We start from the raw sequence: 114865 nt of genomic DNA, 5'->3' as shown, positions 1-114865 counted from the left end.
CGGCCGGACTCGGCTGGATCGCGGAGATCGGCAGCCACGGGCAGACGGCCGGACCGGACGGTTCCCTGCACTCCCAGCCGTCGCGCGCCATTGAGCGTGCCCTGAAACTCGAAGGGCTGACCGTTGGCGAGCTGGACCTCATCGAGGTCAACGAAGCCTTCGCCTCGGTGGTGCTGCAGTCCGCCAAGGACCTGGGAATCGACGCCGAACAGATCAACGCCGACGGCGGCGCCATCGCCTTGGGGCATCCGGTGGGCGCCTCCGGGGCGCGCCTTGTGCTGCACCAGGCGCTGGCGCTGAAACGCCGCGGCGGCGGCACCGGTGTGGTGGCGCTGTGCGGCGGCGGCGGCCAGGGCGAGGCCCTGATCCTCAAGGCCTGATCCTCAAGGCCTGATGCTGGGCGCCTGATCAGGCTCCGGCGCCCAGCACCACCAGCGGCACCAAGCGCTGGGCGCAGGAAACCTGTATCAGGGTCCCCGGCCCCGCATCCGCCCGGTTGTTGACTCCGGTGTCATCGCACCAGTCCACGTTGTACGGGTAGGCGGTGACCCCCGCTTTCCCCGGGGACATGCCTTCCGGGACGGTGAACACGAAACTGAAGCCGCCGTCGTCGGTCATGGGGGCGAGCTCGTCCAGCACGGGGGTGGCGTACAGATCCAGCACCTGCACGGAGACCTGCGCGCCCTCGCCATAACGCGCATCGCACTTTGTGTCCGGGGCGCTGACCGTCACCCGGTCGCCAGGTCTGGCTTCCGACGGCGTCACGGTGAACGCCGGCGGCATGCACGGCGGCGGCGCGAAAACGTTCCGGCAACTGCCGAGGCCCAGCACCATGAACACGGCACACAGCACCACGGCGACGAAGCGGTGCCACGCCCCGCTCAGACGGTTCCCCCGGTCTTTCCCCATGGTCCGATTGTCGTGCCCGCCTGCCGGGGTTGGAAGCACGTGTTGGTTACGGAACATGACGACGGCGGCGGTGCGGCGGGGCGGGCCGGGTGTTACGTTTTTGGGGAGTAATGAGAACCGGCGCCAAGCCCTGACTGGCCGGTCGGCAACCCTCCTTTCGCGGCGGGGTGCCTCAGGTGAATACTCGGCATATCGACCCATTCGAGCTGCAAGCGTGAAAGAAGGAGATTCGTCATGTCTGACGCACCTGTCCCTGAAGAAAAACTGTCGTACCGGCTTGTGACCGGGCCGGATGACAGGTCTTTCTGTGAGCGGATTTCCGCCGCCTTGGCCGAAGGCTACGTGCTGCACGGCAGCCCGGCCGCAACGTCCAACGGCGGCCAGGTGATCGTTGCCCAGGCCCTCATCCTGCCGGCGGCCATCGCCAGCGCGGATGCCGCCGTCGCCACCGCCGTGGAAGACCTCGAATCCGCGGGCGACCTCGAGTTCGACGGCGAGGGCCACGCATGAGCTACGCCGGAGACCTCACGCCGCAGGAAGCCTGGACCAAGCTGGAGCAGGGCGCCATCCTGGTGGATGTCCGCACTGAAGGCGAATGGGCGCACATCGGCATCCCGGACACCAAAGCGACGGACAACGATCCCCTGTTCATTCCCTGGACGTTCCCGGGCGGCATTCCGAACCCGGACTTCATCACCGACCTCACGGAGCAGGCACCGGAGGACAGCGGCACCGAACTGGTTTTCCTCTGCCGCTCGGGCCAGCGCTCCATCGCCGCCGCCACCGCTGCGACCCGGGCCGGTTTCACCTCCTACAACGTCCTGGAAGGCTTCGAGGGCGAGCCGGACCGGTACGGCGAGCGCACGGTCAACGGCTGGAAGAACCGCGGCCTGCCCACGAACCTGGGAAGCAAGTAAGTGACCTTTAACGAAGAAGCTGCAGGCTGGAGTCCGGACACCCAGGCAGTCCGCGGCGGGCTCGACCGCACGCAGTTCCAGGAAACCACGGAGCCCATCTTCCTGAACTCGGGCTTCGTCTATGAGTCCGCCGCCGCCGCCGAGCGCGCGTTCACCGGCGAGGACGAACGGTTTGTCTACTCCCGCTATGGCAACCCGACGGTGGCCACTTTCCAGGAACGCCTCCGACTGCTTGAAGGCACCGAGGCGTGCTTCGCGACGGCGTCGGGCATGTCAGCGGTATTCACCGCCCTGGGTGCCCTGCTGGGTGCGGGTGACCGGGTGGTTGCCGCACGTTCGCTGTTCGGTTCCTGCTTTGTGATCCTGAACGAAATCCTTCCCCGCTGGGGTGTGGAGACGGTGTTTGTGGACGGCCCGGACCTGGACCAGTGGCGCGAAGCCCTGTCGGTGCCGACGACAGCCGTCTTTTTCGAATCGCCGTCCAACCCGATGCAGGAAATCGTGGACATCGCCGCGGTCAGCGAACTGGCGCACGCAGCCGGTGCCACAGTGGTTGTGGACAATGTCTTTGCCACTCCCCTGCTGCAGCGCTGCGGGCAGTTCGGCGCGGACGTGATTGTGTACTCGGGCACCAAGCACATCGACGGCCAGGGCCGGGTCATGGGCGGGGCCATCCTGGGCACGGCGGAATTCATCAATGGCCCGGTCAAGCAGCTGATGCGGCACACCGGCCCCGCGCTGTCCCCGTTCAATGCCTGGGTGCTCACCAAAGGCCTGGAAACCATGTCGCTGCGCGTGAACCACTCGTCCGCGTCCGCGCTGCGGCTCGCCGAGTGGCTTGAGCAGCAGCCGGCCGTCAGCTGGGTCAAGTACCCGCTGCTGCGGTCGCATCCCCAGTACGAGCTCGCCGCCAGGCAGATGAAGGCCGGCGGCACGGTCCTCACGCTGGAACTTGCAGCGAGCGGTGGCCGCTCCGGCAAGGAAGCTGCCTTTGCGCTGCTGGACGCGCTGCGGATCATCGACATCTCCAACAACCTGGGCGATGCGAAGTCCCTCATCACCCATCCGGCCACCACCACCCACCGGGCCATGGGACCGGAAGGGCGCGCCGCCATCGGGCTCAGCGACGGCGTGGTGCGCCTGTCTGTTGGACTCGAGGACGTGGATGACCTCCTCGGCGACCTCGAACAGGCACTGAAGCAGGTCTGACGGCGGGCCGGTAAGGGCCTGTCGAGGGCGAGCGCCCCGGAACAGGCTCCGGGACAGGCTCCGGGCCGGGACAGGCTCGGGGCCGGGTCAGAGCGCGGGCTGGCGGAGCTGGCTGGCGGCCGTCCGCCGCACTGCCGCCGTCAGCTGGTTGAGCACCGGGGAGTCGATCTTCCAGCGCTGCCAGTACAGGGCAACGTCAACCGGGTTTTCCGGTGCCAGTTCCACGAGGTCCCCACTGCCGAGGTCGGCCAGGCAGTGCTGCTCAGGCAGGAGGCCCCAGCCCAGCCCCAGCCGGATGGCCTGGGCAAATTCGGCCGACGACGGCACGTAGTGTCGCGGTGCGGCCAGGTCCGCGCCGGTCAGCGTTCGGAAGAAACCCGCCTGCAGGTCGTCCTTGCGGTCGAAGTCCACCACCGGTGACTGGCTGCCGGCGAGCAGTTCAGGACCGTCCGGCCACCAGTGCCGCACATAGGCCCCGCTGGCCACCGCACGGTAGCGCAGGGAACCCAGCGGCTCCACACTGCACCCCGGCACCGGCTCCGGCGTGGCGGTCACGGCCGCCATTGCCATCCCGGTGCGTAATTGCCGGGTGGAATGCTGCTCGTCCTCCCGGTGGAGTTCAAAACGGATGCCGAGGTCCGCCGGAAGGCTTGCCAGCGCCGGCAGGAACCAGGTGGACAGTGAGTCGGCATTCACCACCAGCGGCAGGGGCGCACTCGGTGTGTTGTGGCCACCGCCCGGCTCCTGGCCACTGCCCAATTCCTGGCGTGCGTCCCACTCCAGCTGCCTGACCTGCAGGGCGAACCGCAGGACTGCCTCGCCGGCGGTGGTCGGCCGGACGGGGCTGGTGCGCTGCAGCAGGATCTGGCCGGCTGCGTCCTCCATTGCCTTCAGCCTCTGGGAAATGGCCGACGGCGTGACGTACAGGTTGCGGGCGGCCGCTTCCAGGGTGCCCTCCTCCACTACTGCGGCGAAGGTCCTGAGCTGCTCCAGCTGGAAGGTTTTCATTAGCTTTCCTTAATAGAAGTAAGAATATTTAGCTGGAGTAATTCTAGGCCGGGCCGTACGTTGAATCATATGGACTTCACAGGATTGCTGACCCCGGCAGCGCTCGGCTTCGGCACCGGGCTCGCCCTCATCGTGGCCATCGGCAGCCAGAATGCCTTTGTCCTGCGGCAGGGAATCCGGGGTGAGCACGTGGCCGCCGTCGTCCTCGTCTGCAGCGTCTCGGATGCGATCCTCATAGCCGCCGGCATCGCAGGAGTCGGGGTCCTGCTGCAGGCGGATCCGGTGATCGTGGACGTGGTCCGATTTGCCGGAGCGGCGTTCCTGGTGGCCTACGGCGTCATGGCGGCACGCCGGGCTTTGCGTCCCGGAGCCCTGACGGCGTCCGGCCGGCAGCCCGACGTCGGCATTGGGGCGGCGCTCAGCACGGTGCTCGCCCTCACCTGGCTTAACCCGCACGTCTACCTGGACACCGTCCTGCTGCTGGGGTCAGTGGCCAACCAGCAAACGCAGGACTTGCGGTGGTGGTTCGGCGCCGGTGCGATCACCGCCAGCGTGGCGTGGTTCAGTGCGCTCGGTTTCGGCGCCCGCGTCCTCCGGCCCTTCTTCGCCCGGCCCTCCTCCTGGCGCATTCTCGACGGCCTCGTCGCAGCCGTGATGCTGACGTTGGGGATACGGCTGGCCGTGGGCGGCTGAAGCCACTCGGGGCGCCGGACCTGCGGGCCGTTGACCGGAGGCGCCCGTCGGGCAGCGCCGGAATCACCGGTGAGGTCAGACCTGGCGCACGCGCAGCAAATCGGGCGCTTCATCAACCTCGGGCTGCCCGGACGCACCGCGCATCGTGACACCCACGGCGTGGGCAACGACGGCACCCAGCCCGCCGTCGTCGGGCGCTGTTTCTGCCGCCGCGTCCCGGACGCGGCGTTGCTCGGCGGACCCTGTGCCACGGGAAATGATGTCCTCCACGCCTTGCCTGGCCAGGGCCAGTTCGCCCTGGTCAGCGAGCACGGGCGCGAGGTAATCCACGAGGGAACGGACGACGTCCCTCGCGGGGGCAGGCCGGAAGGTGCCGAAGTCCAGCAGCTCGCCGCCCAGGCCGCTGCTGCTTGCCTGCCAGGCCGCCATCCGGAGCAACACGGTGGGCACGGGCGCCGGCTCCACGCCTTCCTGCCATTCCCGGCTAGCGGTCTCCACCAAGGCCCGCACCAGCACGGCGATCAGGGCGGCGTCCTCTGCGCGGAGGCAGACATCGGCCACGCGGACCTCAACGGTTGGATGGTTCCGGGAAAGGCGGGCGTCGAAGTAGATCATGCCTTCGTCCAGCATCACCCCGCTGTCCAGCAATCGCGTCACCACCCGCCGGTACTGGGAGTACGTGCCGAAAATAGCGGACGGACCCGACGTGGGCCAGCGGTTCCAGGCCTGGGTGCGGTAACTTGCGAATCCGGTGTGCATCCCCATCCAGAACGGTGAGTTGGCACTCAGGGCGGTGAGGACGGCCAGCTTGTCCCTGATCCTGTCCAGCACGGCCACGCCCTCGTCCTCGGACTCTATGGACGTATGGACGTGGAAGCCGCACGTCAGCTGTTCCTGGGCGGTCAGGCCAAAACGCTCCAACATCCGCGCATACCGCGGGTCCGGGGTGGTGTGGCTCGCCAACCCGAAAGGAGACGTGGCCAGCGCAGCCACCCGCGCGCCGAATTTGCGTGCCGCCTGGTCCGCGAGCAGGCGGCCGGCCCGGATCTGCGGCAGCAGCTCCGAATACTCAAGGCACGGACGCGTCTGCGTTTCGATCTGCTCCAGCTTCAGCTCGGCACTCAAGCCCGTTTCGTCGTCGTACGCGGTTTTATCCCGGGTCTTCAGCGCATGCTGGTCTGGCGGCGCGTCATCGGCGGCCAGCCGGTGCCCTGAAAGCAGGGCGTCCGCCAGAGCAAGCGGCTGCCCTGAGTCCGGATCAACGATCAGGAGCTCTTCCTCGACGCCGAAAGTTCGCATGGTTATATTGTGCGCCAACCTGCCGGGCACGCGGCAGCCCGGTCCGGGTGGCAGATTCTGCGCACCGGCGTCCGAGGCGGCCGGATTCTGCGGACCGGCGTCCGAGGCGGCCGGATTCTGCGCCATCATTCCCTCCATGGTGCAGTCGGCCATGACGCAGCATGGCCTACCCCGGGCAGTCCTGGAAGCGGAGCTCACGGCGAAGTACTACGGCCCGGCGCGTAAGAGGCTGGCGAAGGCAGACGGCTTGTCCGAGTCCGTCCCGGAGATCAGCGCCCGGCTGCTGTTCGAGTCAGTGAAGCTACGGTTCGACAGGCAGGCGCAGATTGCCGGCGTCGGACGCGTGGACTTCCTGATCGACGGCTGGCTCATTGTGGAAATCAACGGCTTCCAGTTCCACAGCTCGCGCGCCGCCTGGCGGAAGGACATGAGCCGGTCCAACATCGCCCAGACGCAGGCTTACGCGGTCCTTAGCTACGCTCCGGAACAGATCTGGAACAGCCCGGACATGGTCTTGAAGGAGATCCACGCGGTCCTGAAGCGTGGCCGTCCGCGAGGGTGACGGATTCTGCTCCATCATCCGGTCCGGGCCTGACCCGCGGGCCCGGAACCGCGGGGTCCGGAACCGCGGGGTCCGAACCCCGGTAAGGCCGAATGATGGTGCAGAACCCGCCGGAGATGGCGCAGAACGCAGCCGGGCCGGGCAAAACCCCGCCGCGCTAGTCCTGGAAGTACTCGACTTTGGCGCCAATGGTGTTGAGGCGCTCGGCCAGATCCTCATAACCGCGCTCGATCACGTAGATGTTGCGCAGCTCGGAGACTCCCCGCGCAGCGAGCATGGCCAGCAGCAGGCATGCGGCCGGACGGAGGGCCGGCGGGCAACCCACCTCGGCGGCGCGCCACTTGGTAGGGCCGTTGACGTAGATCCGGTGCGGGTCCAGCAGCTGCACCTGGGCGCCGAGCCGGTTCAGTTCCGTAAGGTAGATGGCCCGGTTCTCGTAGACCCAGTCGTGGATCATGGTCTGGCCATGGGCGTTCGCCGCGATCACCGCGAAGAACGGCAGGTTGTCGATGTTCAGCCCGGGGAACGGCATGGGGTGGATCTTGTCCTCCGGTGCGCGCAGCTCGGACGGCTTGGTGGTCACGTCCACCAGCCGGGTCCGCCCGTTGCGGGCCATGTACTCCCCCGAGATCTCCAGCTGCTGGCCCATCTGCTCCAGCGTGGCCAGTTCGATTTCCATGAACTCGATGGGTACCCGCCGGATGGTCACCTCCGAGTTGGTGACGATGCCGGCGGTGATCAGGCTCATCGCTTCGATCGGATCCTCGGACGGGAAGTATTCAATGTCCACGTCCACAAGCGGCTGCCCGGTGATCTTCAGGGTGGTGGTGCCCACGCCGTCGATCTGCACGCCGAGCATCTCCAGGTAGAAGCAGAGGTCCTGGACCATGTAGTTAGGGCTCGCGTTGCGGATGACTGTGGTTCCCTGGCGGTGGGCCGCTGCCATGATCGCGTTTTCGGTCACTGTGTCACCGCGCTCAGACAGCACAAAGGAGCGGTCCCGGGTGTCCGGCTGCGGAGCCTGCACCGCGTAAAAGCCCGCGGTCGCTTCCACCGAGAGGCCGAACTGGCGCAGCGCCTGCATATGCGGCTCCACCGTGCGGGTGCCCAGGTCGCAGCCGCCGGCGTACGGGAGGCGGTATTCGGCGTTCTCGTCCAGGAGCGGGCCCAGGAGCATGATGACGCTCCGGGTGCGGCGGGCGGCGTCCACGTCCATGGCCGCCAGATCCAGGACTTCCGGGCGGCGGAGCTGGAGGTCGGTGTCGTTAAGCCAGGTGCATTCCACGCCGATGCTGGTCAGCACCTCCACGATCCGGTTGACCTCTTCGATCCGGGCGAGCCTGCGCAGCACGGTGGTGCCACGGTTGATCAGGCTGGCGCAGAGCAGGGCCACGCCCGCGTTCTTGCTGCTGTTGACATCCACCGCGCCGGACAGGGTGCGGCCGCCTTCGATCCGCAGGTGGGTCATCTGCGGTTTGCCCACCTTGACGATGCTTCGCTCAAAGATCGTTTCGAGCCGCTGGATCATCTTCAGGCTGAGGTTCTGCTTGCCCTGCTCCATCCGGGCGATGGCACTTTGGCTGGTTCCCAAGGCTTCGGCCAACTGGCCCTGCGTCCAGCCCTTTTCAATCCGGGCGTCCTTGAGCGTGGCGGCAATGTGCTCGGCAGTTTCCTGAGTCATGGACAAAAAATATCACAGATGAGTTATGACGGCGCCATTTTATGCCGCCGAACACATGAGCTGCCGGTTCATACCCGATCCATGCGATATCCGCCTTGATCCTGTTCGGGACGCTGTTGCCGGCGGGGTGGCAGGGGTCACCGCCAAACAAAGTTCCAGGTTCCCATCCCCGCCGCTGCGAACACTGTCGCGGCCGCAATCAGCACGCCGCCAAGCACCACCCAGACGTCCAGCAGCGAGTAGGTGGATTCCCGTGCCCACGTGCGCTGGCCGGTGCCGAAACCCCGTGCTTCCATGGTCACAGCCAGCCGGGAGGCGCGCCGGATCGCCTGGACCAGCAGCCCGAAGCCTTGCCCGAGCGTGGCCCGCAGCCGCTGTAGCGGGCTGCCGTGGGATCCCACGCCGCGGGCACGCCGGGCCATGCCGATGGTCTGCCATTCCTCGGCCAGGAGTCCCACTAGCCGCATCGCGGCCAGCGTGCCGAGCACAAACCGGTGCGGGAGCCGGGCCTTCTGGGCGAGCGCGTCGGCGAGGTCGGTCGGGTCCGTGCAGGTCATGAGCAGGATTGCCGGCAGGGCTATCGCGAGTCCGCGCAGCATGAACCCGAGCCCCAGTTCAAGGGAACCTTCGCTGATGGACCAGATCCCGACGTCGAGCAGTACAGCACCGCTGTCCGCAGCAACAATCGCAGTGCTCCAGCCGCCCACCGCTGCCGCGATGATGAGGGGCCAGCCGCGTTGCCAGAGCAGGCGCAGCGTCAGTCCGGCGAGCGGGAAGAGTGCCAGTTCAGCGGCGAGCGCCACGGAGGCGGACACCCAGTCGATGGAGAGCGCCAGTACCAGGGTGATGAGGAAGACGGCGCCGAATTTGGCCAGCGGGTTGGCGCGTGTCAGCAGGGCGTGGTTGCCGCTGAGCGTCAGGGCGTCCCTCATGCGGCTCCTGCTTCCTGGCGGGCGCCGCCACGTGAGGCCGGGCCCAGGCGCAGTTCGGTGCCGCCCAGGACGGCGGTGAATTCTTCGTCGTGGGTCACGGAGACCACGGACGTTCCGGCGTCGAGCAGTTCGGAGAGGAAGGACGCGAGCTCTGCCCACGTGTTGGCGTCCTGGCCGAACGTGGGTTCGTCGAGCACCAGGACACGCGGGTGGGCCGCGAGGACGGTGGCCACCGAGAGCCGCCGCTTTTCGCCGCCGGACAGCGTGTAAGGATTTGCGTCCACCAGATGCGTGAGGCGCAGCCGCTCCAAAAGCTCGTCCACACGTTCCTCCCCATGCCCCAGATGCCGCGGACCAAACATCAGCTCGTCCAGCACCCTGCCCGTGACGAACTGGTGCTCGGGCTCCTGGAACACCGTGCCGATCCGCGAGATCAGCTGCCTGGCCTTCCAGGTGAAGGGATCAATTCCGGCACCCTCGGAAAGCTCGACGGCGGCGGACACCTTGCCCTCCACCGGCGGCAGGAGTCCGGCGAGCGTCAGCGCTAACGTCGACTTCCCGGCGCCGTTGGGGCCGGTGACGGTCAGGGCCTGGCCGGCGCGGACCTGGGCCGTGATGCCCGCTTGCACGGGCACCGGCGGGATGGTGCGGAAGCCGCGGCGGCGTGGCCGCTCACGGGACACGGCAACGTGCTCGGCGGCCAGCAGCAGCTGACCGGTATTAGTGGATCTGCCGGTGGAACTGCCGGCGCGGGGCCGGGTCTCGGGAACGTAGCCCGGCACCCACACGCCGGCGCGGATCAGCATGGTGCGCGCCTCGGCGAGCACCTGGTCCGGCGGCCCGTCCAGGAGCACGCCCGAGCCTGGCTGCAGCACCACGATCCGGTCCACCAGGTCTTTCCAGACGGACACGCGGTGTTCCACGACCACCAGGGTGGCGCCGGTCTTGTCGAGGCAGCGGCCCACGGCGTCCCGGACTTCCAGGACGCCGGCGGGATCGAGGTTTGCGGTCGGTTCGTCCAGCAGGATCAGCCCGGGCCGCATCGCGAGGATGCCGGCCAGCGCCAGCCGCTGCTTCTGCCCGCCGGACAGGGCCGACGTCGGGTGGTCCAGCGGGAGCCCGGCCGCACTCTCCGCGCGGCCGGCACTCCGCAGCCCGACGTCGTCGAGCGCCTCCTCCACCCGCCGCCAGATCTCATCCCGCGGCACGGCCAGGTTCTCGGCACCAAAAGCGACGTCGTCGCCCAGCCGGGAGAGGACCACCTGCGTTTCCGGATCCTGCTGCATGAGTCCGGCCCGGCCGCGCCGGCCACGCGGCGCAACGCCGTCGATCAGCAGCGAACCGGTCTCGTCGGCGTCGTCCCCTTCATCCCCCAGCACCCCGGCGAGCGCGTGCAGCAGCGTGGATTTGCCGGCGCCCGAGGGGCCCAGCAGCAGCACCCGCTCACCAGGGGCGATGTCCAGGTCGAGTCCGTGGACTGCCGGTACGGTGCGGCCGGCGTGCCGCCAGCCCCAGCCACGGGCGGTAACCGCGGCGGGGCGCACAGCGGAAGCGCCGGCGTCGGAAGTGGACATCAGTTGAAGACGGGCTCCGAGGAGGCCTTCCGGGATGCGAAGGAGCTCAGCACGCCGGTCTTCGCAAGGCCGCGGGTGGCGACCCAGGAGACGGCACCCGCGATCACGGCGCCCGAGATGGCGCAGAAGAGGATGTAGGCGGCCTTATCGCCGGCCTCGTAGGCGATGTTCCAGCCCCACGGGAGGAAGGAGTCGTTCAGGCCGCAGAAGAGCCCCGCCCCGGCACCGGCCAGCAAGGCGGTCGGGAGGTTGAACTTCTTGTAGGCGAAGGCGGCGAACACGAGTTCCGCGCCGAGGCCCTGCAGGATGCCCGAGATCAGCACTGTCGTGCCGTACTGGGAACCCATCATGAGCTCACCGGTGGCGGCAACGGCTTCGCAGAACAGCGCGGCGCCCGGTTTGCGGATGATAAGCATGCCCAGCACGGCCGGAATCATCCAGCCGCCGGCGATCAGGCCGGTCAGGGGCGGGTAGGTGGCGTTCATCGGTGCGGAGACGAGCGCCGCACCCTGGGACCATGCCCAGAAGATGACGCCGCCGGCGATGGCGATCAGAGCCGCCACCACAATGTCCACAACGCGCCAGGTATAGCTGGCCTTTTTGATGCCTACTGTTGTCATGTCAACCTCCTGAGGTACAGGAGGGGAGGGTGTTTCCCGGTTCCCGCACGGCCTGCGCCGTCCGGATCCGGACACCCTGAGAAGCTCGACTCCCTTGCGCCGGTACTAACCGGATCAGGTTCGAGGGTCTGCGGCTGTCCGCACTCTCAGCGCCCATCCACCGGCTGCATTGCTGCAGTGCCCGACGGCGGCGCTCCCCTGTCGTAAATAAATCTGCCCTGATGGGCGTGATCCAGTTTACACCGCAGCCGGGGTAGATTGTGGGCCATGACTGCCGACCCATCCGATGTGACAGCGTTCGATCCCGATTCCAACGAGAGCCAGCCCCCGGGGGCGCTCGAGGCCCTGATTGCCAGGATCGACGCCGAAGTCAGTGAGCTGCAGTTTCCACGGTTCACGAAGGACGATTCCCTCAACCTCGGGCTGCTGCTGGTGGAGCTCGGCAAGACCCGGAAGCTGCCCATCGCCATCGATATCACCAAGGGCGACCAGGTCCTGTTCCACGTTGCCCTGGACGGCGCCACGCCGAACAACGAGCACTGGGTCCGGGCAAAGCAGCGCACGGCCGCACGGTACGAGATCCCTTCCCTGTTGGTGGGCCTGCGCGCAAGGCTGCGCGGCGGCCGGATCGAGGACCAGGGCTGGTATGACGAATCCGTCTACGCGGCGCACGGCGGGTGTTTCCCGGTCTACGTCACCGGGGTGGGCGCCGTGGCCACGGTGACGGTCTCGGGCCTGCCCCAACTACAGGACCACGACCTCGTGGTGGAGGCACTCCGGGAGATTCTGGGGTCCATGCGCCCGGCCTAGGGCCTGGCCTTGTGCTGGCTGGCGGCCTGATCGCGTTAGGCTAAAGGCAGTCCCCGACCCGGTCACAAGGAGTTCAACACATGAACCTGCTCATCAAGCTGCTCGGCACAGGAATCAGCATCGGCGCCGGGTTTGTCGGCACCAAGGTGGTCAACGCCATCTGGGAAAAGTCCACCGGCCGCAAGGCACCCACGGGCAAGGACGAAGACACCCCCACGAGCCTTCGTTCGGCGCTGACCTTTGCGCTGATCTCAGCCTCGGTCAGCACCGTCATCCAGGTCCTCGCCAACCGCGGCACGCAGCGGGCCATCACCCGTTTCGCCAAGACCCAGGACATCGTCTAGCGGGTTTTTTGTCCGGATAATGGCCGCTGAGCAGTGTCGAAGCCGCCTTATCCGGACAAAAACCCTTAGCCGTTGGACGCCTCATCACGGGCGGACTTGGCCGCCTTCTGGACCACGGCCTCCAGATCGTCCGAACTGAGCAGCTCGCGGTGCATGTGCTTGGTGCGGTAGCCGGAGCGGCCCACCATGTGCGCGGACACCGGTACGGTCAGCAGCTGGAAAATCCAGGCCACCAGCAGCACCGGCCACACCCACCACGTCCGCATCTGCAGGCCGATGGCCGCCAGAAGCAGGAACAGCCCCAGCACCTGGGGCTTGGTGGCCGCGTGCATGCGGCTCAGCAGGTCAGGGAAGCGGAGGAGGCCGACGGCGGCGGCAAGCGACATGAGGGCACCCGCCACCAGGAACACCGCCGTGACGGTATCAATCACGTTATCCCCCAGGTTCGCCTCAGGACTCATGGGTCTGCTCCCGCCGGTCGGCCACGAAGCGCGCCACTGTCACGGAGCCGATGAAGCCGACCACCGAGAGTGCCACGAGCAGCATCAGGTTGTTCAGGTGCCGGTTCACGGCCATGTCGATGCATAGCGCCGCGCCGAGGATGGCCAGCAGCACATCGGAGGCCAGCACCCTGTCGAGCAGTGAGGGGCCCCGGGCGATCCGAAGGATGGCGCCGGCCGCGGCCAGCGAGAGGATGACTGCCGTGACAGCCAGGACGATCTGCATCATGCCGGGTTCTCCTGCCGCACTGCTTCGAGTTCTTCCTTGGTGCCCATGATGCGGATCAGGCCGGCTTCGATGGAGCGGACTTCCGCGCGCAGGCTCTCCACGTCCTCGGCAGTGCTGATATTGAGCGCGTGCAGGTACAGGGTGGACGTCGAGCGGTCCACTTCCACCACCAGGGAACCCGGGATCAGCGAGATCACGTGCCCCACGGCGGTGACGATCAGGTCCTGGTGGCTCCGCAGCGGTACGGCGACAACTGCGTTGATCACTTTCGGTCCGCGGACGGCCGCCAAGTACATGACTTCGATGCTCGCTGCCGCCACCCGGCCGAGGAACCGCAGTGCGAAAGGCACTGCATGGACGATGTTGAACCTGCCGCTGAGTTCCACCGGCGGCAGGTAAAACATCCGGGCCACCAGCACGGCCAGCAGGGCACCGAAAAGCAGGTTGCCGGGGCTGAAGTCCTGCCAGAGCGCACCCCAGACAATCACCAGCCACACCAGCAGGGGAACCTCCTGGCGCAGCGAAATCCGGCGGCGGCTCATTCGCCCCCACCCGCTTTCAGCGCCAGAGGTGGAACTACCGTGTCTTCACCAAGCACGGCCTGGATGTAGGAGGACCTGTCCAGCATCTCCTGGGCCGCCTGGTCCGAAACCTTGAACAGCGGGCCGGCGAAGACCGTGAGGGACACGCCAAGCACCACCAGGCCGAGGGTTGAACCCACCATGGTCCGGGGCAGCAGCGTCACGCTGTCGCGGCCGGCCCGGCTGCCGGTGCCCGGCTCCTCGGGCACCGCCAGCAGGACGGGGTCAGGATGCTCGGCGTCCGAAGGCTTGCGCCAAAACGCACGGTTCCAGACCCTCGCCACGGCCAGGAGTGTCAGCAGGCTGGTGACCACGCCGCCGATCACCAGGGCATAGGCGAGCGGAGTGCCCAGTTCGATGCCGGCCTGGATCAGGCCAACCTTGCCCAGGAATCCGGAGAACGGCGGGATGCCGGCCAGGTTCATCGCAGGCACAAAGAACAGGAGCGCCAGGAGGGGCGAAAGCTTGGCCAGGCCCGCCAGCCGGTCCACGGAGGAACTGCCGCCACGGCGTTCGATCAGGCCCGTGACCAGGAAGAGGCTGGTCTGGATGGTGATGTGGTGCGCCACGTAGAACACGGCAGCGCCCAGCCCGGCCACGGAGGACATGGCCAGGCCGAACACCATGTAGCCGATGTGGCTCACCAGCGTAAAGGACAGCAGACGTTTGATGTCGCTCTGGGCCAGGGCGCCGAGGATTCCCACCACCATGGTCAGTAGCGCCACCACCATCAACGGAGTGTTCAGGCTGTCGCCGGGGAACAGCAGGGTCTCGGTGCGGACCATTGCGTACACGCCCACTTTGGTGAGCAGGCCGGCGAAGACGGCGGTGACCGGGGCGGGCGCGGTGGGGTAGGAGTCAGGCAGCCAGAACGACAGCGGGAACACGGCCGCCTTGATGCCGAAGGCCACCAGGAGCATCACATGCAGCAGCGTTTTTGTTCCCTCGTCCAGGTCCGCGAGCTTGATGGCAAGGTCCGCCATGTTCACGGTTCCGGTGGCGCCGTAGACCATCGCGATGGAGATCAGGAACAGCACGGAGGACACCACGGAAACCACCACATAGGTGACGCCGGCCCGGATACGGGGTCCGGTACCGCCCAGGGTCATCAGCACGTAGCTTGCCGTGAGGAGGATTTCAAAGCCGACATAGAGGTTGAAGAGATCCCCGGACAGGAACGCGTTGGACACACCGGCCACAAGGATCAGGAACGTGGGGTGGAAGATCGACACCGGGGCGTCCTGGTCGCCGTCGGCCATGCCCTGCCCGGTGGCGTAGATCAGCACGGCGAGGCTGACGGCGGAGGACACCACCAGCATGAGTGAGGAGAACTGGTCCACCACCATCGTGATGCCCCAGGGCGGCAGCCAGCCGCCGATGTTCACGGCGGCCGTCCCGCCTTCCCACACCGAGGCGAGCAGGAAGCACTCCAGCAGGAGCGTCAGGGACAGTACCGCGATGCTCACGGCGCGCTGCGCCCGGGCGTGCCGGAACAGCAGGAAGGCCAGTGCGGCGCCAAAGATGGGAAAGAGGACGGCGAGCGGGGCAAAGCTTGCGATGTTCACTTCACACCTCCTTCGGGGCCGGGGTTTACGTTCCGCGAGCCGGGCTGCTCTTCGGCGGCGGCATCCGCGGCGGGAATCTTTTTGGCGCCGGCCACCACTGATTCCCCGGACTCTGCGTGGTCTGCGTGGTCGGAAATGCCGCTGCCGTCGCTGCCAAGCATGGTCAGGGGAAACTCGGACGTCTCGGCCGGGATCGGGGCGTCGTCCTCGGCGTCGAACCTGGGCGTTTCGGCGACACGGAGGTCCTCGATGTCGTCCTGGATCTCATCCTGGCGGGCAAGGACCCAGGTGCGGTAGATGATGCCGAGCATAAACGCGGTGACGGCGAACGAGATCACGATCGAGGTGAGGATGAGGGCCTGCGGGAGCGGGTCGGCGTACTCGTCGGCGCCAGTGTCTTTGTTGAAGAACGGCGCCAGGCCGGCATAGCCGCCCGTGGTCAGGATCAGGAGGTTGGTGGCATTGGTCAGGAGCATCAGCCCCAGCAGCACCCGGGTGAGGCTGCGTTCCAGAATCAGGTAGATGCCGCACGCGTACAGCGCACCCATCACGATCAGCAGGGTCAGGTTGACGCTCATCCTTGGCCCTTCACTATGGGTTCGGTGGTCAGGCCCAGGGGCTCGTGCCCGTCGGCGGAAACGGCGCCGGCCATCACGTCTTCGACAAGCGAGTCCGGTGCGGGTTCGGCCTCGTGCTCGTCAAAATGTTCGTCAATCTCGGAACCCAGGCTGCGCAGCACGTCCAGCACGAGTCCCACCACCACGGTGTACACGCCAATATCGAAGATGGTGGAGGTGACGAACTTGATGTCGCCGAACACGGGCAGCCAGAGTTCAATGATGGCTGTCTGGAATACTTGCCCGCCCAGCAGGAGCGGCACCACACCCGAGGCGGCCGCCGTCGCGAGTCCAATCCCGAGGAGGGTACCGGCGCCCACGGGCGTAGCCTCCCGCAGTTCGAAGCGGCCGCCGGCCAGGTAACGGATGGCCAGGGCCAGCCCCGCCGTCAGGCCGCCGGCGAAACCACCGCCCGGCAGGTTGTGCCCGGCGAGGAGGAGGTAGAGGGAGAAGATGATCAGGGAGTGGAATATCAGGCGCGTGACCACCTCGAAGATGATGGAACGCCGTTCGGGGGCCAGGGTCCGCCCTGCCACGATCCAGGCGTCCTGTGCCGAGGCGGCGAACTTCCGGCTGATGGCCAGCGAGGCGGCTTCGCGTGAACCGGGATCGGCTGCGGACTGCCGTCCCACGCTCCCCTCGGCAACCGTGGCCGAAACCCTGAGCCGGTCGCCGCGTCCGCGGACGAAGATCAGGCTGGCGACGCCGGTCGCGGCGAGGGCGAGGACAGAAATTTCCCCGAAAGTATCCCAGGCCCTGATGTCCACGAGGGTCACGTTGACGATGTTCAGTCCGCCGCCGCCCTCGTAGGCAAGCTGCGGGAATTCCAGTGACACCGGTGCCGCCACCCGGGCGCCCATGGCGTAGATGGCGGCAAAGACCATGGTGACGCCGAAGGCCGCCCCGATAATCACGCGGACCACACGGTACCTGCCGCCGGTCCGGTCGCGGAGCTCGGCCGGGAGGCTGCGCATGGCCAGGACGAAGGCCACCAGGATGATGGTCTCCACCAGCATCTGCGTCAGCGCAAGGTCCGGCGCGCCCTGGAGCGCAAACATCAGGGCAATCCCATATCCGGTCACGGACACCATCAGGACGGCGAGGAACCGCCTGTTGGCCTTGACCGCCGCGAGCGCACCGATCACGATCGCCGCCCCCACCACCGGCTGAAGCGGTGAGAAGGGGTCGATGAAGTACAGGTCCGTCGGGAGGGGCTTCCCTGCCAGGAGCATGGCAGTCAGAGGCAGCGCGAACGCCATGGAGAGGATCACGGAGAGGTAGAAGTACAGCGAACCACGCTGCGTGCGGCCCGTGATCCACACCGCCGTGTCGTCCAGCGCACCGATGCTGAGCTGGTAGAAACGGTCGCCGTCAATCCAGCCGGGCACCCGGGACTGTGCCCGCTCCACGAGCGTCCGGCCGAAGTGCATGGCCAGGCCCAGCGCGAACGTCAGCGCAGTCAGCCCGAGGGCCGGGGTGAGACCGTGCCACAGCGCAAGGTGACCTGCCTGCTCGGCCGCGGTGCCGGCGTCGGCCGCGGTGGAAGCAAACAGGGCCGCATAAGGCTGGACCCACGCGTCCACGGGGGCGGGCCACAGGCCGTAGACGATGGTGAGGAGGCTGAGGAGGGCAGGAGCCGCCAGGAAGGAGGGCCTGACAGCCTTGAACGGGGTGGGCTCAATACCGGGCTTGACCGCAAACGCCCCCCACATAAAACGGGCGCTGTAGGCGAACGTGAGGACCGAGCCCAGGACGATACCCGCAAGGACAACCATGCTCCAGGTATCCCCCGCCGAGGCGTGGTGGACGAACGCCTCCAGGACCGATTCCTTGGCCACAAAACCTGCCAGCAGCGGAACACCGGCCATTGACGCGGCGCCGATGGCCGCAACGATGCCGAGCGCCCGGGACGAGCGGAAGACGCCGGAGAGCTGGCGGACATCACGGGTTCCGGACTGGTGGTCGATGATGCCCACCACCAGGAACAGGGTGGCCTTGAAGAGGCCGTGCGCCAACAGCATCGAGAGGCCGGCGAGCGCCGCATCCGGCGTCCCGAGTCCCACCACCATGGTGAGGAAGCCCAGCTGGCTGACGGTGCCATACGCGAGGATGAGCTTGATGTCAGTCTGGCGCAGTGCCCGGTAACCGCCCACCAGCATGGTGGCCAGGCCCAGCCCCAGCACAATGGACTGCCAGTACGGGGTCTCGGAGAATCCCGGCGCGAGCCTGGCCACCAGATAGATGCCGGCCTTGACCATCGCCGCGGCGTGCAGGTAGGCGCTGACGGGGGTGGGGGCCGCCATGGCTCCCGGCAGCCAGAAGTGGAAGGGAACCAGCGCGGATTTGCTGATGGCACCCACGAGGATAAGTACGACGGCGGCGGCGACGATGCCGCTGGCCGGTCCGGTTACCAGCGCGGGAGCCTCCGCCAGGATCGCCGACATGCGGTACGTGCCGGCGCTGTAGCCGAGCATGATCAGGCCCACCAGCATGGCCAGACCGCCGGCGGTGGTGACCATCAAAGCCTGCAGGGCGGAGCGCCGGGCGGCCAGCCTGGTGCGGGCAAAGCCGATCAGCAGGTAGGAAAGGATGGTGGTGAGTTCCCAGAAAATGAACAGCAGGAGAAGATCGTCCGCCACCACCAGGCCGAACATGGCGCCCGCGAAGGCGAGCAGCTGGGCTCCGAAGCCGCCCAGGTCCTGGTCTTTCCTGCCGAAATACCGGGCACAGTAGACCAGCACCAAGGCGCCCACGCCCAGGACCAAAAGGGACATCACCCAAGCCAGCGGATCCAGCCGGAAGGCAAATTCCAGTTTTAGCCCTGGGACCCACGGGATGACCTCTGTGACCGCCCCGGCGCCCGAATACACCGCGCCGTGTTGGAGCAGGAGCCAGAGAAAGGACGCAGCGGGCACGGCCGCCAGGGCATAGAACGCGTTGCGGCCCCACATCCTGAACAGGAGAGGCGCCACAGCAGCCACCGTAAACTGCACGGCAAGGACTGTGATCACTGTTATCTCCGCAACGTCAGGGATTCGTTTTACAAAAAGTTAGGGCAGGCGGTCAATCGTTAGGTTCGGTGGCCACAGTTTATCAAGCCGTTCCGGCCGTTTTCCCCGCAAAGGCCTCCGGCCGCTCGATTTTGCCGGGTGTCAGGCGTATTATGCCCGCCCTGTTCGCCACGGGCGGATACGATTCAGCCTATGGACACTGCCAGCGCTCCTGAGGCCACACAGCCGCCATCGGAACTCGAATCCGGAACCCAGGCCACCGGCAAGGGCCGCGTGCTCGCCTGGGCTGCCTGGGACTGGGGCTCGGCGGCGTTCAACGCGGTGATGACCACGTTTGTCTTCACCGTCTACCTCACCTCCAGCGCTTTCGGGGACAAGGACCAGGCTTCAGCGGTCCTTGGCGGTGCGCTGGCCATTGCAGGCCTCGCCATCGCCCTGCTCGCTCCGGTGACGGGGCAGCGCTCGGACAACGGAGGCCGGCGCAAGCTGTGGCTGGGAGTCAACACGGCCGCCGTCGCCATCCTGACGGGGATGTGTTTCTTTGTTTTCCCCCGCCCGGAGTTTTTGCTGCTGGGCGTCTCCCTGATTGCGTTGGGGAATGTGTTTTTTGAGTTCGCCGGCGTCAATTACAACGCCATGCTCACCCAGGTATCCACCCCCGCAAACATCGGCAAGGTCAGCGGATTCGGCTGGGGAATGGGCTACCTCGGCGGCATTGCGGCCCTGCTGGTGGTGCTGCAACTCTTTGTGCAGCCAAGCTTCGACTGGTTCGGTGCGTCCACGGAAGGCAGCCTCAACATCCGGCTCGTGGCCGTGTTCTCAGCGCTGTGGTTCTTCATCTTCGCCCTCCCGGTCCTGTTCACAGTCCCGGAGCTTGCGCCGCCGGCGCGGGCAAAACAGCTGGGCTTCCTGGCCTCCTACGGCCTGCTGGTGCGCCGGATCAAGGCGATCTACGCCACGAGCCCCCACACGATTTACTTCCTCCTCGCCAGCGCGGTCTTCCGCGACGGGCTCGCGGCAGTCTTCACCTTCGGCGGGATCATTGCGGCCGGCACCTTCGGTTTCGAGCTGCCCCAGGTCATCTTCTTCGCCATCTTCGGCAACGTGGTGGCGGCCGTGGGTGCCGTGATCGGGGGCTTCCTCGACGACCGGGTGGGGCCCAAGGCGGTCATCATGGGCTCGCTCGTGGGCCTGCTGATCGCCGGCAGCATGATCCTCGTCCTCGGCAACGGCAGCTACGTCTTCTTCGGTACGGCCTGGGCCGGCGCCACCACCTTCTGGGTTTTTGGGCTGTTCCTCTGCCTGTTCGTGGGCCCGGCGCAGTCTTCCTCCAGGGCCTATCTGGCGCGCCTTGCACCCAGCGGCGAGACCGGCGAACTGTTCGGCCTCTACGCCACCACCGGCCGGGCCGTCAGCTTCCTGGCCCCGGCACTGTTCACCCTGTGCATCACGCTGGCCACTCCCCTGGTCGCTCCCGGCGAGGCCCAGCGCTGGGGAATCCTGGGCATCATGGTGGTTCTGGTCGCCGGCCTGCTGGTGCTGCTCCCGGTGAAGCCGCCGAACAAGGCATCAATCGCACTGGTCCCCGCCTCATAGGGTGAGGACAGGCCACGGCATCGCGCCGGTTTGCCGACGTGCTTTCTTGAGCGGCGTACCGACAACCGAAACCGGCCTGCGGAGACTACGCTGGAAGTATGAACGTGGACGAAACGGACCTCCCCGGCCTGGGCCGGCGGAAGGATTTCATGACGGCTTCCGGCCGCCGCATCGGCGTCGTGGAGCTGCGGGAAGGCCAGACGGAACTCATCGTTTCCACCTGGGACGATCCTGACACCTGCCAGGCCTCCATTCCCCTGACCGGGGATGAGGCGGCCACCCTGGGCAACCTCCTGGGCGGGCAGCACCTGGCCATGAAACTGACCGAGGAACACCGGGACGTACCCGGGATTGTGACCCGGCAGTTTTCCATTGCCCCGGATTCCCCGTTCCAGAACCAGCCCATGGGCAAAGCGTGCATCCGCACCCGCTGCGGCGTCTCGATTGTGGCGATCATGCGCGAAGGCGAGGTGCTCCCGTCGCCTGGACCCGACGTCGTGCTTCATTCCGGTGATTTGCTGGTGGCAGTAGGAACGCAAGAAGGCCTCGACTCGGCGGCCGATATCCTCCGCAACGGCTAAGCGTTATGGACCCGCTGGCCCTGACCCTCATTGAACTGGGGGCCGTTGTGTTCTGCCTTGGCCTGTTGGCCAGGCTGGCCGGACGGATCGGAATGTCACCCATTCCCCTTTACCTCGTGGGAGGACTCGCCTTCGGTGCGGGCGGGGTGGTCAAGCTTGATGGCATGCACGAATTCGCACATTTGTCCGGCGAAATCGGCGTGATACTGCTGTTGCTTATGCTCGGATTGGAATATACAGCTGCCGAGCTTTTTACCGGTCTGCGCAGGTCCTGGCAGGCCGGCGTTCTTGACCTGGTGCTGAATTTCGCCCCGGGAGCGGCGCTGGCGTTCCTGCTGGGCTGGGGCACGGTGGGCGCAATGGTGATGGGCGGCGTCACGTATATCTCCTCCTCCGGCATCGCCGCGAAGGTGATTACCGACCTCGGCCGGCTCGGCAACCGTGAAACGCCTGTGGTGCTGTCCATCCTCGTGTTCGAGGACCTGGCCATGGCTGTCTATCTGCCCATCCTCACGGCCACCCTGGCCGGCGTGAGCTTCCTGGGCGGGCTGACCACTGTTGGCATTTCCCTGGCAGTGGTCACCTTCGTCCTGATGGTGGCCCTGCGGCACGGCCACCACGTGTCCAAGGCGGTGCACAGCGAAAACTCCGAGGTCTTCCTGCTCAACCTGCTCGGGGCCGCCCTGCTGGTGGCCGGGGTGGCCTCAGCGATGCAGGTCTCCGCGGCGGTGGGCGCGTTTATGCTCGGCATCGCCATCTCCGGCGCCACGGCCCACAGCGCCACCCGGATCCTTGAACCATTGCGGGACCTGTTCGCCGCCATCTTCTTTGTGGCGTTCGGGCTCAACACGGATCCTTCGACCATCCCCCCGGTCCTCGGCTGGGCGCTGGTCCTGGCCGTCATCACCGCCGTCACCAAGATGATCACCGGGATCTGGGCAGCCAAGCGGGCAGGCATCGGCCGCGCCGGCCGGTTCCGTGCGGGTGCCGCCCTGATAGCCCGCGGCGAGTTCTCCATTGTCATCGCCGGCCTGGCCGTGGCCTCCGGAGTGGTTCCCCGCGAGCTCGCAGCACTTGCCACGGCCTACGTCCTGCTGATGGCCATCATCGGACCACTGGCCGCCCGCTACGTGGAGCCCCTGGTGAAGGCATTCCGCCCGCCGGCCCAAGAGCCTGCCCGCGCATAGGCTGGAACGGATTCTCACGCCGCCCGCACCCACCCTCTCGCCCCTCGCCCGCCAACCTCGTCGAGAGGCGACTTCCCGCCGCTAAGACGGCCCCTTAGCGCCGAGAGGTCACCGCTCGATCCGCCAGCCAGCGCGGACCACGGCGTCCAGCACCCGGTGGGCACATCCATCGAAACCCCAGGTCCGCACGTGACCGGCCGTAACCGTCACGGACTGCCAGCCGACGGCGGCGATGGATTCGTCGCGGCGGATGTCCCGTTCGCGCTGACGGGCCTCCAAGTGGTGGCGGCCGTCGTAGTTGACGGCCACCTTAAACTTCGGATAGGCCATATCCGGCCAGGCCAACTCCCCTCCCGTGTGGTCCAGCGCCACGTAACTCAGGGTTGGCTCGGGCAGGCCCATGCGCCCAAGGGCCAGCCGCAAGCGGGTCTCGGGCGCGGAGTCGGCACCCACCCGGCACAGCTCCAAGGCGTGCCTGGCCTTCCGGATCCCCCGGGCGCCGGGAGCAGCCTCAACCTGTTCCCGGAGGTCGGCAAGCGAGCAGAACGCTTCCCTCCGGGGCCCGAAGCTCCTGGCCTGGCTGCAGATGAAATAGTCTCCTGCCGCCACTAACTCCTCAAGGTTCAGGACCGAGGCCAGGTCCAGCCACGTCCGCGCAGGCGAGGTGACCGGTACGGCGTCGAGCATTGCCACATCCTGGGGGCGGAGGGACAGCCTGTGACCGGCCACCCCCTTGCGCACCGGTCGGGTACCGCCACCCGCCTTCGCCAGGTGGATTTTCAGATCGTTCTGAAGTGCCAGCGGCAACGGGCAGCCCCACAGCATCGCGGCCGTCGCGAGGCAGCAGACCGCGCCCGGCGTCAGCTCGGGCAAGAGGGTGCAGGTGTGGAGCAGCGGCTGCTCTTCGCCCCACGGAACCCGCACTCCCCGGCTGGCAACATGCAGATCGCGACGCCACGCACGCCCTGCCGGGACGCCGGCCAGGACCTGTTGTTCCAGAGTGAAGGAGCGCCCCGCGAGGTGGTCAGGGAGGGCTGAAGACTGGCGCATGACCTATTGTTGGCACAGCCGCGGCGGTCCCAGGCGGTTATCCACAGTGTGCAGGAGCAGTGCGGGCCTCGCCGCCGAATCGAGTGGTCAGCTCTCGGCGCTAAAGAGGGACGTTAGCGCCGAGAGGTCGCCCTGCGATGACCCCGGCGAGACCCGCCTAAATCTCGGTGCGGTGGAAGTTCAGGTGGCTGCGGCTGGCGGTCGGACCGCGCTGGCCCTGGTAGCGGTTGCCGTACTCGCCCGAGCCGTAAGGGTGCTCGGCGGCCGACGACAGCCGGAAGAAGCACAGCTGGCCGATCTTCATGCCCGGCCAGAGCTTGATGGGCAGGGTGGCCATGTTGGACAGCTCCAGCGTGACGTGCCCGGAAAATCCCGGATCGATGAACCCGGCCGTTGAGTGCGTCAGCAGGCCCAGCCGGCCCAGGGAGGACTTGCCTTCCAGCCGGGCTGCGATGTCGTCCGGCAGTGTGACGGTCTCGTAGGTGGAGCCGAGCACGAACTCGCCGGGGTGCAGGATGAAGGACTCGCCGCGGTCCACCTCGACCAGCCGGGTCAGCTCGGGCTGGTCCTCCGCAGGGTCGATATGGGCGTACTTGTGGTTGTCGAAAAGACGGAAAAACCGGTCGATCCGCACGTCCACCGAGGATGGCTGGACCATTGCGGGATCGTAGGGTTCGAGGACGATCCGTTGGGAGTCCAGTTCAGCGCGAATGTCGCGGTCAGAGATCAGCACGCCTCCCAAATTACTATGCGTTGACCACAGCGCCCATTTTTCGTTGTTGCTGTTGCCTAGTGGGGCTAATGTTGCCTCAGGATGTCAGCCACCGGAGGTCTCCCGGCTGGTACAACTGAACTGAACTGATCTGGGGTTGGTTTGAAAAACTTTGCGGCGCCTGCCGTTGTGGCTATTTTGTGTGCCCTCGCCCTGGTCTCTCCGGCCGCCGGCCTGCATTCCGTCCCGCCGGCGGACCAGCCGTCGGCCGAGGCAGCTGGTGCCTTCGGGCCGCGGGCGGTCACGCTGGGTCCCGCGGGCACGGCGGACGACGACGGCGCACGCGGTGCGGATACCGGCAGTGGGTCGCTACTGGCCCCCGCCGTGGAACCGGTGACCACGCCGGCCTCGCCCGCCGGCGGACAAACCCCGGCACCAGCAGCAGCGGTGCCGCCGCCGGCAGCGGAGGCTGCACCGGCCGCCACCTCCGGACCGCCCGCATCCGAAGTGCCTTCCGTGCCGCCCCTGTGGGCCCCCGAGGAGGAACTGGCGCAGAACAAGGGGACGGTCCCGCAGACCTTCGCAACGGAGTCCCTCGCCCCCGGGTCCCTTGCCACCGAGGCACTGGTCCCGGACAACAACGCGGCAGCCATCCTGACTGTTTTCAACAAGATCAACGAGTACCGGGTGGCGAAGGGCCTGGCCACGGTCAAATACCATCCCACGGTGGCCGGCCTCGCACAGGAGTGGTCAAACAGCATCGCCAGCCGCGAGGTCATTGAACACCGTGCCAGTTTCTGGACGGATCCCCGCGCCATGAGCCCGGGCAGCGCCGGCGAGGTCATCGCCATCCGGACCGACCGCGACGCCGCGCAGCTGGTGGAATGGTGGAAGGGCTCTCCCGGCCACAATGCCATGTTGCTTGACCCGCGCTTCAACGTCATGGGCGCCGGAATCTCCTACACGAACAGCCTGTACTCCATCTGGGGCGTAGTGAACTTCTTCGGCTACGCCACCCTCCCGGCCGGCACTCTCTCCTCGCCAGGCGGCAGCCCCAGTGGCGGCACCGCCTTCCCGCCTGCTACGCCCAGCGTGTGCGATCCCGCCGTCAAACACATGCCGCCCACCCTGGACCTAAGCGGTGCGGCCATCAACAGCCCTGCCGATCTCGTGTCCGTCAACTCGTCAGGCCAGCTCCTCAACCGCCCTGCCGCCGGGAACCGGGCTTACGGGGCAGCCAAGGTGATCGGTTCCGGGTTCGCCGGGGCGAAGGAAGTGTTCACCCCGGACTGGGACCGCGACGGCGTCTACGACCTGCTGACCCAGTGGACCAACGGCAGCCTGACCCTTCACAGGGGAATCGCCACCGGAGGGTTCCAGGCGCCGGTCACGCTGGGGAGCAGCGGCTGGGAGACGCTGACACTCGCCGTCGGCGGCTGGTGCGCCAACAACCGGCTGCCCCAGCTCGTGGCGCTGGACACCTCAGCCAATCTTTGGCTCTACCCGAACGTCGGTTTGGCCGACATGTCCTCGCGCACCCTCATGGCCAGCGCAGTCTCAGCCACCCGCCTGAGCATGGTGGATTATGACGCTGACGGCTTCCAGGACCTTCTGGCGCGAAAGTCCGACGGCGCTGTGCAGCTTTACCGCGGAGCCGGCACTCCGGCGCCGCGCGCCGAAGTGCCGGCCACTGTGGCCACCGGTTGGACGGACGTGACAGGCATCCGGCCGCTGCGCGATGTCACGGGCCTGAACTCGACCGGGGTGGCACTGCGCCGGGCCAAAGATGTGGTGCAGTACTGGGACCTGACCGGCGGAACCCTTGCGGCGCCGTCGAACATTACGGGAAGCTGGGCGGGCCAGCGGCTGGCCCAGTAGCGGGACTGGATTTTCGCCGGGGAACCCCGGGGCGGGGACCGCGCAGCGTGTCCGTGCAGGGTGCCCGCGTAGCGGAAGCTAGGCGGCCGAGGCGATCGCCAGCACGTCCTTGAGGCGCTCCAGCTGGGCCACTTCAGCCTTCATGGCGCGCTGGATTCCGGTGTTCATCAGGCCGAGGAGGCCCTTGGGCTGATATTCGAGGGCAAACCGGACGCGGGTTCCGGCGGGTTCGGTACTGAGGTAATACCCGCCGGAGGGCCGGGTCTGGCCGGAAATGACCTGGTAACGGACTTCGGCGCCGGGCCTGGCTTCAGTTATCTCGAAGTCGGCTGGAACCGGCCAGCCGGAGCGGCCCAGCACCGTCTGCCGGTACACCGCGCCCTTGGTCCGGGCGGCGCCGGAAGCCAGGCTGATGCTGCGGATGCCGGTGCGCCATTGCGGCAGGTTCAGGCCGTCGATCAGGAAAGTGTAGACATCCATGGCGTCACGCGGAATGAGTACCTCGTGTTCTGCAAATGCCATGGGGAGAATCCTTCGGTAGCGGCTGGCGAGCGGTGATAGCCCGCCCCACCCCCATGACACTGCAGCTAACGGGTTCACAGTAGCCACTGGTTTTGTCCCATACCTAGCCACATGCAGGGACGTTATTGAAGAGTTACTGGATGACGCCGCACGGAAGGATTTAAGCCAGACACGGTCCGCACCGTGGGCACCGTTGCCGGCGCGGGGACGCATCTGCGCTAAGCTAAGTTCTGCCCCGCGCACCTGGGGGCCACGCGGCTGTAGCTCAATGGTAGAGCGCTAGCTTCCCAAGCTTGATACGCGGGTTCGATTCCCGTCAGCCGCTCCATTGCGGGCGGATTCCGCCGCCCTAGACGCTCTTCGCCTGCCGTACTGCACGCTCCACGGCCTTCTTCAGGTTCGCCAGCCGGGCCGCCTCCTGATTCCGGTAAGCGCCCTCCTTGGCCACGGAAAACATCCGGCCAAGGCCCTTCGGAACGTACTGCGCCGTCACGGTCAGCCGCGTGCTGTCCGCCACCGGGTACACCATGCAGGTACAGGTGATGATCTCCGCGCGGCCTTCGTGTATTTCGGTCCAGGAGCGGTCCAGCACAAGGTCTTGGAAGTGAACCGTCACGCCCTCCTGGCCGGGCACCGCGGCGCGGGCCTCCCCGTCCACGCAGAACGCGTACGCCTCTGCACGCGCGCAGGGTATGAGGACGGTGCTTTCGATCGTTATGGATCCCATGATGCTGTTCCCGTAGTTCCGCAGGGGCTGCCCGGCGCAGTGCCCAGAGCGTCATTTTCACACCGTGAAGCTACGGGCACAATCACCGCCGCGCCTGACGCCATCCCAGCAGGCCCGTTAGTCCCCCGTTTGTCGTCGGGTCAGGAACCCTCTCTTCGGTTCAGCTCCACGACTACGCATTCGGCGCTAATCGTTCACCCACCGAAGCTCCGGCTCCGTCGAGTCCAATTCCCGCAAGTCTGGATAGGCAGGCGGCCCCGCAAGGACCGAGTCCACATGCTCCTTGAAACCTAGCGTCCAGGTCTGCTGCCGAAAGGCGTCCCATGCCCGTCGGGCCACGGGTTTCTGGCTCCAATACGCCAATTCCTGGGAAAGGCCGTTCCAGTCCCTGTCGTCCAAGAGGCCGTCACGATGGGCGCCGAAGGCATCACTGAAGAGTACGAAGAAGGGAATGAGGATGTGGCGGATTTCTCTTGGAATTCCATCTTCTATGTGCCCCAGAGACATTCGAAGTCCGGCGTACATGGGGTCCAAGCGCGCTTGGAATGAATCATCCAATGCGCGTGCGATCTGTTTCCGGTTGAACTCGGCAGCCTGTTGCGACTGACGCAGGGTTAGCCATGCAACGATGAGGGCCGCAATTGCCGCAACCGCAGACATCGTGGCAGCCGCGGCGTTTAGGGCATTATCTGTCAACGCTTTCACCGCCCGCGTCTGCATAAACAAGGTTCTCTCCATGCACCCCCTGGAAAGTGGCGACCAGCCGCATTCCCTGCTTCTGGTAGAAGGCCACGGCTTTCTCCGAGGTCACCACGACCGCGAGGACAGCCGTCAGCTGGCTGCCGCGGGTGAAAGATCGAGCCTTTTCGAACAGCAATTTGCCTACACCGGTTCTTTGACTATGAGGACTGACAAAGAATTTTCCGATCTCGCCCAATGGTGATTCTCCCCAGTCTTCCGAACCTGGGGAATGCGCGACGTCGGTGAGGTATTTATGTGGATTTGTAACGTGAATAAACCCTGCCACACGACCTTTGTCGACCGCGACCCACCTTGCCAACGAGTGCTCGCCCAGGAGCCACTCCGCCAAGGTGTCACGCCCGAACCCGGAATCTACCGGCGGAGGGTACCCCGGGTCGGACTTCCGAACGTCAAACAAAATATCGATAATTTGTTCAAGGTGCTTTTCGGCTACAAAATCGACAATTTCAGTTGACATGCTTGAAATACTTCCCTTGATTACATCATCCGCCTAGTCGGCTCGCCGAAAAAGAAGATTTGCGTACCATGGAGTAGTCAGGAGATCCACCTCCCGTTCTGCCGCGGCAGCCTTCAGCCCGCCGGCATCCGGCTGACAATTTTCACCAGGTGGCGGCGGTCCTTGAGGTCCACGCGGAGCTTCAACGCCGCTTTGCGGGCCAGGACGACGCCGACCGTCAGCGCGGCGAGCGCCGGCACCCCGCCGGACACCAGCAGGGCGACGTGCGGGTCAACGTGCTCGGCAATCCAGCCAAGCATCGGGCCGCCGATGGCCTGGCCGCCGATCAGCACCATGATGTACAGGCTCATCACGCGTCCGCGGATAGCCATGTTTGAACTGATCTGGACCAGCTGGTTCGACCCGGTCAGGAACATCAGGCACCAGAATCCGGACAGGACCATCACCGCACCGAACCAGAGCATGGACGGCGCCAACGCCGCGAGGCACAGCATCAGCCCGTACATGCCCGCACAGAACACCACGGACCGGAGCCGCAGCTGCCGGCGGCGGGTTGAGGCGACGGCGCCGGCGAGCGCGCCGAGTGCCACCAGCGCGTTGAGCAGGCCATAGCCGCCGGCGCCGACGTCGAACACGTGGTCCGCGAAGGCGGCGAGCAGGACCGGCAGGCTCATGGCGAACACGGCGATGAACCCGGCCATCAGCCACGGCCAGTAAATGGTGGGCTTGCTGAGCGCATACCGCAGCCCCTCCCGCAGCATGCCCTTCTTCTTCGGGGCCGGCACGCTGACAAACAGCTGGTCCTTCCGCAGGAGCAGCAGCATGGTCACGGTGGAGCAGCACGCCACCGCATTGGCGGCAAAGGCCCAGCCGGCACCGACGGCGGTGAGCAGGAGGCCTGCGAGCGCCGGTCCGATCAGCCCGCCCAGCTGGAAGGTGGTGGAGTTGACGCTGATCGCATTGCGCAGGTACCTGGGACCCACCAGCTCGTTGACAAAGACCTGGCGCGCGGGCTGGTCCAGCACCGTGACCAGCCCCAGCACGAGGGCGATGCCGTAGACATGCCACACCTCGATGGCGCCGGTCAGGGAAAGCATGGCCAGGGTTGCCGCGAGGAGGGCCGCCAGGCTCTGGCACAGCATCAGGATCTTTCGCTTGGCGAACCGGTCCGCCACCATGCCGCCCCACGGTCCCAGCAGGAGAGAGGGCATGAACTGGAGCGCCACCGTGATGCCCACGGCGGTGACGGAGCCGGAGAGTTCCAGCACCAGCCAGTCCTGTGCGATCCGCTGCATCCACAGGGCCACAACGGCCACAAAGTGCCCGATCGCGAAGATGCGGAAGTTGGGGATTTTCAAGGAGATGAAGGTGTGGCGCCACGGGAGGTGTTCACTCACGACGCCGATTGGCTGGGTTGGGGCGGCGTCCGCCGCGGCGGAGGCCGCGGCGGACGCTGAATCGATGACGGGCTGGCTGACGGCTGCCGATGTTGGCGGTGGGGGAGCCACGAGTATGTCCTCAGGGAAGCGGGCGGGTTGGGATGCTCCCCACGCTAGGCTGGTTGCCACTGATTATGTAGACGTATCGTGTCTATAACTACCATCATGAAACGCAATGGTGCCCGTGCCAACGGTCGCCAAAGGAGTCCGCCGTGTTTGAACCCGCGCAGCTTCGCTCTTTCCTTGCCGTGGCAGAGACGCTGAGCTTCACCAAGGCCGCCGAAAGGCTGGGCCTGGCACAGCCAACGGTCAGCCAGCACGTCCGCAAGCTGGAGACCGCCGCCAAACGCCTCCTCATCAGCCGCGACACCCGGGACGTCCGGCTGACGGACAATGGTGACGCCATGGCCGGGTTCGCCCGCAACATCCTGTCGGCCCACGACGCTGCCGCCCGCTACTTCTCCGGCTCGGCCATGCGCGGCCGGCTTCGCTTCGGCACGGCCGATGACCTGGCCATCACCGGACTCCCCCGGATCCTGCGTGAATTCCGGCAGGTCTACCCCCAGATCAACCTTGAGCTCACGGTGGGCCAGAGCGACCAGTTATACAAGAAACTGAATGCCGGCCAGCTGGACCTGGTGTTTGTGAAATGGGTGGCCGGCGCCAAGGACGGAACCGTGGTCCAGCACGACACGTTTTCCTGGGTGGGGCTGGAGCAGACGTCCCTCAAACCCGCGGACCCGGTGCCGCTGATCGCCTACCCTTCCCCCAGCCTCAGCCGGAAACTGGCCATCGATGCGCTTGAATCCCATGGGCGGACCTGGCGCATAACGTGCACCACCAGGCAGATCAGCGGCGTCCTGGCGGCGCTCCGGGCCGGCATCGGCGTCGCCGTGATGCCGACGTCGCTGGTCCCCGAAGACCTGAAGATCATCACCCGCACCTTCGACCTGCCACCGGTGGGCGACGTCGATTTCACCCTGATCCGCAACCCGCTGGCCAACGCCGAAGTCATCGATGCGCTGACGCAGGCCATTGTAGGCCGGACGCTCAAGAAGTCAGCCTGACCGCACCCATATTTCATAAAAACCATTGAGAAAAAACCCGGCCTCCTCTATGCTGGTTTTTCCATGGGTCAAGCAGTGGCCGGTTCAAAACTACGAGTGCGCCCCGCGGCCCATGGGGCGGCCGTACTCGGGATAGGCAGCCAATGACGACAGCCGAGAACACCCATCACCACACCGCATTTGCACCTCGACATAACACCGCACGCCCGCTGGTCACGCATCATTCCAGCTACGGCGCCGGCATCACCCACGCCGCCGAATACGTAGGTAAGCCAACCTGCGACAAATGCGGCACGGACGAATTTATTTATCTCGAATCGTATGTCCCTCCGGTGTACCGGCGTGACGGGGCGGTCAGGACACTGGGCGAAGTCGCCTACACCTGCACCCGTTGCGATGATTTCTCCGCCCACAACGTTCCCACGTCGTGGACTCCCCCAGGCTGGTATCTGGGCTAACTCTCAATGGTCTCCGGCCAGCGCCTCTGGCGCGGCCCCTCATAACAAACAGAAAGTCCCGACGGCCACCCTGGTGGCGGTCGGGACTTTCTGTTATCGCCGCCTGCCCTGCGGCGCCCTGAATCCGGCTAGATCAGCGCATCCGAGAGGTGGTTCGGGGTGCCGAACCGGTGGGCGGTGATGCTGATGGCCTGTTCGTGCAGGAACGGCAGCAGTTCAACACGGCCGGCTTCGGTCACCGGGTGGGCGTAAACCGCCAGATCAGGGCGGCCGTCCGTGGCTTCCGCGAGGGCGGTGGCGTCGCCGCCGATCAGGCGGATCCGCGCGCCGGACAGCGCGCCTGCCTTGGCGAGGCGGGCCGCCGAAGCCAACCAGCCGGCGTCGGACTCTACCGTGACTGAAATATCCAGGCCGGTGAGGACGGCCCGCAGCTGGACGGGAAGTTCGACGGCGGTGGAAACGGTGAGTGCCGAACCGGCCAGGACGCCGGCGGCGACAGTCCGCGCCAGGTGTGCCAGCGGGGCGCCTTCGGAGAGGCGGACGGTGACCGGCAGCGGACGGTAGCGGAAAATGTTCCGTTCGGCACTCAGGCCCGAGACGTCCTTGGCGGTGCCGAACTCATCGGCCCACGCCGCGGAGTCGGACGCCAGGGCACGCTGCAGCGACCCGAGTTCCCCTGGCTGCAGGGCGCTTGCGGCCGCGGCGGCGAGCCGGCGGACGCCGTCGTTCGTGATGGCGGCACTTGCCGTGCTGGCTTGGCTGGTCCAGTCGCCCAGGCCGGCCAGGTAGTTCGGTCCGCCGGCCTTGGTGCCTGCGCCGACGGCGGACTTCTTCCAGCCGCCGAACGGCTGGCGCTGCACGATGGCCCCGGTGATGCCGCGGTTGACGTAGAGGTTGCCGGCCTGGATGGAGTCCAGCCAGATGCCGAGCTCGTCCGGGTTCAGTGAATGCAGGCCTGCCGTGAGGCCGTACTCGATCTGGTTCTGGATGCCGATGGCCTCCTCCAGGGTGTCGGCGGTCATCACGCCGAGGACCGGGCCGAAGAATTCGGTGAGGTGGAAGTAGGACCCGCGGCGGACGCCGTGGCGGACGCCCGGGCTCCAGAGCCGGCCGGTGCCGTCCAGCTTCTTCGGTTCCACGGCCCAGGATTCGCCTTCGCCCAGGGTGGTCAGGGCGTTGAGGAGCTTGCCGTTGGCGGGCTCGATGATGGGGCCCATCTGGCTGGTGGGGTCCTGCGGGTAGCCCACCTTCAGGGACGTGACAGCGTCGATCAGCTGGTTGTGGAACCGCTTGGACTTGGCCACCGAGCCCACCAGGATCACCAGGGAGGCTGCGGAGCACTTCTGGCCGGCATGGCCGAACGCGGAGTACGCCACGTCCTTGGCGGCGAGGTCCAGGTCTGCGCTGGGCGTGACGATGATGGCGTTTTTGCCGCTGGTCTCGGCCAGGAGCGGCAGGTCCTTGCGGAAGGAACGGAACAGCTCGGCAGTCTCGTAGCCGCCGGTGAGGATCACACGGTCCACGGCAGGGTGGCCAATCAGCTGTTGGCCGAGCTCACGCTCGCCCAGCTGCACCATGGTCAGCACGTCCTTCGGGACACCCGCTTCCCAGAGGGCCTCGATCATCACGGCGCCGCTGCGTCGGGCCTGCTTCGCCGGTTTGATCACGACGGCGGAGCCCGCGGCGAGTGCCGCGAGGGTGGACCCTGCCGGGATGGCGACCGGGAAGTTCCACGGCGGGGTCACCACGGTGAGCTTCGCGGGAACGAACGTGGCGCCGTCGACCTTTTCCAGCTTCCGCGCCGATTCGGCGTAGTAGTGGGCGAAGTCCACGGCCTCGCTGACCTCGGGATCGCCCTGGTCGATGGTCTTGCCGGTTTCGCTGGCCATGACCTCGAGCAGGTCGGCGCGGCGGGCCTCCAGGACATCGCCGGCGCGGTGCAGGATTGCGGCCCGCTCGTCGCCGGAGAGCGCGCCCCAGGCTTTGCCCTTCTCCACGGCCGTCTCGATCACGGTGTCGAGGGTTGCCTCGTCGGAGATGGTGGCGGCTTCGACGGCGGCGTTCCCCAGGGTGGAGGTCGGGACGCGGTCCAGAATGGCGCGGCCCCAGGCGCGGTTGGCGGGCAGTGACGGGTCCGTATCCGGGGTGTTGTCGAAGGAATCGTGCGGCAGGGGCTGCGGCGGGAGGCTGCGGTTCTGCTGCCGGTTGGCCGGGGGGACCTCGTCGTCGAGCGTGTCCAGCGAGGCGAGGAAGCGCTGCTTCTCGCGTTCGAACAGGACCTCGTTCTCGCTCAGCTCGAAGACTGCGGACATGAAGTTGTCCTGGCTGGCGCCCTCTTCGAGGCGGCGGATCAGGTAGGCGATGGCGACGTCGAACTCGGCCGGGTGCACCACCGGGGTGTACAGCAGGAGGGAGCCGACGTCCTTCTTGACGGCTTCGGCCTGGCCCTGCGCCATGCCCAGCAGCATCTCGAACTCGATGCCGGACTCCACGCCGCGCTGCTTGGCGAGCAGCCAGGCGAAGGCGATGTCGAAGAGGTTGTGGCCGGCCACCCCGATGCGGACGTTCTTGATCCGGTCCGCGTGCAGGGCGTAGTTGATGACCCGCTTGTAGTTGGTGTCCGAATCCTGCTTGGTGTGCCAGGTGGCGAGCGGCCAGTCGTGCAGGGAGGCCTCCACCTGCTCCATGGGCAGGTTGGCGCCCTTGACCACGCGGACCTTGATCGCGGCACCGCCGCTCGCGCGGCGCTCGGCGGCCCAGTCCTGGAGCCGGATCATGGCGGAGAGGGCGTCCGGCAGGTAGGCCTGCAGCACAATGCCGGCCTCGAGGTTCTTGAACTCGGGCTTGTCCAGGATCCGGGTGAATACCGCGATGGTCATGTCCAGGTCCTTGTATTCCTCCATGTCCAGGTTGATGAACTTGGCCTTGTTCCCTGGGTTGTTGCCGGCGCCGGCAAAAGAGGCGGCCCGGGTGAACAGTGGCGTCAGCTTCTCAACCACGTGCTCCACGGCCTCGTCGAAGGCCCAGGCGGAGTGCGGGGCGACGGTGGAGGAGACCTTGATGGAGACGTAGTCAACGTCCGCGCGGGCCAGGAGCGTGTGGGTGCCTTCGAGCCGGCGGGAGGCCTCGTGCTCGCCGAGGACGGCTTCGCCCAGGAGGTTCACGTTGAGCTTGATGCCGTCCTTGCGGATCCTGGCGATGGCCGGGCCCAGCTTGGCATCGGTGGCGTCCACGATCAGGTGGCCCACCATTTCGCGCAGAACCCTGCGGGCGATCGGGATGACAACCTGCGGCAGGACCGGCGCCATGGTGCCGCCGAGCTGCACCGCGCGGCGCATGTACCAAGGGAGGAAGGCAGGCACCTTGGGGGCGAGGGCGGCAAGGTTGCGGGCGGCGACGTTCAGGTCTTCGGGGCGGACCACGCCGTCGACGAATCCGACAGTGAAGTCCAGGCCGTTCGGGTCCTTCAGCACACCGGCGAGCTGCTCGGCCGAAGCGTCAACCGGGACTTTTGACGCTTCGGTGAGCCAGCGGCGGACCAGCGCGATGGTCTCTGCGGCGAGGGCACGGGCCTCTGGGACGTCAGTCCGGCCGGAGGTTTCCGTTGCAGTGTGGGTCATGATCGCTCGTTCTTTCCTTTGTATGAAGGGGTCTTATCCACCAGTATGAGCTTGGAATCACTTAAGATAAAGCGACCTTTTCTGAGGAATACAGGTTAGAAATCCCGATGATTCCCCACCCAACGCTCTCTCACTTAATGCGGTTTTTGGGGCCACCCTCTCTCACTTAACGCAGGAAAAACGGGAACGCTCTCTCACTTTCTTCAAGAAAGTGAGAGAGCGTCCCGTGAAAGCCGACATTAAGTGAGAGAGCGTCCCGAAAAAATGGCGTTAAGTGAGAGAGCGTCCGAGTGCAGGGGCGGGTCAGGCGAGGGGGCGGTGCATCTCCACGGCCTCGTCGTGGCGCGGACTGTTGGGGTTCATCAGCGAGTGCTTGCGGCCGTAGAAGAAATAGATCGCCAGCCCCACAATCAGCCACACGACGAACCGCAGCCAGGTCTCCCAGTGCAGCTGCACCATCAGGAACGCCGAGGCGAGCATGCCGAAGAGCGGCACCACGGGCATAAACGGCAGCCGGAAGGTGCGCGGGGCGTCGGGCTTCTTGTAGCGGAAAATGATCACGGAGAGACAGACGACGACGAACGCGGCCAGGATGCCGATGTTTGTCAGGTCGGCAACGGCCTTGATCGGGAAAACTCCGGCCAGCAGCGCCGAAGCCACGCCCGCGATCCAGGTGACGCGCTGCGGGGTGCCGTGCCGGTCGGTTTTGGCAAACCAGCCGGGCAGCAGCCCGTCGCGGCTCATCGAGAACCAGACGCGGGTGACGCCGAGCAGGAAGGTCAGCATGACGGTGAGGATGGACAGCACGGCAAAGACGGAGATTATCGTGGCGATCACCGGCAGGCCCACACCGTTGAAGGCGGAGGCGAAGCCCGCCTTGGGGTCAATGTCCTGGTAGTTCTGCATGCCGGTGAGGACCAGCGTGGCCGCGACGTAGAGCAGCATGGCCACAACCAGGGACAGGATGATCGCCTTCGGCATGTGCTTCTTGCCATCGGTGGCTTCCTCCGCCGCCGTGCTCATCGCGTCGTAACCAAATACGGCAAAGAACACGGTTGCAGAGCCGGCCAGCACCGGACCGAACCCGCTGGGCATAAACGGGTTGTAGTTGTTGGTGTTGATGTAGAAGATGCCCAGGCCGATGATGAACAGGATCAGGACGACCTTGATGGCGACGGCGACGAGCTCGAAGCGGCCGAAGGTCTTGGTGCCGCGGGAGAGGATCCAGGTCACGAGCAGGCACACGACAATCGCGGGGATGTTGACGATGCCGCCCGTGCCCTCATCCGGCGTCGAGGTCATCCAGACGGGCATGTGTACGCCGATGCCGGAGAGGAACGCGTCGAAGTAGCCGGAAATGCCGATGGCCACCACCGCCACGATGGCGATGTATTCCAGCAGCAGGTCCCAGCCGATAAACCAGCCGATGACTTCGCCCAGAGCCACGTACCCGTAGGTGTACGCCGAGCCCGCCCGGGGGATCATGCCCGCGAATTCGGCGTAAGACAGGGCGGCCGCCGCGGACGCCAGCCCCGCAATCAGGAAGGAGAACAACACCGCGGGGCCTACCCCGGGCTCCGTCTCGCTGCCATGGGCGACCAGTCCGGCCAGGGAAAAGATGCCGACGCCGATGATGCCGCCGACGCCGATGGCAGTCAGCTGCCAAAGCCCGAGGGATTTGAACAGTCCACTGTGCTTGTTTTCTTCTTCGATATCGTCGATGGGCTTGCGCCGCATAATCGACTGGCTCATGTCTCGTGTGCTCATCAGGAACTCCTGCGTGGGGTGCGGCCCCATGACGGTGCCCATCGGGAACGGGCTGTGACGGGGGTAACTCAGGTACACCAGTATGCAAGCAGTCTTTGCGTTAGATAAAGTGAATCTTTCTAACCAATATCCATTAGATTCGTCAAGGAATGTGGCCATGCTCGATGTCCGTCGCCTCAGGCTGCTCCGCGAACTGAAAATCCGGGGGACGCTGGCGGAGGTCGCGGAGGCACTGCAGTACAGCCCGTCGTCGGTCTCGCAGCAACTGGCCCTGCTCGAAAAGGAAGTGGGCGTGGAGCTGCTCCGGAAAACCGGACGCCGGGTCCAGCTGACACCGCAGGCGGAAGTCCTCGTGGCGCATACCGCCCAGCTGCTTGAAACCCTGGAACAGGCCGAGGCAGACCTGGCGGCGTCGCTGACCACTGTCACCGGAACTGTCCGGATCGCCGTCTTCCAGTCCGCGGCGCTGGCCCTGATGCCGGGCACCCTGACGCGGATGACGGCGGAGTACCCGGAGGTGCGGATCGAGATGACGCAGCGGGAGCCGGAAACCGCCCTGCACGAGACCTGGGCGCGCGACTTCGACCTGGTGATTGCCGAACAGTATCCGGGCCACGCCGCACCAAGATATCCGGAGCTGGACCGCGTCAAACTGACCACCGACGCCATCCGGCTCGCCGTTCCACCGGCGTCCGACGGCGGACCCGCCATCCGCTCCCTCGAAGACACTGCAGCCCTCCCGTGGGTCATGGAGCCCCGCGGCGCCGCCTCCCGGCACTGGGCGGAGCAGGCCTGCCGGACCGCGGGATTCGAGCCCGATGTGCGGTTCGAAACGGCCGATCTCCAGGCGCAGATCAGGCTGATCGAGTCCGGCAATGCCGTGGCCCTGATGCCGGACCTCGTCTGGACCGGCCGCGGCACCACCGCCCAACTGCTGGAGCTGCCCGGCGATCCGCACCGCACCGTGTTTACGTCCGTGCGCCGCTCCAGCGCGCAGCGGCCCGCCATCCTCGCCGCCCGGGAGACGCTCGCCGCCACGGCCGCGTCAGTCGGCGGACCGCCGGGGCAGTAGGCGAACCGCCGCGTCAGTCGGCGGACCGCCGGGGCAGTGACGGACGACGGCGCCCGGCCGCCCGCCGTCGTCCGTTCCTGTTTTGTGCGTTCCTGTTCAGTGCGTTACCGTTTTGTGCGTTCCTGCTTGGTGCGCTCCTGTTTGGTACGTCACAGCGCAACCCGGGAGGGCGGCGATAGACTGGACACCTTATGAATCGCACAATCTTCAAGTCCAAGATCCACCGGGCCACCGTCACGCACGCCGACCTCCACTACGTAGGTTCGGTCACCGTTGACCTGGACCTCCTCGATGCTGCCGACATTCTTCCCGGCGAGCTCGTGGCCATCGTGGACGTCACCAACGGTGCGCGCCTGGAAACCTACACCATCGCCGGCGAGCGCGGCTCGGGCGTGATCGGCATCAACGGCGCCGCTGCGCACCTGATGCACGAGAATGACATCGTCATCCTTATCACCTATGCCCAGATGACCACGGAAGAGGCCAAGGCCTATGATCCGAAGGTTGTCCACGTGGACAGGGACAACAAAATCGTCCAGATCGGAAACGATCCTGCCGAGGGCCACACCCCCGGCCTGATGCGACCGCCGTTCGCACTCAATAACGCCACGGCCTAGCCGGAGCGTGAGTCCCGGCACACCCCGCCTCCGCGCCCTCGGAGGCTTCTCTTGGTAGGCGTGCTGCAGGGCTTTTTTGTGGTCTGGTTCATCATCATGGTGGGCTGGTTCGTGGGCCGGCAACGGATCCTGGGCGACAACGCCCGCCAGGTCCTCAGTGCCCTCACGTTTTTTGTGGCCAGCCCCGCCCTCCTGTTCGAGACCCTGAGCAAGGCACAACTGCGGGAAGTCTTCGCCGAACCCCTGCTGGTCACCGCGGTGGCAGCCATCGCCAGCGCTTTGATGTTCTTCAGCATCGTGAAGTTCATCCTGAAGCGGGCTTTGCCGGAGGCGCTGATGTCCTCAATGGCGGCGTCCCTGGCCAACTCCGCCAACCTGGGCATCCCCATCGCCGTGTACGTCCTGGGCGACGCCAGTTATGTGGCGCCGTTGCTGATCTTCCAGCTGGCTTTCTTCACCCCGCTCTTCCTGATGATCCTGGACGCCAGCACCAGCAGCCACCGCACCACGCCATTGGGCTTCATCTTCATGATCCTCCGGAACCCGATGATTGTTGGGTCCGCGCTGGGCCTGCTGGTGGCCGGAATGAACTGGCAGGTGCCGGCCCTGGTCCTGGAGCCCATCCACCTGATCGGCGGTGCGGCCATCCCGGCGATGCTGATCGCGTTCGGCATGAGCCTCCACGGCAGCCGCCCCCTGCAGGCCGCCGCTGCAAGGCGGCTGGACACCATCCTGGCCAGCGCCTTCAAACTCGTTATCCAACCGGCCATTGCCTACGTTTTTGCCCGCTTCGTGCTGGGGCTCGAAGGCCAGGCCCTGTTCGCAGTGGTGGTGGTTTCTTCCCTCCCGACGGCGCAAAATGTCTTTGTTGCCGCCAGCCGCTACTCCACCGGCCTCACCGTGGCCAAGGACACCGTGCTGATCACTACGGTGGTGGCGGTACCCGCCATGATCTGCGTCGCCCTGCTGCTGAACTGACCCTGAGTGAACCGGCCGAACCTGAGGAGCCACATGGGAACAATCCTTGACACTGTTGTGATCGGCGGCGGAGCCATGGGCTCCGCCGCCGCCTGGGCGTTGGCCCGCCGGGGCCGGCAGGTCACCCTGCTCGAACAGTTCGGACCGGGCCACCACAACGGGGCTTCGCACGGCAGCACCAGGAACCTGAACCCGGGGTACTACCGGCCGGAGTACGTGGCCATGCTGGCCGAGGGGCTGGCCCTTTGGGATGAGCTCGAGCAGGACAGCGGCGAGCGGCTGCTCACCCGGACGGGGATCGTCAACCATGGTCCTGATCCGCGGCTACCGCTGGTGGAGGCCGCCCTCACGGAGGCGGGCATCCGGGCTGAATCGCTCCGTCCGGAGGAAGCGGCCGGGCGGTGGCGGGGCATCCGGTTCGACCAGCAGGTGCTTTATATGCCCGACGGCGGCCAGCTGAACCCGGAGGCCGCGCTCCCCGCCTTCCAGCGGCTGGCCGCTGCCCGCGGCGCCGAGATCCGCCACCACACCAAGGTGCTGGACCTGGAAATCATGGACGACGGCGTCCGGCTCACCATGGAGGTAGGCGGCGCAGAGAACGGCGGCGGCGGGATGGGACACGGCGGGACAGGCGGCGGCGGGACGGGCGGCTCCGGCGCAACCGGCACGATCGAGGTGGTCACCGCCGCGCAGGCAGTGGTGACTGCCGGCGCCTGGACGGCGAAACTGCTGTCCGCGGCGGCCGGAAGCCGGAAGCTGAGGATTCCCCGGCTGAGGGTCACGCAGGAACAGCCGGCGCACTTCCGGGTAGCCGACGACCAGGCTGTGTGGCCCGGCTTCAACCACACTCCCGGACCCGGTGCGGACTACAAGGACTGGTACTCACCGGTCTACGGGATGCAGACCCCGGTGAGGGCATCAAGGCCGGCTGGCACGGCGTTGGCCCCGAAGTGGACCCGGACAGGCGGTCCTTCCTCCCCGAACCCGTCCAGCTCGCCGCGCTGCAGGACTATGCCCGGACCTGGCTGCCCGGGGTTGACGCCGATTCCTTCCAGGCCATCAGCTGCACGTACACCACCACACCGGACGAAGACTTCATCCTTGACCGGATCGGCCCCGTCGTTATCGGTGCGGGCTTCTCCGGCCACGGCTTCAAGTTCACCCCGGTGGTGGGACGGATCCTCGCCGACCTCGCCACCGGCACCCGGCCTGCACCGCAGATCTTCTCGGCATCCCGGTAGGTTCCGCGTCGCGGCAGGCGCTTCCCGGTAGCTACTGCACTCTCGCCTCAGGCCTGTGCCGGTCCAGGAGCCGGGCGCAGCGGATAAAGCCCAGGTGGGAGTAGGCCTGCGGGTGGTTCCCGAGGTGCGTTTCGGTGCCGGGATCGTACTCCTCCGGCAGCAGCCCGGTGGGACCAAACAGGTTCACGAGCTGGTCGAACAGGTCCCAGGCTTCGTCGATCCTGCCCACCGCGACGTACGCCTCGATAAGCCACGTGGTGCAGATGTGGAAGCCGCCCTCCAAACCCGGCAGGCCGTCGTCGTACCTGTACCTGAACACGGTGGGTCCCACCCGGAGTTCGCGTTCCACGGCCGTGACCGTGTCCAGGAAGCGCCGGTCGGTGACGTCCAACAGGCCGGACAGCCCGATGTGCAGGACGGCCGCGTCCAGGTCGGGGCTGTCGTAGGCGACGGTGTAGGAGCGCGCCGAGTCATCCCAGCCCTCCCGCAGGACCTCCTCGCGGATGGCCTGTGCCGTGGGTTCCCAGGCGGGGTCCGGCGTCCTGCCGTGCCGGGCAGCCGTCCGGAGGGCCCGGTCCAGCGTCACCCAGCACATCACCTTGCTGTACACGTGGTGCCGGGGCGGGCGCCGGGCTTCCCAGATGCCGTGGTCCGGCTCATGCCAGCGGGCCAGCACAGCGGAGGCCAGCTTCACCATCAGTTCCCAATGGTCGTCTGCCAGGGCGCCGTTCCGATCGCTGAGCGCGGCGATGAGTTCGGCGACGGGCCCAAAGACGTCCAGCTGGACCTGGTGGTCTGCGGCGTTCCCGATCCGGACCGGACGGGAGCCCGCGTATCCGGGCAGGCTGTCGATGATGGCTTCGGTGGACAGCTGCGCCCCCGTGACCGAGTACAGCGGATGCAGCCATTCCGGGCCGGGCGCGTGCGCGAGGATCCGGCCCAGCCATTCCAGGAACCCGAAAGCCTCCGCCGTGGAGCCTAAGTCCACCAGTGCATGCACCGTCATGGAACCGTCCCGCAGCCAGCAGTACCGGTAGTCCCAGTTTCGCGTTCCGCCAATCCCCTCCGGCAGCGATGTGGTGGGGGCAGCCAGCACGGCACCGGTTGGCTCATGAACCAGGGCGCGCAACACCAGCGCGGAGCGGCGGACCAGTGACGGCTTCACCGCCGGCAGCTCCAGATCCTGGACCCAGCGGCGGGAGTGCAGGGCCACGCCGGCACGCCGGTCCACCTCGCCGTCCGGATCCGCGGCGCGGGGCTCGGTGTCCCCGCACCGCAGATTGAGGACCACCGGGCCGTCCTGCAGGTTCACCGTGGCTGTCGCCGTAGCGTGCCGGCCGTCAGAGGTGATCACGAACCTGGCGCCCGGCGCCGAAAGGACAATGGGATCGGCCGTGCCCACGATATGCAGCTCGTCGTCGCGGGCCTCCATGCTGAACGGCGCGTTGGCGTAGTCCGGCCGTGGCGCAAAAACAATCCTCGCTGCGCCGGCGCCGGAGAGCACCCGGACCAGGCTGGTGATCCCTTCCGGAGCCGGTTCCAGGTAGTCCGTGACGGTCACGTCCGCCCACCGGGTTTCCACAATCATGGTGCTGTCCACATACCGCTGGCCCAGGACCTGCGAAGTCTTAACCGGTTCCACGGAGAAGTGCCCGGCTGCATCCCCGCCGAGGATGTGGGCGAACAGCGAACCTGAATCCGGTAGCGGGTGGCTCATCCAGCAGACCTTTGCGTCCGGGGTGAGCAACGCAGTTGAGGTTCCGTTGCCGATCAGGGTGTGCCGTTCGAGTCCAACTGCGTCCTCGCCGAACAGCCAGGCGCGCCTGAGCTCGAAAAGGATGGCGAGGACCCGGGCAAATGATTCCGGGTCCCGCAGGCGGTGCGCGGCACCCGTATCCCCCGGCCCCACGTGCAGGCCAAGGTCCGGGCCGCGGAGGGTGGCGATGGCCAGTTCATCGCTGTACGCATCGCCGGCGTAGAGTGCAGCGCTGGCGCCAAGCCGTGACCGCAGGCTTTCCAGGGCGTCCGCCTTGGACGGCTCCACCACCGAGAGATCCAGTACGGAACCGTCCAGGATGAAGAACAGACCGTGGGCCCGGGCGATGTCCCGCGCAGTGTCCGTTACGGACGCCACAACATCCGGCGCCGCCGGACGGGTGTGCACGGAGACAGCAACGGGCTTGCGCTCAATCCAGACACCCTCCTGGAATCCCACGGCTTCGGAGAGCGCGGTGCTGACTTTCTGCAGGGTCACCTCGGTGGCCAATGGCTGGACGTGGGCGAACTGCATGTCCGATTCGGCGCCGTGCGAGCCGATCAGGTGGACCTCCGCGGGGAGTCGGGAGACTGCGGCGAGATCACGCAGCGAGCGTCCGGAGATGACGGCGGCGTGCGTGTTGGGCAGGGCGGCCAACGCGCGCAGTGCGATGGCCGCGCTGCCCAAGGGAAGGGTTTCGGTGGAGATCCCCTCGGCGGCGCACAGAGTGCCGCCGTAGTTGCAGGCCACGAGCAGCCCGGGGACGCGGGCCAAGGCTTTGAGCTCCGCCAGCAGCGTGGGGGTGAACCCTTCATCGGCGGCATCTGACTGGACGAACGCCCGCAGCAGGCCCAATGGCAGCGACTTGGTCAGGAGCGCGGAATCAGCCACGCTCTGGTTGAACGGAGTCGGCATTTGCATAACCCTTCGAGCAGAAAACGGCCCGGAAAGGCTGCCGCCTCTTTCATGGTGCGGCCGGGCGGTTTCACTCGAATGTCCCGCTGGTTGCAGCCGTGTAACATCCCCAACCCGAATGGCGTGACCCGACTTTCCCCAATGTTCGTCTTTGCCCCTTGACGTTCCTTATTGTGCGTTTATGATAGTTATCTATGTGAGCCGCTTCACACCACCCGCACTGTTTCAAAGGAGAAATCATGACCATGCACGAAGACGCGTTGCGCCGGGCTTCAAGCCAGGGCGGGTGGGACAGGAGGACGCTGCTGAAGACGTTTGGTGCGGGCGCGCTCGCCATTGCCGGCGTCCCATCGCTTGCGGCGTGCACTGGCGGCAGCGGCCCCTCAGGCGGCGCCAGCAGCGGCAGCAAGACAGTTTCTTTCGGGTCGGGTTCATCCGATGAAGTACCCAAGAACGCCTACAAGGCCGTCACCGATGCCTTCACGAAGAAGTCCGGAGTCACGGTCAACACCAACGTGGTGCCCCACAACGACTTCCAGAACAAGATCAACACCTACCTGCAGGGCAGCCCGGACGACACCTTCACCTGGTTCGCCGGCTATCGCATGCAGTACTACGCCGGCAAGGGCCTCCTGGCGCCGATCGATGACGTCTGGGAGAAAATCGGCGGCAATTATTCCGAGGCGATGAAGAAAGCGTCCACCGGCGCCGACGGCAAGATGTATTTCGTCCCGAACTACAACTATCCCTGGGGCTTCTTCTACCGGAAGAGTCTCTGGACGGAGAAGGGCTACGAGGTTCCCGCCACCTTTGACGCGCTGACCGCCCTGGCCAAAAAAATGCAGGCCGACGGCCTCATCCCGATCGAGTTCGCCGACAAGGACGGCTGGCCGGCGATGGGCACCTTCGACTACCTGAACATGCGCCTGAACGGCTACCAGTTCCACATGGACCTCACGGCACACAAGGAATCCTGGGACCAAAAGAAGGTCAGCGATGTCTTCGACACCTGGAAGGCCCTCCTGCCGTTCCAGAACCCCAACGCCCTTGGCATGACCTGGCAGGACTCCGCCAAAAACCTCGAGAACAAGAAGTCCGGGATGTATCTGCTGGGGTCTTTCCTCACCCAGCAGTACACGGACAAGACTGTCGCCGACGACATCGATTTCTTCCCCTTCCCGGAACTGGCAATGGAAGGCCGGGACGCCGTCGAGGCGCCCATCGACGGTCTCCTGCTGTCAAAGAAGGGCGGCGAGAACCAGTCCGCCCGGGACTTCCTGGCGTACCTCGGCACCCCTGAGGGACAGGACGTCTATGCATCCGTGGACGGTTCAAACATCGCCGCCGCCAAGGGAGCCGACACGTCCAAGTTCTCGCCCCTGAGCAAGAAGATGGCGGACGTCATCGCCAACGCCAAGAGCATCAGCCAGTTCTTTGACCGGGACGCACTGCCGGCCATGGCGAACAACGTCATGATCCCGGCGCTGCAGTCATTCATCAAGGACGGCAGCGTTGACGTCAAGAATCTGGAAGCCCAGGCCAAGTCCCTCTACGCCGCCCAATAGCGGACACTCGGGCCACCACCATCCGGCACTAAGGAAAATCTTCCCGTGAGTACACTTTCCAAAACGAGCCCCCGCGGGGCGCGGCGCACAGCCGCCCCCCGGGCGGGGCGGGTCCGGCGGCTCTCCCGCCGCGATAAGTGGGTCCTGAGCCTTATGGTGGGCCTGCCCACGCTGATCCAGCTGGTCCTGGTCTGGATCCCGACACTGCTGTCGGCGGCCCTGTCGTTCACCCGCTGGAACGGCCTGAGCCTGGACGACATCAAGCCCGCAGGGCTCAGCAACTACCAGTTCATCGCCGAGAACTACCCTCCGTTCTGGCCCGCCGTGCAGCACAACGTGCTCTGGTTGGTCTTCCTGGCAGTCATCGCGACGCCGCTGGGGCTCCTGCTGGCCATCCTGCTGGACCAGAACATCCGGGGCACCAAGATCTACCAGAGCATTTTCTTCACCCCCGTGATGCTTTCACTGGCATTGATCGGCGTCATCTGGCAGCTCTTCTACAACCGCGACAGCGGGCTGCTGAACTTCCTGCTCGGCACAGCGGGAACGCCGCACGCCGTGGACTGGTTCGGCGATTCCGGCGTCAATATCTGGGCCGCGCTCATCGCCGCAACGTGGCGGCACGCAGGCTACGTCATGATCCTTTACCTGGCCGGACTCAAGGGCGTCGACCCCACCCTGCGCGAAGCCGCGCAGATCGACGGCGCCAACGCGGTGCAGACCTTCTTCCGGGTGATCTTCCCGGCCATGCGCCCCGTCAACGTCATCATCATCGTGATCACCGTGATCGAGTCCCTCCGCGCCTTCGACATCGTCTACGTGATCAACCGAGGCACCAACGGCCTGGAACTCATCAGCGCCCTGGTCATCCAAAACCTGGTCGGCGAGGGTCAGGTCATCGGCGTCGGCTCGGCGCTGGCTGTCATCCTCCTTGTGATTTCCCTGGTACCCATCACGTTTTACCTGTCCCGGGCCTTCGGAAAGGACAAAGAGGCATGAGCATCACGCAGCCCACGGACGCACCCGCTGCGGGCAGTTCGCCCACCGGGCGGAGCCTCGGCATCGGGTCCGGCCGGCCGGCCCACGCCCAACGCGGCAAGCCCCACTACGGCATCCACCTGTTCCTCACAGTCCTCGCCATCATGTGGCTCATCCCCTTGGTCTGGACCATCTTCACCGCGCTGCGTCCCAAGGCAGACACGGACAAGTACGGCTATTTCAGCTTCGGCGGGTCTTTCAACTTCGACAATTTCAGCCAAGCGTGGACCCAGGGCGGTTTCGCCCAGTACGCCTGGAACTCCGCCCTGATCACCATCCCGTCCGTCATCCTTGTGCTGTTCTTTGCGTCGATGATGGCGTTCGCAGTGAGCCGGGTCAACTGGAAGTTCAACGTCACGCTCCTGATCATGTTCACCGCCGGCAACCTCCTGCCGCCGCAGGTCCTCGCCGCGCCGCTGTTCGAAATGTTCAAATTGCTGCCGCTGCCATACAGCGTCAGCGATTCCGGGAGCCTGCTCAACACCTACATCAGCGTGATCGCCGTGGACACCGCTTTCCAGATCGGCTTCGTGACCTTCGTCCTCTCCAACTACATGAAGGCGCTTTCCCCTGAGCTCACCGAGGCCGCCCTGGTGGACGGGGCCGGGGTATGGCGCCAGTACTGGAGCATCATCATGCCGCTCTGCCGCCCGGCCCTGGCCGCCATGGGCACCCTTGAGGTCATCTTCATCTATAACGACTTCTTCTGGCCGCTGCTCTTCCTGCAAAGCGGTGACCGCCTCCCGCTGACCACGGCCGTCAACAACCTCCAGGGCCAGTTCCTTTCCAACTACAACCTCATCGCCGCCGGCGCCATGATCACGGCCATCCCGGCCCTGGTGATCTACCTCCTGCTCCAGCGACACTTCGTGGCCGGTTTAACGCTCGGCTCCAGCAAAGGATAAACGTGGACAACAGCACCAACGCCCCCATGGACTACATCACCGCCCGCCTCGGCTCCGAGGGATCCCCGATGCTGGCCTTCGGCGGCGACTACAACCCCGAGCAGTGGCCCGAGGCGACATGGGAAGAGGACGTCAAGCTGATGCGTGAGGCCGGCGTCAACCTGGTCAGCGTGGGCATCTTCAGCTGGTCGCTGCTCGAACCGTCCGAGGGCGTCTACGAGTTCGGCTGGCTGGACCGGATCCTGGACCTGCTCCACGCCAACGGCGTGCGGGTTGACCTGGCAAACGCCACCGCCTCACCGCCGCCGTGGTTCAGCCACAAGTACCCTGAGTCGCTGCCGGTAACGGCCGACGGCGTGCGGCACAGTTACGGTTCCCGGCAGGCCTTCGCTGCCTCAAGCGCCGACTACCGCAGGGCAGCCGCGGCCCTCACCGAACAGATCGCCGCGCGCTACAAGGACCACCCCGCCGTCGTTATGTGGCACGTCCACAACGAGTACGGCTGCCACAACCAGCCGGACTTCTCCGACGGCGCCGCCGCCGGTTTCCGGCGCTGGCTCGAACGCCGCTACGGCAGCCTCGAGTCCCTCAACGCCGCGTGGGGCACCGCATTCTGGTCCCAGCGCTACTCGGCCTGGGAGGAAATCCTGCCGCCCCGGACCTCCGGGACCTGGATCAACCCGACCCAGCAGCTGGATTTCGCCCGCTACTCCTCTGACGAGCTGCTCGAATGCTACAAGGCTGAAGCGGCCATCATCCGCTCGCACTCCGGGCATCCCGTCACCACCAACTTCATGGGCTTCAACATGGGCCTGCACCAGCCGGTGGACTACTGGCGCTGGTCCGAGGAGATGGATGTGGTCTCCAACGACCACTACCTCATTGCCGAGGATCCGCGGAACTTCCAGGAGCTGGCGGCCACGGCGGACCTCACCCGCGGCTGGGCCAGGGGCAAGCCTTGGCTGCTGATGGAACATTCGACGTCGGCCGTGAACTGGCAGCCCCGCAACATCGCCAAAGCCCCCGGCGAGATGCTGCGCAATTCGCTGCAGCACGTGGCCCGCGGGGCTGACGGCGCGCTGTTCTTTCAGTGGCGGGCCTCGCGCGCCGGCGCCGAGAAGTTCCACTCCGGGCTGCTGCCCCATGCCGGCACCGGGACCAAAGTCTGGCGTGAAGTGGTGCAACTTGGCCAGGCGCTGCGCAGCATGGCCGAAGTCAGCGGCTCGGTGGTCACCGGGGCCTCCGGCCGGGTTGACGTCGCCATCCTGCACGACACCGATGCCCGCTGGGCATCCGAGCTGGACTCGCATCCGAGCGTCGATGCCTCGAACATTGCGGAAACGCGGCGCTGGCACGATGCGTTTTACCGTGCCGGCATCCCCACGGACTTCGCCCGGAGCACCGACGACCTCTCCGGCTACCGGCTCGTCATTGCCCCCATGCAGTACCTGCTCAGCGATGCCGGCGTGGCCAACCTGGACGGATACGTACGCTCCGGCGGCCATCTCGTGGTGTCGTATTTCTCCGGAATCGTGGACGAAAATGACCACATCAGGCTGGGCAGCTACCCCGGCGCCTTCAGCGGACTGCTGGGCGTGCAGATGGAAGAGTTCTTTCCGCTGCGGGCAGGGGAAAGCGTCCGGCTCAGCGGCTTCGGTGCCGGCAGCTGCTGGAACGAACTGGGCAGGGCCACCACCGCCGAGGTCCTCGCATCCGTGGCCGAGGGGCCGGCCACAGGTTCCCCGGCCATAACCCGCAACCGCGCCGGAAGCGGCCGCTCCTACTACGTCGCCACCACGCTCGCACCGGAGGGCCTGGGCGAACTGCTCACCATTGTGTGCGCCGACGCAGGGGTGCAGCCGCTCGTCCCGGATCTGCCCGAAGATGTGGAAGTCGCCCGGCGCAGCAAGGACGGAACCGACTGGACGTTCTGCATCAACCACGGAACCCGCGAGGTCCGGCTACCGCTGGAAGGAGTCGACCTCATCACCGGCGCCGACCTGAACGGCGGACTGGGCCTCGCGGCCGGCGCCGTCGCCGTCGTCCGTTCGCCTGCCGTCCAGCTGGTCGGCACCTCGGCAAACCAGCCTGACCACGCGAGCAGGTAAGGACTCCGCATGCTCGCCGCAGCCCGCCACTCAGCCATCCTCGCCGAGGTCCAGCGTGAGCGGATCGTCCGTGTCGCGGACCTCGCCAGGATGCTGGGCGTCTCCCTGATGACGGTGCGGCGGGACATCGAGGCCCTCGATGCGGCAGGCGCGGTGGAAAAAATCCATGGCGGGGCCAAACTGCCGGGCGGAGCCAGCACCCACGAGCCGGGTTTTGAGCTGAAGGTGACCCAGTTCAAGAACGAAAAGATGGCTATTGCGCAGGAGGCTGCCGCTCAGGTGCGCGAGGGAATGGCCGTGGGGCTCAGCGCGGGTACCACCACGTGGGCGCTGGCCCAGCTGTTGTCCGCCGGTCCGCGGATCACGGTGGTCACCAACTCGGTGCGGATTGCCAACGTGTTCCACCAGAGCACCTCGCCGTCCACCGTGATCCTGACCGGCGGCGAGCGCACGCCCTCCGACGCGCTGGTGGGCCCCTTGGCCACGTCCTCCCTCAATCAGCTGCACCTGGACGTGCTGTTCCTCGGGGTCCACGGCGTCGATGCCGACGCCGGGTTTACCACCCCGAACGTGCTTGAGGCCGAAACCGACCGGGCTTTCGTGGCGGCGGCGCGTCGCGTGGTGGTCCTGGCCGACCACACGAAGTGGGGCACGCTCGGCATCAGCACCATCGCCGCCCTCGAGGACGCCGACGAACTGATCAGCGACGACCTGCTCGGCGGCGAAGCCAGGCGCATCCTCGGCAAACGCGTGGGCCGGCTGCGGCTGGCCCCGGTCGTCGCCCCCGCCGGTGCTCCCGCCGGCGCCGCGGTCGGCTGACCGCCTGGCACCTACTACCCCACCCGACCCCACAACGCCTGGAGCTGCAGTGAACAACCCGGACCTGAATCTTGCCGCGGAAGCCCTGACCGGGGGAACCGCCCTGCCCCCGGGGCCGCTGTACCTGCGACGCTCGGGCACCGCGCTGCTCATCGATTTCAGCACCGGCGAGCCGGCCTTGTTGCACTTCGGCGCCGACCTCGGCCCGGACCTGCCGGACCTGTCGCTGCTGAATGACCCCGTCCCGCCTTCCGCCCTGGACACCCCGGTGATCCTGGGCCTGGTCCCGCAGGCTTCCTCGGGATGGCGCGGGCGTCCCGGACTCCGCGGCCACCGAAACGGCGGGGCGTTTTCCTCCCGGCTCCGGCTGGTGACCGCCGAAGCTGACCCCGGCGCCGGATCCGCCCTCATCACCCAGGCCGACCCCGACACCGGTGTCACGGTCCGAACAGAGATCCGGATCAACGACGGCGGACTGCTCCAGCTCCGCCACTCCCTGACGAACGACGGGCCGGACACCTACTTCGTCGAGGAACTGGCGGCGGTGCTGCCGGTGGGCCGCGCCGCCACGGAGGTCCTTGACCTGACCGGCCGCTGGTGCCGGGAGTCCCATCCCCAACGCCTTCCGCTGCATCAGGGCACCTGGGTCCGCTCGGGCCGGCATGGCCGGACCGGCCATGACTCCTCACTCCTGCTGGCCGCCGGCACGGCGGGGTTCGGGTACCGCCACGGGCAAGTGTGGGCCGTCCACCTGGGCTGGAGCGGCAACCACGAGAGCTTCGTCGACACTGCCGGCGACGGCCGGACCGTCATCGGCGCCTCGGAGCTGCTCGGATCGGCCGAGATCAGCCTGGCACCGAACGCCCGCTATGAGACCCCCTGGCTGTTTGCCGCCTACTCCGGCGCCGGCCTGGACGGCATCACCGACGCTTTCTACAGCTGGTTCCGCGGCCGCCCGCACCACCCGGGCTCGGCATCGGGCAAGCCCCGCCCTGTGGTGCTGAACGTCTGGGAGGCGGTGTATTTCGATCACCGGCTGCCGGTGCTGCTGGAACTTGCCCGGTCCGCCGCCAGCCTGGGCGTTGAACGCTACGTGCTCGACGACGGCTGGTTCCGCGGGCGGCGCAACGACACCGCGGGCCTCGGCGACTGGTATGTGGATGAGCAGATCTGGCCCGACGGCCTCACGCCGCTGATCGACGCCGTGACCGGCCACGGCATGGAGTTTGGCCTGTGGGTGGAACCGGAGATGATCAACGAGGACTCGGATCTCGCCCGGGCGCACCCGGACTGGATCGCCGGACCCGCTCCGCACTCAGCGGGCGGCACGGACGGCCGGCTGCCGGAACGGTGGCGGCACCAGCAGGTCCTGGATCTGGTCAACCCCGGCGCCTGGCAGTACATCTTCGACCGGCTCGACGCGCTCCTGCGGGAGAACCGGATCAGCTACCTCAAATGGGATCAAAACCGGGACCTGACCGAGATGGGCCATGCCGGCCGGCCTTCGGTCCATGCCCAGACCCGGGCTGTCTACCGGCTCCTGGACGAACTGCGCAGAGCCCACCCCGGGGTCGAGATTGAAAGCTGCTCATCAGGGGGCGCCCGCGTGGATCTCGGCATCCTGGAACGCACGGACCGGGTCTGGGGGTCGGACTGCAACGACGCCCTGGAACGGCAGACCATCCAGCGCTGGACCGGAATGGTGGTGCCGCCGGAGCTCGTCGGGTCACATATCGGGCCCACCACAAGCCACACCACCGCGCGGACCCACGACCTCTCGTTCCGGGCGGTCACCGCGATGTTTGGCCACTTCGGCCTTGAATGGGACCTCCGGCAGCTCAACGCCTCTGAGCGTGAGGAGCTCGGCCAGGCAATCGCGCTCTTCAAGAAGTACCGCGCCCTGCTGCACAGCGGCCGCATGGTGCGCGCCGATGAGCCCGATCCCACACTACGGCTGCACGGGGTCGTCGCCCAGGACGGCAGCGAAGCCCTCTACGCGCTGGTGTCCATGTCAACGTCGTTCGCCGAAGTCCCCGGGCGGGTCTGCCTGCCGGCGCTCCACCCCGAAGGCCGGTACCGCGTGGAGGCCGTCTACCCGGCACCCGACGACGGACGTACTTTTATGCAGACCGTGCCGCCGGCGTGGCTGAGCACCGGCATCGAGGCCACCGGCCGTTTCCTGGCGGCGTCGGGCCTCCCGATGCCGGTCCTCAACCCCGAACACGGTGTGCTCCTGGCCGTCCGCCGGATAAACGATGACGCCACCCCCGGCGGCCGCCCCGCAAGGAACTCCTAGCATGGACCGGATCACCAGGCGTGCCTACAAGCTCGCCGACGGACGGGACCTCATCTACTTCGACGACGCCGACACGACTCTCGGGCCGGAGCGCGGACCGGACCTCCGCGAGCCGGCCGTCCGGCCGCCCACCGCCACCATGCGCCAGGATGTCCTGACCGGCGAGTGGATCTCGATCGCGGCCGCCCGGCAGAACCGGGTGGTCCTGCCGCCCTCGCATCTGGACCCGCTGGCCCCGGCGTCGCCGGACAACCCCTCGGAAATCCCCAGCCGCTACGACGTTGCCGTCTTCGAAAACAAGTCCCCGTCGTTTGGCCCCGGACTGGTTGGCCCCGGCGATTCCGGCCCCGGAGCACCGGAGGGCCTCGATGACCTGGCCCGGATCGGCCTGGGACGCAGCCGGCAGTCAGTGGGCCGCTGCGAAGTGGTGTGCTTCTCGCCCGAACACACGGGTTCCCTCGCCGGGGTAACGCTGTCCCGGATGCGGACGGTGGTGGAGGCCTGGGCCGACCGGACGGCGGCACTGTCCGCGCTGCCCGGCGTCGAGCAGGTCTTTCCCTTCGAGAACCGCGGCGAGGCGATCGGGGTGACGCTGCACCACCCGCACGGGCAGATCTACGCCTACCCGTACATCACCCCCCGCACCGCCCAGCTGATCCGCACCATCGGGACGTACGGCGGCACCCTGTTCGAGGACATCCTCAGCTTCGAGCAGCAATCCGGGCGGGTACTGCTCCGGGGCGAGCACTGGACGGCGTTCGTCCCGTTCGCCGCGCGCTGGCCTCTTGAAGTGCACATGCTTCCCCACCGGCACGTCCCGGACCTGGCCGCGACGACGGGAGAGGAACGGGACGAGTTCTCCCGTCTGTACGGCCGGCTCCTGCGCGGAGTTGACGCCCTCTACTCGACGCCGACCCCCTACATCTCCGCGTGGCACCAGGCCCCCGTCAACGTCCACCGGGACGACGTCCGGCTGATGCTGCAACTGACATCTCCCCGCCGGGAAGAGAACAAGCTCAAGTACCTGGCCGGATCCGAAGCGGCGATGGGGGCGTTTATCGCCGACATCCCTCCGGAGACCGCCGCGGCCCGGCTTCGGGCCGCCATCGACAAGGAAGAGGCGGTCGCCTAGCCGCGACGGTGTCTGACTTGTGGGGGAAGCGCCTCGTCCCGGCACCTTGGTCCACCCCGGCGCCATCCGCCGGCATTCTCGACACGCTGCCCGCCGCCATAGACTCGGAGCATGCCAATCACGCGCCTCGACCGAGGCTTCAATGCCCAGCCGTCCGTCTCCAAGCCGCACGGGGGCCGGCCATGAGCGGCGGTCTCGTAGCCCTGCTGGACGACGTCGCGGCCCTGGCCCGCATAGCGGCCGCCTCGGTGGACGACGTCGCTGCCGGAGCCGCCAAGGCGGGGGCCAAGGCTGCCGGCGTGGTGATCGACGACGCCGCCGTTACCCCGCAGTACGTGTCCGGGGCGGACCCGTCCCGTGAACTGCCGATGATCAAGCGGATTTTCTGGGGCTCGCTTCGGAACAAGCTGCTGATCATCCTGCCGGCGCTGCTGCTCATCAGCGCCTTCATCCCGGGAGCCATCCCGTTCATCCTCATGGCCGGCGGCACCTACCTCTGCTACGAGGGCGCCGAGAAGGTCTGGCACAAGCTCCGTGGCCACCACGAGGCCGGAGAAGACGCGCCGGCCGTCGACCGGGGGCCCGAGGCAGAGGCCAAGGTCACCAAGGGCGCCATCACCACCGACTTCATCCTGTCCTGCGAGATCATGGTCATCTCGATGAACGAAGTGGCCCACGAATCCTTGTGGGTCCGGGCCCTCATCCTGGTCATCGTAGCGCTCGTGATCACGGCGCTCGTTTATGGCGCCGTCGCACTCATCGTCAAGATGGACGACATCGGCATTCACCTGGCAGCCAAGGACTCCGCGGGCTCCCAGCGGGCCGGCGAGCTGCTTGTCAGGGGGATGCCCGCCGTGCTGACCGCGATCACCCTGATCGGGACGATCGCCATGCTCTGGGTTGGCGGCCACATCATGCTGCAGGGAGCACACGACCTCGGCTGGCACGCCCCGTATGACCTGGTGCATGCCCTCGAGTCCCCTGTCGCCGGGATCGCGGCAGTGGGCGGCTTCCTCGCCTGGCTCGTCAACACCCTGTGCTCGGCCGTCCTGGGGCTCGGCTGGGGTCTGCTGGCCATGGCCATCGTGGGCCCGCTGCTCAAAGCACTGCCGTTCGGCAAAAAGAAGAGCGGCCACGAGGAAGGCGACGTCCATGCCGCAGCCGCCGACCACCGGCCGACGACGCCTAAGGTCGATCCTCCGGTTTAGCTCCTGCGCGCCGCAGAACGCGTCACTCAGGGCACACTTTTGGGGCACGACGGCGGCACGCGCCGCGTGTTTCCTGGGGAACCCGCCGTCGGGCTTTCCAAAAGGGGGCCACGCGCGAGGGCGGGGCCGCGCGCCCCGCCGGGCTGGCCGGGACTAGACCCGGGCCAGCCCCGCGACCTCCGCGAGCAGCTCAACGGAACGGATCCGGGCGTCGGTGCCGCTGTTCTGGTGCGCCACGATCAGTTCGTCGGCGTCGGAGTGCTTGGCGAACCCGTCAAGGTAGTCGATCACCGCGTCCGGGGTGCCGATGGCCGAGTACTTCATCATCTGCGAGACATGCTGGCCCTGCGGGGAGTCCAGGATCATGTCGGCTTCGTCGTCGGTGAACTCACGTCCGCCGCCGAAGAAGAGGCCGACGCGGGCGCGCAGTGTGGCCCGGAACGCTTCCTGCGCTTCGGCAGCGGAATCGGCGGCGATCACGTTCACGCCGGCAATGACGTGGGGCGCGTCCAGCTGGGCCGACGGCTTGAATTCCCGGCGGTAGAGCGCCACGGCATCCTGCAGGGCGTTGGGTGCGAAGTGCGAGGCGAACGCGTAGGGCAGCCCCAGCTGGGCGGCGAGCCGCGCGCCAAACAGCGACGAGCCCAGGATGTAGAGCGGGACGTTGGTGCCCTTGCCGGGGGTGGCTTCGACGCCTTGGATCCGGGTGGGGCCGGTGAGGTAGCCCTGCAGTTCCAGGACGTCCTGCGGGAAGCTGTCGGCGGACATCGGGTCCCGGCGCAGCGCCCGCAGGGTGTTCTGGTCGCTGCCGGGAGCGCGGCCCAGGCCAAGGTCGATCCGGCCGGGGTGCAGCGTCTCAAGGGTGCCAAACTGCTCGGCGATGGTCAGCGGCGAGTGGTTGGGCAGCATGATTCCGCCGGCTCCGAGCCTGATGGTGCTGGTGTGTGCGGCCACGTGGGCGATCAGCACGCTGGTGGCGGAGGACGCGATGGAGGACATGTTGTGGTGCTCGGCGTACCAGATCCGCCGGTATCCGAGCTCCTCCGCCCGCTGTGCCATCGCCACGCTCCCTGCGAAACTTTCGGCCGCCGTCTGGCCTTTGCCAATGGTTGCCAGGTCAAGGATGGAGAGGGGAAGCGTCACGTCGGTGTCGGCCTTTCAAGTGCGTTGCGTAGGAGTGGGTGCGCCGGGTTAGGGCGGGCACACTTTCGACAACGACGGCGGCGCGCGGGTTATTTCATCCGGGACGAATGCTCAGCATGCTGAGTGGGTTTCCGCCGCTACGGGCCTGGACCGCAGCTCGGAGGGTGTGCTCGAGTATGCGGAGGCGAACGGCATCGGCTCGGTGTGGTTTGTGACGGCCCCTGACGCCCGGTTAACCGCCGTTACCCCTCGTATCGCACCGTTTCGACGGTCTTTGATCCCGCCCCCGCGCTCCCGGATAGTTGCTGCCACAAGCGTTAATTCCGCTGCGTCATCTTCAACTTTCAAGGGGCAAATCATGACCAGAGTCAAGACCAAACAGGCTGCCGGGGCAGCCCTCGCACTGGCCTCAATGCTGGCGCTGGCAGCCTGCTCTGACCCGGGCGCAACGGCGGCGGCAGCGCCGTCGTCGGGCTCCTCCACCACCGCCGCAGGCAAGACGTTCAACCTGGCCCCCGAGCAGAACCGCGTCAAGACAAGCGTCGACGCGGAGGCGGCCGCGCTGGTCCCCGCCGCCATCAAGGCGGACGGCAAACTCACCGTGGTCACCACCGGAGGCTCGGCCCCGCTGACGCTCTTCGCCACGGACAACAAGACGCTTATCGGCAGCGAAGTGGACATCGCCTACGCGGTGGGCGAGGCCCTGGGGCTGGAGGTCGAAGTTCTTCCCGTTGCGTGGGCCGACTGGCCGCTGGGCGTCGAATCCGGGAAGTACGAGGCAGTCCTGTCCAACGTCACCGTCACCGAGGCGCGGAAGGAGAAATTCGACTTCGCCACCTACCGCAACGACCTCCTGGGCTTCTACGCCAAAGCCGACTCCACCATCGGCGACATCAAGGAAGCCAAGGACGTCGCGGGCAAGCGCATCATCGTGGGCTCGGGCACCAACCAGGAAGCGATCCTGGTGCGCTGGGACGAAGAGAACAAGGCGAAAGGTCTCGAGCCGGTCGCGTTCCAGTATTACGACGACGACTCCGCCTCAACGCTGGCACTGCAGTCCGGCCGCGCGGACCTGACGTTCGGCCCGAACGCGTCGGCCGCCTACAAGGCCGCCAAGGACGGCAAGACCAAGGAAGTGGGCACCCTGAACGGCGGCTGGCCCCTGACGGCTGAAATCGCGTTCACCACGCAGAAGGGCAACGGCCTCGCGGTTGCCGCCCAGTCGGCCCTGAACCGGCTCATCGAGAAGGGCACCTACACCGAGATCCTCGACCGCTGGGGCCTGTCGTCTGAGGCCATCAAGAAGTCCGAGCTGAACCCGGCGGGCCTCCCCAAGAAGTAGCCTGCGAATGCGAAGTACCTGCCGGACACTGTCCGGCAGGTACTTCGCATTCTCCTTGGCGGGAGACAGCAGACTGTTGAACGTCCATGCCGAGAGGCCTTCTTCCACCTGTTTCGGAAAGCTTAGTCCTGACGCGGTAAGAAAAGCGCAGTCCTGATGCGGTAAGAATGGCCTGACCAGATGGAGACAAGTGAACCCGGGCAACAGCTTGCCAGGCTGTCGCGCGTCCTCGAAGCGGTCCTCGATCTGCTGTCCCGCAACGGCATTTCAGGCGTCGTCATTCGCGGCCGCGGGAAGCGGGGAGCTGGGACTCGTGAACTAGTAACTTCGAGGAAGAACTAGAGCGCTCCCGGCCGTCATGCACCGCGTTGACGTGCATGACCTCAGGCCGCCGCGTTGGCAGTTGAATTACTTGACGAAAGGTCCCTTATCGGCGTTGAAACAACGGGAGTAGAAGTAGATTAGAGAACTCGCCTCAGCGTGCTTTTGCGCGTTTCCTATGTCAGGCGGTGGTTTGCAAATATCAGGCGACAAGCGGTCGCTGTGGCACGGCGGTGCCAAGATCGGCGCGACGCCGCTCCTACTCGACATTCCCGCCCGGCCTTGGCGCGTCGGGCCGTGTCACAACTACCGCAGGTGAACGCTGTGGAGTGCATCGCCGGATTGCAGGTCTGCTGCTGCAGCGGGACCCGCCGCCGCCATCCGCGAACCTTTACTAGACGGAGTACTTAGTCCGGCTATTGGTGCACTAGGTGATCGGGTCTGTTTTCCCATTCCTTTAGGGCGGCCTGCGCGCATTCCAGGTCCTGCGCCGCGGACGCCCCGCTGACTCCGATTCCACCGACGAGGACGCCACCGATCTCCAAGGCGCAGCCGCCCTTGACGAATAGGAGACCGGGTTGAGCTTGGGTGACATGGACCGCATATTCCACAGAGCCCAATCTTTCTGCCATCTCGTGCGTATCGACACCGAAGTTAGCGGCGGTAAAAGCCTTTGAGCGCGCTATCTCCACGGTGCTGGGGTAGGAATCGGCCTGCCGGCGCACAGCTAAGACAAGACCCGAGGCGTCCACGACGACCGCTCCGACACGTACGCCGAGGCGTTTCGCAGCGGCTACGGCCTTCTCGACCAGCACGGCCGCCTGAACGTCATCTAGTAGCGGTTCCCTCCGCTGAAGGCTTGCGGTAGTCATGCGGAGCGCCTCTTCGATGTCGAACCGACCCGAACCTGCATCATTCTTTCAACCATTCGCTCTCCTGCTTCCCTAACATGATGCTCCGCTCTCTAGCTGACGCACCGGGTGAAGTGGCGGTGGGGCGCCAATCCGTTGCGATAATTTGATGATCCCGGTGATCATCCAACGCCCCACCGCGGTCTAAGGGCTCAGCGGGAACAATCAGATTGAGCGTTCCTCGGTGCCGTTGTGTGCAATAACAAGAAAACGTGCGCAAAGCGCGCTGCTGGCACTATTGCAGCAGCCGGACTCCAAACGAGCGGCTAGTGGCGCTCAGGAGCTACCTAGGCGAGCGGGCCTCGGTCAGCTGCGCTTCTGCCCCGACTCGGTTAGGGGGCCACTTGGGACCGTCGGGCGGTAACGATCGGTGAGTGAGTCAAGCTGATTCTTCAGCTCGGGGTTTAGGGGGGCATCCACTGCGGCGAGGCTGTCTGCAAGTTGATGCGATTTGCTTGCCCCCACAATCGCTGACGAAACGGTCAGATTGGCTAGGACCCAAGCGACAGCCAAAGATGAGGCGCTCGTACCCGCTTGGTTAGCCAGACTGACGATATCGCGTACTGTCTCAAGCTGCCCGTCATGCCAGTACCGATCGCGGTAGATTTGTGCTCCCCGGCCTTTCCCGTAGCGTCCCTCCGTCTGCATCTGATCTATATGTTTGCCTGTGAGTAGACCGCCAGCAAGTGGATTGTAGGACATGACGCCCAGGGCATGGTCTTCTGCCAAAGGAAGCACATTGTTTTCCGCCTCACGTGCCAGCAGGTTATATCTCTGCTGGATCGTTACGAAAGGTTGTAGCTCGCGGGCGGCGCTAACTCCCAACGCGGAAGCGATACTGTCAGCTGTAAAGTTGGAGCAGCCAACGTAACGGGCCCGGCCCGATCGAACTACCTCATCCAGCGCCTCGAGTGTTTCATGGATCGGCGTTTCATGGTCGGGATGATGCAACTGGTAGAGGTCCACGTACTCTACGTTGAGGCGTTTTAACGAGGCGTCGACGGATTTGAGGATGTGTCGACGTGATGACCCGCGGTCCAGAGGATCTGAGCTCATGGCGCTGCCGCATTTGGTAGCCAGGACGACTTTGTCCCTGCGCCCGCCGATCCATTTCCCGATTATAGATTCCGTCACTCCTACACGGCTGAGGTCCTCGCCTAAGGGATAGACGTTGGCTGTGTCGATGAAGTTGATGCCTTCGTCGAAGGCTTTGTCCAAAATGGCATTGGACTCCGCCTCATCGGTTTGGAAGCCAAAGGTCATCGTGCCCAGACACAGTCGGGACACGCGCAAGTCGGTGTTGCTCAAAGTGGTGTACTGCATGATTCCTCTTTCAATAGCGCCCTGCCGATACCGTTGCGGACTGACCGGACTAAACCGGCTCGGTAGTTTTCAGCAGATTGTGCAGGCGGACTTGGCCCGTTGCGACTAGGCGGCCGTCTTGGGACTCAGTGGTGACCCGCCAGAGTTGCTGGGTACGGCCTCTGTGCACGAAGCGTGCGATGGAGGTCAATTGGCCATCCCCGACTCCCCTAAGGAAGTCCGTCGTGTTTGATACTCCGACGACCCTTCCTTTGGAGCCGAGCCAGAGTCCGGCTCCGATGCTTGCCAGAGTCTCGACGACACTGCAGTGCACACCGCCGTGCAGGATGCCGGCGGTCTGGTGGAGCCTACTCGTTGCGTCCCACCGAGCTCTGACCTCATCGCCTGATAGATCCAGGAGTTCGAGGCCCAGGTACTCCACGTAGGGACCAACCTCGAAATTTTTCACCGCCGTTTTCCGTTGCTGCAGCTCAATCATCTAGTGCACCTCCGCGGAGGCTGCCAAGAACGGACAGCTTCCAGCTTCCGTCTGAGTTGTGGCGGGTTCGCGGTTAAACTCGACAACCGTGCCTGCTTCTATCAGTTGCTGAATCTTTTTGCCGGGAATGCCGAACTCTGCGAGGAGTTCCCGTGAATGCTCGCCGAGCCGCGGCGCATACCCACGGGGGCCCACCGCCAGATCGTGGAAGCGCATGGGATTGTTGACCACCGGATATGGGCCAAAATCGGGGTGCTCGAGTTCTACGATGGAGCCGTTGTGCTTGACTTGCGGGTCCTCAAGGGCATCTTCCATCCTGTGAACTGGGCTGCAGGGCACGCCCGCTGCCTCAAGACGATCGATCCATTGGCTCGCGAGGTCGGTCGCGAAGATCTCGGTGAGGATAGCCACCACTTCGTGCCGGTGCTTCACGCGGCTGCTGTTGGTTGTCAGCTTGTCATCCATGAGACGATCGTCCCCGAGCGCGGTCACGATCTTCGGCCAGAATGAGTCGTTCAGGCAGGCCAGGATGAAGTACTGGCCTTTCACGTCCGCGAACGGCTGGTAGGGGACGATCTGCGAATGTCCGCCGCCTTGTGGTCGGAAGGGGATCTTCGTGCGATCGAAGTGCGTGACAAAGTTGGCGAGTGTGGACACCTGCCCGTCAAGCAGGTTCAAACTCACTTTCTGACCGGCCCCGGTCCGCGTCTTGTGCAGGAGGGCGGCCGTGATGGCGAATCCGCTTTGGAAGGCGGTGACAAAGTCCGCAATCGGCACCCCGACCTTAATCGGGGGACCGTCCTGTTCGCCGGTCAGCCCCATGACACCGGACAGGGCCTGCCCCAGGATGTCCATGCCGGGCTGGTGTGCACGCGGACCGTCTTCACCGAACGCGGTGATGGAGCAGTAAACGAGAGAGGGGTTGATCTTCTTCAACGTTTCGTAGTCGATTTTCATTCTCGTTACCGCGTCGGGGCGGAAGGCGACGACGAACGCATCGGCTTGCCTGACGAGTTCGGTCAGTACTTCGTATCCTTCGGAGGTGCGCAGGTCGAGGCCTAGGGACCGCTTGCTCCTGTTGACGCCGAAAAAGTAGGCGCTTTCCCCTTCCCCCATCTCGTCGTCGATCTTTCTGAAGCTGTCGCCCCAAGTGGGTTCGACCTTGATGACGTCGGCTCCGAGGTCGCCTAGCAGGGATGTGCAGTATGGGCCGGCACCGATTTGAGAGACGTCGACGATGCGGAATCCTGATAGGGGCAGTGCAGAGGGGTCAGCGGTCGGGTCATATTTCGCGTCCATGTGTTCGACTTTCGATTCAGGTGACTCGTCCGGGCCGGTGCCCGGAGTCGCGGTTGAGGGGCTGGGAGCTTGAGGAGGGCTGGCCCTGTGCGGCGGGCTTTGGTTCCTTTGGCAGTCCTAGAACGGTCTCAGCCAGGATGTTCAGGACAATCTCGTCGCTGCCAGCGAACAGGTGGACTCCTGGCTCGCCGAGGAGGAAGCTAGTCCAGGCGAATGTTCCCCACTCCCCTGTGTCCGCTGTAATGTCAGCCCCGAGGATGTCGCCCACGAATTCGGATACAGCGTGGAGATTCCGGCTCAAGGATATTTTCCCGAGCAACGGCGCAGGGCCGCTGTCGTCTTTGCGGATTGCGCAGGCCGTCGCCCTTTTCACGAGCTGCTTGGCAGCCCAGAAATTGATCAGGATGCCACCCAACTCCTGACGGACGACGGCATCGGAGGACAGCCCGCGCGCCTTGACCAGCGCTTTGAGTCGTTCGCCGTTAGCTATTCCGCTGCCTGAGCGCGCAAAGCCCCCACCGATCGCCGCCCTCTCCCGGCGGAGGATTTCCCGTGCGACGGGCCAGCCTGCGTTTACATCCCCTAGACGCCTCGCGTCGCCAACCAGGACTTCGTGAAGCAGGACCTCATTGAAGGCCACCCCTCCCGTCATGAGCTTGAGAGGGCGCACTTCTACGCCCGCGGCATTCATGTCAATCACAAATGCTGAGAGCCCGCCAGGCCCGTAGCCGCCGCCGTCTGTTCGTGCCAGGACAATGCCAAAATCCGCATAGTGAGCGTCCAGGATCCAGGTCTTGTGCCCCGAGATGAGCCATTGGCCACCCTTTTCCGTGGCTTGAGTAGCCACGGAGAAGACATCGGAGCCGGCACCGGGCTCGCTGAAGAGTTCGCAGACGACAGCGTCTCCGCGGTAAAGCTGGCGGGCGAGGTTCTCCCCGAAGGCCGGTTTTGCATAACGGAGGATTACCGGAGCGACGACCCTGTCCAGCTTGAAAAAGCTCTGATCGGGAACATCGTAGGTGGCTTCCAGCGCACGATACTTCCTTACATACACGCTTTCCAGCTCTCGGCCACCCAAGTCCTTGGGCCCGTCGATCCAACCAAATCCCGCATCGAAGCGTGCACGTCGCCATTCACGGGCAGATTCCAGATCTTTACGTTGCTGTTCACGGTCGCTCTCGTCCCAGATAGCAACAACGGAGTCGTCCCCCGCGCCCCAAGCAAAGGTTTGGCGCTGACCCTTACGTGTCGTACTCATCTCCAGGAATTTTTCGGCACTCCTGAGAAACTCAGCTAACTCTGTCGTTCCGGCGGTCTCATCGATGGTCGTGGTCACGTGCCGCTCCTTTGTCGTTTCGAATTTCTGCCGAGAACGCCCGGCTGACGTTGGTCATCGTCCACCAGCGCCAGGGGCAGCAGCTTCTTCCAAGCGCGGGCGCTCCGCATTTTCGGTTGGCCACTCCTCTAAAAGGACCTTCCGGGCCACCTTGCCCATCGCATTGAGGGGCAACGGAGTAGAACGGAACCACCAGCGTGTGGGCACCTCATAGTTGGCCAGATGCTCGCGAGCGAACGCAGTGAGGTCGGATTCGGTTACAGCGTCGGCTTCCGGCCGAAGCAAAACCGCGGCTCCGACTTCCTCCCCCAGTTCGGCGTGAGGTAACGCGATGACAGCTGCTTCTCCGACGCCGGGATGGGAGGTCAGACAGCGCTCAACGTTCGCCGATGCGATGTTTTCCCCGCCACGGATGATGATTTCCTTGGATCGCCCTACTACGTAGAGCCAGCCGTCTTCGTCAACTCTTCCCAGGTCACCGGAAGCGACCCATCCCTCCGGATCAGCAATGGGCCCCTCCCCCAGATAGCCGTCCGGAACGGTCGGCGTTCGGGCACTGATTTCGCCGATGCCGCCTGCATCCCGTTTGTCGATTCGTATTTCGACTACCGGCAGCGGCTTACCGACCCGACCGGGGTGGTCCGAGATGTCACTCCCTGTTCCTGATGCAAGGATTCCTCCAGCCTCGGTCAGCCCATAGAGGCTGCCAACCTTCTTCTTGACGCCCGGGAATGCCTTGGGAATCCTGGCACGTAATTCCGCAGAGACCGCAGCGCCGCCCAACGGAATCGATTTCACGCTTGACACGTCCGCGGTGGCCATTCGCGGGTGCTCGAGGGCACGGATGACCATGGTCGGAATGCCGCCCCAGACCGTGATCCGTTCGGACTCGATCAAGTCCAAAACTTCACCAGCGTCGAACTTCCCGCGCAGCAGGGTGACAGTTCCTCCTTGCAGGAAGGTGCTGCACATGGTCTGCACTCCCGCGCCGTGGAAAAGAGGAACTGTGAGCAGGTTCCTGGTTCCCACGTGCTCGGCGGGCAGCTCGTTCGGGAGTCTCCCGGTCAGGACAAGAAGGTTCTGGAGGTTGCCGACCACCGCCCGCTGGGACATGAGTACACCCTTGGGTGAGCCCGTCGTTCCTGAGCTGAACAGCACTAGTGCTGGGTCGTCCTCATTGACGTGCGTGATGGTCAGTTCGCCGGCAGGTTCGAGATCGGATGATTCGAACAGCTCGGAAAACGGGACAGACCCGGCCAAGCCGAAGTTATTGTTCGCGATGACGATCTTCGGAGAAAGGAGTGAGATGGCGCCGTTAATTTCCTCGCGGCTCCACCAGGCGTTGCCGAGGGCCGCCACGGCTCCGAGGCTTTGCAGTGCCCAGAACGCGCATACCCACTCGATGCTGTTGAAACCCAGAAGCATGACCCTGTCACCGGGGCCAACGCCCCTGTCTCGCATTCGCTGTGCCGCCGCCGCTACCAGCTGCTCAAATTCGCGGGTCTGAAGTCTACGGTCCCCTTGGACCAGGATCTCGCGGTCGCTCCAACGCCGCATCTCAAGAAGCAGTTCTCCCATGGAAGACGGTCGATGCTCGTAGACCCGTTTGTAGGGTTTTCCCGCCGGGGCCGGCACGGCGTGCCGACTCCAGCGGGGGGTCTCGTGCGACCCATACTCGTGACGATCTTCCATTGCCTATTCCTTCTTTTCGTGAAGTCCCACCGGGGATTAGAGGTCTGCGAACCTGACAGCAGATTCGCGATGCTGGCGGGTGCCGCCGAAGAGTCCGACGCCGCCCCTGGCCCTACGGAAGTACAAATGGGCCGGATGCTCGAACTGGAACGCGATACCGCCATGAATCTGGATGTTGTCTGAGGTGACCTTCAGATATGTCTCCGCTGCGAACGCCGCTGCGGCGGACGATGCGAAGCCGACATCCGGATCCGAACTGTCGATGGCGACGGCCGCTGCATAGACCGCAGCTCGTGCCGTCTCCACCAGACGCAACATCTCCGAGCATTTGTGCTTGGTCGCTTGAAAGGAGCCGATCGCCCGCTCGAACTGCACGCGTTCCTTGGCATAGGCAACGGCCATGTCTAAGCACTGCTGCGCGCCGCCTACTTGTTCTGCGGCATGCAAGACGCTGATCCTGCCGTGAATGGCGTCGATCGCCGACTGGGTGGCGTCCCCGATGCGGTCGGCCTGAACGCCGCTGAACTCGATCCGCGACTGCGGCCTCATCAAGTCGAGTGTTTCCATGGGATGACGGCTGAGACCAGGAGCGGAACCTTCCACCGAAAGTAGCACCCAGTGTTCCTCGACGGGTGCGAGAAGGAGAATAACGTCCGCCGTCGTGCCATCCAACACATGGGACAGTTGACCGTCCAGCAGCCATCCGTCCCTTGTTTGGCGGACGGAGAGGCCAGCGGAAGCGGAGGCTCCGGTGTTGGCAGGGTATGCCAGTGTTGCGGTCAGCGCACCCGAGCCGATCTTGGGGAGATACAGCTCCCGTGCCGGCACGTCTCCGATCTCGCGGAGTGCAACGGCTGCCAAAGCGGTGGCGAAGTACGGCGAGGGCAATAAGCGCCGGCCGAGCTCTTCGAAGACGACGCACAGGTCGAGAAAGCTACTCCCCCATCCTCCAAGATCTTTGGGAACGAGCATGGCCATCAGGTCCTGTTCGGCAATGAGGTCCGCCCAGACATCGGAGTCCTCCCGCACTCTTGACCGAGGCCCTCCTAACGGGCCGTTGCGCTCAAGGAGAGTCCGGAGTTGTTGCTGCAGTTCTTGTTGCTGCCGATTTAGTGCGAGCACGAGCTTCCCTTTCTGCATCCACTAACGAGGTCCATGGGCTACTCGCCTACGGTGGCGAGGTTGAAGTCCGGTGTCCTGCCATCCCTCAGCGCCCGCACACCCTCCTTGTAGTCGGGACGCTTCATCAGCTCGCCAATCAGTTCCTTCGATTCCTCGACCGACGCGCCGACATCGTGGCGCAGGAGGTCTTCGTACACCTGGCGCTTGATCGCGTGCAGGGATTCGGCTGAGGTTTCGACTGCGAGAGCTGCTGCTACCTCGTAGACGCGTTCAAGGAATCCGTCGAGGGGGTAAAGACCGTTGAGGTATCCCATCTGCATGAGCTCTTCGGACCGGAGGATGCGGTTGGTCATGAGGATGTCGAGTGTGTGGGTCAGTCCGACAATGCGGGGCAGCACCCACGACAGTCCATACTCGGCCGGCAACCCCAGCCTCGATGCCGCGGGGGTGAACTTAATCCCTTCAGCGGCATAGCGGAAGTCGCAGAAGCTGGCCAGGACCGTGGCGATTCCCGCGCAGGCCCCGTTGATCGCTGCGATCACGGGCTTCCGAAGCCCCCAGTGCCAGACCATGTCGTGGTCGAACTCCGGCCGAACACCATAGCCAGGTGTGCTCATCCCGGGCATGTTGACTGACTCAGCGTAGTTCTCGTCGACTTCGGTGTAGTGGGACAGTGCGCGGCTGTCCGCACCCACGCTGAACTGCCGACCTTCGCCCGTGACAACGATGATCTTGACTCGGTTGTCGCTATCGAGGGATTCCATGATCCACCTGTATTCAGCGTTCATACGTTTGGTCCAGGAATTGCCTCTGCCGGGCCTGGTCAACCAGACCGTGGCGACGCCGTCGTCACGGATTTCATACCGAGTAACTTTGAGATCCATTTTCTACCTTCGCTTGATCAGGAATCTGGGCTTGAACCCGCCTACCCCCGCCGGGGGCGCCCATGGGTGTTGCGAGCTTGGGCCGCCGGGCTAGCGAGCCGTCGAGCCGCCATCCACGGGAAGGGCGATCCCGGTCACGAAACTCGATTCGTCCGAGGCCAGCCAAAGGGCTGCATCGGCAATTTCCCTCGGCTCGGCCGCCCGCCCCATAGGCACCGAAGCGATGACGCGTTCTTCGTTTTCCTTCTGGGTGAATCTGGGGTCGGACTTCATGAAGTCGTTGTAGAGCATCGGCGTCGCGACAGGACCCGGGCAGATTGCATTCACCCGGATCCCGTCCTCGGCGTACCGAACCGCCAGCCCCTTCGCGAGGCCGACGACGCCGAATTTAAGAGCTGAATACAGAGGGCTCAACGCTGATCCAACCAATCCGGCAGAGGAAGCGGTGAAGATAATCGAGCCGCCATTTTTGGAGCGCATGTCCCGTATGGCTTCTGCGGCGATTAAGGCCGAGGAGGTGAGGTTGACATCTGCAGAGACGCGGTATTCCTCGAGGTTGAAGTTCTCGATGTCCGAGGGTGCGGGCATGCCCGCATGACTCCAGAGGACGTCGACACCGTCGAGCCACTCCAATGCTGCCTTTGTTGCTTTGAGGGCATCGGCGGCATCTGATAGGTCGGCTACGAACCCCTTGGCCTGGCCGCCTCCGGCGTTGACCTTGTCGACGACCTCCTGCAAGCGTTCTGCGTCCCGGTCGATGGCCGCGATACGGGCTCCTTCGTTCGCGAACCGCTCTACGCCAGCCTTGCCCATTCCTGAGGCCGCAGCGGTGATAATTACCTTTTTGTCTATGATGCGCATCTTCTTCTCCTGAGGCTTTTTTGATTCTTGTGCTGGCTGAACTGAGTTTGGGCGCTGTTCTTGCGATTTTTTTAGTGCACGGTGCTGACGTTGCGCTCCGGGTCCTGATCCTCCAGCTCGACGGTGGTGACGGCCATCTCCCGGGCGTTCGGCAGGCCAAACACGGCCAAGAGTGCTCCAAAGCATGCCATCGCAGTGATGTAGTAAGCCGGGGCGAGGTGGTCGAAGTTGGCGACTAGCCAGGTGGCAATAAACGGAGCGGTTCCACCGAAGACGGCGAATCCGAGCTGGAATGGCAAGGCGCTTGCTGAGTAGCGGACGTCGACAGGGAAAAGCTCCACGACAGCCATGGAAGAAACAACCATCGCCGAGTAACTGATGATTGCGAACACGGCGATGCCGATGGCGGCGAACACCGGGCCCATGCTCATGAGCAGAAAAGTCGGGAAGGTCCATACAGCCAAGGCGATAGACACACCCAGTGCGAATTTCTTCCGAGGACAACGATCAGCCAGCCGGCCCATCATAGGTACTCCCAGGGCAGCTACGGCATGGCCGACGATCAGCACCGCCAAGGCGGCCGGCATAGCATAACCTTCTGCCGTTACCAGGTGCGTCGTGTAGTAACCGACCAACATATAGCCGGAGAGCGCCACCAGCGCCGTCCAGCCGAGGAGGACGGTCATCTCCTTACGTGACTGGCGGAAGGCTTGAGCGAGCGGAACGTGTTTGCGTGTTGCTTTCTTGACGACGTCACTGGCCGTCTTGTAGACCTCCGACTCGTCAATATTCATGCGCAGATAGAGTCCAAGAAGGCCCAGCGGTGCGGCGATCAGGAAAGGAATCCGCCATCCCCACTCCAGGAGCTGCTCAGGAGTGCACAGGAGTGCAACGGCCAGGCCCAGCAGCGCTGCGCAACCTACTCCCGTAATCGACCCTGTGACTACTAACGATCCATTTCGACCGCGCTTTTTTATTGGCGAGTGCTCCACGACGAGGACGTATGCTCCACTCTGCTCCCCGCCCGTGGAAAAGCCCTGTGCGAGCCGGCACAGGAGCAGCAACAATGGCGCCACTACACCAACTGCGGAAAAGGTAGGGAGGAGACCTATGCACGCTGTCGCCGAGCTCATGAGAACGATCGCGAAGATCAGGGCGCGTTTGCGTCCAAAGCGGTCGCCTATGTGCCCAAACACCATCGCCCCGATGGGGCGGATAAAGAACGCCACTCCGAACAGGGCAAAGGTTGCCAGCAGTGCAGCGACGCTGTCTCCCTTTGGAAAGAACAGTGCCGCGATTGTGACCGCGAAGAAACCGTAGATGGTGAAGTCGAAGAACTCGATGAAGTTTCCTATGGCTCCAGCACGGAGAACTCGCTTCATCTTGGCGTTCGACGTCGCCGTTTCAGAACTGACGGACATATCTACTCCCGGTGTAAGTATTGGATTGCCGATCCGAATTGGACGGCTTTGGTGTGGAAGGCTGTGCGACGACTATGTCGCTGACCCCCGGGCAATGCCTAAACGGCTCAATCTTGATGCGGAGTTAGGGCGACGTGCAGGTGCTTCGGCCCTACTGTGAGGTTGTTTCCGGCCATATAGACAACCGGGCGGTGTTCATCCATTTGCAGCGAGGCGACGTGTTCGGCAATCAGCTCTGTCGTCACCTTGGTCTCCAGCCGTGCGAGAGGGGCCCCGATGCAACTGTGAATGCCGTGTCCAAAACCGAAGTGGCCCTCTGTGGAGCGGTCAATGTCAAACACGTCGCCGTTGGGGAACATGGCGCTGTCGCGGCCAGCCGAGGCGATCATCAGGCGGACGACTGCCCCTGCCGGGATGCGTGTTCCGGCGACCTCGACAGCTTCCGTCGTGCGGCGAACCGTCCGGTGAACACTCCCCCGGTACCTGGCCAGTTCCTCGACAAAGAGGGCTGCGTCCGAGGGATTGGACTTGATCCTTGGCAGGAGCTCGGGGTGCGCGGCAAATTCGCGGAAGGCGTTGGACAACAGGAGAGACGTCGTGTCGTGGCCAGCCACGAACAGGAACCCGCACATTTCCCGGACCTCCGTGTCTGAAAGGAGGCCTTCCTTCCATATCCTTGCCAGATGTCCGCCGACGGCCTCGCTCTTTTCCAGATACAGCCGTTCAAGGTTTTCCTGAAGGTAATCGAAAAACTCCATGGTGGTCTCGAAGTCCGTGCCGGTTCCCGGTGCATTACGGGCGACCCTGGCGAAATAGCTGTTCATCTCGTCCGACCAGAACTTGACCTTGTTCAGGTCCGTGGCAGGGACATCCAGGATGCCGCTGATCGTGCCAATGCTGAGCGGTATCGAGTATTCGGCGGCCACATCGCCACCGCCGGCTTTGAGAAGGGAGGCCAATCGTTCGGCCCCTATGCGGCGGATATGCTCCTCCATGACCGAGACCGACTTAGGCGTAAATGCCCGGGCGATGATCCGCCGAAGGCGGTTGTGCTCCGGATCGTCGATGAGCGTCAGGAACTTCAGCGGGACGGGGCGGGTCACTTCCGAGGAAAAAATCTTCGGCGCCCGCATGGCTTTGCGGACATCTTCGTAGCGTGACACAAGCCAAACGTCCTCGGTATCGGTTTCTGCCCTCATGACGGGGGCGTATTCCCTCATCCACGCATAGTGCGCGTACGGCTCTCCCTGGCTACCGTCGGTGTCAATGATTTTGTAAGCCGGCAGCCCTGGAGGCCATTCGAGCTCATGGGAGTACGGGGGCCATGTGGCCGCCATTTCTGAAAGGTTCGACATCTTTGTCCTACCGGTCCTTTACTTTCGTCTCGCCGTGTCCCGGCCCGGGATGGCGAGGAAGTGACGAGCTATACAACGGGTCGTTTCACGTCAGGCCCGAACTGTTGGGTGATGTGTCTAGAGTCCCAGTTGTGCCGTGGCGCACATATACTGTTTTCACTGACCGAAATCACCGTCGGGGCCTCACCCTCTCCCGCGCCACGGCCCTCGCGATTAACGGCGTACCGGCACCTTGAATAGCACACGTTTGGAAATTTGATATGAAACCACCTACGGTCGCGGACACCACGGCACGATTTCGCGGAAACTCGTTTACCGCCTCCGAAACCCAAGCAGCACTCAACGAAGGCTCACTCCGTGGGTGAATCAGTTATTAGCCGGGTCGTTCGAATCATCAGTTGCTTCGACCGCACCCGACCTGATTTCACCTTGTCGGATCTCGCACAACAAGCGGGTCTTCCTGTTCCGACGACTTATCGGCTGGTCACTGAACTGGTCAAGTACGGCCTTCTCGAGCGAGACTCTGACCGGAGGATTAAAGTCGGCATCCGCCTTTGGGAGTTGTCCTCGCGGGGTTCGGGGGCCTTGTCGCTGAGGGACACAGCCCTCCCCTATATGGAAGACCTCCAGCAGAGTCTCAACCAAGACGTGATGTTGGCCGTCCTGGAGGGAGGAAGCGTGCTCTTCCTTGAGCGCCGATCTCGTAAGAACTCCGAGTTGAAGGCCGGCCGCATGGCCGAGCGCTTTCCCCTGCATGGCTCTTCTGCGGGGCTGCTCCTGCTGGCATTCTCATCGCCAGAGGTCCAGGAGGAGTTCCTTGCAAGGGATCTACCGCGTCTCACGCACGACACCATTACGGATCCCGCTGAATTGCGGAGGGTTCTCGCGGAGATACGGCAGCGTAAGTACGTATCCGTCCCCGGCATCGGCCTTATTAACCGGACAGGCGTCTCTGTACCCATCTACGGGCCCCGAAAGACAGTCATCGCAGCACTCAACGTCAGTTACCCCCGGGGCGAAGAGGACCCCCCGGGGGTGATTCCTGCGCTATTTACTGCAGCGGCGGGTATCACGCGCACATTAACCGCCCCCTAGAGCACCCCTGATGTAGTCCCGCCCTTTCTGCAAGGCCAATTACAGTCAGTGAAATAGCGGTTTGATGAGCGGCATCGTGCTGACATACTCGGCTGAATTGAGCTCGGTGACCACGAAACACCGGTGCTGTGGCCTCGCCGCTGCTCTGCGGCCAGAAAAACAAAGGAAACTCTTATATGCGTGCCGCCGTTCTTTCGTCCCTCGAAGATCTGCAAGTCCGCGATGACGTCAAGCCCGCTTCCCTCGGCCCCTATGACGTTCTCGTGACCATGAAGGCTGCAGGTGTCTGCCGCACCGACCTGTCCGCATTTACCGGCTCCTGGCCCTCCCAGCTTCCGCTCGTTTTGGGACATGAAGGCGCTGGCAAAGTGGCCGCCGTCGGAGATCACGTCACCTTCGTCCGGGCAGGACAACGAGTCATACTTGCAACGCTGAAAGGGTGTGGTTCCTGCTACCACTGCCTTCGGGGGCAGTCAACATTATGCACGGTCAATGACGTACTGGCCGGCGGCAGCACCCCACGCTTCCTCACCGACGGCGCTCCGACCTTCGGCATGGCAGGCATGGGAACGTGGTCCGAGCAGCTCGTAGTGTCGGAGAACAACGTGGTCCCATTCCCCGATGATGTTCCTTACGACATCGCGTCTCTCATAGGATGTGCGGTGCACACCGGCGTAGGCGCAGTGACCAACACTGTGAAGGTTGAGCCGGGGGCGTCCGTCGTTGTGATCGGTGGTGGCGGAATTGGCGCTTCCACCATCCAAGCCGCGCGGCTCGTTGGCGCCGGACTAATTGTGGCAATAGAGCCTGTGGCGGCGAAGCACGCGAGCCTTAAAAGCTTTGGTGCCACACACGTGGCCACCCCGGATGAATTGGACGACATCAAGAATGAGCTAACCTTCGGTCGTGGATTCGACTATGCGTTTGAAGCCGTAGGACGCCCTGAGGCGATTCGAGCAGCATGGGACGCGACTCGCAAGGGCGGCAGCGTTGTGTTGTCCGGCATCGGCGGGCACGGGGCCCGGGTCCCCTTCAACGCTCATGAGCTGACGATGGATGCCAAACGACTGATCGGGTCGGTTGGCGGCATGGTCGACGCCGGACGTGATTTCCCTCAGTATCTAGAGCTGTGGAAGCTTGGCAAACTCGACTTGGAAGGCCTCATCACGGAACGCATCAGCCTCGCAGACGCGCCAAGCGCCATGCTCGCCCTTAACAAGGGCTCGGATGCCCTGCGGCAGGTGATTATCTTCGACTAAATGTTCGTACCCACTTGCGTCACACCGAGGAGGGGTCTGGTTGCGACGACTGCAATCCGGGCCGGGCGTAGTGGCGGTGTTTGATCAGAACACCGGGCGACCACGACCTACAGTCCGAATACGTCAGGTTCTCCGTCGGCGAGATGTTCGCCTGCCTATGCGAAGGAATAACCGTCCAGCAGGGCAACGTATCCCATGGCTGAGGGCACCCTTCCCATCGCCGGGTTGCAGGTTCGCGGGCACGGCAAGCCCTGGCGATACCTGTGGTGCCGCCGCCGGTCGGCCGGTACGGTGGGACAGGGCAGGGTGCTGATCGTGGCTCACTCGAATTAGATGAGACTGATGCGTGATGTCCTTAATCGCTCAGATCTGATCCTGTATTCGTCGTCCGGCTGTCTGGGTGTCGGTCTTCGCCCGTACCGGTCAAGGTGAGGTGCAGCGGGTGTGATTATTTGCCGAGGTCCGGTCCCAGGCAGATACCGCGGGCGCCGAACCAGAAGGGCGGCCGTGATGGGGATCCCTCATCACCGCCGCCCTTCGCCGCTTCGTCCTTCACATTTAATCCGGTTCTGATGCAGTGCCTTGGCCGACTTTAGGGTTGGGATGCATTGATCATCTTGTACTGGGTGTACTCGAGCAGCCCGACGGCCCCCAACTCGACACCGATACCGGACTGCTTGGCTCCGGCAACCGGAAGATGCCCTGAACGATCCATATGCTTGTTGATCCAGACAGTTCCCGCTTCGATCCTGCCGGCGATCCCGTATGCCGTCTCCATGTCGTTTGACCACACGGAGGCGGCAAGCCCATAGGGGCCCGAGTTGGCACGTGAAATTGCATCTTCAATGTCCTCGAAAGGCAGCACTGGAAGAATAGGCCCAAACTGTTCGTCGGCGACCAGTTGAGAGTCGTCAGGCATGTCCCGGACGACAGTGGGTCGGACGAAGAAACCCGGACCGTCCACCACGCCCCCTCCTGGCAGCACCGTCCCGAGTTTCTCGGCTTCCGCAAGGAGCACTTGCAGGTGCTCGAACTGCTGCTTATTCTGGACCGGGCCGAACTCGACTCCGTCGTCCAGACCGTTGCCGACCACGGCGTCCCGCGCCCGCCGCGCGATGCGGTCACAGAACTCGGCATAGATGTCACGGTGGACATAGACCCGCTTGACGGCCCGGCATACCTGGCCGCTGTTGCCGAAAGCGGACGCGAAAATCCGCTCGATGACAGTCGGCAGGTCGACATCGGGCAACACGATCGCGGGATCGTTGCCTCCAAGTTCCAGGGTCACTCGAGCCAGATTGGCGGCCGCCGCCTGCATGACCTTCTTCCCCGCACCCGTGGAGCCGGTGAAGGTGACTTTCCGAAGCCCGGGATGGGATGCCAAGGCCGGCCCCAACTCCGATCCTCCGGCGATGATGTTGACGACACCGGGAGGAACTATGTCTTGAATGAGTTCTCCGAAGCGGAGTGTAGTCAGAGGGGTGTTCCGTGCAGGCTTCACCACGATGGTGTTTCCGGCCAGAAGCGCTGGGGGTAACTTGAAGGCCAGAAGCATCAACGGCACGTTCCAGGGAAGAATCGCTCCAACCACCCCGAGAGGGGCGCGGTGGATCTCGACGTGACGAGTCTCGTTGCTTTCAAAGATCTCTGGATCCAGCGTCAGGGTAGTGCAATGCCGAATGTAATCTGCTGTGCCCTTGACTTCGCCCAAGGCCGCCGGGAGAGGTTTTCCCTGCTCCATGGTCAGGATCTGGGCGAGCTCGTCTGCCCTCGCATCGATCGCGTCGGCGATGTCGCGCAGGACCTGTTGTCGAGTCGGAAAGGGCGTAGCCGCCCATGATGGGAAGGCGCGCCCAGCAGCCGCAACCGCTTCGTTGAGCTGTTCCAGAGATGCCGCCGGGGATTCCGCGAAGACTTCTCCGGTCGCTGGGTTGATGACAGGAAGGTAGGACCGGCCATGGACCTGCTCGCCGTTGATGAGTAGGGCCGTTTTCCCAATCGGGGGAATTACGCCCTGGGATCGGCTGGTTTGCGTTGAGATGCTCATTTTTACTCCTCCGGTGCCAGGGTGATGGTTGACCCGACTAGGACCGGGTTAAAGCGGATCTGGCATGAAAGGCGTGACTCGCACTCTCGGAAAGCCTCCGTCTCACCGAGGAGCTCGTCCTCGTCTTCACTGCGTGAGGCCAGTTGCTCATTGTCCTTTGGCTGTACGTAGACATGGCATGTTGCGCAGGAGGCTGTTCCTCCGCAAGAAGCCAGGATGGGGAGATCGTTGTCCCTGATGGTTTCCATCAGGGTGGTGTCGGGCTCCCATTCAAGGGTGTGGAGATAACCTTCACGGTCCGCGACATTGATTATCGGTTTAGACACTGTCCCGCCTTTCCTTTCTGTGTGGCTCGATGTCTTGGCTCAAGACATGCTCGCGGCTACTTGGGTTAGTTTGACGTTGGGATCTGCTGCGTGAATTGGGTCGATGTGCGAACCGGCCGCGATAAGTCTTTTTCCTGCAGCGAAATCGGAGAGTGAGTGCACTGTATCTATGGCTGCCAGCTTGTCGCCGTTCCTCAGATAGAGAATCGAGAACTTCCCTGTCGCGGGTTCACCGCGGACGACGGCGAGGTCATCGGGATCCCGAATGCCGGCGGTTTGCAGCCTGACGCCGTGCTGGATCGTCCAGAACCAAGGGATCTCGGGCTCTTTCGCGGGAGCGCCCAGGATGTGGCGGGCCACAGCATCAGCCTGCGCCAGTGCGTTCTGGACACATTCCAGACGCCGGCTAACGCCCTCCCATGGGCACTGGAAGCGGGTGACGTCCCCCGCTGCATAGATTAGCGGGTTGGAGGTCCGGCCATGGTTATCGACCATGATTCCGTCGGAACACTCTAGTCCGGCGTCTTCCGCGAGTTTCTGGTTCGGGACGACACCAACTCCGATGACAACCAGGTCTGCCGGGTACTCCATGCCGTCGGATGTGTGGACTGCGGTCACGTGGTCCGCGCCTTCGAATCGGCTGGCCTGCGCTCCGAACACGAACCGGACTCCGTGCTCTTCGTGGAGCTTCCTGAAGTGTTCGGAGACCACAGGGGAGGTCACCCGGCTCATGACCCGGTCTTGGAACTCAAGCACCGTGGTATCGCATCCGAGCTTGGCCGCTGCCGCTGCGACCTCCATCCCGATGTAGCCGGCGCCGACAACGACAACTCTAGTTCCGGGAGTAAGACGGTTCCGGAGCGTCTGGGAGTCGTCCAGTGTTTTCAAAAACTGGACCCCTTCAAGGTTCGCTCCCGGAATGGGGAGCGTCCTCGCCGTCGATCCGGTGGCCAGTACGAGGCGGTGGAAGGGCAGAGCGCCCCCGTCAGAGAGCCGGACAGCCCCTTCCTCCGGATCGATTGCCATTGCGGTCACACCGAGCATCGTCTGGATTCCTTTATCCAGATAGTAGCTTTCCCTGCGGAGGGGCGGAGGGGCGGAGGGCGCCGACTCAGTCAGCAGATCTTTGGACAGAGGTGGCCGCTCGTAGGGAACAGTCCCTTCTGCATCTACCAGGACGGTCGGGCCGGACCATCCCAGCTCGACCAGTCGCGTGGCTACGTGCACTCCGGCGTGTCCCGCACCCACGACAACAATGGGTTTCTCGTTCATGGCTAAACTTCCTTTCGATGTCCGGGGCCGCGTTCAGGCGGGTCCGCTTTGGGCGGATCATTCGGAAGCTGCGGCTATTCGCAGAATGAACCGGTCCAGCCTTTGGCGGGGTAGAAGGCGCCTAGAGCCTCGTCCTCGTCGATTCGTTCTCGCGAATAGCTCCAGCATCACAGGCGTGAGACACGACACATACATGTATTTCACTGACTGAAAACGCCGCGGTCTCGCCGAGCTCGAGTCACGGGCGGATCGTGCTTCGTCTAAGCAATGAGCTCGGATTGCTTCCACGGGAGTAAGTACGAGTCTCGGGCCCATGCGAAACGCCGCACGCCACTTCCCAGACAGCACGGGGCCTCGGAGGCTAGGCGTAGTCGAGTCCAATCCCGTTTGCCAGTAGGCCCGTTCCAAGGTCCCTCTGAGTTATGCGCATAATGTCGAGCGTTTCTGGGATGACCAGCTTTGAGAAGCGAACAATTGGTGCCGATACTGAAATGGCTGCGACAGGCCTGAGTCCTACCCCAGATATCGTCATTCCAATGGCTCCGACGCCAAGCTCGGTGTTCTGTACGTTCGTAGCAAAGCCTGTACGTTGTACGACAGCCAGATCCGCCATTAACGCGGAAAACTGTCTCGCGTCAAGGCCGTCTTCCAATCGTCTGGCGGTTGGACTCGCGTACATCTGCGCAAGTATGGGGGGTGGAAGTGCTGACAGAAGAGCCTTCCCTCCCGATGCGCCGCTTGCCGGTAGGACCATGCCCTGACGGCCGCCAACCCGAAGGACGTGTTCAGACTCAACAGATACCAGGAACCGTACTTTGGTTCCTACTCGGATCATGAGGTTAGTTGTTTCATTCAACCGACTGCACAGCAGTTCAAGATGCGGCTGCGAAATCTCGCGGAGTTTTCGCGACCAGTTCAAGCGCGCTGGCCCAACACCGAGTGCGGGGCCGGGGACGTACGACCTCGCCCCGTCTTGAACTGCAAATCCACGGTAAACGAGCATCGCAAACAACCGATGTGCAGTTGAGGGGGCAATATCAAGTTCCGAAGCCGCTTGCGTCAGCTTGATCGCACCTTCATCCCGCAGCATCTCGAGCAAGCGAAGCGCTCTGTCCACAGATTCGATCGGGTATGGCGGCTTTTGCAGCATGGGGTTTGTCATGTCAGACAAGCTATGGACTCGCGTCCACCTCCGATACGTTCATTTTGCCAAATGAAAGAGCCGCTACCACCTGACCTTCGTCACGGTAGGGTCCTTGATGAACAAGCCGGTACGAAGAACAAACCACGCCGGCAATGCGGGCGTGTCGTGCGTCGAAATAAGGGTCAGTGAGTGCTTCCTACAATGTTGTCCGAGACGGGTGGAGAGCCGTTGGTTCAGTGCGACTCTGTAGACACTGAGTGGTTCCTTGATGGCCAGCCCTGCCCAAGGGACCCACTGATGTTTTGAACCGCCCAGAAACGTGCATTTAGGCCATCGTAAATGTCGTGGAGCGCCGTCCGGCTCGCAGGTGCGGCCAGTAGCGCTGATATGACCGCTGCGTGGCCGGAGCGGAGCTTTGTCCGTCGAGGTTCACTTGCACCATGCCGCAGGACCTCGCCGTCAAATAGGTCATGTCGGGCAGCCTTTTCTGGACAACAGAAAATGAATGGGTTTTCCGTCTCTTAGTCCCCAAAGAGTGCTGTCATGAAGAGCGCCTGGGCACCTGCCCGATCTGAGGGCGCGACCGCAACGATCCGATTGAGCAGAAATAAACGCGACAGTCGGGTAGCTGGTTCGTTCAAAGGAGAACTGACAGATGCCAGGAACAATGTCCCGTGTTAAGCGGGCGACAGCGATATCGGCAATAGCCGCAGCCACTCTGCTTCTAAGTGCCTGTGCCCAAGGTGCGTCAGGCGGAACTGCGCCGGAAGGGCCCAGTCTCTCCACCGTCAAGATTGGTATTCCTGCCGCTATCAGTAATGCGCCGTTGTTTATTGCGATCGACAGGGGCTACTTCGACGCGGAAGGAATCACCCTAGAGAACGCCAGCTTTAAATCGGCAGCAGACATGATCGCCCCGCTCGGTTCGGGTCAGCTTGACGTGGGGACGGGAGCGTCGTCGGCTGGGGTCTTCAATGCTGCCGCTCAAGGCGTCCATATGAAGATCGCTTCTGACAAAGCGATAGTGGGCGAGGGCAACAGTGCCTATGCCCTGGTTGTCAGAAAGGATCTGATTGATAGCGGAGCATTCACCTCCTTCGCTGACCTCAGGGGATTGACCGTCAGTAGCTACGGAGCAGGTGGAGCCGTCGATATCTACCTCGACAAGATGCTGGAGAAGGGCGGTTTGGCGTTTGATGACATCAATCTGCGAACCCTTGGTGGCCCGGATGCAGTCACCGCTTTAGCCAACGGAGCGATAGATGCGGCGGCATTGGCTGAGCCGCAGGTTGCTCAAGTTGTGGCCGCAGGTACAGCTGTGCGTTTCGCAGGATCGGACGTGGTTTATCCGAATCAGCAGATCGGTGTGCTCATGTTTAGTGACCGCTTTGCATCCAGCGAACCCGAAACCGCGACGGCATTCATGAGGGCTTATCTGAAGGGCGTTCGCGACTACTCGGAGGCAATCATCGATGGAAAAATCGGCGGCACCAAGGGCGACGAGATTCTTCCAATACTCGTTTCGCACACGGGCATTGACGGGGCCACGCTACGCAATGCCTACATGCCCGAAATGAATCCTAAAGGAGAACTCCTGATGGAGAGCCTCAAACACGACCTCGTATATTGGAAAGCGAAGGGTCTTGTGAAGGGAGATGTGGAAGTAGACGACGTCGTGGACACGACATTTATCGACAAAGCTGCCGCCGATCTGGGACGTAGCGAGCGATGAACAATCTGACGCGACCCGACCAACTTGAGGAGCGCCCATTGAGTACAGCTGCCCAGCCATACGGCAGGTTGGTCAATTCAACCGAGACGCCAGCTATTAGAATCGACCACGTTTCGAAGAGATTCAAATCCCGACAGGGCTCGATTACAGCTGTAGACGACATCTCGCTCTCCATCCCTAGCGGACAATTCTTCACGATTGTCGGTCCGAGCGGCTGCGGAAAGACCACACTCTTGAGGATGCTGGCCGGATTGGAAGAACCGACGGAGGGCACCATAGAGCTCCAACACGGTGGTGGTGATGGCCCGGTCAACTCGATGATTTTCCAGGAAGCATCTATTTTCCCGTGGATGACTGTGTGGGACAACGCCGCGTTTGGCCTCCGCATGCGGCACGCCCCTAGAGCTGAAGTCAAGGAACGGGTTGGTCACTATCTAGACAAGACCGGGCTCTCCCGCTTCAAGACAGCCTATCCGCACCAGCTATCGGGCGGAATGAAGCAGCGTGTCTCGATTGCTCGTGCGTTTGCGAACGATCCGGCGATCTTTTTGATGGATGAGCCGTTCTCGGCACTTGACGAGCAGAACAAGGCCGTGCTGCAGCAGGAGTTACTCCGAATCTGGGATGAGGACAGAAAAACTGTCGTTTTCATCACCCACAGTGTTGACGAAGCAATCACCATGGGAGACAGGGTGATGATCATGACCGCTCGTCCAGGTCGCCTCAAATCGATGATCGAGATCCCGTTTCCTCGGCCGCGATCTGTCCTTGAGCTCCGGGCTGTGCCCGAGTACGGGCACTTGGTCCGCAAGATTTGGGATGGTTTGCAGGGAGAGGTCAGGGAAGCCCTCGGCGCGGAGGCTAACGGGGGTGAGGGGAAATGAGTAGCCAACAAGATTTGGCCTTGCGAGAGCCCGCACGAAGTCTTGCTGGACGCGTCGGACACCAAATCATTCACTCCACATGGGCTGACCGATTCGTCTCCGTTGCGACGCCGGTCGCCCTGCTCATACTCTGGGAAGTGGCGGCGCGAGGCGGGTTCGTCGATACGAGATTCTTTCCCGCTCCAACGACCATAGCGAGTTCTCTGCTGGACTTGGCCACGTCCGGAACACTTTGGACTGACACGGGGGCAAGTGTCGGCCGCCTGCTGGCGGGATTGGCACTCGGAGCGGTACCAGGCATCATCGTAGGACTCTTCATGGGACTTAACCGTTTTGCGAAGCTAGCGATGGAGCCAATCATCGCTGCTACGTATCCGATTCCAAAAAGCGCAATTTTTCCTCTTTTCCTGTTGATCTTTGGGCTCGGTGAGGTCTCAAAGATCGCGATCGTCGCTGTAGGGGTCTTCTTTCCTGTTGCCATCAATACAGCTGCTGGCGTTCGGGAAATTAGCCCCATTTATCGCGATGTAGGAAGTAACTTTAAAGCCGGTCGGTGGAACACCTTTAGACATATCGCACTTCCCGGCGCGCTTCCGCTTGTCTTGACAGGCCTTCAGCTCGCGTCGGGTATGGGCCTCATGCTGATCGTGGTTGCGGAAATGCTGGGGGGAAACAGTGGTCTTGGATTCCTCATCTGGAACTCTTGGCAGACGTTCAGCGTCGGTACCATGTACGCTGCCCTCATCGTCATCTCCTCGCTGGGTCTACTTCTTTCCCTGGCCATGGTTGAAATAGAGCGCTTGCTCGTTCCATGGCGGAAGCGGTGACTGGGGGGCATCCGGATCCCATCGAGGGCATCAGGCAACCACGCCCACTCCTCTTCAAAATGGAAGCGATTGTTCCCTCGCTCCTGCTGACCATCGCTGGTATATTGCCCGCGTTTCTTCTCGGGGCGATTGCGGGCCAGCTCGATGAGGAGCTTGGCATGTCGCTTGCCGACGTCGGACTGGCCAGCGCTGTCCTGCTCGGAGGAAGCGGTCTTCTCGCAAGAACCGGGGGCGTCGTTGTTCAACGATTCGGCGGGGCCCTTGGGATGGTCGTCGCTGGAACTCTTGCTGCCTCCGGCATGGCCTTGATTGCCGCAGCAGTGGCGCCTCCCATGATCTATGCGGGGATGCTTGTGTTGGGTGCGGCAAACGCTATTGGCGCTTCAGCGGCGAACAGTAGCATCGCCGCAGGGGTGTCGCCATCCCGGCTGGGACTTGCCCTTGGCATCAAGCAGTCGGCCGCTCCAGCGGCCGGTCTCCTCTGCGGGGTCCTGATCTCGTTCGGAGATGCACATTTTAGTTGGAGGTGGTTATTCGGAGCAGGAGTGCTTGGAGCTCTTCTGCCCGCAATATACGCAACATTCAGAATCAGGGGGCTCAGGAATTCCTTCGCAGAGCCTCATCTGAATGAGCGAAATTCTCGGGGGTTATGGGCCATGGCCATCGGTGCGGGGAGCGCGACGGCGGCTGGCACTGGGTTTGCAGTCTTTCTGATTCCAACAGCCCTCGAATCGGGGGTTCCACTACACGCCGCTGGCAGCGTCGCAATTCTTTGCTCTGTGGTATCCGTATGTGCTCGCATCGTGCTCGGAGCCTCTGCTGACCACCTTCACGTTAAATCTGCATCCACATTGATCTTGATACTTATTTCATTAGGAGGTGTAGGTTTCCTGATCCTCGCGTCCGGCGGTAGTGAAGGGTTTTTCGTCGGTGCGTTCCTTGCATTTGCGATCGGCTGGAGTTGGACTGGCCTCGCCCAGCTCGTGGTGGTCCGGCAAAACACCGAGTACCCAGCCCTGGCAACAGGCGTTCTGCAGACGGGTTTCGGCCTAGGATCGGCTGCCGGCCCCTTAGCGATAGGGATGCTAATCGAGTACTTCGATCTGACGACAGCATGGATCGTATGCGCTCTGCTCAGCCTGTTCGGAACAGTCTTGATCTTCGTCGGACGTTACGACCTCGCTCTACGCTCTCCAACCCATAAGCTTGCCTCCGCCAGGCGGCCGGGATAGCGGCCTTGAACTGTGGATTATCGCCCCGTTGGTCGACCTGTTTCTCAGACTAGGGTCAGGGCCGGGTGGACTGAAGCAGTAGAACAATCCCTTCGGAGGCGGGTCGCACGGGAGGACCTTGAGCTTGTCCGGCCGACTTGCTGACAGAGATCCCCCTGAACCGTCAACGCCTAGGCTAGCCGCGCTCTGAACCTGGAGCCCTAGCTAGGACTTTCATCGAGTTAGAGCACACCCCAACCTGACGTCAGGTCCTGGTCCGAACAGCGTCAGAATAGAGTCCAGCGCAGGCATTCCGAACACTGCGTTGTGACGGTCATAGATTTCACACTGGCATCTGCGGGTTGGAGGTCCACGGTGGCGGCCCGGAGGATTGGAGTATGGGCGCCTAGCACCGTGGATCAGTACGAGCAACGCCAACCCGCGGCCATGCCAGAACCCTACAGCTGCTGCTCCCACACCATCAGCTGCAGCATGACAGTACCGCGGCTACCGGCACCTTCAGCGGAAGGGTCGACGACGGCGCTCTCCTCGCCGCCGCCGTCGCCCCTTCTCCCGAAGCCCGCCACGTGCATCAGGCCCGGACCGTCTCCGCGGCCTCATCCGCAGAACGAACCGGCGTGTCCAGCCCAAGGTTCCCGCGCAGCGTGCTGCCCGCATACTCCGTGGGATAGACGCCCCGTTCCTGCAGTTCCGGCACCAGGTGGTTCACGATGTCATCCAGGCCCGTGGGGATCAGCCACGGGGAGATGTTGAACCCGTCCACCGAGCCCACCCGGGCGAATTCAGCCAGCTCGTCCGCCACCGCCGTGTAGGAACCCGTGAAGGTGGCATCGATGCGGGCCGTCTTCGAGGTGACGAACTGCCGGATGGAGAGGCCCTTGTCCTTGGCCTCGGCCCGCCACTGGTCCGCCAGCTGCCGGGCCTTCGCGCCGTGGAAGCCGCTGCCGCGCGTCTCGGAGGTCTCCTCCACCACGGGGTCGATCTCCGGCAGCGGCCCGTCCGGATCGTATTCGGAGAGCTCGCGGCCCCAGAACTGCTCCAGGTAGGCCACCGCCTGCTGCGGGCCGATCTGCAGGCTGCGCACCCACTCCTTCTTCGCGGCGGCCTCGTCAGCAGTGGGCGCCAGGATAAATTCGCTGGCTGGCATGATCTGCACGGCGTTGGCTCCGCGGCCGGCGGCAAGCGAGCGGGCCACCAGGTCCTTGCGGAACTCGACGGCGGCATCGAACTTGGGGTGGGCCGAGAAGATGACATCCGCCTGGCGGGCGGCAAAGTCGCGCCCTTCCGGGGAGTCGCCCGCCTGGAAAAGCACCGGCCGGTACTGCGCGCTTCGGGGCAGGCGCGGGGTCACGTCCACCGTGTAGTGCTGGCCCTCATGCAGCACCCGGCGGGCCGGACCGGACGGAGTTTCCCAGGAGTCCCAGATGCGCTTGGCCGTCTCGACGAAGGCTTCGGCGTGCCTGTAGCGGTCTGCATGGTCCAGGTATCCGCCGCGGCGGAAGTTCGCGCCGGTCCAGGCGTTGTCGGTCGTCACGATGTTCCACGCGGCACGTCCACCGGAGATGAGGTCCAGCGAGGCGAGCCGGTGCGCCAGGTCCGCGGGGTCGTTGTAGGTGGTGTTCTGGGTGGCCACCAGCCCGATGTTTTTGGTCACCGACGCCAGGGCGGCAAGCATCGTCTGCGCGTCCGGCCTGCCCACCACATCCAGCGCGTGCGGCCTGCCGAGGTGTTCCCGCAGGCGGAGCCCCTCGCCCAGGAAAAACGCTGCGAACAGCCCGCGCTCTGCGGTCTGGACGATGCGGCGGAACGATTCGAAGTCGGTCTGCGATCCCGATTCGGCAGCTTTCCAGATGGTGCCGGAGTTGACCCCCTGGAAGAAGATGCCGAACTGCAGCTTCCCCGACGGCGTGAAAACGTCGGATTTAGCACGGCTGTGCTGTGTCATGGAGTTCCCCTTAGTTTCCGGCGGCGGCCGTGGATGAGTGTGCGTAGCGGCTGGCCGGCCGGGTCAGTCCCAGCAGGTCGCGGAAGGTGCCGTCCTGCACCGGCGCCCGAAGGACGCCCCGACGCCTCAGATCCGGCAGGACCAGGCGTGAAAGCTCGTCCAGCTCCGCGGCGAGCGACGCCGGGTGGAGACGGACGCCGTCGGCCTCCGCCAGCAGCAGCTCGAGGAGGTCCGCGAGCCCGGCAGCAGTGCCGGCGTAGCGCGCGCGGCCGCTTTCGGTGCCGGCCGCCCGCTCAGCCGCAACCTGCCCGCGCGAGTCCAGGACGACGTCGAGCTCGGCGATAACCGCCACGGACGCACCGACGCGGTCCCGGACATCCCTGATTTCCGCGGCGAGCAGTTCGGGCGTCGGCGCGGTGACGAAGACAGCGTCCACGGCATCCGCGGCAACCTGCCCCGCACCCACCACGGAGGCAGCGGCAAGCACGGGCAGCTGCCCCTGCAGCGGCCTGGGAATGATGGACGGGCCCTTGACCGAGTAAGCGGGGCCGGAAAAACCTGCCGGCGTTTCGGAGCCGGCCGAAGCATCAAAATCAACGTAGTGCAGTTTGTCCACGTCGATGTAACGGCCGGTGGCGACGTCGCGGATCACGGCGCCGTCCTCCCACGAGTCCCAGAGCCGGCGGGACACCTCGATGGAGGCTGCAGCCTCCTGCGCCAGCGCGGTGCCGGTCACGTTGCCGCGTCCGACGGCGGCGGCTGCCTCGGGTGATTCCGCTGCGGTGGCGATCCATCCGGCACGGCCGCCGGAGACGTAGTCGAGGCTGGCGAGCTGGGTGGAGACGTGGAACGGCTCGGTGTAAACGGTGTCCACCTCGGGAACCAGCGCGATGGTCCGGGTCAGCGGCCCGGCGTAGGCGGCACGCTGCAGGGCGTTGGCGCGGCCCGGAACCGGCGCGTCCGCGAAGGTGGCCACGTGGAACCCTGCGGACTCAGCGGCAAGGACGGCCCCGGCGAGGCTGGCGAACCCGGTATCGCCGCCAACCCCGGTACCGTCCCAGCCCGCGCCGTCGAGTTCGATGGCCAGGAAGCCGGCTCTGCCCGCCTTCGCGGTGCGGTGTTTTGGCGTGCTCACTTCTGGTCCTGACGTTCGTAGGGAATCTTTTCGCCGGCTTCGATGGGCACCGGCAGCCGGTTTTCGGCCGGCGGCAGCGGGCAGGTGGCCAGGTCGGTGTAGGCGCAGGGCAGGTTCACGGCGCGGTTGAAGTCCAGGTGCACGGTGCCGTCCGCCGCGGGAACCACCGAGAGCGAGCGGTTCGCCTGGTAGGTGGTCCTGCCGGAGGTCTGGTCCGTGAACAGCACCGACAGCGAGCCCGGGGCGTGGCCGTTGAACGCGGTCAGCGTCAGCTCCTGGCCGGCCAGCTTGAACCGGATCTCACCCGGCGCCTCGTACACGTGCTGGATGCCTTCGACGGCGGCGCCCACCGTGGTTGTGCGCGGCACCTCAAACGGCACGTACGTTCCGGCCACGGAGAAGGCCGCGTTTGGCGTGTAGGCGGGTGTGCCCTGGTATTCCTGCAGCAGCGGGTTGCCGGGGTTCCGGGGCCGGACAATGTACTCGCCGCCGCGCTTGGCCACCTCGATCACCGTGTCGCCCGAGGCGAGGTTGATCCCGCTGCGCTCCTCAAGGGGGCCGAAAGTGACAGCGGTGCCACCTTCGGTGTTCAGTTCCTGCCCGTCCCGCTGCAGGCTCTCGTCCGGCTCGAGGACTACGCGGACGACGCCGTTATCCACACGCCAGGTGCCGGGAGCACCTTCCAGCGGGGTGGCTTCCGCGCCCGGCCAGTGCAGGTGGGTCACCGCGAGAAAGCCGTGCGGGTGGGCGCGGTTGCGCTCGTGGGCGGCGTGCCAGTCCTGCCAGTCGGCGTCGAAGGACTCAAGGGCGGTCCCAGCGGACGTTGCGTTCATGATGCCTTTCCTGAAGGTGCCGCAGTTGCGGTGGCCTGGCTGGCCGCGAAGGTTTCCGCGGTGACGGTCCTGGATTCCGGCAGGGCTTCCTCCGAGAGGCCCCAGCGTTCCAGGACCTCGGCGTAGGAACCGTCCTTGATGGCCGAGTTGAGGGCTTCCGTGAGCACTGGGGCGAGGCCGTTGCCGCGGAGTGTGGTGGCGGCCACGAGGGTTTCGGACGGCCAGCCGGCGTTGACCTTGCCCACCACTTTCAGGTCGTCGCGCGTGTTTTCCCGGTAGACGGTGGACGGGTACGGGGCGATGTTGAGGTCGGTCCGGCCGGAGGAGAGCGCCAGGATGGTGTCGGCGTCGGTGGAGTAGTACTGCAGGACGGCGGGAGCCTTGCCCTTTTCCTCCAGCTCCTTGTTCCAGGCCAGCAGGATCTTCTCCTGGTTGGTGCCCGAACCCACGGAGACCTTCAGGCCGGAAATGTCGTCAGCGCCCTTGATGTCGTAGGTGGCGGACTTCTTGGCTTCGAAGCCCATGAAGGCCGCCCGGTAGGTGGCGAAATCGAACAGTTTCACGCGGTCCTTGTTAACGCCCACATTGGAGAACACTGCTTCAAAGTCGCCCGACTGGGTCTTCAGCGGCCAGTTCTCCCAGGACGTGACCTGGATGTCGAGTTCAAGTCCGAGCTTGTCCGCCACCAGCTGGGCGAGGTCCAGCTCGACGCCGATCGGCGTCTTGTCGTCGGTGGCGTGGAAGCTCAGCGGGATGGACCCTGCCGTGGTGGCCACGGTCAGCTTTCCGTCCTTGCCGATAAGCTCCGGTACCTTGGCGACGAGCGCCGCGTCCTTCTCCGCCCGGATCCGCTGCTGGTCAGGGGCGGTGTTGTACACCACGCCGTTGCGTGCCGCGGTCGCGGACGCGCTGCCGGATCCGGCAGCGGCAGCGCCGGGGTCTGAGCACCCGGACAGTGCTGCCGTTCCGAGAAGTACGACGGCGGGGAGTGCCGCCAGCGAGCGCACGCGGCCTGGGCGGCGGTTGTGATCAGTGAAAAATGCCATGGTGGATCCTTTAGATGTTGAAAGCCGGTTCAAGCACTTTGGAGAAGAAGCTCCGGGTGCGGGGTTCCTGCGGGTTGGCGAAAATCTGTTCCGGGCTGCCCTGTTCCACGATCTGGCCCTCGTCCATAAACACCACCGTGTCCGCGACGTCGCGGGCGAAGCCCATCTCGTGCGTGACGATGATCAGCGTGGTGCCGGACTTCGCCAGTTCGCGGATGACGTCGAGGACCTCGTTGACCAGTTCGGGGTCGAGGGCGGAGGTGGGCTCGTCGAACAACAGGATCTTGGGGTTCAGGGCAAGGGCGCGGGCTATGGCCACGCGCTGCTGCTGGCCGCCGGACAGCTGGCGGGGGTAGGCGCCCGCCCGGTCCTTCAGGCCCACCCGGTCCAGGAGTTCCAGTCCGCGCTTCCGGGCCTCCTCCTTGGAGCGGCCCTGGGCGACCACCGGCGCCTCGGCCACGTTCTCCAGGGCGGTGAGGTGCGGGAAGAGGTTGAAGTTCTGGAACACCATGCCGATTTCGGTGCGCTGCTTCAGGATGTCCTTCTCGCGGAGCTCATGCAGCCGCCGTCCGCGGACCTCGTATCCCACCAGTGTCCCGTCGATGGCGATGTGGCCGCCGTCGACTTTTTCGAGGTGGTTGATGGTGCGCAGCAGGGTGGACTTGCCCGAGCCGGACGGGCCAACGATCACGGCCACTCCGCCCGGTTCGACCGTGAGGGTGATGCCCTTCAGGACTTCGGTGGCGCCGAACGACTTGCGGACCTTGGTGATCTCCACGAGTCCGCGGGTGGGTGCTGCGGCTTCAGTGCGGACGCCAGCGGCGGCGGCACTTTCGGCGGCGGTCTGGCCAGTGACGGTGGCGGTCTGGCCAGTTCCAGTGGCGGTCTGGGCGGCGGCGGTGCTCATCGCGGGCTCCTTGCTCGGCTTGGGGCCACCGCGTGGGTGGCGAAGAATTTGCGGGCCTTCTGCAGGGGCGTCAGCGGCAAGGTCCGCACGGCGCCCTTGGAGTAGTGCCGTTCGATGTAGTACTGGAAAACGCTGAGCACGGACGTGATCACCACGTACCAGAGGGTGGCCACCAGGAGCAGCGGCAGTACCTGCTGCGTGCGGTTGTAGATGACCTGAACGGTGTAGAACAGCTCCGAGTAGGCCAGCACGTACACAATGGACGTGCCCTTGACCAGGCCGATGATCTCATTGAAGGCCGTGGGCAGGATGGCCCGCATGGCCTGCGGCAGGACAATCCGGGTGGACCTGCGCCACGCCGGGATGCCCAGTGCGGCTGCCGCCTCGAGCTGCCCCTGGTCCACCGACAGGATGCCGCCGCGGATGATCTCCGCCGAGTATGCGGCCTGGTTCAGGGTCAGCCCGAGCACTGCTGCCGCAAACTGGCTGATCAGTGTGGTGGTCTGCACCTCGAAGAAGCGGACGTCGGTGAAAGGGATGCCAAGGCTGATCTTCTCGTACAGGTAGCCCAGGTTGTACCAGAGCAGCATCTGGACCAGGAGCGGGGTGGAGCGGAAGATCCAGGAGAAGGTCCATGAGACGGACACCAGCAGCGGTGAGGCGGACAGCCGCATCAGCGCCAGGATGAAACCCAGGACGAACCCGAGGATCCCGGAAATGGCCGTGAGCTTCAGCGTCTCCAGGAGCCCGTTGACCACGGACTGGGCGGTGAACCACTGCGCCACCACGCCCCATTCCCAGCGCGGGTTGGTGGCCAGCGACCACGCGACGGCCGCAACGCCGAGTGCCACCGCCGCCGTTCCCACCCAGCGCCAGGGATGTTTGGAGCCAACCAGGGGGTAGCCGGAGTAGTCGGTGGCCGGGCCGCGGCCGCCCGGCCCGGGACCTGATGCGCCGGCCCCGGAAGTTCCTGTGCCGGTGGACGCCGGCCCTGGAACCGGCTGCCGGGCTGGCCCTGCTTCTGCCGGCCGGGCCTGGTTGCTGACTGCTGAACTCATGCGCCACCTCGTTTCATCTGTTGTGCCGGGGCACCCCGGCGCCGATGCGTCGGGACTGTGCTGCGGGGCAAACCTCGCGTTCTGGCTGCCAATCTAGGGCCGCCGGGAAAGGGGCAGCAAGGCGCCAGGTTGCATTGCTTCACGCGGCTTAGCGCAGCGACATGAGTCGGTTTCTTGCGCCGTTTGACCTGCTGTGACGCGGAGTTAACGGGCGTGACCAGGCCCTCGACCGGCGTCGTTCGTGCTGCCTAGCATGGGCACTCAGCCGCCGTCCCGTCAGCCCGCTCCGCGGGTCAGCAACCCACGCCCGAACCATCCGATCAGGAGCCCCCATGCCAGCGCACGTACCTTCCGTTGTCTTCATCGGCGGCGGTCCGCGGACGGCGGGGGTGCTGGAACGCATTGCCGCCAACCGGGCCACACTTTTCCCGGGCGCGCTGGACATCCATGTGGTGGAACCCTACGAGCCCGGCTCCGGCCGGATCTGGCGTTACGACCAGCACCCCGGCCTGATGCTCAACTCGGCAGCCGCGGATGTCACGATGTTCACCGACACCTCTGTGGCCTGCTGCGGCCCCGCCGTCGACGGCCCTGGCCTCGCCGAGTGGGCCGCTGGTGTGCTGGACGGGTCCATCACGGACGTCCCGGATTTTCCCCGCGCCCTCCGCGGGCAGTTGCAGTCCCTGACCGGGGCGACCTTCCCCACACGGCAGCTGCAGAGCCAGTACCTTGAGTGGTTCTTCCGCCGCGCCGTCGCCAAACTCGGCGGCAGCGTCACGGTCCATCGCACCACTGCCATCGCGGTGGAGCCGGCCGGAGTCCCGGCTGCCGCGGTCTCCGACAACCAGGCGTACGACGCCGGCAAGCACCTCGTGCAGCTGGCCAACGGCGGGACGCTGGCCGCCGACGTCGTCATCACCGCGCTCGGCCACACTGACTCGCGGCCGGACGCCGCGTCCGCCGCCTGGGCAGGCTTCGCCGCCCGCCACGGCGGTTTCCATGCGGCACCCAGCTACACCACCGACGTCGACTATTCCGCACTTGCCCCCGGCCAGGATGTGATTGTGGCCGGGATGGGCCTAGCGTTCGTGGACCTGCTGGTGCTGCTGATGGAAGGGCGCGGCGGCCGGTTCGAGGAAACCCCCGACGGCGGCCTGCGGTACCGGGCGTCCGGGCGCGAGCCGCGGCTGTGGGCGGGCTCGCGGCGCGGCGTGCCCTACCACTCCAAGATTTCCGCTTCCCTGCGCGGTGAGGCTCCCGGCGAGCTGCGCTTCTTCACCGCCGAGGCCGTGGGTGCGCTGCTGGAACGCCACACCGAGCTGGATTTCCAGGCGCACTTGTGGCCGCTCATCGCCAAGGAAGCCGGATATGGCTATTACCGGGAGCTGTTCACCGGCAGCCCGGATCGGGTCCGCACCGGCTGGGCGGAATTTTCCGCCCGCTTCGCCGGGCTGGACTGGTACAGCGCCGGACGGGAGGAACTGGTGGCAGCAGCGGTCCCCGACCCTGCCCAGCGCCTGGACCTCGAAGCCCTGGACCGTCCGTTCGCCGGTGAGTCGTTCGGGGGCTTGGCCAATATCCAGGCGGCAGTGACGCGCTACATCGAACAGGATCTCGAACTTCGCGACAGTCCGGACCACCCCGGGACGATGGCCCTCTTTATGGCACTCCTGAAGGTGTACATGGATCTTGGCCGGCTGGTCCCGGCCGAGCGCCTCAACGCCCGCTCCCAGCAGACCGTCCACGGCTGGTGGCACGGATTCTTCAGCTTCGTGGACTCCGGGCCGCCCCCGCGCCGGCTGCGCGAGATGCTGGCCCTGCACCGGGCAGGGCTGCTGCGATTCCTGGGTCCGGGCCTGGACATCACCTCGGACGAGTCCACCGGAGAGTTTGTGGCCGGCTCCGCGCAGGCCGGCTTCAGCGTCCGGGCCACCGCGTTCATTGAGGCGCGATTGCCGGCGACGTCCGTGGCCCGCTCGCTCAACCCGCTGCTGGCCTCGCTCCACTCCTCAGGCCTGGGAAGCGAACAGCAACTGCTCACGGCCGACGGCATCCACTCGACCGGGAAGCTGCTCGTCTCGAACCGTCACCAGCTTGTGGACGGGCAGGGCCGGGCACACGGCCGGCTCTTCGGCGTCGGCCCGGGAACGTCCGGCTGGGGTGCCGGCGCCTTCGCCAGGCCGCGCACCAACGCCGCCCCGTTCCGCGAAAACGACGCCCTGGCCAGGACTGTCCTGGGCGTGGCAGCCGAACTGGTTTCCACCCGCTCAGCCTCCACCCATTCAGCTTCCACCCATTCAACCGGGCAGGACGCACCCGCCGAAACCGCCGCCGTCGTAAAGGCCTGAATGATGAACGTGACAACCAGCAACACCGTCAGTCCCGGGACGCTGCAGCGGGCGCTGCCCGGCCCCGCGGCACTTAACCCCGCGGCACTTAATCCCGCGGCACTGGCGGTCCTGCTCCTGCCCATGCACGATCCGCGGGTCCGCCCGCTCCTGGACGAGCTGGCTGTGGAGTACGACTCCCGCTACGGCGACCGTTTTGGCCGCGGTGCCGCGGCCGAGGAACTCAACCGCTACCCGGCGTCGGAGTTCGAGGGGCGGGGCGGTGCGCTGCTGGTGATCCAGGAGAACGGCGAGTCCGTGGCGGGTGGCGCCTTCCGCCGGTACGACGCGGACACAGCGGAGTTCAAACGGATCTGGACCCACTCGGCACACCGCCGCCGCGGGCTTGCGCGCCTGGTGCTGGCAGAGTTGGAGTCGCTGGCCGCCCGGCGGGGCTACCGGCGCGTCTATCTGACCACCGGTCCACGGCAGCCGGAAGCCAAACACCTGTACCTCACCACGGGCTACGAGGCACAGTTCGACCTGGACCAGGATCCCGAACTCATCGGGGCCCTGGCATTCACCAAGAATCTGCCGGCGCCGCCCTCACCAGGTCGGTAGTGCCGGCACCGGGCCGTCAGCATCAATATGTTCGGCGTCCCCGCGTGCCAGCCACTGCAGCAGGCCCTCGCGGTCGGACACCACGCGCAATCCGCCGTCGCCGATCACCCACTCGTCACGCTCTTCGGTCACCAGCGTCATACCGGGGGCGCCCTTGGCGCGCAGGGAGCGCACCACGGCTTCGAGGGCGTTCAGCAGCGAATCCGGATCGGCCTCCTCGATGGTCCAGGCTGTGTCCAGATCATGGTGATGCACCACCACCTCGGCAATCCGGAGCGCCACGATGGATGTGGCGGGGACCGCCTTGCCACCTACCTGCACCTCCGTGGCCGCGAGTTCTCCGCTGAGCCGCTGTGCCTGCTCGGCAAAGTTCCGCGCGGACTCCCGCACTGCCTCAATGAGTTCCTCCCGCGGCAGGGCCGCCAAGGCAGCGATCTCCCGGGAGCGGGCCTCGCCTGAGGCGTACAGGGGACGTTCCGCGCCGGAGGTTGCCCAGTCGATGAGGTTCAGCAGGGCGCGGCCGCTGGATGCGACGTGCGCAATAACGTCGGCCCGGCTCCATCCCTCGCACAGCGAGGGAACGGTCATCTCGTCGTCGGCAAGGGACTCAACGGTGGCCAGGAACATGTCCGTTTCCCTGCCGAGGCGGGACAGGTCCGAGTAAAGGCGTGCAGGGTTGATCATTTGGCCAGCCTACCCACGAGCCAGTTATCAAACCACCGTTCCGGCCTCGCCGTCCATATCCAGATCGTCTCGACTGAGACGGGCAGCAATGCCGGGGACGCACCTCCCAAAAGTGGCCCTTTGAGATCACCAGCATATGAATACCCCCCGGGCGGAAAGCCGGGCATTCCCCTCGTATGTCGCGCGTCACACCTCTGTCAGGCTGATAGCACTCGGAGGACGGCCCTCGGATTGTCCCGGCGCCGCAAGCCTCCACTTGAGTCAGAGAGGACTTGGGCACCATGTCACAACCGCATGCCGTCATAGCCGAAAATCCACAAAAGGAGGCGCGCACTGCCAACTGGGTGGCCTTCATCATCTGCACAGCCCTCCTGTTTGACGGCTACGATCTCGTCATTTACGGCACCGTCCTGCCAGGACTGCTCGCCGACCCGGGCCAGATCGGAGCATTTGATGCAGTCACCGCCGGCCTCCTCGGATCCTGGGCCCTCATCGGGGTACTTGTCGGCTCACTGGTTTGCGGCGCCATCGGCGACTTCTTCGGCCGCCGCCGGCTGATGCTCCTGGGCATAGCCTGGTTCTCCGTCGGCATGTTCGCCACCGCCTTCGCCACCAGCGTCCCTGCCTTCGGTGCCCTCCGGTTTGCGACCGGACTCGGTCTGGGCATAGTTATCGCCAGCGCCGGCGCCACCATGGCTGAATTCGCACCCGCGGGAAGGCGGCAGTTCTACAACGCAATTGTGTATTCGGGTATCCCTGCCGGCGGTGTCCTGGCCTCCATCCTGGGCATCCTTTTCCTCGACAGCATCGGCTGGCGCGGGCTGTTCATCATCGGCTCCCTGCCGCTGGTCATTCTCCTGCCCATTGCCTGGCGCAAGCTCCCCGAATCACCGCGGTGGCTGCTGTCCCGGGGCCGTGAAGAGGAGGCCCTCGCCGCCGCACAGCGTACCGGCGTCCCGCTCATCGAAGAACAGGTCATCCTGCTGGCTGGCGCCGCGCCGCAGAAATCGGGCTTTGCCGCCGTATTTTCCCGCCAGTTCGCCGTGGCAGCCATCCTGCTGGGCCTGATGTCCTTCTGCGGACTTCTGCTGACGTACGGCCTCAACACGTGGCTGCCCAAAATCATGGAGGGCTACGGCTACGGGCGGACGTACTCCCTGTTCTTCCCGCTGGCACTGAACCTCGGCGCGGTGGCGGGCGGTCTGCTCGCGTCCCGCCTCGCCGACAAGAGCGGCCCGCAGCGGGTCATCGCGACCACCTTCGCACTGGCAACCATTTCCCTGGCGCTTATGACCTTCAGCTTTCCGCTGCCGCTGCTTTTTGCCTTTATCGCCCTCGCCGGCGTGGGAACACTGGGAACCCAGGTACTGATCTACGGATTCCAGTCCAACTACTTCACCACCAACGCCCGGGCCGCGGGCGTGGCATGGTGCGCAAGCGTGGGACGGCTGGGCGGGGTACTCGGTCCGATCATCGGCGGATGGCTGGCCGCCGCCGGCATCGGCGGATCCACGGCCTTCTACCTCTACGGGGCCGTGGCCCTGGTCGGCGCCCTGGTCACCGTCCTGGTGCCCCGCCAGCGGAAGCTGGAGGAGGCCGAGCACAAAGTCGAGGAGCTCGCCGAAGGCAGGGCAGAACCGAGCATGCCGGCCGGGCAGCCCAGGTAGCCCGCCCAGCCGTTCCGGCATATTACGTCTGCGAATTATCCTAGTAGGGCTTATTATGGTTATTCTTTGAATCAATCATGAGCCCAGGACAGCATGGGGCCGATTAGCGGAAGGACGGGACCACCTTGGACATCCGCCAGCTGAACTATTTCATTGCGGTTGCCGAGGAGAGGCACTTCGGCCGCGCCGCCAGGCGCCTGCATATGGCCCAGCCCCCTCTCTCGCAGCAGATCCGCCAGCTGGAAGACCAGCTTGGCGTTAAGTTGCTCAACCGGACCACCCGCAGGGTTGACCTCACAGCGGCCGGTCAACTCCTGCTGGACCGCGGACGGCAGATCGTCAACGACGTCGCCACCCTTCAGGCCGATGTCTATCAGGTGGGCAGGGGCGCCACCGGCGTCCTGCGGGTCGGCTTCTCAGGGTCTGCAACGTACGGCGTTATGCCCCAAATCGCCCGCCTTGCGAAACAGGTCCTGCCGGGCCTGTCCCTTGCGCTGCATGGCGAAATGCTCACGCCATCCATGGAAGCGGGGCTCCGGGACGGTTCCCTGGACGCAGCGTTGCTGCGGCCGCCGGTCGCCTCGCAAGACATCGACTACCGGACTGTCACCCGGGAGCCGCTCGTTGTCGCGCTTCCCTCATTCAGCGCCCTGGCCGTGGACCGGCCTGTGGCAATGCACGAACTGCAGGACCAGGACTTCATCGCCTACGGACCCGAGTCCGTGCTTTACCGCACCACCGCAGACCTGTGCCGCCAGGCGGGTTTCCAGCCACGCATCACCCAGGTGGTTGGGGAGACCTCGACGATGCTGGCGTTCGTGGCCGCAGGTGGCGGGGTGGCGGTCATGCCGTCCAGCGTGCAGGCCTTCCAGCTCGAGGGGGTGGCCTACCGGCAAATAGAAAACGTCCCCGACGTGGAGCTCGCTGTCGCCTGGGTGCGGGGGGATCACTCCGCGCTGCTGCACAACTTTCTGGAGGTCGTGGTGACCGCAACTGCGGGAGCCACGCCGCCGGCCCCCGCCCCCGGCCCTGCGCCGTTTCCCATTGATGAAAGGCTTACCCACGCATGAAGATCGCAGCCATTGAGGCGATTCCCTACTCGATCCCGTACCTTCATCCGCTGCACTTCGCGTCCGGTTCCGTGCACGAGGCAGACCACGTGCTTATCAGGCTTCGCACGGATGACGGTGTGGTGGGCACCGCCGACACCCCGCCGCGCCCCTATACCTACGGCGAGACGCAGAAGTCGATCGTTGCAGTGGTGGAGGACATTTTTGCTCCGCAGCTGATCGGCGTCGACATTTTTGACCGCGAGAAGGTCCAAGCGGTCCTGTACCGGACGGTGCACAACCAGACCGCCAAGGGGGCCGTGGACATCGCCCTCTGGGACATCATCGGCAAGACTCTCGGTCAGCCGGTGACAAAACTGCTGGGCGGGTACACGGACTCGCTACGCGTCTCCCACATGCTCGGCTTCAAGCCCGCCGAGGAACTGCTGGCCTTGGCCCTGGAGTTCCGCGAGACGTACGGCATCAACACGTTCAAGCTCAAGACCGGCCGCCGTCCCCTCCATCTCGACGTCGAGGCCGCCCGGGTATTGCGGGAGGGCCTGGGCGAGGACGCCGAGCTCTACATGGACGCCAACCGTGGCTGGTCAGCCAACGAGGCAGCCGAGGTGCTTCGCCGCACGGCGGATCTGGGCCTGCAGTTCCTGGAAGAGCCCGACGACGCCCGCGAGGTCCTGGGCCGACGCCGCCTGGTGACGAACTCCCCCATTCCCATCGCCGCAGACGAATCTGCCGCCAACCTCGGTGAGGCCGCACGGGAAATCCTCACCGGCGGCGCCAACCTCCTGGCCGTGAAGACGGCACGGTCCGGCTTCACGGAGGCGGCCAAAATCGTCGGGATGGCCGAGGGCATGGGCATCGACGTTTACATCGGCAACCAGATCGACACCCAGGTCGGCACGGCAGCCTCGGTGACCTTCGGCGCCGCCTTCGCCCACACCGCCAAACGTGCAGCGGAACTTTCCAATTACCTGGACATGGCCGACGACCTGCTGGCTGAGCCGTTGGCCATCACCGGCGGACGCATCCGTGTTCCTGAGGGCCCCGGCGTGGGTACCGCTGTTGACGAAGACAAGCTCGCCCTCTACCGCTCAGACCGCTAGGCACCGCTTTCCGATAGCCACCCCTTTACCGAAAGGACATTCATGAAGTACCTGGTCCACATGGACGTAAACCTGCCCGCCGACCTGCCCGCCCACGAAGCCGCGGAGATCAAGGCCACGGAGAAGGCCTATTCGCAGGAGCTGCAGCGCGCCGGCAAGTGGCCGGAAATCTGGCGCGTGGTGGGCGAATACGCCAACTACTCAATCTTCGACGTCGATTCGAACGACGAACTCCACGAGATCCTGCAGAACCTGCCGCTGTTCCCCTACATGGACATCTCGGTGGTGCCGCTCGCGAAGCACCCCTCAGACGTCAAGTAGGCAGCGGCGCTAGCGCCCCGGCCGGCCGTGTTCCGGCGTCAGTCCCTGGCCCGGAACACGGCTGCGAGCTCGCTGCGGGAGCGGATTCCCATTTTCCGGTAAAGCCGGGTCAGGTGGTACTGCACGGTCTTCTCCGCAAGGAACAGCGCCCGGGCCGCCTCCTTGTTGGTGGCACCGCCCGCGACCAGTTCGGCCACTGCGCGTTCCTGCGCTGTGAGCTGGAGATGGTGGTTGCTGACGGCGGTGAGCACCGGGTCGGCAGGGTCCGGCACGTTACCGACGTCGAGCCCTGTTGCCTTGAGCTCCCGGTCGCACCGTTCCACGTAGGTGGCCGCCCCCAGGGTGTCGTATAAGTCGCGGGCTGCGCGCAGGACGGTTGACGCCAGGCGCCGCTTGCCCGCCCGGCGCATGCTCTGGCCGAAGGCAAAGCTAATCCGTGCCCGCAGGTAGGGCCGGTTGAGCCCCCTGAGGTGGCCCAGCGACGCCTCAAAATGTTCCCTGGCAGTGTCCGGGTCTCCCTGCGCGGCCACGAGCCGGCCCCTCGCCCAGGCCATCCGCGCCATATCCGAGGGTATTTGCCGTTCCCGCGGCACACGCTCGAACGCTGTGAGGAATGAGTCGGCGGCGTCGAGCTGGTCGGTCATGACAAGGGCGTTGACGTAGGTGTCCTGCCAGGGCCAGAAGGACACACGGTGCTCGGTCCACGGGTCCAGCTCGGTCAGCGGCTGCAGGACAGCCAAAGCGCCTTCATAGTCCGCCCTCGCCTCGTGGAAGCGGGCACGGGCGAGGCTCGCCGGCACCTGCATGGCGCGGTATGTTCCGGGCTGCACTGCGGCCTGGGAAACGTAGTACCGGGCCCGCTCCCAGTCCCCCCGCATGGACCAGAGTTCCGCCGCAGTCCAGTAGAGCAGCGGGCGGATCAGCGGCATTCGCGAGGTCTCGAGGCGCACGGATGCGCGCGCCACGGTGGCGGCCGCGGCATCCCAATTGCCGAGCACCAGGTGGGTGCGCGCCAACCAGGCCTCGGCCCAGAGCGAAATGCGCATCGAGCCGCCGCGGTATTCAGTGGGAGCCGCGGACTCGAAGTTCACCAGCGCCGTCTCTACGTTGTCAAGGCGCAGCGCCAGCCAGCCCGCGCCCATCTGGACCCGCTGTTTCTGGGCGTTCTCGGCAGCATGTTCGAAGGCCCGGTGATAGGAGGCCTCCGCCTCCGAAACCCGGCCCTGCGCATACAGGCCCAGGCCGTAGATGGCTTCTGATTCAATGTGGGCGGGCGTTTCCGGCTGCGTAAGTTCCATGGCCCGTTCGGCCCAGGTGGTAATCATCGGGCCGTCCCAGGACGCTACCCCGTGCAGGACGAAGCGCTGGGCCACCTGCGCGGCGGCGGCCGGATCACGCTGCGGGTTGGAGGTGCGCCAGGCCATCTCCAACTGCGTCTGGGCGCTGTCGTTCTGTCCCGACGCGGTGGAGAGGTAGCCCAGGACGGAGGAGCGAAGCGGCGACGGCGGCAGGGCGTCCACCGCCGCAGTCCACATCTGGGCCTGGGCGATGTTGCCGGAACCCACCAGGGCATCCACGGCCCTGAGGAGCCTGTCGTTCCGGGAACGGATGTCCAGGGAAAGGCGGGACGCGGAGAACAGGGCTGTCGAGGCGTCCTGCCACGCCCCTACCCGGGCCTGGCGCCGGGCGAATTCCTCCAGCTCCTCCGCCAGGGCCTCGTCCGCGCCGGGGGTGGCGGAGACGCGGTGGCCCAGCCGTTCGCCCTCGGGCTGCACCGCTTCGGCGGCCAGCCGATGAAGTGCAATGCGCCGGCTGGGAACGATCTGTTCGTAGACGGCCTCCGCGGTGCCTGGTTCTGAGAACACGACGGCGGAACGGGCCTGGTCAACGGTCAGCCCCAGCAGCCCGGCGCGGTGTCCTTCATCGAGTGCCGCCATGACGGACCCCATGCCGCTGACCACGGAAACCTCTGCCATGTTTGCGGTGCTCCCGAGCACTGACGCGGCCTCCGCGACGGCGACCAGCGCCGGGGACGCCGCGGCCAGGACACTGCGCACCCGGGCGCGCACCCGGGACGTCGGAGGGAGGGAGGGAAACCACGTCTGCCAGGTTTCCGCGGGCAGCTCATGGAGCAGCTCCACGATCGGTTGTGCAAGCCCCCGGGTGTGCCGGACCAGGCCGTGGGCCGCCGTCGCACTCAGATCGACGCCGAGCATCCGTCTGGCGAGATCCTGCACCTGCTGCGGGGTGAGCGGATCCAGCGGGATAGTGACAACCTGGTGGCCCGTCAGGAAATCCAGCGCTCCGGTGGGGACGCGCAAAGCGTCGTCGGGGTTGAGGGTGAGCACGAACAGAATCCGTTTTCCGTGCAGCCGGCGCATGACGAAGGTGAGGATGCGCAGGCTCTCCACGTCGAGCTTGTGGACGTCATCCACGGCGACAACCACGCTGCCGTGGGACTGCAGTCCTTCCAGGTGGGTACTGAGGGTGGAAGCGTAATTAACAACCTGGTCGGGAGTGAGGGCCGCGACGGGGCCCGCGGGCAGGGCCGGGCCGCCGTCGTAATCCTTTGCCGAACGCAGCGGCAACGTGAGCATGAGCTGGGAGTAGCCGGCGAGGGGAAACTGCGCCTCCCACTCATCGCCCATGGCGGACAGCACCCGGACACCACGGGCGCCGGTGCGGCAGTGCTCAAGAAAGAACTCCAGGACCGCGGTCTTCCCGGACCCGGACGGGCCGGAGATCACCACGGCACCCACCTTGCCCTTGCGGACGGTCCGGAAAATCCCCAGCAGTTCCTCGAAGACCCCCGACCGGCCCACAAGCGGTAAGTCCTCCGCCATTTCACCGTGTATGGAGGCCGCCGTCATGGCCGCAACTCTACCGGAGCCGGCCAGCCGGACCCGGCGGCGGCCATCCATCACGGTGTCCTCAGCCCAGGTCCCCGCCGGCGACCGGAAGGATGCTGCCGGTTACGTAGGACGCTTCGTCCGATCCGAGGAACACGATGGGTGCGGCCTGCTCGTCCAAGGTCCCGTAGCGCTTCATAAAGGACGAGTCCACGGTCTGGTCAACGATCACCTGGTACCAGGCCTTTTCCGTCGCGGAGTCGGCCTCGGGCCCGCGTTTGACCCTGCGGGGCGGCGCCTCGGTGCCGCCGGGGGCTGCCGCCACCACGCGGATTCCGCGCCCGCCCACCTCCATCGCCAGGGACTGGGTCAGCGCGTTGACACCGCCCTTCGCCGCCGCGTAAGGCACGCGATGCATGCCGCGGGTGGCCACGGAGGAAACGTTGACGATGGTGCCTGAACCCTGCTCCAGCATGGCCGGCAGCACGGCCCGGCAGGTCCAGAGGGTGGGGAAGAGCGAGCGGCGGATCTCCTTCTCGATCTTGTCCTCGTCGTACTCTTCATACGGGCGCGCCCAGATGGTGCCGCCAACATTGTTAACCAGGACGTCCACCCGGCCGTGGGCGGCCAGCGCCGCTTCCACGGCCTGCTGCGCTCCTGCGAAGGTCTCAAGATCTGCGGTCGCCGCGGTGGCCGAGCCTCCTGAACCGGAAGCCTGCGCGGCCGCCTGGATCCCTTGCGCCACCTCATGGACCAGCTCGGCCCGGTCTACGAGGACGACGGCGCCGCCCTCGGCACCGATGCGCTCGGCCACCTTCCGGCCAATGCCCTGGGCGGAGCCGGTCACCAGGGCTACCTTGCCGGCGTACCGGCCGGGAGTGACGAACTGTCCCGCATACGGCCGCGTCATCGGTGGCCCGCCTTGGCGTCGATCGCTCCGGCCATGGTTTCTTTGGCACCGTGTGCGTGGGCCATGATGACCTCCCGCACCCGCGCCTTGTCCTGGCGCTCAAAGGCGTCAACGACATCAAGGTGGTCCTGGGTGACCCGCTCGAAGATGGGGGTTCCCGCCTCGAGGGCCGCGGCCATCTGCGCGTGGACGTCGAGCCGGCGGTAGGACTCAAGCAGCATGGGGTTGTCGCAGACCACGAAGAGGTATTCGTGGAACTCCTCGTTGGTCCGCGCGAACTCATCCGGTTCCCGGATGGTGCCGGCAGCCACTGAGCCGGTGGTGGCCTCGGCGAGCCGGCGGAACTGGTGCAGCTGCTCCTCGCTGAGGCGGCCCAGCATCAGTTCGCTCACCGCGAGCTCCAGGCCCATGCGCGCATCCAGCTGGGCGAAGCTGTCCTCCTTGCGGAAATCCAGCCGTCCGGTCTCCAGGGAAGAGACCGCCTCGCTGCGGCTCATCGTGTCGCCTTCGGCCTGGATCTTCTCTGCGGGCGCCGGGGCGCCTGTCTCGGCGTCGCCCCCGGTGGTTTCCTTCGGGGCAAACCGCTCGAAGTAGAAGTTGGCGGGCTTGATGCCCTCGGAATCCAGCCACTTCGACACGGCGTTGACCATGGGAGGCGGGCCGCACAGGTAAATGTCGACGTCGCCGTCGTTCAGGTGCTTTGGCTCAATGATCTGGGTGACATAGCCCGTGTGCGGGGCGGACGTCTCCGGTTCGGAGGCAATGTAATCCCAGGTGAAGGCAGGCAGCTTCGCCTCATACTCGCGCAGCCAGTCCAGGCCGACGATGTCCGCCTCGCGGGTCAGGCCGTAGATCAGGTGGACCGGGACCGCCGGCGGGTTCTCGGAGAGCTTTTCGAGGATGGACAGGAGCGGGGCCAGGCCGGTCCCGCCTGCCAGGAGGAGCAGGGGCCGCTTGGGCTCGCGCAGGAAGAACGAGCCGTACGGACCCGTGAACTCGATGGTGTCGCCCACCGCCGCCCTGTCCCGCAGGTATTCGGACATCGCGCCCTGCGGCGTCACCCGCACCATGAACGACGCATCCTGCACCTCGGGGCCGCTGCTGAACGAATAGGAGCGCTCCGCGTCGGTGCCGGGGACCTTGATGTTGACGTACTGGCCGGGGAGGAAGGCCAAAGCGTCCCGGTTTTCCGCCTCGAGGGTGAAGGAAACTGTTGTGTCCGAATGCTTGTTGAGCTCCGTCATGGTGGACGTGAAGGTGGTGGCCGAGGTCTTCGCGGATTCCGACGTGGCAGGAATTTGAATGGCCAGATCCGACTCCGGAACCGCCTGGCAGGTGAGCAGGTACCCCTTTTCGAGTTCCTCCTCCGTCATCGCGTCGTCAATGTAGTCGCCCGGATCGAAGGAGCCGGAATCGCAGAAGGCCTTGCATGTGCCGCACGCCCCGTCCCGGCAGTCCGACGGAATGTTGATGCGTGCCTTGTACGCGGCGTCCATCACGGTCTCGTAATCGCCGACCTTGATGACCTTGGTGACGCCGTCCTCAAAGCTGAGGGCTACTTTGTGGCCCATGGTTTCCTCCTGGCTGGGGCGCGTCCATGCGACCCGGGGTAGTGCGGATGTGCCCTGCGGGCACGGGTTTTGAAACGGCCAAGGCCGGTGCCGGGCAAATGCCGGGCACCGGCAGGGCCGTCAGATCATGTAGACGTCCACGACGTGGTGGATGTAGTCGTTCTTGAGGACAACCTTCTTTTTCATGATGACCGGCTCGCTGCCGGCGAGGTCGATCGTGTAGTGGCTGGTCCCGAAGTACGTGTCCGTGGTGTTGTAGCGGAAGTACAGGGTGAACCAGTTGAAGCGCACTTTCACCTGGTCGCCGTCGTGCGCCATGATTTCGACGTCGGTGATGTTGTGCCCGGTGCGGGGCTCCGGGAGGGACGTGGCCGAGGACCGGTCCGTCTTGATCCGGAAGACACGGTCCTCAATGCCGCCGCGGTTGTCGTAGTAAATGAGCGAGATCTCGTTCTGCGGGTCCCCGGTCAGCCGGTCATCGACGTCCCATGCGGGCATCCAGAACTCGGAGTCCGGGTGGTAGCACTGAAGCCACTCATCGAACTGGCGGTCATCCAGCAGGCGGGCCTCCTTGTACAGGAAGGCGCGGACGGTTTCGAGGGTGGCGATCTCCTCGGCGCTCTTGAGCGCCGCAGCGGGAATTGTCAGGTTGGTCATGGGTTCTGCACTCTCTCTGGTTCCACGTGGACTGGGTCAGGCTGTGACTGGAACGGCGTCCAGCGCGGAAGTCTCCGCTTCCGCCAGAGCCCGGTCCATGACTTCCTTCCAGTACCCGTGCTGAACGGGGTAGAGCCCCTCGTCCTCGGTGCGCACCCCGGACGCGATGACCTTGGTCATGCCCAGCGCCCGGGCCTGCTCGTCGGGGCCTGCGATCTCGTGGGTGGACCCGCGGGTCATGTCGTTCCAGGGCGCAGCGGTGGCCCAGTAGGTCTTGTTGCAGGACCGGAACTCCTCGAGGTCATCGGGAGTGGCCATGCCGGTGGCGTTGAAGAAGTCCTCATACTGGCGGATCCGCTTGGACCGGTTCTCCTGCGATTCGCCCTTGGGTGCGATGCAGTAGATGGTCACCTCGGTCTGGTCCGCGGAGATGGGCCGGAAATGGCGGATCTGCGAGGAGAACTGGTCCATGATGTAGACATTCGGGTACAGGCAGAGGTTCCGCGAGATGTTGATCATGAAGTTGGCCATCTCCTCGCCATACTTCGCGACGAGCTCCTCGCGGCGGTCCCACAGCGGGCGGTCCTCCGGGTTGGTCCATTCCTGCCACAGCAGCAGGTGTCCGTGGTCGTAGGAGTAGAAGCCGCCCTTGACCTTGCCCCACTTGCCCGCGTCCATGGCCTTGGTCTTGTTGGCGGAGTCCCCGGCGGTGCGGCGGGCCGTGGTGGCCGCATAGTTCCAGTGCACTGCGGTGACGTGGTAGCCGTCTGCGCCGTTCTCAGCCTGCACCTTCCAGTTGCCGTCGTAGGTGTACGTGGACGCCCCGCGCAGCACCTCGAGTCCCTCCGGGGACTGGTCCACGATCGAGTCGATCACCTTGGTGGCATCACCCAGGTGCTCTTCGAGCGGGAGCACGTCAGCCTTCAAGGAACCAAAGAGGAAGCCGCGGTAGGACTCGAAGCGGGCCACTTTGGTGAGGTCGTGGGAGCCCTCCTTGTTGAAGGTCTCCGGGTACCCCGCGTTTCGCGAGTCCTTAACCTTCAGCAGCTCGCCGGAGTTCTTGAACGTCCAGCCGTGGAACGGGCACGTGAAAGTGGTGCGGTTGTCCGTCTTGCGGCGGCACAGCATGGCGCCCCGGTGGGAGCAGGCGTTGACGAGGCAGTTAAGGTTTTCGTCCTTGTCCCGGGTGATCATCACGGGCGTGCGGCCGATGTTGGTGGTGAAGTAGTCCCCCACGTTGGGGATCTGGGATTCGTGGGCGAGATAAACCCAGTTGCCTTCGAAGATGTGCTTCATCTCCAGTTCGAAGATCTCTTCATCGGTGAAAATTTCGCGCTTGGCACGGATGACGCCGTTCTCACGGTCGTCGATCACGGCGTCGGCAAGGACCTCGCGGACATGGGCCAGGTTCTCGGTCATGGCGTGCTCCTTCGTTGGAGGGTGCTGGACGGATGAGCGGGAGGTCCGGGCCAACCCGCGATGCCCAGGGGGACGTTGTCACGCCAGTCTTCCCTACCGTGATCGCTCTCACATCAGGTAAACACCTAGGTTCGGCCAAGGGTGGCTTTATGTCTGCTTCATGACAGAAAACAGGCAGAATCGATATTTGTAGCGTCCTTATTTCAGGCCTACGATGAGACGGTCATCACGCGAGCTGCGTCGCGACAGGTTCAGATCCTGCCCCCACCTGTTCGCACCGGGTTCAGGAGCAGTTCCTGTCCCCTATTCAAAGAGGAGTATGGACATCACCATGACCGAGACCCAAGCAGACACCCGCCACGAGGACGAGGGCACTGCAGTCGAAGCCGGCTCCAAGGCCACCGAACGCTTCGCCGCCTCAGGCAAGCTCGCAAACCTGGATGTGCCGAAGGAAAGAGTGAGCCTGCTGGCGGGGGCACTCATCAAGGCCGCCAACGACATCGTCGTCGAACACCAGGTCACGTACGAGGAATACAACGCACTCAAAGCCTGGCTCATCAAGGTGGGAACTGACGGTGAATGGCCGCTGTTCCTCGACGTATGGCTGGAGCACAGTGTGGAGGACGTCAACTCCCAGGACCGCCCCGGTACCAAGAGCACCATCGAGGGCCCGTACTACGTGCCGGGCTCCCCGGTTCTCCCAACCCCGGCCACTGTGGAGATGCGTGAGGGCGAGGAGGGCACGCCGCTGCACCTCAGCGGCCGCTTTACCGATACGGACGGTAACCCGATCCAGAACGCCCAGGTTGAGATCTGGCACGCGGACAGCGCCGGGTTCTACTCCCAGTACGCACCGGGCCTGCCTGACTGGCTTTTCCGGGCCACGGTCAAGGCGGACGACGACGGCCGCTTCGTCATCAACACGATGCGCCCGGCGCCCTACCAGATTCCCACGGACGGGGCTTGCGGGCAGCTGATCAGCGCGGCGGGCTGGCACGCATGGCGCCCGGCGCACATCCACATTAAGGTCTCCGCGCCCGGCTTCCAGCCCGTCACCCAGCAGCTGTACTTCCCCGGTGACCCGCACAACGAGGACGACATCGCCTCGGCAGTCAAGCCTGAGCTCATGCTGGACCCCAAGCCGCGCACCGACGGCGTCGCCGGCGAAGAAGTGGTCTACGACTACGTCCTCGCCAAAGAGGGCCAGCACAAGTAAAACGCACTGCACATAAAGTGCCGGCGCCGCAGCCCGGCACAGAAGGCGCCCCGGAGTGCAAGCTCCGGGGTGCCTGTATTTTTTGCACCCGTTTCCCAGGAGCCAGAATGCAGCCATCCCGCCAGGATCCACCCGCCATCCCCCATGCAGGACCTGTTGCGGCTCAGGTACCCCAGCCTTTGCTGGAACGCCCGGGTGTTCGCCCCGCAGGCGTGCGCCAGGTCTTCCGCGACCTGGGCCTGCCTTATGTTTCCAACGGGGTGATCGGCCTCATCTTCTCCGCCTCCGGGCCGATAGCCGTCACCCTGGCCGTGGGAGCGGCGGGAGGACTGACCGAAGACCAGCTGGCGTCCTGGGTATTTGGCATCCTTTTTTCGGGCGGCGCAGCCACGCTGGTCATGTCGCTCCTGTATCGACAGCCGCTGGGCTTCGCCTGGTCCATTCCCGGGACGGTGCTCCTGGGTCCGTCCCTGCAGCACTTGTCCTTTGCGGAAGTGGTGGGCGCCTTCTTCACGTCCGGAGTGCTCGTCCTCGCGCTGGGTGCCACCGGAGTGGTGCGGCGAATCATGGCAGTGGTGCCGATGCCCATTGTCATGTCCATGGTGGCCGCCGTATTCCTGAAATTCGGCACGGACATCGTCTCCTCGACCCAGGCGAACCCCGTGGTGGCCGCCCCCATGGTGGTCGCATTCCTGGTCCTCACTGCGGTGCCCGCCCTTGGCCGGTTCCTGCCGCCGGTGCTCGGCACCCTTGCGGTGGGTTGCCTCGCCGTGGCGGCAAGTGGTCAATTCTCGTTCAAAGCGGGCGGGCCGATTCTGGCCACCCCGGTTTTCACCCTTCCTGAGTTCACGTGGGCTGCCCAGCTTGAGCTTGTTGTTCCCCTGGCCCTCACCGTGCTGTTCGTTCAGAACGGCCAGGGCATCGCCGTTCTCCGTGCCGCCGGCCACAATCCGCCGGTCAACGTCTTCGCCATCGTTTCGGGCGCCTTTTCGTTGCTCAATGCAGGCTGCGGCGCTGTCTCGGCGTGCGTGACCGGCCCTACCAACGCCCTCATGACGTCCTCGGGAACCCGGCAGCGCCAGTACACTGCTGCCGTGGTGTTCGGCGTCCTGGCCGTCGCCTGCGCCCTCCTGGCTCCCGCCCTCACCCGGCTCATGCTCGCCACGCCCACGGAATTCATCCTTGCCCTGGGCGGCATTGCGATGCTGCGGGCTCTCCAGCAGGCCTTTGTGACCGCCTTCGCCACGACCTTCACCCTGGGCTCCCTGGTGACGTTCGTGGTGACCATGTCCGGCATGAGCCTCTTCAACATCCATCCGGCGTTCTGGGGCCTGGTCATCGGCTACACGGTGTCGCGGGTGCTTGAGCACGCGGACCATGCCGGCCCTCACGCCGAGCTGAAAAGCCGCACGGCTGCACCGCCTGTGAAGGCATCCGCCAACTAAGCTAGCGGCATGGCCAACAAAACCACTGCAGAAAAGCTTGCCACCATCCAGAAGGGCTACACGCTGGAGGGTGCCACCATCGAGCTGGGTGCCGCCATTGTCGACGGCGAACTTCACAAGGAAGCCCAGGTCCGGCTGCCGCTGTCCATGATGAACAGGCACGGCCTGGTGGCCGGCGCCACCGGCACCGGCAAGACCGTCACGCTGCACATGATGGCGGAGCAGCTGTCCGCGGCCGGCGTCCCCGTTTTCCTGGCGGACATCAAGGGCGACCTTTCCGGGCTGGCAACGGCCGCGGCCGGCAGCGAGAAACTGAAGGCACGCACTGACAGCATCGGCCAGGCCTGGGCCGGCAAGACCTATCCGGTGGAGTTCCTTGCCCTGGGCGGCGACGGCAACGGCATTCCGGTCCGCGCCACCATCACCTCGTTTGGCCCCATCCTGCTCTCACGCGTGATGGAACTGAACGACACCCAGGAATCCAGCCTGCAGCTGGTCTTCCACTTTGCGGACAAAAACAACCTCGAACTGATCGACCTGAAGGACCTCCGCGCCGTCATCCAGTTCCTGACCTCGGACGAAGGCAAGGACGAGCTGGAGGATCTGGGCGGCCTGTCCAAGGCCACCGCCGGCGTCATCCTGCGCGAACTGGTGAACCTGGAGGCGCAGGGCCTGGAGAAGTTCTTCGGCGAGCCGGAGTTCGATACCGCCGAGCTGCTTCGGACTGCTCCGGACGGCCGCGGCGTGGTGACCTGCCTGGAACTCCCCACGCTGCAGACCAAACCGATGCTGTTCTCGACGTTCCTGATGTGGCTGCTGGCTGACCTGTTCGAAGACCTGCCTGAGGCCGGCGACCTGGACAAGCCCAAGCTCGTGTTTTTCCTGGATGAGGCCCACCTGCTCTTCAACGGCGCTTCCAAGGCCTTCCTGAACGCCATCACCACCACCGTCCGGCTGATCCGTTCCAAGGGTGTGGGCATCTTCTTCGTCACCCAGACCCCCAAGGACGTTCCGGCGGACGTCCTGGGCCAGCTGGCCAACCGGGTTCAGCATGCCCTCCGCGCCTTCACCCCGGAGGATGCCAAGGCCCTGAAAGCCACCGTTTCCACGTTCCCGGTCAGCGACTACGACCTCGAAGAGACCCTCACGTCCGCGGGGATCGGCGAAGCAGTCATCACCGTCATGAACGAAAAAGGTGCCCCGACGCCGGTTGCCCTCACCCGGCTGCGCGCCCCGGAGTCCGTCATGGGTCCCAGCGCGGATGACCTCATCGGGAGCACCGTGGCCGGGTCCGCGCTGCTCGCCAAGTACGGGACCGCCGTGGACAACATCTCCGCCTATGAAAAACTCACCGGCAGGGGCGCCGCCCCCACCGGCGGTGCAGCCCCGGGCGAGCCGCCCGCTCCCGGCGGCGCAGGCCAGGCAGGTGGCAGCCGGACCGATGTCGACGCGGAGGCCCGCCGGATCGAAGAGGAGATCCTGGGCCGGCCCAGCAGCCGTCCCGTTCCGGAGCGCGCCTCGGGTCCCGCCCCGTCCCGGGCACAGCGCGCCCCCGAACCGGCGGCACCGGCGGGCGGCGGGATCGCGGGCGAACTCGCCGGCGCCCTCGGCGGAGCGTTGGGTGGCGGGCTCAAGAGCATGGTCCGGTCCATGGGCACGCAGCTCGGCCGCGAGCTGCTCCGCGGCGTGTTCGGTACTTCGTCCCGGCGCCGCCGTTAGGCAAAACCGGACGATGCCACCCGCTGTATGCCCGCCGTCGGCCGTGAGGAAAGCCTCTGCGCTCCCCCACTTCCGGCCGCCCCAGCTCCAGTGTTCAGCGGGGTTGCAGGTAACGTAAGGGGCGTGCAGATGAGTCAAGCGTTGGTGAGGACAGCGGCCGGATGGCTGCTGGGCCTCATGCTTGCCGTGGCTGCTTCCATCGTTGGCGTGAACGTGGTGAACAATACCGTGGCCAGCCCTCAGCAGCCGGTCCGCGAATACCTGGCCGCGCTGCAGGAGGGCGACGGCGGCAAGGCTCTGGGGCTGCTGCGGGCCACCGTGCCGCCCAGCAATGCCGCCATGCTTGACGGGACGGCTTTGAAGACGGCTGCCTCGCGCCTGGCGAACGTCACCATCGGCGAACCGGAGGAGCGCTCCGGCAACCAGGTGATGGTGCCGGTGCAGTACACGATCGACGGCAGCCGGCTGCGTACCGACTTCCTGCTCGAGCAGACGGGCACGGAATGGCTGTTCTTTAAGACCTGGGCCTTTATGCCATCGCGGCTGCCCACCCTGGGCATCACGGTAGTGAACGCCAGCGAAGCCACCGTCAACGGCGTCCCGGTGAACATGCCGGCCGGCCGGAACTCCTTTGCCGTTTTCTACCCCGGCGAATACGAGGCCTCCCTCAACGGTGAGTACTTCGCCGCCCCGGCCACCCGCGCCACCGTCACCTCCCGCGATGCGCCGGCGGCCCCGCTGAACCTCTTGACCGAGGCCACCGACCAGCTGCGGAAGGACGTGGGCCAGCGAGTGAAGGAGTTCCTCGACGGCTGTGCCGCCGAGGCCGTGAAACAGCAGCGGCTGCAGCCCGACTGCCCCTTCTATTTCTCCAGCACCAACAACGTGGACGATGGCACCATCAAATGGACCATCACGGAGTACCCGGAAATCTCCATCGAGCCTTTCGGCGGCCGCTGGGTGGTTGCTCCCCTTGATGGCAAGGCCAAGGTGGAGGCTGTCCAGCAGAGCTCCTTTACCGGCGCCTGGTTCCCGCTGAGCGAAGAGGTGGACTTCAGCTTCACTACCCGCCTGGACGTCGACGGTGACACCATCAAGGTCACCCCGCTCCTGAGCTACTAGCTCCTACGCTCCAGGCGGACCACTTCACCGGTCCGGACCGCTCTGCGAAGGCCAGCTTCGGTTGCACCTGCTGCCAGCACATCCCGCGTCAGCAGCACTCCGCCGGCTGACCTGAGGATCTCCGTTGGGTCCATAAAACCACGGTGTCGTTCGTTCGGGACTGGTAGCAGGCTCGAGGCGGTCTATGTGGACAAGATGCGCATCCGCACTGGCCCGCTTTTGGCGACGTCACTGACAGAAGTGGCCCGATTTCCAACCATCGAGGGTTGAAAACCGGGCCACTTCAGCAACCGGGAAAAACCAGAGCGGCGATCAGTCCATGCCGCGCAGGTCCAGGACCAGCTCGGTGTCGCCGTCGTCCGTCAGGAGCACGGGGATGCCCCAGTCCTGCTGGTACAGGTGGCAGGCGGCGTGGTCCGGAATCTCGCCGTCCTCGTTCTCGGGGCCATCGCAGGCCGCGGCGCGGGCGGTGATGTGCAGGACGCCTTCCGCGATTCCCGAGGCCAGCTCCAGCGTCCGGAGCAGACCCACAGAGGTGCCCCCGCCGGTCACCAAAAGCTCCGGCGGCGTGGAGGAGATCTTCAGCTGGGTGGGGTCGCCCCAACGGTCGTCGAGCTTCTGGCCCGTGGGCGCGGTGAAGCGCACAGTCAGGTCCAGCAGGCCGGGTGCCACGGGGCTCTTGGGCCGCTGGGTCTGCGACGCACCCTCATCCACCTGCTGCGCCTCCTTGGGGATCGGCACGTACACCAACTGGTGCTTGTTGGCCTCCACCACCACCAGGAGCGGTTCAGAGCCGGCCGCCTGTGTGTGGTCCACAATCACGTCGGAGGGTTCGGAGAGGCCCCGCGCGAGCGTGGAGACCTTGCCGGCCGCGGGGTCGTAGCGGCGTACGGCGCCGTTGTACGTGTCCGCGATGGCCACCGAGCCGTCCGGCAGGACAGTGACGCCCAGGGGATGCTGCAGCCGCGCCTCGGCCGCCTCACCGTCCCGGAAACCGAAATCGAACAGACCCTTGCCGACAGCGGTTTCAACGGTGACCGTGCCGTCGTCGGCGATTGCCAGCTTGCGGAGGGCGGAGGTTTCCGAATCCGCCACCCAGATGTTCCCGTCGGCGTCCTCGGCAAGGCCGGACGGCTGGGCGAACCATGCCTCATGGGCCTTGCCATCCAGGAGCCCTTCCAGTCCGTTGCCGGCCACGATGGCCACAGCGCCGGTCAGCGGGTCGAAGCTGAAGATCTGGTGGGTGCCGGCCATGGCCACCACCACGGCATTGAGCTTGGTGGACCAGACAACGTCCCACGGCGAACTGAGCGAGACCTCCAGCGGGTGCCCGCTGAGCTGGCCCGTGAAGCCTGCGGCGTCTTCATCCACGCGTGCAGGGCCCGTCTCCAGGAGCCGCTGGACGCCGTTGCCGGCGATCGTCGTGGCTGCTCCGTTTGAGAGCGACAGCCCGCGCAGGCGGTGGTTGACGGAATCGGCAATCACGACGTCGTAGCCCGCCGTCGCTGCCACTTCTTCCGGAAGCAGCACAAGGCCCTGAGGTTCGTTGAACCGGGCGGTCGGCTCGACGGAGTCGGTGTCCGCGGCGGGGCCGTCGGCGTAGCCTTTGGTGCCCGAGCCGTAGGTGCGAAGCACCGTTTGGAAGTCGGTGCCCAGCTCCACGAGACGGTGGTGGCCGGTATCGGTCACGAGCCAGGTGCCGGCGTCGGACGTCCCGGCGTCAGGCGTGCCCGTGTCGGAGCTGCCCGTCTCGGAGGCGCCCCGCCCGGCCGGGAGGAACAGCGCCTTGCCCGGGAAGCGCAGCGTACCCGAGGTGGCTTCCGGTGCCACGTAGGGGCCGGAGCCGCGGTGGAGCGTGCCCTTGGCCTCGTGCTCGGCGATCAGCTCGGGAATGAGCACGGCCAGGCCGTCGGCGTGGCCTTCGCCGGACAGGTGGGCCACGATGTACCCCTCGGGGTCGATGACCACCAGGGTGGGCCAGGCGCGCGCTGTGTAGGCCTTCCAGGTATCCAACTCGGGATCGTCGAGGACCGGGTGGCGGATCTCGTAGCGCTCCACCGCAGCGGCAAGGGCTACTGGATCTGCCTCGTGCTCGAACTTGGGCGAGTGCACACCCACGGTGACCAGGACGTCGGAATACTTCGCTTCGAGCGGGCGCAGCTCATCGAGGACATGCAGGCAGTTGATGCAGCAAAAAGTCCAAAAGTCGAGAAGCACAATCTTGCCGCGCAGGGCCTCGAGGTCCAGGGACTTCCCGCCGGTGTTGAGCCAGTTACGGCCCACCAGTTCGGAGGCGCGGACCCGGAGTTGGGTGCGTACGGTTTCGCTCATCAGCGTCCTTCCAGCTTGTTGCGTTCAGCCAATCTGGCGTCGCGTTCGGCCAATTTGGCAAACATATCGTTGTAAGCGGTGAGATCGGCGTCGTTATTCCTGTCCGCTGCCCGATCCGTGCGGCGCGTCTCCCGTTCATCAGAGCGGGACCACATGATGGCGACCCCGATAGCCACCAGCAGGGTGGGGACTTCGCCGATGCCCCACGTCACGGCACCACCCAGTTGCTGGTCCAGGAGGGCGGACGGCCCCCAGGGGCGCCCGAGGTTGCCGAAGTAGTCCGCGGCCAACAGGCTGGTGCCGCCCATGATCGTGACGCCGAAGAAGGCGTGGAAGGCCATGGTGGCCAGCAGGAGGAGCAGGCGCATGGGGTAGGGGGCGCGGCGGGGCAACGGATCCGTGCCGATCATGCTCAGCACGAAGATGTAGCCGGTAAGCAGGAAGTGGAGGTTCATCAGCTCGTGGCCCACATGTTCCCGCATCGCGAAGCCGAACGCGTCCGAGAAGTAAAACAGCACAATGGAGCCCGCAAAGTTTGCCGCAGCAAACAGGGGGTGCGTGACCAGTTGCGAGAACTTTGAGTGGACAAAAACCAGCACCCACTCACGCAGTCCCCTGGAGCCGTCAGCACGGGCGGGCAGGGCCCGCAGGGCCAGAGTCACCGGCGCGCCAAGCACAAGGAAGAGGGGCGCCACCATCGTCAATGCCATATGACCCACCATGTGGGCGGAGAACAGCACCATGCCGTAGACCGTCGGCGGCCCGGAGGTGATGTAGGTCAGCACCAGGAGGCCGACCACCCAGTTCACGGAGCGGAACCACGGCCACTTGTCCCCGCGCCGGAGGACCTTGACCACGCCGAGGAAGTAGGCGACCAACGCGAACAGCACCACTGCCACCCAGAGCCAGTCGAGGCGCCACTCCGTCAGCCAGCGCTCCGGGGTCAGTTCGGGCGGCAATTCGTAGCCGGTGAGGATGAATGCCGGCGATGCGTCAGGCGCGAAGGTGGTGGGCTCGGGCGGCGCCGAACGGCTCAGGGCGACGGCGACGCCCGAGGTGGCCCCCATGATCAGGAGTTCCGCGATAACCAGCTGCCACAGCACGCGGCGCGAGGACAGTGCCGAGCCTTTACGGCCCAGCTGCGGGATAACCCACTGCCGGTGCATCAGGCCAATACCGCCGAGGACCACGGTTGCGGCCGCCTTGGCCACGATGAGCTGGCCGTAGGGAGACCCAAAGAGATCGGTCCAGTTGGTGACGCGGATGCTTGCGTTGACGACGCCTGAGGCAAAAACCAGTGCAAAGGCAAAACCGGCCAGGGCCGAGAACCGCCGCAGGGTCGCTTCGGTGATGTCTGTGCCCGTGCCCGGTTTCGGTCCCGTCAGGATGCCCGACAGCAGCGCCAGCAGGATGATGCCGCCTACCCAGACACTGACGCCTACCAGGTGCAGGCCCAGGGAGTTGACGGCCGCAGAGTGGTCAGACGAGCTCGACGAGTGCCCGATCAGGGCGGCAGGAACCAGGCCCGCCAGCGCCAGGACCAGGGTGAGCGCCAGACCGCCGAGGGATCTGACGCCGAACAGCGCGGTGGTCACCACGGCCGCGATGACCGTTACCGCCAGCCACGCCCGGCCGGTAGCGATGTCGGTCATGAAGTACACCAGGGCCCGGGTGAATTCTGCGTCCCCGGATAGTCCCTGGCCTGCGACGTCGGAGTAGGTAAGGACCAGCACGGCGATCGCCGACAGCGTCCAGACGGCACCGGCCGCGGCGGCTATGGCCAGGGCCCTTGCAAAGGCCGGATGCTCGGGGGCGTCCGCATCATTGGTCCGGGACCGTGGACCGGAGGTCCTGGGGAGGATCCCGACGGCGAAGATCAGCCCGCCGATGACCGTTGCCAGGGACACATTGTGGATGGCCTTGCTGATCGGCAATCCCCAGCGGGCCAGCGCTCCGGGGTCGGAAACCGCACGGGCTGCTGCGGCGCCGGAGAAAAGGAGTGCTGCAGCGAGTCCCAGGAGCAGGGCTGCGAGCCCCAGAAGCTGCCAGGGCCGGGAAACCCCCACAGCACCGGAGCCCAGCGTCGTAGCGCCCCTGCCAGGGGCCGGTTGGGGTGCTGTGGGTCGGGACTTTGCTGCAGAAGGCACCTATCCATTGTCCGCTACCCGCGGCAAGGCGGCGAATCGGCCTTCGCGCGGACAAGGCACGCGGACAAAGCAAAGGAGCGGCAACCCGAAGGTTGCCGCTCCTTGAGCTGGTGCTGAAGAAGACTACTTCTTCTTGGCGACCGCAGCCTTCAGCTTGGAGCCGGCGGTCAGCTTGACGCTGTGGCCTGCTGCGATCTGGATGGTCTCGCCCGTCTGCGGGTTACGGCCGGTGCGAGCTGCACGGTCGGTGCGCTCGACTGCAAGCCAGCCCGGGATGGTGATCTTCTCGCCGGCGGCGACGGACGTCTCGAAAACCTCGAACAGTGCATCGAGGACGGAGTTGACGGCTGCCTGGCTGGTGCCGGCCTTGCCTGCTACCTCTGAAACAAGTTCACTACGGTTCTTAGCCATTGATGTCCTCCTGGACGGTCACGATTTCTGGAGCCTGAACGCGGCATGCGTGCAAGCCACTGTTCGAAAACTTACCAGCTTGGGCCCGCGAGGTCCGCAAATTCCGCGTGTTTCCGCGACTTTTTGACTTAAATCACCGGATTTCCGAGCTTTTCCCGGGGAATTGCGCCCACAGCGGACGCTCTCTCACTTCCTGTGGGTTTCCGGGGAACGCTCTGGCAGTTGATGCGGGTTTCCGGGGGACCCTCTGGCAGTTGATGCGGGTTCCCGGGGGACCCTCTGGCAGTTGATGCGGGTTCCCGGGGGACGCTCTGGCAGTTGATGCGGGTTTCCGGGGAACGCTCTGACAGTTGATGCGGGTTCGACGGCGAACGCTCCCGCGGGGGTCCGGTGGACGCTCTGGCAGTTGGTGCGGGTTTCCGGGGAACGCTCTGGCAGTTGATGCGGGTCGGACGGCGTCATGTGTGTCGGGTGCCCCGCAGGCGTTCGTTCTTGCCCGGCTTCCTGCCCGGCT

General features: G+C 65.1%; 97 protein-coding genes, 1 tRNA gene, 1 pseudogene and 2 riboswitches (1 of these 101 cut by a window edge). Of the genes and pseudogenes, 44 read left to right on the top strand and 55 right to left on the bottom strand.

Going from position 1 to position 114865, the window contains the following annotated elements:
• On the top strand, positions 1-380 hold the end of the coding sequence (locus tag IAQ70_RS16635; protein ID WP_190990431.1) for an acetyl-CoA C-acyltransferase. Its footprint begins 817 nt before the window's first position; the window shows 380 of its 1197 coding nt (coding positions 818-1197); its start codon lies beyond the left edge, outside the window; it ends in the stop codon at positions 378-380.
• 28 nt (positions 381-408) lie between these two features.
• Here the strand turns inward: IAQ70_RS16635 and IAQ70_RS22810 are convergent, their stop codons facing one another.
• Positions 409-909 (bottom strand): hypothetical protein, encoded by a 501-nt coding sequence (locus IAQ70_RS22810; RefSeq protein WP_223860200.1) that lies wholly within the window; start codon positions 907-909, stop codon positions 409-411.
• Between the two features lie 106 nt (positions 910-1015).
• Positions 1016-1130, top strand: a riboswitch (SAM riboswitch).
• 13 nt (positions 1131-1143) lie between these two features.
• On the opposite strand from IAQ70_RS22810, the gene IAQ70_RS16625 reads away from it, so the two are divergent.
• The 3 genes from IAQ70_RS16625 to IAQ70_RS16615 are packed head-to-tail and all read left to right on the top strand — an operon-like array spanning position 1144 to position 3035.
• A complete protein-coding gene (locus tag IAQ70_RS16625) occupies positions 1144-1419 on the top strand; it encodes a DUF1737 domain-containing protein (protein WP_190990430.1) in 276 nt (91 codons plus the stop codon).
• Entirely contained in the window at positions 1416-1826 is a 411-nt protein-coding gene (locus tag IAQ70_RS16620) for a rhodanese-like domain-containing protein (protein WP_190990429.1), read from the top strand. Before IAQ70_RS16625 ends, IAQ70_RS16620 begins: the two co-directional genes overlap by 4 nt.
• A complete protein-coding gene (locus tag IAQ70_RS16615) occupies positions 1827-3035 on the top strand; it encodes an O-succinylhomoserine sulfhydrylase (protein WP_190990428.1) in 1209 nt (402 codons plus the stop codon).
• Between the two features lie 87 nt (positions 3036-3122).
• On the opposite strand, the gene IAQ70_RS16610 is transcribed toward IAQ70_RS16615, so the two are convergent.
• Complete coding sequence (locus IAQ70_RS16610) at positions 3123-4043, bottom strand: LysR family transcriptional regulator ArgP (protein ID WP_190990427.1); 921 nt, start codon at positions 4041-4043, stop codon at positions 3123-3125.
• Positions 4044-4112: 69 nt separating this feature from the next.
• On the opposite strand from IAQ70_RS16610, the gene IAQ70_RS16605 reads away from it, so the two are divergent.
• The gene (locus IAQ70_RS16605; RefSeq protein WP_190990426.1) at positions 4113-4736 is read left to right on the top strand and encodes a LysE/ArgO family amino acid transporter; all 624 of its coding nucleotides are present in this window, start codon (positions 4113-4115) and stop codon (positions 4734-4736) included.
• Between the two features lie 75 nt (positions 4737-4811).
• On the opposite strand, the gene IAQ70_RS16600 is transcribed toward IAQ70_RS16605, so the two are convergent.
• Positions 4812-6035: a glutamate--cysteine ligase 2 gene (locus tag IAQ70_RS16600; protein ID WP_190990425.1), complete on the bottom strand. Its 1224-nt coding sequence runs from the start codon at positions 6033-6035 to the stop codon at positions 4812-4814.
• Between IAQ70_RS16600 and IAQ70_RS16595 the strand changes: the two genes are divergently transcribed.
• Positions 6034-6597 carry a DUF559 domain-containing protein gene (locus IAQ70_RS16595; RefSeq protein WP_190990424.1) on the top strand — a complete coding sequence of 188 codons (564 nt, stop codon included), beginning with the start codon at positions 6034-6036 and terminating at the stop codon, positions 6595-6597. The two genes, IAQ70_RS16600 and IAQ70_RS16595, sit on opposite strands and share 2 nt — an antisense overlap.
• Positions 6598-6754: 157 nt before the next feature.
• Here IAQ70_RS16595 and IAQ70_RS16590 read toward each other — a convergent pair whose 3' ends face one another.
• From IAQ70_RS16590 to IAQ70_RS16575, 4 genes are all read right to left on the bottom strand, one after another.
• The gene (locus IAQ70_RS16590; RefSeq protein ID WP_190990423.1) at positions 6755-8278 is read right to left on the bottom strand and encodes a UDP-N-acetylglucosamine 1-carboxyvinyltransferase; all 1524 of its coding nucleotides are present in this window, start codon (positions 8276-8278) and stop codon (positions 6755-6757) included.
• Positions 8279-8415: 137 nt separating this feature from the next.
• Positions 8416-9210 (bottom strand): energy-coupling factor transporter transmembrane component T family protein, encoded by a 795-nt coding sequence (locus tag IAQ70_RS16585; protein ID WP_190990422.1) that lies wholly within the window; start codon positions 9208-9210, stop codon positions 8416-8418.
• The gene (locus tag IAQ70_RS16580; protein ID WP_190990421.1) at positions 9207-10784 is read right to left on the bottom strand and encodes an ABC transporter ATP-binding protein; all 1578 of its coding nucleotides are present in this window, start codon (positions 10782-10784) and stop codon (positions 9207-9209) included. The genes IAQ70_RS16585 and IAQ70_RS16580 overlap by 4 nt, the downstream gene beginning before the upstream one ends.
• Positions 10784-11404, bottom strand: coding sequence for an ECF transporter S component (locus IAQ70_RS16575; RefSeq protein WP_190990420.1), 621 nt, complete (start codon positions 11402-11404; stop codon positions 10784-10786). The genes IAQ70_RS16580 and IAQ70_RS16575 overlap by 1 nt, the downstream gene beginning before the upstream one ends.
• A gap of 73 nt (positions 11405-11477) precedes the next feature.
• Positions 11478-11614, bottom strand: a riboswitch (TPP riboswitch).
• A gap of 57 nt (positions 11615-11671) precedes the next feature.
• Here IAQ70_RS16575 and IAQ70_RS16570 point away from each other — a divergent pair.
• Together IAQ70_RS16570 and IAQ70_RS16565 are read left to right on the top strand one after the other, a co-directional pair.
• Positions 11672-12214, top strand: coding sequence for a heme-degrading domain-containing protein (locus IAQ70_RS16570; RefSeq protein ID WP_190990419.1), 543 nt, complete (start codon positions 11672-11674; stop codon positions 12212-12214).
• 80 nt (positions 12215-12294) lie between these two features.
• Positions 12295-12558 (top strand): DUF4235 domain-containing protein, encoded by a 264-nt coding sequence (locus IAQ70_RS16565; RefSeq protein WP_190990418.1) that lies wholly within the window; start codon positions 12295-12297, stop codon positions 12556-12558.
• Between the two features lie 65 nt (positions 12559-12623).
• Here the strand turns inward: IAQ70_RS16565 and mnhG are convergent, their stop codons facing one another.
• From mnhG to IAQ70_RS16535, 6 genes are read right to left on the bottom strand one after another with little or no spacing between them, the layout of a single operon-like run.
• Positions 12624-13019, bottom strand: a complete 396-nt coding sequence (gene mnhG, locus IAQ70_RS16560) for a monovalent cation/H(+) antiporter subunit G (protein ID WP_190990417.1) — start codon at positions 13017-13019, stop codon at positions 12624-12626.
• Complete coding sequence (locus IAQ70_RS16555) at positions 13009-13287, bottom strand: monovalent cation/H+ antiporter complex subunit F (protein ID WP_190990416.1); 279 nt, start codon at positions 13285-13287, stop codon at positions 13009-13011. Before IAQ70_RS16555 ends, mnhG begins: the two co-directional genes overlap by 11 nt.
• Positions 13284-13829 carry a Na+/H+ antiporter subunit E gene (locus tag IAQ70_RS16550; RefSeq protein WP_190990415.1) on the bottom strand — a complete coding sequence of 182 codons (546 nt, stop codon included), beginning with the start codon at positions 13827-13829 and terminating at the stop codon, positions 13284-13286. The genes IAQ70_RS16555 and IAQ70_RS16550 overlap by 4 nt, the downstream gene beginning before the upstream one ends.
• Positions 13826-15433: a Na+/H+ antiporter subunit D gene (locus IAQ70_RS16545; protein WP_190990414.1), complete on the bottom strand. Its 1608-nt coding sequence runs from the start codon at positions 15431-15433 to the stop codon at positions 13826-13828. The genes IAQ70_RS16550 and IAQ70_RS16545 overlap by 4 nt, the downstream gene beginning before the upstream one ends.
• Entirely contained in the window at positions 15430-16011 is a 582-nt protein-coding gene (locus IAQ70_RS16540; RefSeq protein WP_190990413.1) for a Na(+)/H(+) antiporter subunit C, read from the bottom strand. Before IAQ70_RS16540 ends, IAQ70_RS16545 begins: the two co-directional genes overlap by 4 nt.
• Complete coding sequence (locus IAQ70_RS16535) at positions 16008-19061, bottom strand: Na+/H+ antiporter subunit A (RefSeq protein WP_190990412.1); 3054 nt, start codon at positions 19059-19061, stop codon at positions 16008-16010. The genes IAQ70_RS16540 and IAQ70_RS16535 overlap by 4 nt, the downstream gene beginning before the upstream one ends.
• Positions 19062-19253: 192 nt before the next feature.
• Between IAQ70_RS16535 and IAQ70_RS16530 the strand changes: the two genes are divergently transcribed.
• The 3 genes from IAQ70_RS16530 (at position 19254) to IAQ70_RS16520 (ending at position 22425) form a co-directional block, all read left to right on the top strand.
• A complete protein-coding gene (locus tag IAQ70_RS16530) occupies positions 19254-20657 on the top strand; it encodes an MFS transporter (RefSeq protein ID WP_190990411.1) in 1404 nt (467 codons plus the stop codon).
• Positions 20658-20755: 98 nt separating this feature from the next.
• A complete protein-coding gene (locus tag IAQ70_RS16525; protein ID WP_190990410.1) occupies positions 20756-21238 on the top strand; it encodes a cation:proton antiporter regulatory subunit in 483 nt (160 codons plus the stop codon).
• Positions 21239-21243: 5 nt separating this feature from the next.
• Positions 21244-22425, top strand: coding sequence for a cation:proton antiporter (locus IAQ70_RS16520; protein ID WP_190990409.1), 1182 nt, complete (start codon positions 21244-21246; stop codon positions 22423-22425).
• A gap of 108 nt (positions 22426-22533) precedes the next feature.
• On the opposite strand, the gene IAQ70_RS16515 is transcribed toward IAQ70_RS16520, so the two are convergent.
• Positions 22534-23475 (bottom strand): hypothetical protein, encoded by a 942-nt coding sequence (locus IAQ70_RS16515; RefSeq protein ID WP_190990408.1) that lies wholly within the window; start codon positions 23473-23475, stop codon positions 22534-22536.
• Between the two features lie 157 nt (positions 23476-23632).
• The gene (gene dcd, locus IAQ70_RS16510; protein WP_190990407.1) at positions 23633-24208 is read right to left on the bottom strand and encodes a dCTP deaminase; all 576 of its coding nucleotides are present in this window, start codon (positions 24206-24208) and stop codon (positions 23633-23635) included.
• Between the two features lie 141 nt (positions 24209-24349).
• Between dcd and IAQ70_RS16505 the strand changes: the two genes are divergently transcribed.
• A complete protein-coding gene (locus IAQ70_RS16505) occupies positions 24350-26065 on the top strand; it encodes a CAP domain-containing protein (protein ID WP_223860196.1) in 1716 nt (571 codons plus the stop codon).
• 78 nt (positions 26066-26143) lie between these two features.
• Here IAQ70_RS16505 and IAQ70_RS16500 read toward each other — a convergent pair whose 3' ends face one another.
• Positions 26144-26587: an SRPBCC family protein gene (locus tag IAQ70_RS16500; RefSeq protein WP_190990406.1), complete on the bottom strand. Its 444-nt coding sequence runs from the start codon at positions 26585-26587 to the stop codon at positions 26144-26146.
• A 254-nt stretch (positions 26588-26841) separates the two neighbouring features.
• Here IAQ70_RS16500 and IAQ70_RS16495 point away from each other — a divergent pair.
• A tRNA-Gly gene (locus IAQ70_RS16495) sits at positions 26842-26915 on the top strand.
• A gap of 21 nt (positions 26916-26936) precedes the next feature.
• Here the strand turns inward: IAQ70_RS16495 and IAQ70_RS16490 are convergent.
• The 4 genes from IAQ70_RS16490 to IAQ70_RS16475 form a co-directional block, all read right to left on the bottom strand.
• Entirely contained in the window at positions 26937-27314 is a 378-nt protein-coding gene (locus IAQ70_RS16490; protein WP_190990405.1) for an SRPBCC family protein, read from the bottom strand.
• Positions 27315-27500: 186 nt separating this feature from the next.
• A complete protein-coding gene (locus tag IAQ70_RS16485; RefSeq protein ID WP_190990404.1) occupies positions 27501-28040 on the bottom strand; it encodes a hypothetical protein in 540 nt (179 codons plus the stop codon).
• Entirely contained in the window at positions 28000-28533 is a 534-nt protein-coding gene (locus IAQ70_RS16480) for a GNAT family N-acetyltransferase (RefSeq protein ID WP_190990403.1), read from the bottom strand. Before IAQ70_RS16480 ends, IAQ70_RS16485 begins: the two co-directional genes overlap by 41 nt.
• Before the next feature lie 113 nt (positions 28534-28646).
• The gene (locus IAQ70_RS16475; protein WP_190990402.1) at positions 28647-30041 is read right to left on the bottom strand and encodes an MFS transporter; all 1395 of its coding nucleotides are present in this window, start codon (positions 30039-30041) and stop codon (positions 28647-28649) included.
• Between the two features lie 143 nt (positions 30042-30184).
• Between IAQ70_RS16475 and IAQ70_RS16470 the strand changes: the two genes are divergently transcribed.
• Positions 30185-31039, top strand: a complete 855-nt coding sequence (locus IAQ70_RS16470) for a LysR family transcriptional regulator (RefSeq protein ID WP_190990401.1) — start codon at positions 30185-30187, stop codon at positions 31037-31039.
• 143 nt (positions 31040-31182) lie between these two features.
• Positions 31183-31497: a hypothetical protein gene (locus tag IAQ70_RS16465; RefSeq protein WP_190990400.1), complete on the top strand. Its 315-nt coding sequence runs from the start codon at positions 31183-31185 to the stop codon at positions 31495-31497.
• Positions 31498-31625: 128 nt separating this feature from the next.
• On the opposite strand, the gene IAQ70_RS16460 is transcribed toward IAQ70_RS16465, so the two are convergent.
• The gene (locus tag IAQ70_RS16460; protein ID WP_190990399.1) at positions 31626-35117 is read right to left on the bottom strand and encodes a proline dehydrogenase family protein; all 3492 of its coding nucleotides are present in this window, start codon (positions 35115-35117) and stop codon (positions 31626-31628) included.
• 303 nt (positions 35118-35420) lie between these two features.
• Positions 35421-36884: an amino acid permease gene (locus IAQ70_RS16455; protein ID WP_190990398.1), complete on the bottom strand. Its 1464-nt coding sequence runs from the start codon at positions 36882-36884 to the stop codon at positions 35421-35423.
• A gap of 157 nt (positions 36885-37041) precedes the next feature.
• On the opposite strand from IAQ70_RS16455, the gene IAQ70_RS16450 reads away from it, so the two are divergent.
• From IAQ70_RS16450 to IAQ70_RS16435, 4 genes and pseudogenes are all read left to right on the top strand, one after another.
• Complete coding sequence (locus tag IAQ70_RS16450) at positions 37042-37956, top strand: LysR substrate-binding domain-containing protein (protein WP_190990397.1); 915 nt, start codon at positions 37042-37044, stop codon at positions 37954-37956.
• 191 nt (positions 37957-38147) lie between these two features.
• The gene (gene panD / locus IAQ70_RS16445; RefSeq protein ID WP_190990396.1) at positions 38148-38573 is read left to right on the top strand and encodes an aspartate 1-decarboxylase; all 426 of its coding nucleotides are present in this window, start codon (positions 38148-38150) and stop codon (positions 38571-38573) included.
• Positions 38574-38624: 51 nt separating this feature from the next.
• Complete coding sequence (locus IAQ70_RS16440; RefSeq protein ID WP_190990395.1) at positions 38625-39551, top strand: AEC family transporter; 927 nt, start codon at positions 38625-38627, stop codon at positions 39549-39551.
• Positions 39552-39584: 33 nt separating this feature from the next.
• Positions 39585-40792, top strand: a pseudogene (locus tag IAQ70_RS16435) (FAD-dependent oxidoreductase).
• Positions 40793-40823: 31 nt separating this feature from the next.
• Here IAQ70_RS16435 and IAQ70_RS16430 read toward each other — a convergent pair.
• On the bottom strand, positions 40824-43463 hold the full coding sequence (locus IAQ70_RS16430; RefSeq protein ID WP_190990394.1) for a trehalase-like domain-containing protein: 2640 nt from the start codon (positions 43461-43463) through the stop codon (positions 40824-40826).
• A 239-nt stretch (positions 43464-43702) separates the two neighbouring features.
• Here IAQ70_RS16430 and IAQ70_RS16425 point away from each other — a divergent pair, with 239 nt between their 5' ends.
• The 8 genes from IAQ70_RS16425 to IAQ70_RS16390 all read left to right on the top strand — a co-directional run bounded on the left by IAQ70_RS16425 (position 43703) and on the right by IAQ70_RS16390 (position 54534).
• The gene (locus IAQ70_RS16425; RefSeq protein ID WP_190990393.1) at positions 43703-45028 is read left to right on the top strand and encodes an ABC transporter substrate-binding protein; all 1326 of its coding nucleotides are present in this window, start codon (positions 43703-43705) and stop codon (positions 45026-45028) included.
• A 45-nt stretch (positions 45029-45073) separates the two neighbouring features.
• Positions 45074-46027 (top strand): carbohydrate ABC transporter permease, encoded by a 954-nt coding sequence (locus tag IAQ70_RS16420; RefSeq protein ID WP_190990392.1) that lies wholly within the window; start codon positions 45074-45076, stop codon positions 46025-46027.
• Positions 46024-46971 carry a carbohydrate ABC transporter permease gene (locus tag IAQ70_RS16415; protein WP_190990391.1) on the top strand — a complete coding sequence of 316 codons (948 nt, stop codon included), beginning with the start codon at positions 46024-46026 and terminating at the stop codon, positions 46969-46971. Before IAQ70_RS16420 ends, IAQ70_RS16415 begins: the two co-directional genes overlap by 4 nt.
• 2 nt (positions 46972-46973) lie before the next feature.
• The gene (locus IAQ70_RS16410) at positions 46974-49079 is read left to right on the top strand and encodes a beta-galactosidase (RefSeq protein ID WP_317983687.1); all 2106 of its coding nucleotides are present in this window, start codon (positions 46974-46976) and stop codon (positions 49077-49079) included.
• A gap of 9 nt (positions 49080-49088) precedes the next feature.
• Positions 49089-49898, top strand: coding sequence for a DeoR/GlpR family DNA-binding transcription regulator (locus IAQ70_RS16405; protein ID WP_190990390.1), 810 nt, complete (start codon positions 49089-49091; stop codon positions 49896-49898).
• 103 nt (positions 49899-50001) lie between these two features.
• Positions 50002-52194: an alpha-galactosidase gene (locus IAQ70_RS16400; protein ID WP_223860211.1), complete on the top strand. Its 2193-nt coding sequence runs from the start codon at positions 50002-50004 to the stop codon at positions 52192-52194.
• A gap of 1 nt (position 52195) precedes the next feature.
• The gene (galT, locus tag IAQ70_RS16395; protein WP_190990388.1) at positions 52196-53326 is read left to right on the top strand and encodes a galactose-1-phosphate uridylyltransferase; all 1131 of its coding nucleotides are present in this window, start codon (positions 52196-52198) and stop codon (positions 53324-53326) included.
• A gap of 182 nt (positions 53327-53508) precedes the next feature.
• Positions 53509-54534, top strand: coding sequence for a DUF808 domain-containing protein (locus tag IAQ70_RS16390; protein WP_190990387.1), 1026 nt, complete (start codon positions 53509-53511; stop codon positions 54532-54534).
• Positions 54535-54687: 153 nt separating this feature from the next.
• On the opposite strand, the gene IAQ70_RS16385 is transcribed toward IAQ70_RS16390, so the two are convergent.
• The gene (locus IAQ70_RS16385) at positions 54688-55677 is read right to left on the bottom strand and encodes an LLM class flavin-dependent oxidoreductase (RefSeq protein WP_190990386.1); all 990 of its coding nucleotides are present in this window, start codon (positions 55675-55677) and stop codon (positions 54688-54690) included.
• Positions 55678-56035: 358 nt separating this feature from the next.
• On the opposite strand from IAQ70_RS16385, the gene IAQ70_RS16380 reads away from it, so the two are divergent.
• Positions 56036-57019 (top strand): ABC transporter substrate-binding protein, encoded by a 984-nt coding sequence (locus tag IAQ70_RS16380; RefSeq protein WP_190990385.1) that lies wholly within the window; start codon positions 56036-56038, stop codon positions 57017-57019.
• 737 nt (positions 57020-57756) lie between these two features.
• On the opposite strand, the gene IAQ70_RS16375 is transcribed toward IAQ70_RS16380, so the two are convergent.
• The 11 genes from IAQ70_RS16375 to IAQ70_RS16325 form a co-directional block, all read right to left on the bottom strand.
• Positions 57757-58212, bottom strand: a complete 456-nt coding sequence (locus tag IAQ70_RS16375) for a GlcG/HbpS family heme-binding protein (RefSeq protein WP_190990384.1) — start codon at positions 58210-58212, stop codon at positions 57757-57759.
• A 345-nt stretch (positions 58213-58557) separates the two neighbouring features.
• The gene (locus IAQ70_RS16370; RefSeq protein WP_190990383.1) at positions 58558-59574 is read right to left on the bottom strand and encodes an aldo/keto reductase; all 1017 of its coding nucleotides are present in this window, start codon (positions 59572-59574) and stop codon (positions 58558-58560) included.
• A gap of 49 nt (positions 59575-59623) precedes the next feature.
• Complete coding sequence (locus tag IAQ70_RS16365; protein WP_190990382.1) at positions 59624-60052, bottom strand: PaaI family thioesterase; 429 nt, start codon at positions 60050-60052, stop codon at positions 59624-59626.
• The gene (locus IAQ70_RS16360; RefSeq protein ID WP_190990381.1) at positions 60053-61351 is read right to left on the bottom strand and encodes a CaiB/BaiF CoA transferase family protein; all 1299 of its coding nucleotides are present in this window, start codon (positions 61349-61351) and stop codon (positions 60053-60055) included. It abuts the gene before it with no gap.
• Between the two features lie 16 nt (positions 61352-61367).
• Complete coding sequence (locus tag IAQ70_RS16355; RefSeq protein WP_190990380.1) at positions 61368-62687, bottom strand: acyl-CoA dehydrogenase family protein; 1320 nt, start codon at positions 62685-62687, stop codon at positions 61368-61370.
• A 54-nt stretch (positions 62688-62741) separates the two neighbouring features.
• The gene (locus IAQ70_RS16350; RefSeq protein ID WP_190990379.1) at positions 62742-64379 is read right to left on the bottom strand and encodes a class I adenylate-forming enzyme family protein; all 1638 of its coding nucleotides are present in this window, start codon (positions 64377-64379) and stop codon (positions 62742-62744) included.
• A 36-nt stretch (positions 64380-64415) separates the two neighbouring features.
• Entirely contained in the window at positions 64416-65519 is a 1104-nt protein-coding gene (locus tag IAQ70_RS16345; protein WP_223860194.1) for an acyl-CoA dehydrogenase family protein, read from the bottom strand.
• A 20-nt stretch (positions 65520-65539) separates the two neighbouring features.
• The gene (locus tag IAQ70_RS16340; RefSeq protein ID WP_190990377.1) at positions 65540-66385 is read right to left on the bottom strand and encodes an enoyl-CoA hydratase-related protein; all 846 of its coding nucleotides are present in this window, start codon (positions 66383-66385) and stop codon (positions 65540-65542) included.
• Positions 66386-66475: 90 nt separating this feature from the next.
• Positions 66476-67246, bottom strand: coding sequence for an SDR family NAD(P)-dependent oxidoreductase (locus tag IAQ70_RS16335; RefSeq protein WP_190990376.1), 771 nt, complete (start codon positions 67244-67246; stop codon positions 66476-66478).
• A 71-nt stretch (positions 67247-67317) separates the two neighbouring features.
• Positions 67318-68667: an MFS transporter gene (locus tag IAQ70_RS16330; RefSeq protein ID WP_190990375.1), complete on the bottom strand. Its 1350-nt coding sequence runs from the start codon at positions 68665-68667 to the stop codon at positions 67318-67320.
• A gap of 107 nt (positions 68668-68774) precedes the next feature.
• Positions 68775-70022 carry a cytochrome P450 gene (locus IAQ70_RS16325; protein ID WP_190990374.1) on the bottom strand — a complete coding sequence of 416 codons (1248 nt, stop codon included), beginning with the start codon at positions 70020-70022 and terminating at the stop codon, positions 68775-68777.
• Positions 70023-70379: 357 nt separating this feature from the next.
• Here IAQ70_RS16325 and IAQ70_RS23210 point away from each other — a divergent pair, with 357 nt between their 5' ends.
• Both IAQ70_RS23210 and IAQ70_RS16315 read left to right on the top strand, forming a co-directional pair.
• The gene (locus IAQ70_RS23210; RefSeq protein WP_190990373.1) at positions 70380-71117 is read left to right on the top strand and encodes an IclR family transcriptional regulator; all 738 of its coding nucleotides are present in this window, start codon (positions 70380-70382) and stop codon (positions 71115-71117) included.
• Between the two features lie 128 nt (positions 71118-71245).
• Entirely contained in the window at positions 71246-72376 is a 1131-nt protein-coding gene (locus IAQ70_RS16315; protein WP_317983685.1) for an alcohol dehydrogenase catalytic domain-containing protein, read from the top strand.
• Between the two features lie 592 nt (positions 72377-72968).
• Here IAQ70_RS16315 and IAQ70_RS16310 read toward each other — a convergent pair.
• The 4 genes from IAQ70_RS16310 to IAQ70_RS16295 form a co-directional block, all read right to left on the bottom strand.
• The gene (locus IAQ70_RS16310) at positions 72969-74423 is read right to left on the bottom strand and encodes an aldehyde dehydrogenase family protein (RefSeq protein ID WP_190990372.1); all 1455 of its coding nucleotides are present in this window, start codon (positions 74421-74423) and stop codon (positions 72969-72971) included.
• A 2-nt stretch (positions 74424-74425) separates the two neighbouring features.
• Positions 74426-74749, bottom strand: coding sequence for a 2Fe-2S iron-sulfur cluster-binding protein (locus IAQ70_RS16305; protein WP_317983684.1), 324 nt, complete (start codon positions 74747-74749; stop codon positions 74426-74428).
• 39 nt (positions 74750-74788) lie between these two features.
• Entirely contained in the window at positions 74789-76021 is a 1233-nt protein-coding gene (locus tag IAQ70_RS16300) for an NAD(P)/FAD-dependent oxidoreductase (protein WP_190990371.1), read from the bottom strand.
• Between the two features lie 361 nt (positions 76022-76382).
• Positions 76383-77183, bottom strand: a complete 801-nt coding sequence (locus IAQ70_RS16295) for an IclR family transcriptional regulator (RefSeq protein WP_190990370.1) — start codon at positions 77181-77183, stop codon at positions 76383-76385.
• Between the two features lie 649 nt (positions 77184-77832).
• Here IAQ70_RS16295 and IAQ70_RS16290 point away from each other — a divergent pair.
• From IAQ70_RS16290 to IAQ70_RS16275, 4 genes are read left to right on the top strand one after another with little or no spacing between them, the layout of a single operon-like run.
• Entirely contained in the window at positions 77833-78897 is a 1065-nt protein-coding gene (locus IAQ70_RS16290; RefSeq protein WP_190990369.1) for an ABC transporter substrate-binding protein, read from the top strand.
• A gap of 38 nt (positions 78898-78935) precedes the next feature.
• A complete protein-coding gene (locus IAQ70_RS16285) occupies positions 78936-79781 on the top strand; it encodes an ABC transporter ATP-binding protein (protein ID WP_223860192.1) in 846 nt (281 codons plus the stop codon).
• Positions 79778-80608, top strand: a complete 831-nt coding sequence (locus IAQ70_RS23395) for an ABC transporter permease subunit (protein WP_190990367.1) — start codon at positions 79778-79780, stop codon at positions 80606-80608. The genes IAQ70_RS16285 and IAQ70_RS23395 overlap by 4 nt, the downstream gene beginning before the upstream one ends.
• A complete protein-coding gene (locus tag IAQ70_RS16275; RefSeq protein WP_190990366.1) occupies positions 80593-81840 on the top strand; it encodes an MFS transporter in 1248 nt (415 codons plus the stop codon). Before IAQ70_RS23395 ends, IAQ70_RS16275 begins: the two co-directional genes overlap by 16 nt.
• A 571-nt stretch (positions 81841-82411) precedes the next feature.
• Here IAQ70_RS16275 and IAQ70_RS16270 read toward each other — a convergent pair.
• From IAQ70_RS16270 to IAQ70_RS16245, 6 genes are read right to left on the bottom strand one after another with little or no spacing between them, the layout of a single operon-like run.
• Positions 82412-83785, bottom strand: coding sequence for an NtaA/DmoA family FMN-dependent monooxygenase (locus IAQ70_RS16270; RefSeq protein ID WP_190990365.1), 1374 nt, complete (start codon positions 83783-83785; stop codon positions 82412-82414).
• Between the two features lie 10 nt (positions 83786-83795).
• A complete protein-coding gene (locus tag IAQ70_RS16265; protein ID WP_190990364.1) occupies positions 83796-84920 on the bottom strand; it encodes an LLM class flavin-dependent oxidoreductase in 1125 nt (374 codons plus the stop codon).
• Complete coding sequence (locus IAQ70_RS16260) at positions 84917-85753, bottom strand: DUF1684 domain-containing protein (protein ID WP_190990363.1); 837 nt, start codon at positions 85751-85753, stop codon at positions 84917-84919. Before IAQ70_RS16260 ends, IAQ70_RS16265 begins: the two co-directional genes overlap by 4 nt.
• Positions 85750-86799, bottom strand: a complete 1050-nt coding sequence (locus IAQ70_RS16255; protein WP_190990362.1) for an ABC transporter substrate-binding protein — start codon at positions 86797-86799, stop codon at positions 85750-85752. Before IAQ70_RS16255 ends, IAQ70_RS16260 begins: the two co-directional genes overlap by 4 nt.
• A gap of 10 nt (positions 86800-86809) precedes the next feature.
• A complete protein-coding gene (locus IAQ70_RS16250) occupies positions 86810-87706 on the bottom strand; it encodes an amino acid ABC transporter ATP-binding protein (protein WP_223860190.1) in 897 nt (298 codons plus the stop codon).
• The gene (locus IAQ70_RS16245) at positions 87703-88764 is read right to left on the bottom strand and encodes an amino acid ABC transporter permease (protein WP_190990361.1); all 1062 of its coding nucleotides are present in this window, start codon (positions 88762-88764) and stop codon (positions 87703-87705) included. The genes IAQ70_RS16250 and IAQ70_RS16245 overlap by 4 nt, the downstream gene beginning before the upstream one ends.
• 332 nt (positions 88765-89096) lie before the next feature.
• Between IAQ70_RS16245 and IAQ70_RS16240 the strand changes: the two genes are divergently transcribed.
• Together IAQ70_RS16240 and IAQ70_RS16235 are read left to right on the top strand one after the other, a co-directional pair.
• Positions 89097-91112, top strand: coding sequence for an FAD/NAD(P)-binding protein (locus tag IAQ70_RS16240; RefSeq protein WP_190990360.1), 2016 nt, complete (start codon positions 89097-89099; stop codon positions 91110-91112).
• Positions 91113-91235: 123 nt separating this feature from the next.
• Positions 91236-91712, top strand: coding sequence for a GNAT family N-acetyltransferase (locus IAQ70_RS16235; RefSeq protein WP_223860204.1), 477 nt, complete (start codon positions 91236-91238; stop codon positions 91710-91712).
• Here the strand turns inward: IAQ70_RS16235 and IAQ70_RS16230 are convergent.
• Positions 91698-92396, bottom strand: a complete 699-nt coding sequence (locus IAQ70_RS16230; protein ID WP_190990359.1) for a maleylpyruvate isomerase family mycothiol-dependent enzyme — start codon at positions 92394-92396, stop codon at positions 91698-91700. The two genes, IAQ70_RS16235 and IAQ70_RS16230, sit on opposite strands and share 15 nt — an antisense overlap.
• Positions 92397-92677: 281 nt before the next feature.
• On the opposite strand from IAQ70_RS16230, the gene IAQ70_RS16225 reads away from it, so the two are divergent.
• The 4 genes from IAQ70_RS16225 to catC all read left to right on the top strand — a co-directional run bounded on the left by IAQ70_RS16225 (position 92678) and on the right by catC (position 96554).
• The gene (locus IAQ70_RS16225; protein ID WP_190990358.1) at positions 92678-94063 is read left to right on the top strand and encodes an MFS transporter; all 1386 of its coding nucleotides are present in this window, start codon (positions 92678-92680) and stop codon (positions 94061-94063) included.
• Positions 94064-94188: 125 nt separating this feature from the next.
• Positions 94189-95133, top strand: coding sequence for a LysR substrate-binding domain-containing protein (locus tag IAQ70_RS16220; protein ID WP_190990357.1), 945 nt, complete (start codon positions 94189-94191; stop codon positions 95131-95133).
• Positions 95130-96233, top strand: a complete 1104-nt coding sequence (locus IAQ70_RS16215; RefSeq protein ID WP_190990356.1) for a mandelate racemase/muconate lactonizing enzyme family protein — start codon at positions 95130-95132, stop codon at positions 96231-96233. Before IAQ70_RS16220 ends, IAQ70_RS16215 begins: the two co-directional genes overlap by 4 nt.
• A gap of 42 nt (positions 96234-96275) precedes the next feature.
• Positions 96276-96554 carry a muconolactone Delta-isomerase gene (gene catC / locus IAQ70_RS16210; protein ID WP_190990355.1) on the top strand — a complete coding sequence of 93 codons (279 nt, stop codon included), beginning with the start codon at positions 96276-96278 and terminating at the stop codon, positions 96552-96554.
• Between the two features lie 38 nt (positions 96555-96592).
• Here catC and IAQ70_RS16205 read toward each other — a convergent pair whose 3' ends face one another.
• From IAQ70_RS16205 to benA, 5 genes are all read right to left on the bottom strand, one after another.
• Positions 96593-99475 (bottom strand): LuxR family transcriptional regulator, encoded by a 2883-nt coding sequence (locus IAQ70_RS16205; protein WP_223860188.1) that lies wholly within the window; start codon positions 99473-99475, stop codon positions 96593-96595.
• A 10-nt stretch (positions 99476-99485) separates the two neighbouring features.
• Entirely contained in the window at positions 99486-100313 is an 828-nt protein-coding gene (locus IAQ70_RS16200) for a 1,6-dihydroxycyclohexa-2,4-diene-1-carboxylate dehydrogenase (RefSeq protein WP_190990354.1), read from the bottom strand.
• Positions 100310-101884 (bottom strand): benzoate 1,2-dioxygenase electron transfer component BenC, encoded by a 1575-nt coding sequence (gene benC / locus IAQ70_RS16195; RefSeq protein WP_190990353.1) that lies wholly within the window; start codon positions 101882-101884, stop codon positions 100310-100312. Before benC ends, IAQ70_RS16200 begins: the two co-directional genes overlap by 4 nt.
• A 120-nt stretch (positions 101885-102004) precedes the next feature.
• Entirely contained in the window at positions 102005-102541 is a 537-nt protein-coding gene (gene benB, locus IAQ70_RS16190) for a benzoate 1,2-dioxygenase small subunit (protein WP_190990352.1), read from the bottom strand.
• Positions 102542-102577: 36 nt separating this feature from the next.
• On the bottom strand, positions 102578-103960 hold the full coding sequence (benA, locus tag IAQ70_RS16185) for a benzoate 1,2-dioxygenase large subunit (RefSeq protein WP_190990351.1): 1383 nt from the start codon (positions 103958-103960) through the stop codon (positions 102578-102580).
• Between the two features lie 319 nt (positions 103961-104279).
• Between benA and catA the strand changes: the two genes are divergently transcribed.
• The 4 genes from catA to IAQ70_RS16165 all read left to right on the top strand — a co-directional run bounded on the left by catA (position 104280) and on the right by IAQ70_RS16165 (position 109462).
• A complete protein-coding gene (gene catA, locus IAQ70_RS16180; protein ID WP_190990350.1) occupies positions 104280-105176 on the top strand; it encodes a catechol 1,2-dioxygenase in 897 nt (298 codons plus the stop codon).
• A gap of 107 nt (positions 105177-105283) precedes the next feature.
• Complete coding sequence (locus IAQ70_RS16175) at positions 105284-106621, top strand: benzoate/H(+) symporter BenE family transporter (RefSeq protein WP_190990349.1); 1338 nt, start codon at positions 105284-105286, stop codon at positions 106619-106621.
• Positions 106622-106630: 9 nt separating this feature from the next.
• A complete protein-coding gene (locus tag IAQ70_RS16170) occupies positions 106631-108340 on the top strand; it encodes a helicase HerA-like domain-containing protein (RefSeq protein WP_190990348.1) in 1710 nt (569 codons plus the stop codon).
• A gap of 129 nt (positions 108341-108469) precedes the next feature.
• Positions 108470-109462, top strand: a complete 993-nt coding sequence (locus IAQ70_RS16165; RefSeq protein WP_190990347.1) for a hypothetical protein — start codon at positions 108470-108472, stop codon at positions 109460-109462.
• Here IAQ70_RS16165 and IAQ70_RS22805 read toward each other — a convergent pair.
• The 4 genes from IAQ70_RS22805 to IAQ70_RS16150 all read right to left on the bottom strand — a co-directional run bounded on the left by IAQ70_RS22805 (position 109459) and on the right by IAQ70_RS16150 (position 114351).
• Entirely contained in the window at positions 109459-109596 is a 138-nt protein-coding gene (locus tag IAQ70_RS22805) for a type IV toxin-antitoxin system AbiEi family antitoxin domain-containing protein (RefSeq protein WP_223860186.1), read from the bottom strand. The two genes, IAQ70_RS16165 and IAQ70_RS22805, sit on opposite strands and share 4 nt — an antisense overlap.
• 178 nt (positions 109597-109774) lie before the next feature.
• Positions 109775-111793 (bottom strand): NHL domain-containing thioredoxin family protein, encoded by a 2019-nt coding sequence (locus IAQ70_RS16160; RefSeq protein WP_190990346.1) that lies wholly within the window; start codon positions 111791-111793, stop codon positions 109775-109777.
• A complete protein-coding gene (locus IAQ70_RS16155) occupies positions 111793-113940 on the bottom strand; it encodes a cytochrome c oxidase assembly protein (RefSeq protein ID WP_190990345.1) in 2148 nt (715 codons plus the stop codon). The genes IAQ70_RS16160 and IAQ70_RS16155 overlap by 1 nt, the downstream gene beginning before the upstream one ends.
• 123 nt (positions 113941-114063) lie before the next feature.
• Positions 114064-114351 (bottom strand): HU family DNA-binding protein, encoded by a 288-nt coding sequence (locus tag IAQ70_RS16150; RefSeq protein WP_056341443.1) that lies wholly within the window; start codon positions 114349-114351, stop codon positions 114064-114066.
• Between the last annotated feature and the right edge of the window lie 514 nt (positions 114352-114865).

It is taken from the genome of Pseudarthrobacter sulfonivorans (assembly GCF_014712225.1).
Taxonomy (GTDB): domain Bacteria; phylum Actinomycetota; class Actinomycetes; order Actinomycetales; family Micrococcaceae; genus Arthrobacter; species Arthrobacter sulfonivorans.
This window is presented reverse-complemented; position numbering and strand designations above follow the sequence as displayed.

What these genes read in the sequence shown, in the direction of transcription:
- IAQ70_RS22810 (WP_223860200.1), bottom strand. Translation starts at nt 909, where the DNA reads ATGGGGAAAGACCGGGGGAACCGTCTGAGCGGGGCGTGGCACCGCTTC.
- IAQ70_RS16625 (WP_190990430.1), top strand. Translation starts at nt 1,144, where the DNA reads ATGTCTGACGCACCTGTCCCTGAAGAAAAACTGTCGTACCGGCTTGTG.
- IAQ70_RS16620 (WP_190990429.1), top strand. Translation starts at nt 1,416, where the DNA reads ATGAGCTACGCCGGAGACCTCACGCCGCAGGAAGCCTGGACCAAGCTG.
- IAQ70_RS16610 (WP_190990427.1), bottom strand. Translation starts at nt 4,043, where the DNA reads ATGAAAACCTTCCAGCTGGAGCAGCTCAGGACCTTCGCCGCAGTAGTG.
- IAQ70_RS16605 (WP_190990426.1), top strand. Translation starts at nt 4,113, where the DNA reads ATGGACTTCACAGGATTGCTGACCCCGGCAGCGCTCGGCTTCGGCACC.
- IAQ70_RS16595 (WP_190990424.1), top strand. Translation starts at nt 6,034, where the DNA reads ATGGTTATATTGTGCGCCAACCTGCCGGGCACGCGGCAGCCCGGTCCG.
- IAQ70_RS16600 (WP_190990425.1), bottom strand. Translation starts at nt 6,035, where the DNA reads ATGCGAACTTTCGGCGTCGAGGAAGAGCTCCTGATCGTTGATCCGGAC.
- IAQ70_RS16590 (WP_190990423.1), bottom strand. Translation starts at nt 8,278, where the DNA reads ATGACTCAGGAAACTGCCGAGCACATTGCCGCCACGCTCAAGGACGCC.
- IAQ70_RS16585 (WP_190990422.1), bottom strand. Translation starts at nt 9,210, where the DNA reads ATGAGGGACGCCCTGACGCTCAGCGGCAACCACGCCCTGCTGACACGC.
- IAQ70_RS16580 (WP_190990421.1), bottom strand. Translation starts at nt 10,784, where the DNA reads ATGTCCACTTCCGACGCCGGCGCTTCCGCTGTGCGCCCCGCCGCGGTT.
- IAQ70_RS16575 (WP_190990420.1), bottom strand. Translation starts at nt 11,404, where the DNA reads ATGACAACAGTAGGCATCAAAAAGGCCAGCTATACCTGGCGCGTTGTG.
- IAQ70_RS16570 (WP_190990419.1), top strand. Translation starts at nt 11,672, where the DNA reads ATGACTGCCGACCCATCCGATGTGACAGCGTTCGATCCCGATTCCAAC.
- IAQ70_RS16565 (WP_190990418.1), top strand. Translation starts at nt 12,295, where the DNA reads ATGAACCTGCTCATCAAGCTGCTCGGCACAGGAATCAGCATCGGCGCC.
- mnhG (WP_190990417.1), bottom strand. Translation starts at nt 13,019, where the DNA reads ATGAGTCCTGAGGCGAACCTGGGGGATAACGTGATTGATACCGTCACG.
- IAQ70_RS16555 (WP_190990416.1), bottom strand. Translation starts at nt 13,287, where the DNA reads ATGATGCAGATCGTCCTGGCTGTCACGGCAGTCATCCTCTCGCTGGCC.
- IAQ70_RS16550 (WP_190990415.1), bottom strand. Translation starts at nt 13,829, where the DNA reads ATGAGCCGCCGCCGGATTTCGCTGCGCCAGGAGGTTCCCCTGCTGGTG.
- IAQ70_RS16540 (WP_190990413.1), bottom strand. Translation starts at nt 16,011, where the DNA reads ATGAGCGTCAACCTGACCCTGCTGATCGTGATGGGTGCGCTGTACGCG.
- IAQ70_RS16530 (WP_190990411.1), top strand. Translation starts at nt 19,254, where the DNA reads ATGGACACTGCCAGCGCTCCTGAGGCCACACAGCCGCCATCGGAACTC.
- IAQ70_RS16525 (WP_190990410.1), top strand. Translation starts at nt 20,756, where the DNA reads ATGAACGTGGACGAAACGGACCTCCCCGGCCTGGGCCGGCGGAAGGAT.
- IAQ70_RS16520 (WP_190990409.1), top strand. Translation starts at nt 21,244, where the DNA reads ATGGACCCGCTGGCCCTGACCCTCATTGAACTGGGGGCCGTTGTGTTC.
- IAQ70_RS16515 (WP_190990408.1), bottom strand. Translation starts at nt 23,475, where the DNA reads ATGCGCCAGTCTTCAGCCCTCCCTGACCACCTCGCGGGGCGCTCCTTC.
- IAQ70_RS16500 (WP_190990406.1), bottom strand. Translation starts at nt 26,587, where the DNA reads ATGGCATTTGCAGAACACGAGGTACTCATTCCGCGTGACGCCATGGAT.
- IAQ70_RS16490 (WP_190990405.1), bottom strand. Translation starts at nt 27,314, where the DNA reads ATGGGATCCATAACGATCGAAAGCACCGTCCTCATACCCTGCGCGCGT.
- IAQ70_RS16480 (WP_190990403.1), bottom strand. Translation starts at nt 28,533, where the DNA reads ATGTCAACTGAAATTGTCGATTTTGTAGCCGAAAAGCACCTTGAACAA.
- IAQ70_RS16465 (WP_190990400.1), top strand. Translation starts at nt 31,183, where the DNA reads ATGACGACAGCCGAGAACACCCATCACCACACCGCATTTGCACCTCGA.
- IAQ70_RS16460 (WP_190990399.1), bottom strand. Translation starts at nt 35,117, where the DNA reads ATGACCCACACTGCAACGGAAACCTCCGGCCGGACTGACGTCCCAGAG.
- IAQ70_RS16455 (WP_190990398.1), bottom strand. Translation starts at nt 36,884, where the DNA reads ATGAGCACACGAGACATGAGCCAGTCGATTATGCGGCGCAAGCCCATC.
- IAQ70_RS16450 (WP_190990397.1), top strand. Translation starts at nt 37,042, where the DNA reads ATGCTCGATGTCCGTCGCCTCAGGCTGCTCCGCGAACTGAAAATCCGG.
- panD (WP_190990396.1), top strand. Translation starts at nt 38,148, where the DNA reads ATGAATCGCACAATCTTCAAGTCCAAGATCCACCGGGCCACCGTCACG.
- IAQ70_RS16430 (WP_190990394.1), bottom strand. Translation starts at nt 43,463, where the DNA reads ATGCCGACTCCGTTCAACCAGAGCGTGGCTGATTCCGCGCTCCTGACC.
- IAQ70_RS16425 (WP_190990393.1), top strand. Translation starts at nt 43,703, where the DNA reads ATGACCATGCACGAAGACGCGTTGCGCCGGGCTTCAAGCCAGGGCGGG.
- IAQ70_RS16415 (WP_190990391.1), top strand. Translation starts at nt 46,024, where the DNA reads ATGAGCATCACGCAGCCCACGGACGCACCCGCTGCGGGCAGTTCGCCC.
- IAQ70_RS16405 (WP_190990390.1), top strand. Translation starts at nt 49,089, where the DNA reads ATGCTCGCCGCAGCCCGCCACTCAGCCATCCTCGCCGAGGTCCAGCGT.
- galT (WP_190990388.1), top strand. Translation starts at nt 52,196, where the DNA reads ATGGACCGGATCACCAGGCGTGCCTACAAGCTCGCCGACGGACGGGAC.
- IAQ70_RS16390 (WP_190990387.1), top strand. Translation starts at nt 53,509, where the DNA reads ATGAGCGGCGGTCTCGTAGCCCTGCTGGACGACGTCGCGGCCCTGGCC.
- IAQ70_RS16380 (WP_190990385.1), top strand. Translation starts at nt 56,036, where the DNA reads ATGACCAGAGTCAAGACCAAACAGGCTGCCGGGGCAGCCCTCGCACTG.
- IAQ70_RS16375 (WP_190990384.1), bottom strand. Translation starts at nt 58,212, where the DNA reads ATGACTACCGCAAGCCTTCAGCGGAGGGAACCGCTACTAGATGACGTT.
- IAQ70_RS16370 (WP_190990383.1), bottom strand. Translation starts at nt 59,574, where the DNA reads ATGCAGTACACCACTTTGAGCAACACCGACTTGCGCGTGTCCCGACTG.
- IAQ70_RS16365 (WP_190990382.1), bottom strand. Translation starts at nt 60,052, where the DNA reads ATGATTGAGCTGCAGCAACGGAAAACGGCGGTGAAAAATTTCGAGGTT.
- IAQ70_RS16360 (WP_190990381.1), bottom strand. Translation starts at nt 61,351, where the DNA reads ATGGACGCGAAATATGACCCGACCGCTGACCCCTCTGCACTGCCCCTA.
- IAQ70_RS16350 (WP_190990379.1), bottom strand. Translation starts at nt 64,379, where the DNA reads ATGGAAGATCGTCACGAGTATGGGTCGCACGAGACCCCCCGCTGGAGT.
- IAQ70_RS16345 (WP_223860194.1), bottom strand. Translation starts at nt 65,519, where the DNA reads ATGCAGAAAGGGAAGCTCGTGCTCGCACTAAATCGGCAGCAACAAGAA.
- IAQ70_RS16340 (WP_190990377.1), bottom strand. Translation starts at nt 66,385, where the DNA reads ATGGATCTCAAAGTTACTCGGTATGAAATCCGTGACGACGGCGTCGCC.
- IAQ70_RS16335 (WP_190990376.1), bottom strand. Translation starts at nt 67,246, where the DNA reads ATGCGCATCATAGACAAAAAGGTAATTATCACCGCTGCGGCCTCAGGA.
- IAQ70_RS16330 (WP_190990375.1), bottom strand. Translation starts at nt 68,667, where the DNA reads ATGTCCGTCAGTTCTGAAACGGCGACGTCGAACGCCAAGATGAAGCGA.
- IAQ70_RS16325 (WP_190990374.1), bottom strand. Translation starts at nt 70,022, where the DNA reads ATGTCGAACCTTTCAGAAATGGCGGCCACATGGCCCCCGTACTCCCAT.
- IAQ70_RS16310 (WP_190990372.1), bottom strand. Translation starts at nt 74,423, where the DNA reads ATGAGCATCTCAACGCAAACCAGCCGATCCCAGGGCGTAATTCCCCCG.
- IAQ70_RS16300 (WP_190990371.1), bottom strand. Translation starts at nt 76,021, where the DNA reads ATGAACGAGAAACCCATTGTTGTCGTGGGTGCGGGACACGCCGGAGTG.
- IAQ70_RS16295 (WP_190990370.1), bottom strand. Translation starts at nt 77,183, where the DNA reads ATGACAAACCCCATGCTGCAAAAGCCGCCATACCCGATCGAATCTGTG.
- IAQ70_RS16290 (WP_190990369.1), top strand. Translation starts at nt 77,833, where the DNA reads ATGTCCCGTGTTAAGCGGGCGACAGCGATATCGGCAATAGCCGCAGCC.
- IAQ70_RS23395 (WP_190990367.1), top strand. Translation starts at nt 79,778, where the DNA reads ATGAGTAGCCAACAAGATTTGGCCTTGCGAGAGCCCGCACGAAGTCTT.
- IAQ70_RS16275 (WP_190990366.1), top strand. Translation starts at nt 80,593, where the DNA reads ATGGCGGAAGCGGTGACTGGGGGGCATCCGGATCCCATCGAGGGCATC.
- IAQ70_RS16270 (WP_190990365.1), bottom strand. Translation starts at nt 83,785, where the DNA reads ATGACACAGCACAGCCGTGCTAAATCCGACGTTTTCACGCCGTCGGGG.
- IAQ70_RS16260 (WP_190990363.1), bottom strand. Translation starts at nt 85,753, where the DNA reads ATGAACGCAACGTCCGCTGGGACCGCCCTTGAGTCCTTCGACGCCGAC.
- IAQ70_RS16255 (WP_190990362.1), bottom strand. Translation starts at nt 86,799, where the DNA reads ATGGCATTTTTCACTGATCACAACCGCCGCCCAGGCCGCGTGCGCTCG.
- IAQ70_RS16250 (WP_223860190.1), bottom strand. Translation starts at nt 87,706, where the DNA reads ATGAGCACCGCCGCCGCCCAGACCGCCACTGGAACTGGCCAGACCGCC.
- IAQ70_RS16245 (WP_190990361.1), bottom strand. Translation starts at nt 88,764, where the DNA reads ATGAGTTCAGCAGTCAGCAACCAGGCCCGGCCGGCAGAAGCAGGGCCA.
- IAQ70_RS16240 (WP_190990360.1), top strand. Translation starts at nt 89,097, where the DNA reads ATGCCAGCGCACGTACCTTCCGTTGTCTTCATCGGCGGCGGTCCGCGG.
- IAQ70_RS16235 (WP_223860204.1), top strand. Translation starts at nt 91,236, where the DNA reads ATGCACGATCCGCGGGTCCGCCCGCTCCTGGACGAGCTGGCTGTGGAG.
- IAQ70_RS16230 (WP_190990359.1), bottom strand. Translation starts at nt 92,396, where the DNA reads ATGATCAACCCTGCACGCCTTTACTCGGACCTGTCCCGCCTCGGCAGG.
- IAQ70_RS16225 (WP_190990358.1), top strand. Translation starts at nt 92,678, where the DNA reads ATGTCACAACCGCATGCCGTCATAGCCGAAAATCCACAAAAGGAGGCG.
- IAQ70_RS16215 (WP_190990356.1), top strand. Translation starts at nt 95,130, where the DNA reads ATGAAGATCGCAGCCATTGAGGCGATTCCCTACTCGATCCCGTACCTT.
- catC (WP_190990355.1), top strand. Translation starts at nt 96,276, where the DNA reads ATGAAGTACCTGGTCCACATGGACGTAAACCTGCCCGCCGACCTGCCC.
- IAQ70_RS16205 (WP_223860188.1), bottom strand. Translation starts at nt 99,475, where the DNA reads ATGGATGGCCGCCGCCGGGTCCGGCTGGCCGGCTCCGGTAGAGTTGCG.
- IAQ70_RS16200 (WP_190990354.1), bottom strand. Translation starts at nt 100,313, where the DNA reads ATGACGCGGCCGTATGCGGGACAGTTCGTCACTCCCGGCCGGTACGCC.
- benC (WP_190990353.1), bottom strand. Translation starts at nt 101,884, where the DNA reads ATGGGCCACAAAGTAGCCCTCAGCTTTGAGGACGGCGTCACCAAGGTC.
- benB (WP_190990352.1), bottom strand. Translation starts at nt 102,541, where the DNA reads ATGACCAACCTGACAATTCCCGCTGCGGCGCTCAAGAGCGCCGAGGAG.
- benA (WP_190990351.1), bottom strand. Translation starts at nt 103,960, where the DNA reads ATGACCGAGAACCTGGCCCATGTCCGCGAGGTCCTTGCCGACGCCGTG.
- catA (WP_190990350.1), top strand. Translation starts at nt 104,280, where the DNA reads ATGGACATCACCATGACCGAGACCCAAGCAGACACCCGCCACGAGGAC.
- IAQ70_RS16175 (WP_190990349.1), top strand. Translation starts at nt 105,284, where the DNA reads ATGCAGCCATCCCGCCAGGATCCACCCGCCATCCCCCATGCAGGACCT.
- IAQ70_RS16170 (WP_190990348.1), top strand. Translation starts at nt 106,631, where the DNA reads ATGGCCAACAAAACCACTGCAGAAAAGCTTGCCACCATCCAGAAGGGC.
- IAQ70_RS16165 (WP_190990347.1), top strand. Translation starts at nt 108,470, where the DNA reads ATGAGTCAAGCGTTGGTGAGGACAGCGGCCGGATGGCTGCTGGGCCTC.
- IAQ70_RS22805 (WP_223860186.1), bottom strand. Translation starts at nt 109,596, where the DNA reads ATGGACCCAACGGAGATCCTCAGGTCAGCCGGCGGAGTGCTGCTGACG.
- IAQ70_RS16160 (WP_190990346.1), bottom strand. Translation starts at nt 111,793, where the DNA reads ATGAGCGAAACCGTACGCACCCAACTCCGGGTCCGCGCCTCCGAACTG.
- IAQ70_RS16150 (WP_056341443.1), bottom strand. Translation starts at nt 114,351, where the DNA reads ATGGCTAAGAACCGTAGTGAACTTGTTTCAGAGGTAGCAGGCAAGGCC.